Origin of the sequence: Streptomyces sp. NPDC058632, from assembly GCF_042717095.1 — a bacterium.
GTDB lineage: Bacteria > Actinomycetota > Actinomycetes > Streptomycetales > Streptomycetaceae > Streptomyces.
The window spans coordinates 1-98,064 of sequence record NZ_JBHXQZ010000016.1 but is presented as its reverse complement, the minus strand read 5'-3'; the positions used below and the strand labels follow the sequence as shown (position 1 = coordinate 98,064).

Below are 98,064 nucleotides of genomic sequence, written 5' to 3'. Positions count from 1 at the left end.
GACGTGCTCCAGATCGACTTCGACAAGGACGGCTCGAAGGACCACACCATGATCGTCACGTCCCGCAGCCAGGGCGTGCCGTATCTGACGTACCACTCCACCAACACCTACAGCAGGTCGGTGGCGAGCATCATCGCGTCGTACCCGAACGCGGCCTATTACGCGTACCGCACCTGATCGGCCCGCCCCGGTCGCAGGACGGCGGCCCCGCCCGGGTACGGGCAGGGAATGGCGGTACCGAACGCCCCGGGGGCCGTCGGACAAGTTCCGACGCCCCCGGCCGGACTGCGTCCCACCGGATGGTGCGGGGGATCTCCGCGGTCCCGACGCTGCGGGGGCCGGAGCTGGGTGCCTTGCGGAAAAGCGTGAGCAGTCGGCGGGCATGTGTCACATAGACGCCCAGATAGGTACTATCAGGACATTTGTTACCAAAGTTCTCATGCTTTCGGCACGGTGAACCGCCGCACCGATGTCGGAATCAGGTGAGACGGTCACTTCGCGACGTGCGTGAGGAAGGCGGTCCAGGAGGCGGGGGAGAGGGCGAGGCGCGGGCCGGTCGTGTCCTTCGAATCGCGTACGAGGACGGTGGCTGGGGTAGCGGCTATCTCGACACAGTTGGATGCGTCGGGGCTGTATGTGGACTTACACCATTGTCTATCGGTCATGTGAGGCTCTTTCGGCTGTTTCGGGCGATGCGACGGATCAGGTCACGGGACTCGGCAGGTTTGAGGGCGTTCGACTCCATGCGGTCCAGCACTGAACGGTACTTGTCCAACTGGGCTTCCGCGTCCAGGAATTCGCACCCGTGGTGGGTGTCCAGCTGCACAGTGTCGAGCTGCGGGACGGCTCCCAGCAGATAGTCGATGGACTGTCCCGTCCCCGGGAAGGAGCCCTTACCGAACGGGATGATCCGAATGGTGACGTGGTCGAGCTCGCTCATGTCCAGCAGGTGCTGGAGCTGGGAGCGGACGGTTGCGGGGCCGCCGTACCCCATGTGAAGGGCGGACTCGTGGATCACTGCCGTGTAAGGGGGCGGATCCTCGCGGTGAAGAATGGCCTGGCGCTTGATGCGATGGGACACGCGGTGCTCGATCTCGTACTGCCGCAGGGGCGGTACCGCCTCGCGGAAGAGGGCGCGGGCGTGGTCGGTGGTCTGCAGCAGGGCGGGGATGTGAACAACCAGTGCCACGCGCAGGGCTGCCGCATGGTGCTCCAGCTCGGCGAGGTCGATGAGGCCTACGGGCAGGTGTTCGCGGTACTCCTCCCACCAGCCCCGTGATCGCCGCCCGGTCATGGCGGCCAAGGCGTCGACGAGCGCGGGGTCGGAGCAGGCGTAGGTGTGCGCCATGCAGTGGACCCGGTCGGCGCTGACAGGCGTGCGGCCCGTTTCGATCATGCTGACGCGTGCCTGGTTGACGCCGAGCAACTCGCCCGCGCCAGTGGCGGTGAGGCCGGCCCGCTCGCGAAGCTTGCGCAGTTCGGTGCCCAGTCTCCGTTGCCGCAGCGTCGGATTGTTGGTGGGCGGCACAGCGTGTCCTTCCTGGCCGCAATGCGGCGTCTCTCTCCCTCGCACGAGTGAAACGTGGATGGATTCATCTCTTTCCGTAGGATCTATCTAACCATTCACTTTACGGTGGTCACGCAACGCTCAACCGCTCGCTCCGTATGCCGGAAGCGCACCGTGGCCGCGGCACTGCCACCGCCGATGTCGCCGTTGAGCGAGCTCAAGTCCCCTTCTCCTTTGGAGCCGTTCATGGTCACCGTAGTCCCGCCCCGCCCTTGGGCGTACGCCCTTCGCCTGCCCCATGACCCCCGCGCCGTACGCGTCGCACGCATGACGGTGCGGGCGGCGCTGGACGGGCACGGTGCGCAGGACACCGCCGACGTCGTGGAGTTGCTGACGTCGGAGTTGGTCACCAACGCCTACCTGCACACCAAGGGGCCGTCCTCCCTGCGGCTCACGTGCCTGAGCGACGGCCGGCTGCGGGTCGGCGTGTGGGACAGCCACCCGTACATCCCCGCCCCGTTCAGCGGGTCCCGCGAGGACTCCGTCCCGCTCGCTCCGGCCGACGCCGGTTCCGGGCGTGGACTGCGCCTCGTTCAGGAGTACGCCGACTCCTGGGGAGGGTGGGCCATCGGCGGCAGCGTGCTGGGGTGCGGGGCCGGGAAGCTGCTGTGGTTCGAAGTGGGTGGGCGATGAGCGGTGAGCGCTGCGGTGAGGATCGAGCCTCCGCCAGGCGCCTCGGCCGCGCTTCCGCGACGGTGCGCCCCGTGCGAAACTGCCCCCTGTTGCGGAAGTGAACAGTGTGACCAGGGGGAGCGGGAACGGATGAGCAAGCGGCAGATGCGCAAGATGCTGGGGCTGATGGCGAGCGGGGAGCCGGTGGAGCTCACCAGTGCGATGGCATCCGTGAAGAAACTCGCCCGACTCGCCTTCGTCGCCCAGCAGTTCGGGTACGAGTACGCCGACGTGCGCCAGGGCGGCGGGCAGAACGCCTCGCTCAGGATGCTGATCGTCCCCGACCCCTCCCCGCAGGCGAGGGCGCGGGCCGCGCAGAACTGGGCCCAGTACCCGAACGCGGGTGACGGCGTCTCCCTGCCGCCGCTCGTGCCGGACGCCTTCGAGCTCCTCAAGGCCCGCATCAACTTCGACCTCACCGGCAAGAACGCCGAGAAGCGCATGGGATACGGGGCGCTCGGCCTCTCCATCGGCTGCGTGATCCTGGCCTACCGGTCCGGGGGCTCGTCGTCCGACTTCGTCGTGGCGGGCGTGATCTGGCTCCTCCTGATGGCCGCCTTCGGCATTGGCTTCGTCATCACCCGCAGGCGCAACGCCAAGTTCGGGGACCGGCTCCGGGCGGCCGGGTTCGCCCCGGTGACGGACGAGACCGGCCGGGTGCGCCACCTGCCGCCGGGCGGACAGACGCCGGGGCACGGCAATCCGCTCGGCGGGAACCCGTACGGCGGCAACTCGTACGGCGGGATCCCGTACGGCGCCCCGGGTGCGACCCCCGCGCCGTACGCCCAGCAGGGCCCGTACGCTCAGCAGGGCCCGTACCCCCAGCAGACCCCCGCCGCCCACGGCACGCCGCCCGCGCCGGTCCCGTACGGGACTCCGCAGCAGCCCCCGGCCCCCGGCGGCCCCTACGCCCAGCCGCAGCCGCCGTACGGGCAGCCCGCCCAGCCGCCGTACCCCCAGCACAACCCCTACGGGCAGCCTCCGCAGCGCTGACCTCACGGTGGGGTGTCCGGCCGGTGCCGGACTCCTCTCACCCCGCCCGCGCCCGGGGTGAGAGCAACGTTCCCCAGCGGTCACCCACAGCCACGGGCCGGAAACGCTCCCTCCCTACCTTCGGGATCAGGCCCCGGGCCCCCAGGCCCTCGCGGCATCCGTCCGCAGCACCCCGGAGAACAGTGGAGGCGTCATGACAGCCCCTGGCCAGGTCCCCGCACCGACGCCGCCCCCGAGCAGGGGCGGCCGCTGGATCCAGCACTGGGATCCCGAGGACGAGACGTTCTGGAACCGGACCGGGGAGCCGATCGCCCGCCGGAACCTCCTCTTCTCGGTGCTGTCCGAGCACATCGGGTTCTCGGTGTGGACGATGTGGTCCGTGCTGGTGCTCTTCATGGGCCCGGAGTACGGGCTGACCCCGGCCGACAAGTTCCTGCTGACGTCCGTGGTGACCCTGGTCGGCGCCGTGGTCCGGGTCCCGTACACCTTCGCCGTCGCGGTGTTCGGCGGCCGCAACTGGACGATCGTCTCCGCCGCGCTGCTGCTCGTCCCCACGGTCGCCGCGTTCACCGTGATGGAGCCGGGGACGTCCTTCTCCACGTTCCTGCTGGTCGGCCTGCTGGCCGGCATCGGCGGCGGCAACTTCGCCTCCTCCATGACCAACATCAACGCCTTCTTCCCGCTGCGGAAGAAGGGCTGGGCGCTCGGTCTGAACGCCGGCGGCGGCAACATCGGCGTCCCGGTGATCCAGCTCACCGCCCTCGCGATCATCGGGGCGGGCGGCGGGCCCCGGGTGCTGCTCGGCATCTACATCCCGCTGATCGTCGTGGCCGCCGTGCTCGCCGCGCTGTACATGGACAACCTGGCCTCGGTGCGCAACGACACCGGTGCTGCCAAGGACGCCGCCCGGGACGCGCACACCTGGATCATGTCCTTCCTCTACATCGGCACCTTCGGTTCGTTCATCGGCTACAGCTTCGCCTTCGGGCAGGTGCTGCAGAACCAGTTCGACCGCACGCCGCTCGAGGCCGCGTACGTCACCTTCATCGGCCCGCTGCTCGGCTCCCTGATCCGCCCGGTGGGCGGATGGCTCGCCGACCGGTACGGCGGCTCGCGGATCACGCTGTGGAACTTCGTCGGCATGGGCGTGGCGACCGGGGTGCTGATCGTCGCCTCCATGCAGAAGTCGCTGGCGCTGTTCACCGTCTCCTTCGTGGTGCTGTTCGTGCTCACCGGCCTGGGCAACGGCTCGACGTACAAGATGATCCCGGGCATCTTCCAGGCCAAGGCGCTGGCCCGGGGGCTGAGCGGCGAGGAGGCGGCCGCCCACGGGCGCCGGCTGTCCGGGGCGTCCATGGGGCTGATCGGCGCGGTGGGCGCGCTCGGCGGAGTCGGCATCAACCTGGCCTTCCGCCAGTCCTTCCTCTCCTACGGCTCCGGCACCGGCGCGTTCGTCGCCTTCCTGGCCTTCTACGCGGTCTGCCTGGTGGTCACCTGGGCCGTATACCTTCGCCGCCCGGCCCGGCCGGCCGCCACGACGGCCGTCGCGGAGGAGAAGCCGCAGCTCAGCTATGCCGAGGTGTGACGTAACACTGGTGACATGAAGCCGAACCGAGCCTGTCATGGACCGTTGACAGGCTCGGCCGGCATGAGGACGAGCCGTGCCTCGGGCAGCACACCGAAACGCAGCACACCGAAACGCAGTACACCGACTCGAGTGCGGGACGAGAGCGGGACGAGAACCATGCACGACGAACAGCAGAAACCCGACCGGCCCACGGAGCCGTCCACGGAGCAGACCATGGAGCAGACCATGGAGCAGACCATGGAGCAGACCCCCGACCACGGGCCGCTCGCGGGCTTCACCGTGGGGGTGACCGCCGCGCGCCGGGCCGACGAGCTGGGCGCGCTGCTCCAGCGGCGCGGTGCCACCGTCCTGCACGCCCCCGCGCTGCGGATCGTGCCGCTCGCCGACGACAGCGAACTGCTGGCCGCCACCAAGGAGATCATCGGGCAGGCCCCGGACATCGCGGTCGCCACGACGGCGATCGGCTTCCGCGGCTGGGTCGAGGCCGCCGACGGCTGGGGGCTCGGCGACGATCTGCTGGCGCGGCTGCGCGGGGTGCGGATCCTGGCCCGTGGACCGAAGGTCAAGGGCGCGATCCGGGCCGCCGGGCTGACGGAGGAGTGGTCGCCGGCGTCGGAGTCGATGGCCGAGGTCCTCGACCGGCTTCTGGAGGAGGGCGTCGACGGACTGCGGATCGCCCTCCAACTGCACGGCGAACCGCTGCCCGGGTTCGTGGAGTCACTGCGGGCCGCGGGAGCGGACGTGGTGGGGGTGCCCGTCTACCGGTGGATGCCGCCGGAGGACATCACCCCCCTCGACCGGCTCCTCGACGCCACCGTCGCCCGGACCCTGGACGCGGTCACCTTCACCAGCGCGCCCGCCGCCGCGTCCCTGCTGTCCCGCGCCACGGAGCGCGGCCTGCTCGACGACGTCCTCGCCGCCCTCGGCCACGACGTCCTGCCCGCCTGCGTCGGCCCGGTCACCGCGCTGCCGCTGCAGGCCCGGGGCATCGACACCGTCCAGCCGGAACGCTTCCGGCTCGGCCCCCTCGTCCAGCTGCTCTGCCGGGAACTGCCCGGCCGGGCCCGCTCGCTGCCGGTCGCCGGGCATCGGGTGGAGATCCGCGGGCACGCCGTCGTGGTGGACGGCGAGCTGCGTTCCGTACCGCCCGCGGGAATGTCGCTGCTGCGGGCACTGGCCCGCCGCCCCGGCTGGGTCGTCGCCCGCGCGGACCTGCTGCGCGCGCTGCCGGGCACCGGCCGCGACGAGCACGCGGTGGAGACCGCGATGGCCCGCCTGCGCACCGCCCTCGGCGCGCCCAGGCTGATCCAGACGGTCGTCAAACGCGGCTACCGCCTGGCCCTGGACCCCCAGGCGGACGCCAAGTACGGGGACACCTGAACGGACCGGTCGCGCGTGGCGCCGGGGGAGGCGTACGAGGCGGGGGGAGGCGTACGGGGCGGGTCCTGGACCGGGACGTGGACCGGCCCTCGGCGGGGACCCGGGAGGAGGGTCCCGCGTCGGTGGGTGGAGTGGCCCCCTCGGTGGGGTCCTGTGCCGGGGCCGGGTCGGACCCCGGTCGGGACCTGCGCCGGGCCGTGGGACGAAGGCCCCGTGCCGGGGCCGCAGCCCGATGCGGGATGCGGGTGGCACCGGGACGGGGTCCCTTCCTGGGCCGGGACGGGGTCCCTTCCGGCACAGGACGGGGTCCGATCCGGGACCGGGCCGGGTGCCAGGGGTTCCGGGCGGGGGAGCGGGCGGGCACTGTAGGGGGTGCGGATTCCCGGAACGCGTCCCTCGGATCCCTCACTCGCATCGCCCCGGCCCGCACGCGACCGGGGTGAACCCTAGGCGGTGACAGGCACATGGCACTGGGTACGGTCACGGCGCCCCACGAGCTGCGGTTCGACACCGGGCGGATCTGTCTGGACCTCCTCGCGACCACGCATCCCGACGAACGGCTCGGCTCCGTCGACGTGCTGCGCGCCTGGATCACCGGTTCCGGACTCGTCCCGGCCGGCACCCCGCTGACCCACGCCGACGGCACCTGGCCGGTCGCCTTCCGCGAACTGCGCGGCCATCTCGCCCGTCTGGTGCACGGCCGCCCGGCGCCCGGCGGTGCCGCCTACGACCGCGCGCTCGCCCGCCTCAACGAGACCGCCCGCGCCGCGCCCCCCGCGCCGCGCGCGGTCCCCGGCGACGACGGGACACTGGTACGGCGGCTGGAGGCACCGCCCGGCCGCGCCGCGCTGCTCGCGGCGATCGCCCGGGACGCCGTGGACCTGCTCACCGACCCGCTCGCGCGCGCGTGCCTGCGGCAGTGCGAGGGTGACAACTGTCCGATCGTGTACCTGGACACCTCACGGGGCCGCCGCAGGCGCTGGTGCTCCAGCGAGGTCTGCGGAAACCGCGAACGCGTGGCCCGCCACCGCCGCAGGGCCGCCGCCCTCTCCCGCGCCTGACCCGTCCTCAACTCCGCCGCCGTGTGACATCGCTAACACGCCGTTTGTCTTCCGGGCGGCACGGGCAGCCGGGCCGTCCCCTCGTTTGTGGTGGAAATGTGAAAAGGAAGCGGGGGGAATGTGCTCCCATGTCCCGGTCTTCGCCTCACTCCCCAGAAAAACGCCGCCTCACGTTGAACACCCGGCACACCGTCTCCGTACCCGATGTCGAGCGACCGACGGGGGGATCCCCGGGACACCGGAGGTGGGCGTGCGCAAGGATGCGGCCGTGGCCAATGAACGTGGAGCGAGGGCCCGACATCGCATGTCCTCGTCCTCGTCGAATGAACCCGACGAGGAGTTGATGCGTGCGCTGTATCGAGAGCACGCCGGGCCTCTGCTCGCCTACGTCCTGCGGCTGGTCGCCGGAGACCGGCAGCGAGCCGAGGACGTCGTGCAGGAGACGCTCATCCGTGCCTGGAAGAACGCCGGTCAGCTCAATCGGGCGACCGGATCGGTACGCCCCTGGCTGGTGACGGTCGCCCGGCGCATCGTCATCGACGGCCACCGCAGCCGGCAGGCCCGGCCGCAGGAGGTCGATCCGTCGCCGCTGGAGGTCATCCCCGCGGAGGACGAGATCGACAAGGCGCTGTGGCTGATGACGCTGTCGGACGCACTCGACGACCTGACCCCTGCCCACCGGGAGGTGCTCGTCGAGACCTACTTCAAGGGACGTACCGTGAACGAGGCGGCCGAGACCCTCGGGATACCCAGCGGCACGGTCCGTTCCCGGGTGTTCTACGCCCTGCGTTCGATGAAGCTGGCTCTGGAGGAGCGGGGGGTGACGGCGTGATGAGTGCGTACGGGGGATTCGGAGCGGGCGGTACGGGTATGTCTGGTGCCATGCAGGGATCACCGGTGCCGAACGAGCACGAGACCGTCGGTGCCTACGCTCTCGGCATCCTCGACGATGCCGAGGCGACCGCGTTCGAGTCGCACCTCGCCGGCTGCGAGTGGTGCGCCCAGCAGCTCGACGAACTCGCCGGTATGGAACCGATGCTGGCCGCCCTCGCGGACCTGCCCGGCACCGGCACGCCGTCACTCGGCGAGTCGCTGTCGGCCAAGCCGGCGCCGCGCGTGGTGGAGAAGCTGGTCGACGAGGTCGCCGAGCGCCGCGCCAAGAAGCGCCGCCGCAACTTCTACATGGTCGCCGCCGCGGGCGCCCTGATCGTCAGCGGCCCCTTCGTCGCCGTCGCGGCGAACGGCGGGGGCGACAGCGGCAGCGAGGGCGGCAACACCAGCCAGACCCTCTCCGCCGACCCCGCGAAGGACGTCTTCGAGCAGATCCCCGACAAGCTCACCGCCACCGACCCGGGCACCAAGGTCTCCGTGACCGTGGCGTTCCAGGAGAAGGACTGGGGCACCGGGCTGGCCGCGCGGATCTCCAACGTCAAGGGCCCCGAGAAGTGCGCCCTGGTCGTCGTCGGCAAGAACGGCGAACGGGAGACCGCGACCTCCTGGACCGTCCCGGAGTGGGGCTACGGCCTGCCGGACGCCACGACGGACAAGGCCAAGCAGCCCCTCCACGTCCAGGGCGGCGCCTCGCTGGAACCCGACGAGATCGACAGCTTCGAGATCGTGACGTTCGACGGCGAGAAGCTCGTCGAGGTCGACGCGTAGCCTGGCGGGCCCCCTTCGCGTACGGTTGACGGCTGCCCAGCACGTCAGAAGGGGGCCCGGTGGCCGCTCAGGCTCAGCAGGAAACCGCGGTGGATCCGATGCGCGAATCCACTCGCGACCGGGAGATCGGTGTCGAACAGGAACACCTCGACCAGGTGTACCGACGGCTCGAGGAGAAGATCCACGAGGCCGAGTTCCTCATGCACGACGCCGCCCGGCGCGGCCAGGTCGGCACGCCCGGCGCACTCGCCGAACGGGACGCCCAGGTCTTCCGGGCCGGCGTCCACCTCAACCGGCTGAACAACGAGTTCGAGGACTTCCTCTTCGGCCGGATCGACCTGCTCCCCGGCAAGGACGGCAAGAAGGGACCCGACGGCGCCTACACCGCCGTCGAGCCCGCCGAGGGCGCCGTCCGCCCCGACAACACCGCCGACATCGCCGAGACGCTGCACATCGGCCGCATCGGCGTCCTCGACGAGGACTACACCCCGCTGGTCATCGACTGGCGGGCGCCCGCCGCCGCCCCGTTCTACCGGTCCACCCCGGTCGACCCGGGCCGGGTGGTGCGCCGGCGCGTCATCCGTTCCAAGGGCCGCCGGGTCCTCGGTGTCGAGGACGACCTGATGCGCCCCGAACTGACGGCCTCCCTGGACGGACAGGAACTGCCCGTCATCGGCGACGGCGCCCTGATGGCCGCGCTCGGCCAGGCCCGGACGCACAGCATGCGGGACATCGTCGCCTCCATCCAGGCCGAGCAGGACCTGGTGGTCCGCGCCCCCGCCGCCTCCGTGACCTACGTCGAGGGCGGCCCCGGCACCGGCAAGACCGCCGTCGCCCTGCACCGCGCGGCCTACCTGCTCTACCAGGACCGGCGCCGGTACGCGGGCGGCATCCTGATCGTCTCGCCCACGCCGCTCCTGGTCGCCTACACCGAGGGCGTCCTGCCCTCCCTCGGCGAGGAGGGCCAGGTCGCCATCCGTGCCATCGGCTCCCTGGTCGACGGCGCCGAGGCCACCCTGTACGACGCCCCGGCGGTGGCCCGCGCCAAGGGCTCCTCCCGCATGCTCAGGGTGATCCGGAGGGCCGCGCGCGGCGCCCTGGAGAGCGGCGGCACGCCGGCCCGGCTGCGCGTCGTCGCCTTCGGCCGGCGGCTCGAACTGGACGCCGACGAGCTGGCGGCCGTCCGCCACACCGCCCTCGGCGGCACCGCCCCGGTGAACCTGCTGCGCCCCCGCGCCCGCAGGCTGCTGCTCGACGCCCTGTGGGAGCACTCCGGCGCGGGCGGCCGGCACACCGACCCGGAGCTGGCCGCCGAACTGCGCTCCTCCTTCGACGACGACATCACCACCGAGGACGCGTTCCTCGCCTTCTTCGACGCCTGGTGGCCCGAGCTGACCCCGGCCGCCGTGCTGGACGCCATGGCCGACGAGCGCCGCCTCGGCCGCTGGGCCCGGCGCGTCCTCAACCCGGGCGAGGTCCGCAAGGTCGCCCGCTCGCTCAGGCGGGACGGCCGCTCGGTGCACGACATCGCGCTGCTCGACGAACTCCAGGCCGTCCTCGGTGCCCCCGCCCGCCCCCGGCGCAGGCGTGAGCTGGACCCGCTGGACCAGCTCACCGGTCTCGAGGAACTGATGCCGGTGCGCGAGGAGTCGCGGCGCGAGCGGGCCGAACGCCTCGCCCAGGAGCGCACCGAGTACGCCCATGTCATCGTCGACGAGGCCCAGGACCTCACCCCCATGCAGTGGCGCATGGTCGGCCGGCGTGGCCGGCACGCCACCTGGACGGTCGTCGGCGACCCCGCCCAGTCGTCCTGGTCCGACCCCGACGAGGCCGCCCAGGCCCGCGACGAAGCCCTCGGCAGCAGGCCCCGCCGCCGCTTCGAACTCACCGTGAACTACCGCAACCCGGCCGAGATCGCCGACCTCGCCGCCAAGGTGCTCGCGCTCGCCATGCCCGGGTCCACCGCGCCGAGGGCGGTGCGCTCCACCGGCGTCGAACCGCGCTTCGTGACCGCCGGCCCGTCCGGGCCCGGCCCGGCCCTGGCCGAGACCGTGCGCGCGGAGGCGGCCCGGCTGCTGGAGCGGGTCGACGGCACGGTCGGTGTGGTCGTCGCCATGCAGCGCCGCGAGGAGGCCCGGCGCTGGCTGGACGGGCTCGGCGACCGGGCGGTCGCCCTCGGCAGCCTGGAGGCGAAGGGCCTGGAGTACGACGCGACGATCGTCGTCTCCCCGGCCGAGATCGCCGACGAGTCCCCGGCCGGCCTGCGCGTCCTGTACGTCGCCCTGACCCGCGCCACCCAGCAGCTCACCGTCGTCTCGGCCGAACGCGACGAGCCGGACACGGCGGGCGTCCCGGACCTGCTGCGGGATTGATCCGGCCGCGGGAATGGTTCTGCGGCATCCGTTTGTTAGCCTGGCAAGTGACACCGGCCCGATCCAAGCCCCCGGGCCCAACCTTCGTCGCTACGAGCGACCACTTGCCGCGAGGCGAGCATGGCGGGCCGGTGTCACTGAACAACCGAGAGGCCCATGTCACTTCCGGGTGACATGGGCCTCTCGCGTTGACTTGCGGACGTGCGAGGCTCACGAACGGTCCTCGGCTTCTCGTATGGTGGAACGGCCTTTCCGGAAATTTTCGCAGTTACCCGCTTTCCGTGCGACCAAAACGTTCACAATCGGATGCGGCTACCACGTACTCGGCGGTAGGTGCGACGATCGGACGGCACAAAGCAGCTAAACGGTGAAAGCAGAGGAAGTCGGCCATGGCAACGGCGCCCAGCGTCTCCTACTCGATGACCATCCGGCTGGAGGTGCCGGCGAGCGGAACCTCCGTCTCTCAGCTCACCACCGCCGTGGAGTCCTCCGGCGGCACGGTCACCGGCCTCGACGTCACCGCGTCCGGCCACGAGAAACTCCGGATCGACGTCACCATCGCGGCCAGCTCCACCTCCCACGCCGACGAGATCGTGGAGAAGCTCCGCGGCGTCGAGGGCGTCAGCCTGGGCAAGGTCTCGGACCGTACGTTCCTGATGCACCTCGGTGGCAAGATCGAGATGCAGTCCAAGCACCCCATCCGCAACCGTGACGACCTCTCCATGGTCTACACGCCGGGTGTGGCCCGCGTCTGCATGGCCATCGCCGAGAACCCCGAGGACGCCCGCCGCCTCACCATCAAGCGCAACTCCGTTGCGGTCGTGACGGACGGCTCCGCCGTGCTGGGACTGGGCAACATCGGCCCGAAGGCCGCCCTGCCCGTGATGGAGGGCAAGGCCGCCCTGTTCAAGCGGTTCGCCGGCATCGACGCCTGGCCGCTGTGCCTCGACACGCAGGACACCGACGCGATCGTCGAGATCGTCAAGGCGATCGCCCCGGGCTTCGCCGGCATCAACCTGGAGGACATCTCCGCGCCGCGCTGCTTCGAGATCGAGGCCCGCCTGCGCGAGGCCCTCGACATCCCCGTCTTCCACGACGACCAGCACGGCACCGCGATCGTCGTCCTCGCGGCCCTGACCAACGCGCTGCGGGTCACCGGCAAGGCGATAGAGAACATCAGGGTCGTCATGTCCGGCGCCGGCGCGGCCGGCACGGCCATCCTCAAGCTGCTCATCGCGGCCGGGGTGAAGAACGCCGTCGTGGCCGACATCCACGGTGTGGTGCACGCGGGCCGCGCGGACCTGGTGGACGCCCCCGCCGACTCCCCGCTGTGCTGGATCGGCGACAACACCAACCCGGAGAACCTGACCGGCACGCTGAAGGAGGCCGTGCGCGGCGCGGACGTCTTCATCGGCGTCTCCGCCCCGAACGTCCTCGACGGCGACGACGTCGCCGCGATGGCCGACGACGCGATCGTCTTCGCGCTCGCGAACCCCGACCCCGAGGTGGACCCGGGCGTCGCCCGCCGGACCGCCGCCGTGGTCGCCACCGGCCGCTCCGACTTCCCGAACCAGATCAACAACGTGCTGGTCTTCCCGGGTGTCTTCCGCGGCCTGCTGGACGCCCAGTCCCGCACCGTCAACACCGGCATGATGCTCGCCGCCGCCAAGGCCCTGGCCGACGTGGTCACCGAGGACGAGCTGAACCCGAACTACATCATCCCCAGCGTGTTCAACGACAAGGTCGCGGGCGCGGTCGCCGGCGCGGTCCGGGACGCCGCGAAGAGCACGGAGGCCCCGGCCACCCTCGCCTAGGCCCCTGCCTCGGCTGTGACCATCACCACGGTAGGTGTGCGATCGGCGCGTCGTGGAACCCGTGACATGCGGCCGCCCTTTATGGTGGCGGCCGTGACTCGGACCCCGGCCTCCGCGGTCCGCTGCCGGCAGTGGACACAGCGTTACCGTCGTCGGGCCGTGGGCGCCTCCCGGGTGACTCCCACGGGTGACTCCTGGGTGGTATCGCGGCTCCTGCGAGTGCCGGATTGGCTTTACCGCCGCAGGTAGAGGCAGGATGCTCCACCAGGACCACGTCCAGGGGGCAGCACCTCCAGGGGCGTGCGGGCCCGAGTAAGGACCCGGGTCCGGGGGACTCACCGAGGACCCCGGCAGCATCGGCTTGGCCGTGCCCCAAGTGCGGCCCTGCCGCGTGGCACGCCTCAACGGCAAGAAGAACACGGGAGTAACAACATGAACCGCAGTGAGCTGGTGGCCGCGCTGGCCGACCGCGCCGAGGTGACCCGCAAGGACGCCGACGCCGTGCTGGCCGCGTTCGCCGACGTGGTCGGCGACATCGTCTCCAAGGGGGACGAGAAGGTCACCATCCCCGGTTTCCTGACCTTCGAGCGCACCCACCGTGCCGCTCGCACCGCCCGCAACCCGCAGACCGGTGAGCCGATCCAGATCCCGGCCGGCTACAGCGTGAAGGTCTCCGCGGGCTCGAAGCTCAAGGAAGCCGCCAAGGGCAAGTAATCCCGCCGTTCGTACGTCCCGGGACGGCGTACGACGCGCAGCGACGCCAAAGGGGCGGCCACCCGATCGGGTGGCCGCCCCTTTGGCAAGTTGGCAAGACTGATTCCGGTCAGCCGAGTGCCTTGCCGGGCAGTTCGGCCTTCGCCCCCAGCTTGTCCATGCTGTGTCTGTCCGGGGGACGACTCCCGGACCCCCGGCCGGGCGGGTGGTGCCGGCGGCCGGTCGGGCTCAGCCGAGTGCCTTGCCGGGCAGTTCGGCCTTCGCCCCCAGCTCCCCCAGCTTGTCCATGCTGTGTCTGTCCGGGGGACGACCCCCGGACCCCCGGCCGGGCGGGTGGTGCCGGTGCCGGCGGCCGGTCGGGCTCAGCCGAGTGCCTTGCCGGGCAGTTCGACCTTCGCCCCCAGCTCCCCCAGCTTGTCCATGAAGTTCTCGTAGCCGCGGTTGATCAGGCCGATGCCGTGGACGCGGGACGTGCCCTGGGCGGCGAGGGCGGCGATCAGGTAGGAGAAGCCGCCGCGCAGGTCGGGGATGACCAGGTCGGCGCCCTGGAGCCGGGTCGGGCCCGAGACGACGGCCGAGTGGAGGAAGTTGCGCTGGCCGAAGCGGCAGACGGAGCCGCCCAGGCACTCGCGGTAGAGCTGGATGTGGGCGCCCATCTGGTTGAGCGCCGAGGTGAAGCCGAGCCGGGACTCGTAGACCGTCTCGTGGACGATCGACAGGCCCGTCGCCTGGGTCAGGGCGACCACCAGCGGCTGCTGCCAGTCGGTCTGGAAGCCCGGGTGGACGTCCGTCTCCAGCGCGATCGACTTGAGCCGGCCGCCCGGGTGCCAGAACCGGATGCCCTCGTCGTCGATCTCGAAGGCGCCGCCGACCTTCCGGTAGGTGTTCAGGAACGTCATCATCGAGCGCTGCTGGGCGCCGTGGACGTAGATGTTGCCCTCGGTGGCCAGCGCCGCGGACGCCCAGGAGGCCGCCTCCAGGCGGTCGGGGAGGGCGCGGTGGGTGTAGCCGCCGAGCTTGTCCACACCGGTGACGCGGATGGTCCGGTCGGTGTCCATCGCGATGATCGCGCCCATTTTCTGCAGGACGCAGATCAGGTCCTCGATCTCCGGCTCCACCGCCGCGTTGGACAGCTCGGTGACGCCCTCCGCGAGGACCGCCGTCAGCAGCACCTGCTCCGTCGTGCCGACGGAGGGGTACGGCAGCTTGATCTTCGTACCGCGCAGCCGTTGCGGGGCCTCCAGGTACTGGCCGTCCGCCCGCTTCTCGATCGTCGCGCCGAACTGGCGCAGCACGTCGAAGTGGAAGTCGATCGGCCGGCCGCCGATGTCGCAGCCGCCCAGGCCCGGGATGAACGCGTGCCCGAGCCGGTGCAGCAGCGGGCCGCAGAACAGGATCGGGATACGGGACGAGCCCGCGTGGGCATCGATGTCGGCGACGTTGGCGCTCTCCACCCGCGTGGGGTCGAGCACCAGTTCACCGGGCTCGTCGCCGGGACGGACCGTCACCCCGTGCAGCTGGAGCAGTCCCCGGACGACGCGGACGTCGCGGATGTCCGGAACGTTGCCCAGCCGGCTCGGCTCGCTGCCCAGCAGGGCGGCGACCATGGCCTTCGGTACGAGGTTCTTCGCACCGCGGACACGAATCTCCCCCTCCAGCGGGGTCCCGCCGTGGACAAGCAGTACGTCTTCAGCGCCGTTGACGGTCATGAATCTCGCGTTCCGTGGAGGGGGCAGGGGCCAGAAGGGCAAGGGTAGTCGCCCGTAACGCCCGGTTCACCAGCCCGTGCACGGCCCGCTCCCGCCCCCGGGCCGCCGCGACACGGCCAGTTTCCGTCCGGACACCCGGGGTCACCGGCAACGCCGTGCGCCGGGGGTGCTCCCGTACGCCCGCCGGGCTCCGGCGGCCCGCTCGGGCCCGCCCCGACGGGCGTCCCACCAGGCCGCTCCCGCGCCGGACGGCCGCGACCACCGCCGTACTCCCATTGCCTCCCCACGGAAGGGAAAGATGCGGGATCATGTCTGCATGACCGAGGTGTCCTCGCTCACAGGGCGGCTGCTCGTGGCCACGCCCGCCCTGGCGGACCCGAACTTCGACCGCGCGGTCGTGCTCCTCCTCGACCACGACGAGGAGGGCTCCCTCGGTGTCGTGCTCAACCGCCCGACCCCGGTGGGTGTGGGCGACATCCTGGAGGGCTGGGCGGACCTGGCCGGCGAACCCGGGGTCGTCTTCCAGGGCGGCCCGGTGTCGCTGGACTCGGCCCTCGGCGTCGCCGTCGTCCCCGGCGGGACCGGGGCGGGCGCCACGGCCACGCCGCTGGGCTGGCGCCAGGTGTACGGCGCGATCGGACTGGTCGACCTGGAGGCGCCGCCGGAGCTGCTCGCCGCCGCCCTCGGCTCGCTGCGCATCTTCGCCGGATACGCGGGCTGGGGCCCCGGCCAGTTGGAGGACGAACTGGTGGAAGGAGCCTGGTACGTCGTCGAGTCGGAACCCGGCGACGTCTCCTCCCCGGTGCCCGAGCGGCTCTGGCGCGAGGTGCTGCGCCGCCAGCGGGGAGATCTGGCGATGGTGGCCACGTACCCGGACGACCCTTCGCTCAACTGATGCGTGTGAGCTTCAGTACCCTTTGTTTCATGAGCACTCTTGAGCCCGAGCGCGGGACTGGTACGGGGACCCTCGTAGAGCCGACGCCGCAGACCTCCCACGGCGACGGCGACCACGAGCGCTACGCCCACTATGTCCAGAAGGACAAGATCATGGCGAGCGCTCTCGACGGCACGCCCGTCGTGGCGCTGTGCGGCAAGGTGTGGGTGCCGGGCCGTGACCCGAAGAAGTACCCCGTCTGCCCCATGTGCAAGGAGATCTACGAGTCCATGAGCGGCGGCGACGACGACAAGGGCAAGGGCGGCAAGGGCAAGGGCGACAAGTAACCGCGCGGGGCTCCGGCCCCCGGGTGCGTTTTGGGCGCCCTGGGGGCCTTTGTGCTGCCCGCTCGTTGCACGGAGTGCGTCGGCCGGTCACAGAGTGGTTGAGACCTCTTGTGGGCTCGTTCACCTAGTCCCTAGCCTCCGGTGTTGTTGTGCACAGCGAAACCAGCGTTGCGCATGTTGCAACACTTCATCGGAGGAAGCAGTCCATGAAGCTGTCCGTCCGCCTGGTCGCCCTCGCGGCCGTCATCGCCACCGCCGCCTGCGCGCCCCAGACTTCCGGGGATTCCTCCTCCGACAAGGACGAGAAGACCGGGACCCTGCGCGTCTGGCTTTTCCAGGAGGTGAACAACGCACCCAAGGAAAAGGTCGTCGAGTCCGTCGTCGCCGGATTCGAGAAGGCGCACGACGGCACCGAGGTCACCGTGGAGTACATCCCGGTCGAGACCCGCGCCGAGCGCATCAAGGCCGCCTTCAACGACCCGAAGTCCGCGCCCGACCTCGTCGAGTACGGCAACACGGACACCGCCGGCTATGTGAAGGACGGCGGACTCGCCGACGTCACCGAGGAGTTCGGTGACTGGGACGAGGCCAAGGACACCGACCCGACCGCCCGGCAGTCGGTCACCGTCGACGGCAAGGTCTACGGGGCGCCGTACTTCGTGGGCGTGCGCGCCCTCTACTACCGCACCGACGTCTTCGACGAACTCGGCCTCGAACCCCCCGCCTCGCAGGCCGGACTGATCTCCACCGCACAGGAGATCCGCGCCGCGAGGCCGGACCTGTACGGCATCGCCGTCGGCGGCGCCTACACCTACGGCGCGATGCCCTTCATCTGGGCCCACGGCGGCGAACTCGCCACCGGCAAGGGCGGCTCGTACGCCTCCGCGATCGACACCCCCGCCGCCCGCAAGGGCATCGAGGCGTACACCTCCCTCTTCGGTGACGACAACTGCCCGGCCGCCAAGTGCGCCGGCATGGGCGGCAACGACACGGTGACCGCCTTCGCCTCGGGCAAGGCCGCCATGGCGATCGGCGGCGACTTCAGCCACGCGGCGATCGAGGCCGGGACGGTGAAGGGAAAGTACGCCGTCGTGCCGCTGCCGGGCGTGGAGTCCGGGTCCATCGCCCCCGCCTTCGCGGGCGGGAACAACCTCGGCGTCCTGAAGTCGACCTCGCACCGCACCCTCGCCGTCGACCTGATGCAGCGGCTCGCCTCGAAGAAGGCGCAGGGCGAACTGTTCGACGCGATGGGCTTCCTGCCGACCTTCTCGGACGTGCGCCAGCAGGCGGCCGCCAAGGAACCGTTCCTGAAGCCGTTCGTCGCGACCCTCGCCGCCGACACCAAGTTCGTGCCGGCCTCGCCCGCCTGGGCGCAGATCGACGCCTCGCTGGTACTGCCGACCATGTTCCAGGAGGTCGTCAGCGGCAAGAAGGACGTGGACGCTGCCGCCGGGGACGCGGCGAAGAAGATGAACGAGGCGTTCGGCTCGGTGGGCTGACCCCGTGGCCGCACAGGACACGGTGGCCGTGCGCAAGCGTCCCGCGCTCCGCACGGCCACCGCCCCCCACCCACCGCGAAGCCCCAGGGGCGGGGGCCGGGGCCGCAGGGCCGGCCTCACCCCCTGGCTCTATCTCGCCCCCGCCCTCGTCGTCCTCGGCGGGCTGCTCGCCTACCCCGTCTACCAACTCGGCCTGATCTCGCTCTTCCACTACACCCAGGCGCAGGTCAGCGGCGGCGAACCGACCACCTTCCAGGGCCTGGGCAACTACACCGAACTCGTCGCCGACGAACAGTTCTGGCAGGTGCTGCTCACCACCGTCCTGTTCGCGGCGGCCTGCGTGGTCTCCACCCTGGCCGTGGGCTGCTCGCTCGCCGTACTCCTCACCCGGGTACGCGCCGTGCCCCGGCTCGCGCTGATGCTGGCCGCGCTCGGCGCCTGGGCGACCCCGGCCGTCACCGGCTCCACGGTGTGGCTGCTCCTCTTCGACGCCGACTTCGGCCCGGTGAACCGGATACTCGGTCTCGGCGACCACTCCTGGACGTACGGGAGGTACAGCGCCTTCTTCCTCGTCCTGCTCGAAGTCGTCTGGTGCTCCTTCCCGTTCGTGATGGTCACCGTCTACGCCGGTATCCGCGCCGTGCCCACCGAGGTGCTGGAGGCCGCCGCCCTGGACGGCGCCTCGCAGTGGCGGGTCTGGCGCTCGGTGCTCGCCCCGATGCTCCGGCCGATCCTGGTCGTCGTCACCATCCAGTCGGTGATCTGGGACTTCAAGGTCTTCACCCAGATCTACGTCATGACCGGCGGGGGCGGCATCGCCGGCCAGAACCTGGTCCTCAACGTCTACGCGTACCAGAAGGCGTTCGCGTCCTCGCAGTACAGCCTCGGCGCCGCGATCGGCGTGGTGATGCTGCTGATCCTGCTCGCCGTCACGCTGGTGTACCTGCGGCTGCTGCGCCGCCAGGGGGAGGAACTGTGACTCTCGTGAGCCGGAACGGAGTGCGCCGGGTGAATCCCGTGCGCCGGTTCGTACGGCGTCCGTGGCGGCTCGCGGCCGAGGCGACCGCGCTGGCGGTCGCGGTGGTGGTGGCCTTCCCGCTGTACTGGATGGTGCTGAGCGCCTTCAAACCGGCCGGCGAGATCGAGTCGGACCGGCCGCGGCCGTGGACCCTGACCCCCACCCTGGATTCCTTCCGACGCGTGTTCGGGCAGGAGGAATTCGGCCGGTACTTCCTCAACAGCGTGGTCGTCGCGGTCGCCGTGGTGCTCGCCTCCGCGCTGATCGCCTTTCTCGCGGCGACCGCCGTGACGCGATTCCGGTTCCGTATGCGGACCACCCTGCTGATCATGTTTCTGGTGGCCCAGATGGTGCCCGTGGAGGCGCTGACGATCCCGCTGTTCTTCCTCATGCGGGACGCGGGTCAGCTGAACACGCTGTGGTCGCTGATCCTGCCGCACATCGCGTTCTCGCTGCCGTTCGCGATCTGGATGCTGCGGGGGTTCGTGAAAGCCGTTCCCGACGCGCTGGAGGAGGCCGCCTACATCGACGGCGCGAGCCGCGCGCGGTTCCTGTGGCAGATCCTTTTCCCGCTCGTTCTGCCGGGGCTGGTGGCCACCAGCGTGTTTTCCTTCATCTCCACCTGGAACGACTTCCTGTTCGCCAAGTCCTTCATCATCAGCGACATCTCGCAGTCGACACTCCCGATGGCCCTGCTGGTCTTCTACAAACCGGACGATCCCGACTGGGGCGGCGTGATGGCGGCGTCCACGGTGATGACGATTCCGGTGCTGGTCTTCTTCGTACTCGTACAGCGGCGCCTGGTCTCCGGACTGGGCGGCGCGGTGAAGGACTGACGTGACATCACCGACGGACCTGATTCCCGCACCCCGCAGTGTCGTCGCCGGTTCCGGTGAGGTGCGGCTGACGGCGCACTCCCGGCTCCACGCCGGCACCGCGACGGACGGCGTCGGCCACTGGCTGCGCACCGTGCTCCGGCAGGCCACCGGCCTGCCGTTGCGCGAGGGACGGGAGCTCGATGACGCCGACGGCGGTGATATCGGGCTCCGGCTCGACTCCGCGCTCGGCCCCGAGGAGTACCGCCTCGTCAGCGACGGGAACGGCGTCCTGATCGAGGGCGGCAGCGCGGCCGGTGTCTTCCGGGGCGCCCAGACGCTGCGGCAGCTCCTCGGCCCCGACGCGTACCGCAGCGCTCCGCTCGGCCGCGACCGGGCCTGGGCCGTGCCGCACGTCACGATCGAGGACGCCCCCCGCTTCCGCTGGCGCGGGCTCATGCTCGACGTCGCCCGGCACTTCATGCCCAAGGAAGGCGTGCTGCGCTACCTCGATCTGATGGCCGCGCACAAACTCAACGTCCTGCACTTCCACCTGACGGACGACCAGGGCTGGCGCATCGAGATCGAGCGGTACCCGCGGCTGACGGAGGTGGGCTCCTGGCGCACCCGGACGAAAATCGGCCACCGCGCCTCGCCCCTGTGGGACGACACACCGCACGGCGGCCACTACACGCGGGACGACATCCGGGAGATCGTCGCCTACGCGGCCGAACGGCATATCGCCGTCGTTCCCGAAATCGACGTGCCCGGCCACTCGCAGGCCGCCATCGCCGCGTATCCGGAACTCGGCAACACCGATGTCGTCGACACCTCCTCGCTGACCGTCTGGGACACCTGGGGGATCAATCCGAACGTACTCGCCCCCACCGACACCACCCTGCGCTTCTACGAAGGGGTTCTCGAGGAAGTCCTGGAACTGTTCCCCGCCGACGCCACGGGTCCCGCCGCGTATGCGCCGTCCCCGTCGTTCTCGTCGTTCGTCCACATCGGCGGTGACGAATGTCCGAAGGACCAGTGGCGCGCCTCGGACGTCGCGCAGAAGCGGATCGCCGATCTCGGGCTGGCCGACGAGGACGCCCTCCAGTCCTGGTTCATCGGGCACTTCGCCGGCTGGCTCGCCGCGCGCGGGCGCCGGCTGATCGGCTGGGACGAGATCCTCCAGGGCGGCCTGCCCCCGGGCGCAGCCGTGTCCTCCTGGCGCGGTTATGCCGGCGGGGCCGCCGCCGCCCGCTCGGGGCACGACGTCGTCATGTGCCCCGAGCAGCACGTGTACCTGGACCACCGTCAGGACGCGGGCCCGGGGGAGCCGGTGCCGATCGGGTACGTGCGCACCCTGGAGGACGTCTACCGGTTCGAGCCCGTACCGGAGGGCCTGGCGCCCGAGGAGGCCGGGCGGGTGCTCGGCACCCAGGCCAACGCCTGGTCCGAGGTGACCGAGAACCAGGCGCGGGTGGACTACCAGGTCTTCCCCCGGCTCGTGGCCCTCGCCGAGGTCGCCTGGAGCACGCTGCCCGCCCCCGCGCAGCGGGACTTCACCGGTTTCGAGCGCCGGATGACCGCCCACTACCGGCGACTCGACGCCCTCGGCGTCGCCTACCGTCCGCCCGCCGGCCCGCTGCCCTGGCAGCGGCGCCCCGGCGTCCTGGGCCGCCCCATCGACGGCACACCCCCGAACCGGTAGCGCGTACCGGGCCGGTGGAGCGTACCGCGTCCGGAACCGGCCATGCACGGAAGTCCACCCCATCCCGGACAGGTCGCGCGAAAAGGCCGCAAGGGTCACCGAACCGTTCCCATTCGAGCGCACGGGCGATGGAGTGCGAAAACGGGCCAAGTAGGCTGTGAGGTGGGTGAACGCCTCCTAGTGGACCCCTGTCCTCGGCGCTCGCGAAGATGTGCCAGAGTTGCCACGTCCGCCCTGTCAGGTCGTACCGTACGGCTGCAACAGGTGGGGCCAGGTGGGGCCGCGGGAAGGGGCAGTCGGTTTTGAGCACGCACGCACCGCAGGCGGCGCAGTCCGTGACGCTGCCCACGACGCTGGACGAGGCCGTGGCGGCGCTGACCGCCGTGCCGGCCGCCGTGCCCGTCGCGGGCGGCACCGATCTGATGGCCGCCGTCAACTCCGGGCAGCTCAGGCCGACGGCACTGGTCGGCCTCGGCAGGATCAGCGAGATCCGCGGCTGGCAGTACCAGGACGGCCACGCGCTGCTCGGCGCCGGCCTCACCCACGCCCGTATGGGCCGCCCCGACTTCGCCGCCCTCATCCCGGCCCTCGCCGCCTCCGCGCGGGCCGCCGGGCCGCCGCACATCCGCAACGCGGGCACCCTGGGCGGCAACATCGCCTCCGCCGCCCCGACCGGGGACGCGCTGCCCGTGCTGGCCGCACTGGAGGCGACGCTGATCATCGCGGGCCAGGGCGGGGCCCGCCGGGAGATCCCGGTGTCGCACCTGCTGGCCGGGATGGACATGCTGCGCGCCGGTGAACTCATCGGCTACGTGCGGGTGCCGCTGCTGCACGCCCCGCAGGTCTTCCTGAAGGCCACCGGCCGCACCGGCCCCGGCCGCGCGGTCGCCTCCGTCGCCCTGGTCCTCGACCCCGCCCGGCGCGGTGTCCGCTGCGCGGTGGGCGCCATAGCGCCGATGGCGCTGCGGCCCCTGGAGGCCGAGCAGTGGGTCGCCCAGCTCATCGACTGGGACAACAACCGCGCGCTCGTGCCGGAGGCGCTGAAGGCGTTCGGGGAGTACGTCGCCGCGGCCTGCATCCCCGATCCGGTTCCCGACGAGGACGGCTCCGTCCCGTCGCTGCCGCCCGCGGTACTGCACCTGCGGCGCACCGTCGCCGCACTGGCCCGACGAGCACTGGGGAGGGCGCTGTCGTGACCGACGACCAGTACGGAGAGGGCACGTCCGGCGCGCCCCAGGGCGGCGGCAGCCGCTGGGACCCGCTGCCCCAGGGGGACTACGACGACGGCGCCACCGCCTTCGTGAAGCTCCCCGAGGGGGGCATCGACGCCCTGCTGGACTCGATGGAGAGCCCGCTCGCGGCACCCGGCCACGGCTATGTGCCGCCGTCCATCACCGTCACCCCCGCCACCACCGAGGGCACCGATCCCGCGGCCGCCGGCAGCTGGGCGGTGCCGGGCACCGGAGCGCCGGGCGCCCCCGTCGACGGCGCCCAGTGGCACGACCCGCAGGCCGGGCAGGCGGGGGAGGACCCTGGGGCCCGGGCGGCGCAGCAGCACGGCGGCCAGGACTGGTTCACGTACGGCCCCGGGGCCTCCGGGCAGTGGCACTTCGAGGACACGCCCGGCGCCGGAAACCCGGCACAGGCACCGGGTTCCGACGTGACCGGCCAGTGGTCGATCCCCGTCGCCGGCGGCGACCTCCCGGACGAGTCCGGCGAGTTCACCACCTCCGCGCTGGCCGAGCAGTGGGGCGCCACCCCGCAGGTCACCCCGCCCCCCACCCTCCCGGGCGGCGCCCCCGCGCCCTGGGCCACGCAGGCCATCGGGCAGCCGTGGGGCCCCGGAGTGCCGGGCGTGGACCCGGAGCACCCCGACTCCGCTCCCGGCCGGGAGCAGGAGCGCGAGCAGGGCCGCGAGCAGGACGGCCCGGAAACCGACTGGCGCGCGGACCACGGCCGGGGAGCCCCCGCGTACGGCCGGGAACACACCGCGGACCCCGTCCGGGAGCGGCCCGACGGGCGGCCCGCCCCGGGGCACGACGCCCCGCCCCGGTCGACCGGGGTGCCGCAGCCGGACCCCGCCGAGCCCCACTGGCGGTCCGGCACCGAGGCCTACCCGGAGGCGGCCGGCGGGCCGTCCGCCCCGGAGTTCCGCGAGCACCCGCAGCCGGGCCCGGAGGGCGCCGCACGGCCCGCAGACGGGCACGGGCAGGCTCCGGAGGCCGACGAGGCCGACGAGGCCGACGAGGCCGCCAGGGACTCCCAGCGGTCCCGGGACCCGCACGACGCCCAGGAGGGCCCGGAAGCCCCCTCGGCCGCAGCAGTACCCGAGGGCGCGAGGGACCACGCCGGGGCGGCCCCGGACGGGGACGCCGGGCCGGAACCCGCGGGCCCCGCGCCGGGCGCCGAGACGGAGACCGGCACCGAGACCGAGACCGGCCCGGAGGCACCCGACGGCACGTCACCCGGGCACGAACCGCTCCCCGGTGCCGCGCACGACGACCACCCCCTCGCCTCCTACGTGCTGCGCGTCAACGGCACCGACCGGCCCGTCACCGACGCCTGGATCGGTGAGTCGCTGCTCTACGTGCTGCGCGAGCGCCTCGGCCTCGCCGGCGCCAAGGACGGCTGCTCGCAGGGCGAGTGCGGGGCCTGCAACGTGCAGGTCGACGGCCGGCTCGTCGCGTCCTGCCTGGTCCCGGCCGTCACCGCGGCCGGCAACGAGGTCCGTACCGTCGAGGGCCTCGCCCAGGACGGCCGGCCGTCGGACGTGCAGCGCGCGCTCGCGCGGTGCGGCGCGGTCCAGTGCGGCTTCTGCGTACCGGGCATGGCGATGACCGTGCACGACCTGCTGGAGGGCAACCCGGCGCCCACCCCGCTGGAGACCCGCCAGGCCCTGTGCGGCAACCTGTGCCGCTGCTCCGGCTACCGGGGCGTGGTGGACGCCGTCCAGGAGGTCGTCGCCGAACGCGAGGAACTCGCCGCGGACGCCGAGGCCGACCAGGACGAGGACCGGGACACGGACCGGGGCCCGGGCCCGGACCGCGGCTCCGGCGGTGGGACGGGCGAGTTCCGCATCCCGCACCAGGCAGGACCGGGCGCCGGCGGCGTCGGCCCCGCCGCCTTCACGGACCCCGGACCGCATGACCGGCCCTACGGCCGGGACGGAGACCAGGCATGAGCAACGAGGCCGCCACCGTGCAGGCCGCACAGGCCGCGGAGGACGCCGCCGGGACGGAAGCGCCCCCGCGCGGGCTCGGTGTCTCCCTGCCGGCCGCCGACACCCGCGCCAAGACCGAGGGCACCTTCCCGTACGCCGCCGACCTGTGGGCCGAGGGCCTGCTGTGGGCGGCCGTGCTGCGCTCCCCGCACCCGCACGCGCGGATCGCGTCCATCGACACCACCCACGCGCGCGAGATGCCCGGCGTGCACGCCGTCGTCACCCACGAGGACGTCCCCGGCACCCCGGTGTACGAACGCGGCCGGTCCGACCGCCCGGTCTTCGCCTCCGACGTCGTACGCCACCACGGCGAGGCCATCGCCGCCGTCGCCGCCGACCACCCGGACACCGCGCGGATGGCCGCCGCCGCCGTCATCGTCGAGTACGAGGTGCTCGACCCGGTGACCGACCCCGAACAGGCCTTCGAGGCCGAGCCGCTGCACCCCGACGGCAACCTGATCCGCCACATCCCGCTGCGCCACGGCGACCCGGACGCGGCCGGTGACCTCGTCGTCGACGGCCTGTACCGCATCGGCCGCCAGGACCCCGCGCCCATCGGCGCCGAGGCCGGACTCGCCGTCCCCCGCCCGGACGGAGGCGTCGAGCTGTACCTGGCCTCCACCGACCCGCACGGCGACCGGGACGAGGCCGCCGCCGCGTTCGGCCTGGACCCCGACCGCGTGAAGATCGTCGTCACCGGGGTTCCCGGCGCGACCGCCGACCGCGAGGACCAGAGCTTCCGGCTGCCGCTCGGCCTGCTGGCGCTGAAGACCGGCTGCCCGGTCAAACTCACCGCCACGCGCGAGGAGTCCTTCCTCGGCCACGCCCACCGGCACCCCACCCTGCTGCGCTACCGTCACCACGCCGACGCCGAGGGCAGGCTGGTGAAGGTCGAGGCGCAGATCCTGCTCGACGCGGGCGCCTACGCCGACACGTCCTCGGACGCGCTGGCCGCCGCCGTCGCCTTCGCCTGCGGCCCTTACGTCGTCCCGAACGCCCTCATCGAGGGCTGGGCGGTCCGCACCAACAACCCGCCCTCCGGCCATGTGCGCGGCGAGGGCGCCCTGCAGGTGTGCGCCGCCTACGAGGCGCAGATGGACAAGCTGGCCAAGAAGCTCGGCCTGGACCCGGCCGAACTGCGCCTGCGCAACGTCATGGCGACCGGCGACGTCCTGCCCACCGGCCAGACCGTGACCTGCCCGGCCCCGGTCGCCGAACTCCTCGAGGCGGTGCGGGACCATCCGCTGCCGCCGCTGCCCAAGGACACCCCCGAGGACGAGTGGCTGCTGCCCGGCGGACCCGAGGGCGCGGGCGAACCGGGCGCGGTGCGCCGCGGGGTGGGCTACGGCCTGGGCATGGTGCACGTGCTCGGCGGCGAGGGTGCGGACGAGGTGTCCACGGCCACCGTGAAGGTCCAGGACGGGGTGGCGACGGTGCTGTGCGCGGCCGTCGAGACCGGCCAGGGCTTCACCACGCTGGCCCGGCAGATCGTCCAGGAGATCCTCGGCGTCGACGAGGTGCGGGTGGCGCCCGTGGACACCGACCAGCCCCCGGCGGGCGCGGGCAGCCGCGGCCGGCACACCTGGGTGTCGGGCGGCGCGGTGGAGCGCGCGGCGAAGATGGTCCGCACCCAGCTCCTCCAGCCCTTGGCCCACAAGTTCGGCATGTCCGCCGAACTGCTCCAGATCAGCGACGGCCGGATCACCTCGTACGACGGGGTGCTGTCGACGCCCGTCGCCGAGGAGCTGGTGGGCAAGGAGCTGTGGGCCACCGCCCAGTGCCGTCCGCACCCCACGGAGCCCCTGGACGAGTCCGGCCAGGGCGACGCCTTCGTCGGGATGTCGTTCTGCGCGATCCGCGCGGTGGTCGACGTCGACATCGAGATCGGCTCCGTACGGGTCGTGGAACTGGCCGTCGCCCAGGACGTGGGGCGGGTGCTGAACCCGGCCCAGCTGGCCGCCCGGATCGAGGCGGGCGTCACCCAGGGCGTGGGTGCCGCGCTCACCGAGAACCTGCGCACGCCGCGCGGTCTGGTCCGGCACCCCGACCTCACCGGCTACGCCCTGCCGACCGCCCTGGACGCGCCCGACATCCGGATCGTGAAGCTGGTCGAGGAGCGGGACGTGGTCGCGCCGTTCGGCGCGAAGGCGGTCAGCGCGGTGCCGGTGGTGACCTCGCCGGCGGCCATCGCCGCCGCCGTCCGCGCGGCCACCGGCCGCCCGGTCAACCGCCTGCCGATCCGTCCGCAGGCAGCGGTGGTGACCAGCGGCCGCGACCGGCTGGTCAGGTCCGCCGACTGACGTCCGCCGACCGGATCCACCTCGATTCGCGTGCGCAGGCAACGCACAGGGGGCGTTCGAGCGTCTTGTGGGGCGGGGGGCGCCCGTGTCGGTATCCGTATCCCGGCCGGTCGCCCGTTCGTCCGCTCCTGTTCCGGGGCGTTGTCAGTGGTGGCACGTAGTGTTCCCAGTGGTGGGGGACGGCTGCCGGGTGCGGAGGGCCGGGGGTCCGTCCTGCCCGGGCGGACGGTGCCGTCCGGAGCGGTGAAGCACGGGACACGGGACTGAGCACGTACGCACGGGGGAGCCATGAGCACGACCGACACCGTTGCCACGCATGCCACGGGTATCGCGGCAGCGATCGTCCTGACCGAGGACGACCTCGATCCGTTTGTCACGCACGCGTCCACGCGCCGCTGGCTGACCGGCCCCGGGCTGCCCTGCGACAGCGGCCTGTTCAGCTTCACGCAGCTGCGCGAGGACGGCGGCCTGCGCACGGTCGCCGACACGGCCGGTGACCCGGTCGAGGAGCTCTCCGCGGAGCTGCGGGACCAGCTGGTCGTCGGCCAACTGCTCGGCCCCGCCGGTCTGGAGACGGAGTCGGTCCTGCTCGACGGCGCCACCGGCGAGGTCTCGACGACGTACTTCTTCCACGACCGCCCCGACCTGATGGACCGTCGCCCGCTCGCCCCGTCGCTGCCGACCCTGGTGCGGTTCGCCGCGGCGACGGACGAACTGGCCGGGCTGCGCGGCCAGTTCGCCGCCTACGCGGACCGCTGGGGCACCAAGGCGGTGGCGGAGGCCTCGCGGCAACTGCTCGCGGTGTTCGAGGAGGGGGCGGACGGCGAGCCGGCGCCGCTGTGGCGGATGGCCGCGCTGATCCGCCCGCTGGCCCTGGTGGCCGGGCCGGGCACGGCCTCGGGGCTCGCTCTCGACCTCCCGGCCCGCCTGCTCGACCAGGAGTTCGGCCGGCGGGGTGTGGTCCGCTTCGAGGAGTTCGACTTCCCCGCGACGCTGACGCACGAGCCGACCCGCCGCTTCCTGCGCGAGACGGGCCTGCCCGAGGACGGCTTCCTGTTCCAGCTGGACACCGACCTGCCGCTGCGGACCCTCGCCGAGTACTACGGCGAGGACGGCCCCGGCGCGTTCCGGGCCGACCGCCTGCCCGCCCACGCCGACCGGCTGATCCGCCTCGGCCATCTGATCGAGGACAACAGCCTGGTCGTCGACGGTGCCACCGGCGCGGTCCTGAACTGGAGCGAGCCGGACTCGGCCCTGTACCCGCTGAACACGGACGTCTCGACCCTCGCCTTCACCCTCTGGCTGCTGCACCGCGAGCACGCCATCGACGAGGAGTCGGGCCACGCGCTGACCAGCGGGACGTACGACCAGCTGGCCATGACGATGATCCAGGTCCTGTCCGCCATCGACCCGACGGGCACCACGACCGACGCCGACTGGCACTACTGGACGGAGCTGTTCCAGGACGAGGCGGGCGGGGTGCTCTGAGAGCGCGCTCCAGGAACACCCCGCCCGTACCGGAGGCCGTGGCGGGAATCGAACCCGCGTCATTCGCTTTGCAGGCGAACCCCTGGGCCACTCGGGCACACGGCCGCGTCGGAGACGAGGTGTGGTCTTCGCCACCTCGCCGCCGCGAACTCGGTACGCCGACCGTACGGCGGGGCGGGAGCGGCGCTCAAGGTATTCCGGCGCGGCGCAACGGGACTGCCACACGCCGTTCATGAACGCCGGGACGGGCGGTCGGGGGAGTACGACCAAGGTCCCGGTGCCGGTCCGACCCCCGACAGGTGTCAAAGTGCTCCGTGGCCCTTACTCTGACGCCCATGGCCGCCCCGAACCCGCGCGACACCACTGTCGCCAAGACCTCCGACGTCCCGCCCGGGCTCACCGTCCCGCCCGGACCCACCGCCCCGCCCGGACCCGTCGTCCCCGTCGTCCCCGGCGGCGAGGGTGGCGAGGGTGGCGAGGGTGGCGAGAGCGTACTGAGCGGCCCTTACCGGGCGCTGAGCATCGGCATCGTCTCCGTGGTGCTGCTGATCGCCTTCGAGGCGACGGCGGTGGGCACGGCCATGCCGGTCGCGGCGCGCGAGCTGGACGGGGTGTCGCTGTACGCGTTCGCGTTCTCGGCGTACTTCACCACCAGCCTGTTCGCGATGGTCCTCGCCGGCCAGTGGTCGGACCGCAGCGGGCCGCTCGCACCGCTGACCACGGGCATCGCCGCCTTCGCCGCCGGGCTCCTGCTGGGCGGCACGGCGGGCGCGATGTGGCCGTTCATCCTGGGCCGGGCCGTGCAGGGCCTCGGCGGCGGCATGGTGATCGTCGCGCTGTACGTCGTCGTGAGCCGGGCCTACCCGCAGCGGCTGCGTCCGGCGATCATGGCCGCGTTCGCGGCGAGCTGGGTGGTGCCCTCGGTCGTCGGCCCCCTCGCCTCCGGAGCGGTGACCGAACACCTCGGCTGGCGGTGGGTGTTCCTCGGCATCCCGGTCCTCGTCACGCTCCCCCTCGCCCTCGCCCTCCCGCAGATACGCCGCCTGGCGTCCGGCCCGGCGGGCGACGGCACCGCCGCACCGGCCTCCTCCGGCGGTCGCCGCATCCGCCTCGCCCTCGCGATCTCCTTCGGTGCCGGGCTGCTCCAGTACGCCGCCCAGGACCTGCGCTGGCTCTCCCTGCTGCCCGGCGCGGCGGGTGTCGCGCTGCTGGTGCCCGCGGTGCTGGGCCTGCTCCCGCGCGGCACCTGCCGCGCGGCGCGCGGCCTGCCCTCGGTGGTGCTGCTGCGCGGCGTCGCCGCGGGCTCCTTCATCGCCGCCGAGTCCTTCGTCCCGCTGATGCTGGTCACCCAGCGCGGCCTCAGCCCGACCCTCGCCGGGCTCTCCCTCGCGGCGGGCGGCGTCACCTGGGCGCTGGGCTCCTGGCTCCAGTCACGGCCCCGCATCCAGCCCCACCGGGAGCGGCTGACGACCCTGGGGATGGCCCTGGTGGCCGGCGCCGTCGCGGCGGCCCCGAGCGTGCTGATCGAGTCGGTCCCCGTCTGGACCCTGGCGGTCGCCTGGGCGTTCGGCTGCCTCGGGATGGGCCTGGTGATCTCCTCCACCAGCGTGCTCCTGCTCCAGCTCTCCGCCCCCGAGGAGGCGGGCACCAACTCGGCCGCCCTCCAGATCTCCGACGGCCTCTCCAACGTCCTCCTGCTGGCCGTCGGCGGTGCCGCCTTCGCCGCCCTCGGCGGCGGCACGGTCGCCCACGGGGCCACCGAAGCCTCCGGCTCCCATCCGGCCGCCTTCGCGGCGGTGTTCCTGCCGATGGCGGCGGTGGCTCTGGCGGGGGTGTGGGTGACGACGCGGCTGCGGGCGGAAACCTCGGTGACACCGAGTGGTACCAAGTAGCACCGTGGGTGCATGTCGGACTGAAGGTGCGTTTCGCCGAGGAAGAGCTCGACGCTCTGCGTGACCGTGCTGCTGCCGAGGGGCGCAGCATGCAGGCTTTTGCGCACGACGCGGTGGTCGCAGCCGTAAACGAGCATTCACGACTGTTCGATGAGGCGTCCGAGCACGTGCTGAGCGTCAGCGCGGAGCTGAACCGGAGGCTTGCTTGACGCATTGCCTCACGTTGCCCGAGCTGCTGGACCTCGCGAAGCGGCTCGGTGAGGAGGCGGTGCGTGACTACGGCCTGTTGGATTCGGCGCCGGCACGTCCGCAGTCGAGCGTGTTCGGTCAGGACGCCTGCCCGGACGTGTGGCAGAAAGCCGCCGCGCTGATGGAATCCCTGGCCCGCAACCGTGTACTCGTCGATGGGAACAAGCGCCTCGCCTGGGACGCGACCTGGGTTTTTCTCCGCATGAACGGGAATCCGCTCGACGCGGACTTCTATGTGGACGAGGCGGAGAGGTTCGTGCTCGACGTCTGCCGGGGGAGCTGGATGTCCCCAGGACCGCGTCCCAGTTGCCGCGTTCCGCGCGCTGACTGTGACGTCGGTCCCACCCTCGAGTGCCCCAGCCCGGTCCGGGCGTTGCCCGGACCGGAGCGCGGATAGGGTGGCCCGGCCGTCCCACACAGCCGAGCCGCTCTACCCCCTCGACGGAGACCGTGACTACCACCGCCGCTTCTGCCTCGCACCACCTGTCCCCGGCCTTCCCCGGCCGTGCCTCCTGGGGCACCGCCGGCAAGTTGCGCGCCTGGCAGCAGGGGGCGATGGAGAGGTACCTCCAGACGCAGCCGCGCGACTTCCTGGCGGTCGCCACCCCCGGCGCCGGCAAGACGACCTTCGCGCTGACGCTGGCCTCCTGGCTGCTGCACCACCACGTCGTGCAGCAGGTGACCGTCGTCGCGCCCACCGAGCATCTGAAGAAACAGTGGGCCGAGGCCGCCGCGCGGATCGGGATCAAGCTGGACCCCGAGTACAGCGCGGGCCCGGTCGGCAAGGACTACCACGGCGTCGCCGTCACCTACGCCGGTGTCGGCGTGCGCCCCATGCTGCACCGCAACCGCGCCGAGCAGCGCAAGACCCTCGTCATCCTCGACGAGATCCACCACGCCGGTGACAGCAAGTCCTGGGGCGAGGCCTGCCTGGAGGCGTTCGAGCCGGCCACCCGCCGGCTCGCGCTCACCGGTACGCCGTTTCGGTCCGACACCAACCCCATCCCGTTCGTGACGTACGAGGAGGGCGACGACGGCATCCGCCGGTCGGCCGCCGACTACACCTACGGGTACGGTTCCGCGCTCGCCGACGGCGTCGTCCGGCCCGTCATCTTCCTCTCCTACAGCGGCAACATGCGCTGGCGCACCAAGGCCGGCGACGAGGTCGCGGCCCGCCTCGGCGAGCCCATGACCAAGGACGCGATCAGTCAGGCCTGGCGCACCGCGCTCGACCCGCGCGGCGACTGGATGCCGTCCGTCCTGCGCGCCGCCGACCAGCGGCTGACCGAGGTCAGGAAGTCCGTCCCGGACGCCGGTGCCCTCGTCATCGCCGCCGACCAGGACTCCGCCCGCTCCTACGCCAAGCTGATCCGCGAGATCACCGGCAGCAAGGCCACCGTCGTCCTGTCCGACGACACCGGCGCCTCGCGGCGGATCGACGACTTCAGCGGCAGCGACGACCGGTGGATGGTCGCCGTCCGCATGGTGTCCGAGGGCGTCGACGTACCGCGCCTCGCCGTCGGCGTGTACGCGACCACCATCTCCACCCCGCTGTTCTTCGCCCAGGCCGTGGGCCGTTTCGTCCGGTCGCGGCGGCGCGGCGAGACCGCCTCCGTGTTCCTGCCGACCGTGCCGGACCTGCTGGGCTTCGCGAACGAGATGGAGCGCGAGCGCGACCACGTCCTGGACAAGCCGAAGAAGGAGGGCGAGGAGGACCCGTACGCCGAGTCCGAGAAGGAGATGGACGAGGCGAACCGGGAGCAGGACGAGGACACCGGCGAGGAGATGCTGCCCTTCGAGGCGCTGGAGTCCGACGCCGTCTTCGACCGGGTCACCTACAACGGTGCCGACTTCGGCATGCAGGCCCACCCCGGCAGCGAGGAGGAGCAGGACTACCTGGGCATCCCGGGGCTCCTCGAACCCGACCAGGTGGAGCTGCTGCTGCAGAAGCGGCAGGCCCGGCAGATCGCGCACAGCCGCAAGAAGCCGGACGGCGAGGCCGACCTGCTCGAACTGCCCGCCGAGCGGCGCCCCGTGGTCTCCCACAAGGAGATGATGGAACTGCGCCGCCAGCTCAACAACATGGTCGGCGCCTACGTCCACCAGAGCGGCAAACCGCACGGCGTCATCCACACCGAACTGCGCCGCGTCTGCGGCGGACCGCCCGCCGCCGAGGCCACGCCGGGACAGCTGCGCCAGCGGATCGCCAAGGTGCAGGAGTGGGCCACCCGCATGCGGTGAGTTCCCTTCACTCCCTGCGCGTAGCGGGACAAAAGGAACCACTTCGCGATCGTCGGTGCCCGGATTCTGGACGGAGCCTTCCGCTGACCGAACCGGCTCGCTACTGTCCCGCTACGCACACGCCCCGTGGCAGCGCCGCCGCGGAGCGCAGCCGTGAAGCGACTGCGCCCGGGACACCACCGGGCCGCCGGCCGATCGGCGGCCTCTGAAGCGCGTCGCCGACGGGACTCGGTGACGCATACGCCGTGAGAGGGCCGCCGACCTGACCACGAAGGAGTGGGCGTCGTGACCGCGGAGACCTCTCAGACGCTCGACCGGGGACTGCGTGTCCTCAAACTGCTGGCCGACACGGACCACGGTCTGACCGTCACCGAGCTATCCCACAAACTGGGCGTGAACCGGACCGTTGTGTACCGGTTGCTCGCCACCCTGGAACAGCACGCGCTCATACGCCGCGACCTCGGCGGACGGGCCCGGGTCGGGCTCGGAGTGCTGCGGCTGGGCCGCCAGGTGCATCCGCTCGTACGCGAGGCCGCGATGCCGGCCCTGCGGTCGCTGGCGGAGGACATCGGCGCGACCGCGCACCTGACCCTGGTGGACGGGGCCGAAGCGCTGGCCGTCGCCGTGGTGGAACCGTCATGGACGGACTACCACGTGGCCTACCGGGCCGGGTTCCGGCATCCGCTGGAGCGGGGAGCCGCCGGCAAGGCGATCATCTCGGCCCGCCTGCAACGGCCCCACGACCCCGGATACACCCTCACCCACGGCGAACTGGAGGCCGGCGCGTGCGGAGCGGCGGCGCCGCTGCTCGGGGTCACCGGCGTCGAGGGCAGTGTCGGCGTGGTGATGCTGGCCGACGTGGTCCCCGAACGGGTCGGCCCCCGGGTCATGGACGCGGCCCGCGAGGTCGCGGAGGCACTGCGCTGACGCCGGGGCGGGGGCCCGGGGCGGGCGGCCGGGGCGGGCACGGGGCGTCGCGTTAGATTGATCCCGTGCTCTCTCGTCTCACGCGCCCCCGGGCCCTCGCCGTCTGCGCCGTTCCCGTCGTCGCCCTGCTGGCCACGGCGGTGTTCGCGCCGCTGCCGTTCTCGGTGGCGCAGCCGGGGCTGACGGCCGACGTGCTCGGCGAGAACAAGGGCACGCAGGTCATCACCATCTCCGGCGCGAAGACCCGCGAGACCACCGGCCAGCTGCGGATGACGACGATCGAGGCGACCTCTCCCGACACCCGGGTGAGCCTCCCGGACCTCCTCGGCGCCTGGTTCGGCACCGACCGGGCCGTCATGCCCCGCGACTCGGTCTACCCCAGCGGGGACGACGTCGAGGAGATCGAGCAGTACAACGAGGAGCAGATGCGCAAGTCCCAGGACGAGGCGACCCTGGCCGCGCTGGGCCACCTGGACCTGGACGGCAAGGACGTCGAGGTCGACCTGAAGCTCGCCGACGTCGGCGGCCCCAGTGCCGGCCTGCTCTTCTCCCTCGGCATCGTCGACAAGCTGAACGGCGGCGACCTCACCGGCGGCCGGACCATCGCCGGTACGGGGACGATCGACGCCGAGGGCAGGGTCGGCGCCGTGGGCGGCGTGCCGCTGAAGACGCAGGCCGCCCGGCGGGACGGCGCCACCGTCTTCCTGGTGCCCGAGGCCGAGTGCGCCGACGCGCAGGCCGAGCTCCCCGACGGCCTGCGCCTGATCCCGGTCACCACCCTCGAGGCCACCGTCGACGCCCTCGTCAACCTGGAGAAGGGCGCGGGCAAGGTCCCGAGCTGCTGACGCGGCCCACCTGCCCGGCCGGTGCCTACCCCTCCTTGACGAACCCCTCGTCCACCATCCAGTCCAGCGCCACCTGGTGGGGGTCCTCGCCGTCCACGTCCACCTTGGCGTTCAGGGTCCGCGCCACCTCGTTGTCCAGCTTCGCCGTGACCGGATCGAGGACCTCGGGGATCCTCGGCCACTCCTCCAGGGTGCCGGTGTTGACCGTCGGCGCCGCGTTGTAGTTGGGGAAGAACTTCCTGTCGTCCTCCATCACCTCCAGGTCCATGGACTTGATCCGTCCGTCGGTGGTGAAGACCTCGCCGTACGTGCAGGCGCCCTCGGCCGTCTGGGTGTAGATGATCCCGGTGTCCATCTGGGTGATGTTCCCCGCGGCGATGTTCATGCCGTACGCCTTCTCCATGCCCGGCAGCCCGTCCGCCCGGTTGGCGAACTCGCCCTCCACGCACAGGGTCACCGCCGCCGGATCGGACTTCGCCAGCGCGGCCACGTCCGACAGCGTCCGTGTGCCGTACTTCCTGAAGCCGGCCTGGTTCATGGCCAGGGCGTAGGTGTTGTTCAGCTCCGACGGCTCCAGCCAGGTCACCCCGTTCCTCCGGTCGGCCTCGCGCACCGCCTCCCACTGCTCGCGCGGGTCGGGGAGGGGCTTGCTGTTGCCCTGGTACGTGATCCACGCCGTGCCGGTGTACTCGTACCCGGCGTCCGCGTCCCCGCTCACGACCGCCTCCCGGGAGCCGACCGAGCCCTGGATGCCGGTGCGGTCGATGACCTCGGCGCCCGCCGCCTGGAAGGCGATACCCATGATCGCGCCCAGGATCAGCTGCTCGGTGAACTCCTTCGAGGTGACGGTGAGGGTCGCGCCCTCGAGCGGCTTCCCCCGCCCGATCGACCCCGGTTCCACGTCGTCGACCATGGGGGAGCCGCTGGTCAGCCCGCAGGAGGCGACCCCCGCCAGCAGCACCCCGGCGAGCAGCGGACATCCGCGCCGCCTCATCCGCCCGCCTCCAGCCCCCGCGGACGCAGCAGCAGTTCGGCCAGTGAGGCCAGCCAGTCCACCAGCAGGGCCAGGGAGACGGTGAGGACCGAGCCCAGCATCAGCACCGGCATCCGCTGGCTGGTGATCCCGGTGGTGATCAGGACGCCCAGACCGCCGCCCCCGCCGAAGGTCGCCAGGGTGGCGGTGCCGACGTTCAGGACGAGGGCCGTACGCACCCCGGCGAGGATGAGCGGGACGGCCAGGGGAAGTTCCACGCGGGTCAGCACGCCCAGCGGGGACATGCCGATGCCGCGCGCCGCCTCCAGCAGCGTCGGGTCGTTGGCCCGCAGACCCGCGATGGTGTTGGAGAGCACCGGCAGCACGGCGTAGGCGATGATGCCGATGAGGGCGGCCCGGCGGCCGATGCCCAGCCAGATCACCAGCAGCGCGAGCAGACCGATCGCGGGCGTCGCCTGGCCCGTGTTGGCGAACGCCATCGCGGCCGGGGCCGCCTTGCGCAGCGCCGGCCGGGTCAGCAGGATGCCCAGCGGAATCGCGATGACCAGCACGAAGAACGTCGAGATCACGGTCAGTCCGATGTGCTGCCGGAGTGCCTTGGTCACCTGCCCGCCGGAGAGCGCGTTCCGGGACAGCGCGTCCAGGTCGGCCTGCGTGAACCACAGCCAGGTCGCGAACAGGACGGCGATCAGCACCACGGGCAGGACCGTCAGCTTCTGCCACGTCACCGGGGAGGCGTCCGCCGCCGCGGACCCGGCCGGCCGCCTCGTCGCCCCGCCCTCGCGCCCGCCGTTGTCCGCGTCCGCGTCCGCGTCCGCGTCCGCGTCCTCGCCCTCGTCCCGGCCCTCGTCCTCGCCCTCGTCCTCGTCCCGGAAGGCGGGCCCTGCGGCCTCGTGCGCATCCGGGGGCCGGCGCCTGCCGGGCGGCCGCCGCGAAGAGGCGCTCACGCGTCCGCCTCCCCGCCCGCACCCTCCTGCTCGGCGTGCGTCCGGACGGCCCGCCGCCCCTCCAGTTCGTGCTGGGCCTCCATCGCCTCCAGCCGGTCGGCCTCCAGCAGTTCGTGCACGGAGTTCATCAGCGTCTCCACGTCGACGACGCCCTCGTACGCGCCGCGCCCCCCGGTGACCGCCACCCGCCCCGAGCTGTCGGTCAGTACCGCCTCCAGCGCGTCCCGCAGGGTCGCGTCCCGGGTCACCGTGTCGTGCACCAGGGTGCCCGCGCGGGCCAGCGAGCCCTTGGCCCGCATCAGGTCGCCGCGCCGGAGCCACTTGTAGGGGCGGCGGCGCCGGTCGAGCAGCAGGATCTCGTTGGAGCCGCTGGAGCGGAGCAGGTTGAAGATCTCCTGGAGCGGGTCGTCGACGGTCACCGTCGGATAGTCCGTGATCTCCACGTCCCCCACGCGGGTGAGGTTCAGCCGCTTCAGCGCGGCCCCGGCGCCGACGAAGCCGGACACGAAGTCGTCCGCCGGGTTGGTGAGGATCGCCTCCGGGGTGTCGAACTGGGCGATGTGCGAGCGCTCCCGCAGCACCGCGATCCGGTCGCCCAGCTTGATCGCCTCGTCGAAGTCGTGGGTGACGAAGACGATCGTCTTGTGCAGTTCGTGCTGCAGCCGGATCAGCTCGTCCTGGAGGTGGTCGCGGGTGATGGGGTCCACCGCCCCGAACGGCTCGTCCATCAGCAGCACCGGCGGATCCGCAGCCAGCGCCCGCGCCACGCCCACCCGCTGCTGCTGCCCGCCGGAGAGGCGGCGCGGATAGCGGCCGTGGAACTCGCCCGGGTCCAGACCGACCAGGTCCAGCATCTCCTCCACCCGCGCCCGCACCCGGGCCGCCGGCCAGCGCAGCATCTTCGGCACCAGCGCGATGTTCTGGGCCACCGTCATGTGCGGGAACAGCCCGCTGGACTGGATCGCGTATCCGACCTTGCGGCGCAGCTTCACGGGGTCCATGTCGGTGACGTCCTCGCCGCCGATGCGGATGCGGCCGCCGCTCGGCTCGATCAGCCGGTTGATCATCTTCAGCGTGGTCGACTTCCCGCAGCCGGACGGGCCGACGAGGATGACGGTCTCGCCCGCCCGGATCTCCATGCTGACGTTGTCGACGGCCGGCTGCCCACTGCCCGGATACCGCTTGGTGAGGGCCTCCAGCTCGATGGTGGCTCCGGTGGTTCCGGCGGGTCCGCCGGCCCCGTCGCCGGATGCGCCGGGTGCGCCGGGCGCCTTCGGAGCCGGTGACTCAGGCACGGATCCCCCTGGAGATGGTCAGCCGCCCGATCAGGACGTACGCGGCGTCGAACAGCAGCGCCAGGACGATGATCAGGAGGGTGCCCGCGAGCACCTGGTTGAGCGCGTTGCTGCTGCCCAGCGAGGCGATCCCGCGGAAGATCAGGTTGCCCAGGCCGGGACCGGAGGCGTACGCGGCGATGGCGGCGATGCCCATCAGCATCTGCGTGGAGACCCGGATGCCGGTGAGGATCGGCGGCCAGGCCAGCGGCAGCTCCACCCGCGCCAGCCGGGCCATGCGCGACATGCCGATGCCGGTGGCCGCCTCCACCAGTGCGGGGTCGACCCCGCGCAGCCCGACGATCGCGTTCCGCACGATCGGCAGCAGCCCGTACAGCGTCAGCGCGATCACCGTCGGCGGCACCCCGAGCCCCACGATCGGGATCAGCAGACCGATCATGGCCAGGGAGGGGATGGTCAGCAGGGTCGAGGTGGCGGTCGTGGCCAGGCTGCCCGCCCAGTCGCTGCGGTACGTCGCCACCCCGATCAGCACCCCGATCACGGTCGCCGCCACCATGCACTGGAAGACCACGCTCGCGTGCTGGTACGTGTCGATGAGCAGCTGCTGGTAGCGGTTGCCCAGGTACTCCCAGAAGTTCACGTCCCCTCACTCCAGCTCGGCCATGCCCGTCCGGTCAGCCGGTCAGCCGGTCAGTCCGGTCCGTCCGGATCCCCGCCCGGCGGTTCGAGGAGTGCGGCCTGCTCCACCAGCGGGATGATCCGCAGCGGAACGGGGTTCTCCATCACGATCGCCGTGGCGGCCCGGACGATGCCATCAAAACCGACGACACGGTCGATCACCCGTTGGAGATCGGCGTTGGAGCGGGCCACGAGCCGGCACAGCATGTCCCCGCTGCCGGTCGTGGTGTGCAGCTCCAGGACCTCCGGCACGGTCGCCAAGTGTGCCCGGACGTCGGCCCCTTGGCCCTGCCGGATCTCCAGCGTCGCGAACGCCGTGACCGGGTAGCCGAGGGCCGCCGGATCCACCTGGGGCCCGAATCCGCGGATGACTCCGTTCGACTGAAGCCGGTCCAGCCGCGCCTGCACCGTCCCCCGTGCCACCCCGAGCCGCCGGGACATCTCCAGCACCCCGATCCGCGGCTCCCGCGCGAGGAGCAGGATGATCCGGCCGTCCAGCCGGTCGATCGCCACCCCGGCCTCCCCTCCTGGTCACCAGGTCACCACGTCACCTGGTCATCCTGTACAGACAGTCCGCCGATCGCGGCATCCCACTGGACAGAATGCCCAGTGAACACGCGAACTATTGCGCACCTTGCAGAGCTGGCCCACGCTGCACCTATGACGCAGACCACACACCACACTCCCGACACGACCGCCCGGCAGGCCGATCCCTTCCCGGTCAAGGGAATGGACGCGGTCGTCTTCGCCGTGGGCAACGCCAAGCAGGCGGCGCACTACTACTCCACCGCCTTCGGCATGACGCTGGTCGCCTACTCCGGACCGGAGACCGGCAGCCGCGAGAGCGCGAGCTACGTCCTGGAGAGCGGCTCCGCCCGCTTCGTGTTCACCTCGGTGATCAAGCCGTCCACCGAGTGGGGCACCTTCCTCGCCGACCACGTGGCCGCGCACGGCGACGGCGTCGTCGACCTCGCCATCGAGGTCCCGGACGCGCGCGCCGCGTTCGCCTACGCCGTCGAGCACGGCGCCCGTCCGCTCGCCGAGCCGTACGAACTGAAGGACGAGCACGGCACCGTCGTCCTCGCCGCGATCGCCACCTACGGCAGCACCCGGCACACCCTCGTCGAGCGCACCGGCTACGACGGGCCCTACCAGCCCGGCTTCGTCGCCGCCGAGCCGATCGTCGAACCGCCCGCCCGGCGCTCCTTCCAGGCCGTCGACCACTGCGTCGGCAACGTCGAACTCGGCCGGATGAACGAGTGGGTCGCGTTCTACAACAAGGTCATGGGCTTCACGAACATGAAGGAGTTCGTGGGCGACGACATCGCCACCGAGTACAGCGCGCTCATGTCGAAGGTGGTCGCCGACGGCACGCTCAAGGTCAAGTTCCCGATCAACGAGCCCGCCGTCGCCAAGAAGAAGTCCCAGATCGACGAGTACCTGGAGTTCTACGGCGGCGCCGGCGTCCAGCACATCGCGCTCAACACCAACGACATCGTGCACACGGTCCGCCAGATGCGCGCGGCCGGTGTGCGGTTCCTGGACACCCCGGACTCGTACTACGACACCCTGGGCGAGTGGGTCGGCGACACCCGGGTGCCGCTCGACACCCTGCGCGAGCTGAAGATCCTCGCCGACCGGGACGAGGACGGCTACCTGCTGCAGATCTTCACCAAGCCGGTCCAGGACCGGCCGACCGTGTTCTTCGAGATCATCGAGCGGCACGGCTCCATGGGCTTCGGCAAGGGCAACTTCAAGGCCCTCTTCGAGGCCATCGAGCGGGAGCAGGAGCGCCGCGGCAACCTGTGACCGGGTGACGGGTGACGGGTGACGGATGACGAGTGACGGGGGGCCGGTGACGGCGGGGGCCGGACACGAGCGAGTACCACTTCGTGCCCGGCCCCCCGCCGGTTCTCCTCACGACCAGTCCGGCGGCCCGTCCTCGACCGGTGGTTCGCCCAGCCGTTCCAGTGCCGCCTTCGCCTCGGGCACCCGGAGCGGGGAGAAGTACGGGTTGATGCTCAGGGCCTCCCGCAGATGCCGCCGCGCGGGCCCTCCCCCGAGCTCTCGGCTTCGCTCGGGCAGGGGGGACCCCCCTCGCCCCAGCTCGAGCTCGATCATGCCCCGGTGGAAGGCGTACAGCGCGCTGCGCACCCCGCCGCCGTGCGTCCCCTCCGTCGCCCGCACCGCGAACTCCAGCGCCTCCCCGGACCGCCCCGACCGGTGCAGCGCCCAGCCCAGCGCGTCGGCCACCGCCGTCGACGGCCGCCGCTCCCACGCCGTCCGCAGCCGCCGCACCGCGGCCCGGGGGTCCCCGTGGTCCGCCTCGAACCGGCCGAGGACCAGATTCCCGTCGGCCCCGTGCGCGGCGGCCTTCCGCACCAGCGAGCGCAGCAGGTCGTAGTGGACCCGGGCGGCCTGCCGCAGCCCCAGCGACTCGTACAGCTCGCCCAGTTCCAGCGCGTACTCGGGCAGCGGCCGGCGGGCCAGCGCCGTCCGGTAGGCGCTCAGCGCCTCCGCGTTCCGGCCGAGCGAGGCCAGTGCCCTGCCCTGTCCCGCCTGCGCCGCCCGCTGGTCCGGGTCGACCCGTACCGCTTCCTGGAAGTGCCGCAGGGCGTCCTCCCGGTCGCCGCGCTCCCAGGCCAGCTGCCCGGCCCGCTCCAGGTACGACGCCCGCTCGGCCGGTTCCCCCGACGCCGCGACGGCGTCGGCGAGCTGGGCCGCCGCGTCCTCCCGCCAGCCCTTGTCCCGGTACACGGCCGCCGCCCGCGCCATCACGGCCGGACCCGACCGCAACGCCTTCAGCCGGTCCAGCATCCTGCCCGCCGCCTCGCCGTCGCCGAGCCCGGCGTACGCCTCGATCAGCGGGGGATACGTCGTCCACCGCTTCGGCTCCAGCTTCAGCGCCCGCTCGCCCCACCCGAGGGCGGCGGAATGGTCACCGCGCGCGTTCGCCAGCGCCGCCAGAGCGCGCAGCGCCCCGGCGTTGCCCCGCGGCCGCACCTTCAGCGAGGTGCGCAGTGCCCGCTCGGCCCGCGAGTACCGCGCGGGGTCCGCCAGCCGCCGTCCCTGCTCCACCAGGGCCGCCCCGAGCACGGCCCAGGACTCCGCGTCCTTCGGACGTTCCTTCAGCAGCCGTTCCCGCTCCTCGACCAGCACCTCCAGATCGGGCAGTGACGCCGGCACCCCGCCGGCCACCGCCGCCCGCGCCCGTGCCCCGAGGGCCGGTTCAGGCGGCCCGTCCGCCCTGTGCCCCCACGGCAGCAGCACCAGCACCCCGCCGAGCACGGCACAGCCGGCGGCCGCCGAACGCCACCGCACCCGGCGCCCGTGACCCGCCCGCCCGCGGGTCTCGTTCCCGCCCCCGGTCTCCTGCGGTCTCCCGCCCCCGGTCTCCTGAGGTTTTCCGCCCCCGGTCTCCTGCGGCTTGTCGTCCATGGCGCACACTGTGCGTCACACCATCCGCCGATACGACGAACCACACCCCGGCTCACGACGCCTTACGGCCGGGTGACGTACGTGGGGTTCACACCGATGGCCCCGGGTGTCACGCTGTGATCGTGAGCCGTATCGAAACGCGACGCGATGAAGACACGGTGGCGGCCGGCCCTCTCGTCGGCCGGTTGCTCGACGGCCTGCCCCCCGAGGCGGTCCTCACCGACCCCGGCATCACGGTCTCCTACGCCAACGACATGGCGAGTTTCTGCCCGGCCGGCACCCCGGCGGTGGTCGTCCTGCCCCGCACGGTCGAACAGGTGCAGCACGTCATGCGCACCGCCACCGCCCTGCGCGTCCCCGTGGTCCCGCAGGGCGCCCGCACCGGCCTGTCCGGCGCCGCCAACGCGACCGACGGATGCATCGTGCTCTCCCTGACCAGGATGGACGCCATCCTGGAGATCAACCCCGTCGACCGGGTCGCCGTCGTCGAACCCGGCGTCGTCAACGCCACCCTCTCCCGCGCCGTCGGCGAACACGGCCTCTGCTACCCGCCCGACCCCTCCAGCTGGGAGACGTGCACCATCGGGGGCAACATCGGCACCGCCTCCGGCGGGCTGTGCTGCGTGAAGTACGGCGTCACCGCCGAGTACGTGCTCGGCCTCGACGTGGTCCTCGCCGACGGCCGCCTGATGTCCACCGGCCGCCGCACCGCCAAGGGCGTCGCCGGATACGACCTCACCCGCCTGTTCGTCGGCTCCGAGGGCTCCCTCGGCGTCGTCGTGCGCGCGACCCTCGCCCTGCGGCCCAAACCGCCCGAGCAGCTGGTGCTGGCCGCCGAGTTCGCCTCCGGCGCCGCCGCCTGCGACGCCGTGTGCCGCGTCATGGCCGGCGGGCACGTCCCCTCGCTCCTCGAGCTCATGGACCGTACGACGGTCAAGGCCGTCAACGACATGGCCCGGATGGGGCTGCCGGAGAGCACCGAGGCCCTGCTGCTCGCCGCGTTCGACACCGCCGACCCCGCCGCCGACCTCGCCGCCCTCGGCGCGCTGTGCGAGGCGGCCGGTGCCACCCGGGTCGTACCGGCCGAGGACGCCGCCGAGTCCGAACTGCTGCTCCACGCCCGGCGCCTGTCCCTGGTCGCCCTGGAGGCGGTCAAGGGCACCACGATGATCGACGACGTGTGCGTGCCCCGCTCCCGGCTCGGCGAACTCGTCGACGGCGTCGAGCGGATCGCCGAGAAGTACCGGCTCACCATCGGTGTCGTCGCCCACGCGGGGGACGGCAACACCCACCCGACCGTCTGCTTCGACGCCCAGGACCCCGACGAGTCGCGCCGCGCCCGCGAGTCCTTCGACGAGATCATGGCCCTCGGCCTGGAACTCGGCGGCACCATCACCGGTGAGCACGGCGTCGGCGTCCTGAAGAAGGAATGGCTGGCCCGCGAGATCGGCCCGGTGGGCCTGGAGATGCAGCGGGCCGTCAAACAGACCTTCGACCCGCTGAACCTCCTGAACCCGGGCAAGCTCTTCTGACCCGCTGACCCGCTGACCCGCTGACCCGCTGACCCGCTGACCCGCTGACCCGCTGACCCGCTGACCCGCTGACCCGTCGACCTTCTCCAGCGCCCCACGCCCTCACGGGGCGAGCAGCGCGGCCAGCTCGTCGTCGAGACCGAGCTGCTCGCTCTCGCTGCCCGGCGGCACCACCCGCAGCGTCCGCTCCAGCCACGACGACACCTGCGCCGTCGGTGCCTCCAGCAGGGCGTCCCCTTCGGGCGAGCTCAGCGCCACCAGGACGACGCCGCGTCCCTCCGCCTTCGACGGCCACACCCGCACGTCGCCGTGCCCGCACGGCCGGAGCACGCCCTCGATCAGCAGTTCGCGGGCGAACGTCCAGTGCACCGGCTGCCCGGAGTTGATGTGGAAGGTGATGTGCACGGCGTAGGGGTCGTCGGTGCGGTAGCCGAGCCGGGCCGGCACCGGGACGTCCCGCTCCGGCGACAGGATGAGCCGCAGTTCCACTTCGCGCTCCACCACGATGTCCATGGCGCAGGTCCTCTCTCTCGTGAACTCCCGTACACATGCCCGCGAAGGGCTGTCACAGGGGAGAGAGGGGGGAGGGCTTGGAGCATTACGCGGGTTCGCGGAAGTTTTTTCGTGCTAGCACATCGGTGCCCGAAAGGGGTGGGTCCGGCCGGACGGGCCCTGATGCTCGCACCCGTCTGATAAATGTGGTTCCCCCGACCCACCCGCGAGCAGATACGGGACGACGGACATGAGCGCCCCAACCCCGGCCCCCGGCGACGACACGCCGCGCGAAGGCTTCTACCCGGACCCGTCCATCCCCGGATATGTCCGGTACTGGAACGGTGCCTCCTGGGTACCGGGCACCAGCCGTCCGGCGCCGGAGGGCGGCGGCGCACCGCTCGCCCCGTCGGCGTCCGCCGGTGCCGCGTCCTCCGGTTCTGCCCCGGCGGTGCCCACCGTCGAGGAGACCGGCCCGCACTTCTTCGACGAGGACCCGGTCGACGCACCGCCGCCGTCACCACCAGCAGCGTCTTCTCCGCCTTCGCCCTCGCTCTCCCCGTCTCCGTCCTCCCCCTTCTCCCCGTCTCCCTCGCCGGCCGACTCGCAGCACGGCAGCCGGCCCGAGCCCGCCTCGGCGTGGGGCGCCGACCGCTCCCGCCAGTCCGGCTTCGGCGGCGGCCAGGACCGCCGGATCTCCTGGGGCGCGGACCCGAGAGCGGCGCACGCGTCCGACCCGGCGGGCGGCGCGTCCACGGGCGCGGGTACGGGCGGTGCGGATGTTGGTGCGGCGCCCGCGGGCAACACGTTCGCGTTCCGCCCGCCGACGGCCACGTCGCAGGGCGCGGACAGCGGTTCCGGCGGAGCCTCTCCATCCGCCGCGCCTTCCGACGGTGCGACCGCGGACGAGGGGACCATGACCATCCGTGCAGTCGGTCCGCGCCAGGGTTCTGGCGCGGCCTCCTCCGGGCGGCCCGGGTTCGGGGCCGGGAAGGCCGCCGCCGCCCGTGCCGCGCACACCGCCTCCGGACAGGCGGGGAGCGGGAGTCCGGCCGCGGCACCGGTGTCCGGGCCGCAGCAGGTCTCCCCGGCCCCGGCTCCGGCCGTCCCGTCACAGGCCACCGCACCGGCGCCGGGGCCCGCACCCACGACCGGGCCCGCCCCCGTCACGGCCCCCGCTGCCGTCTCCGGGCCGTTGTCGAGCGGTCACGGTGGCGGTCAGTCGTCCTGGGCACAGCAGGCGCACCGACCCGGGGACGGGCAGGAGCCGCCGGTCGCGCCGTGGAAGCCGCCGGTCGAGGACGTCTTCCAGGCCGCCGCCAGGCGTCAGGCCGCGGCCCGCCCCGCGGCGCTCGGCAAGCGGCTGATCGCGCGGCTGCTGGACACCGTGGTCCTCGGCGGCGTCACCGCCCTGGCCGCCGTACCGCTGGGCATCGCGGCGGCGGACCACATCGACGGGAAGATCGACGCGGCCAAGCTGTCCGGCGAGACCGTCACGGTGTGGCTGCTCGACGGCACCACGTCGGTCTATCTGGGCATCGTCCTCGCCGTCCTCCTCCTCGGCGGGATCCTCTACGAGGTGCTGCCCACCGCCAAGTGGGGCCGCACCCTGGGGAAGAAGCTGCTGGGTCTCGAGGTGCGGGACATCGAGGGGCACGACGTGCCCGGGTTCGGGGCGGCCCTGCGCCGCTGGCTGGCCTACAGCATCCCCGGGCTGCTCGTCGTCGGTGCGGTGGGCGTCCTGTGGTGCCTGTTCGACAAGCCGTGGCGGCAGTGCTGGCACGACAAGGCCGCGCACACGTTCGTGGCGGGCTGACCCGGCCGGGACCCCGGGGAATCTCCCGGGGGATCATCCCTGCGGACCGGCCGCGCGGGTGTCCGCGGCGCCGGTACTCCGGACGGCGGCTCGCCGGATGCGCGGCCGGGGGGTTCGCGGTCGACTCGGGCCATGAGTACCGAACCGCCCCCCGGCTCCGGTCAGCAGCCGCCGGACGACGACCCCTTCAGGAAGCACCCGCCACCCGGCGGCCGGCCCCCGCCGCAGCAGGGCGGCGGCCCGTACGGGAGCGGGGGCGGTGACCCCTACGGCGGAGGGGGTGGCCCTTACGGCGGTGGCGGCGGCGATCCCTACGGCGGTGGCCCCTACGGCGGTGGCGGCGGCCCCTACGGGGGCGGCGGTGGCAGCCCGTACGGCCCCGGCCCCGGCGACCCCCTCGCCGGGATGCCGCCGCTCGCCGACAGCGGCAGGCGCACCCTCGCCCGCATCATCGACATGATCCTGGTGGGCCTCGTCGTCTGGCTGCTCACCTGGCCGTTCGGTGTGAGCGAGTACAACGTGAACGGTGACGAGGTCAACGTGGGCAAGTCCTTCACCCAGTCCCTCGTCGCCGCGGTCCTCTACATCGCCTACGACACCTTCATGACGTCCCGTTCCGGGCAGACCCTCGGCAAGAAGTGGCTGAAACTGCGGGTGGCCGACCTCGCCAACGGCTCGACGCCCTCCGTGCAGACGTCGCTGATCCGCGCTCTCGTGCTGTGGGTGCCGTTCGCGTTCTGCTGCGCCTGCGTGTGGACCGTGATCGCGGGCGGCTGGAGCTTCTTCGACAAGCCCTACAAGCAGGGCCTGCACGACAAGGCCGCCAAGACGGTCGTGGTCAGCACGGGGTGACGCGAGACCGGCCGGGGCCGGCCGGCCCCGGTGACGGACGCCCGCGGCCGGCCGGTGTCGGGAAACCGTCCGCGTCACGAACCGTGTGTCAGGAAACCGCCCGCTCCCGTACGGCCTCCCGGGCCGCCGGCACGGTCGCCGGTGACGGCAGGGTCGCCCGGACCGGCTCCTGCGGCACCGACCGCCGCACCGGTGCGGTGCGGGGCCTCGGCCGAGGCACCGTCATGGCCACCAGCAGTCCGAGGGTGAGTGCCGCGACGACGACGAGCGCGATGCCCACGCCCGAACTCGTCTGCGACAACAGCAGCAGGGCGAAGGTGGAGAAGACCACGGTGCACGAACCGTAGGCGAACTGAGCGACAGTCGGACGGGGCATGGCCATCGTGTCCTCGTGAGTCGGGGGCTGTCGTCCTGGCATGCCACCGGCTCAACGGTGTGCCGCCAAGCGACTCTCACCGCGAGGGTGCCCGAGCGGAACGCACAGTAAGCGTGACCTAACCTACAGGACCGGTGCACAGGGGGCGCACGGAGTCATCTCGACGGTGAAACGAGCCCTCCGTGTCCGGCGGCAGACCCTCCGTGTCCGAAAAACGAACCCTGTCTCCGCATAATGCAGTTGAACTGTTCAAGTCAAGGTCTGTTTTTTCTGCTGAACCTTTAGTCAAATGTGGTCACTTGGCTACACGCGTTGATTACGTGTGCGCGGTCATCCGTCATCCGGACCCCACCTTCGCGCGCACGCACGCCAGAGGAGATCTCAAGTGACCAGTAGATCCTGGACGTTCAGAGCGGCCGCGACGGGCGTGGCACTCGCGGCGGTCACCGCCACCTGCTCTGCGTTCACCGTGGCCCAGGCCGACACGGCCGACGGGGCCGACCGGCCGGCCGGTGTGGACCGGCAGGACCCGGCGGAGCACCACCACGTCGAGCACGACCTCGAGGGCCCACTCTCCAAGACGCAGGACGCGCAGCGCCAGGAGGCCCTGCAGCAGGTCATATCCGGCGACTCCTCGGTCAGGGACCGGGACGGTTCGAAGGTCGTCGAGCTCAAGGGCAAGGACAGGAAAGGCAGCGGAAAGTACGTCGAGCTCGGCCGCGAGAAGACCGACAAGATCTTCACGATCCTGGTCGAGTTCGGCGACGAGATCGACAGCCGATACGGCGGCACCCCCGGCCCGCTGCACAACCAGATAGCCGAGCCGGACCGCAGCGCGGACAACTCCACCGCGTGGCAGGCGGACTACGACCAGAAGCACTTCGAGGACCTCTACTTCGGCACCGGCAAGGGTGTCGATTCGGTCAAGACGTACTTCGAGAAGCAGTCCTCGGGCCGCTACTCGGTCGAAGGCCAGGTCTCCGACTGGGTCAAGGTCCCCTACAACGAGGCCCGTTACGGCAACAACGCCTGCGGTCAGAGCACCTGCTCGAGCGTGTGGAACGTCGTCAGCGACGGTCTGAACGCGTGGGTCGCCCAGCAGAAGGCGGCGGGGGCGACCGACGCCGAGATCAAGGCGGACGCCGCGAAGTTCGACGAGTGGGACCGCTACGACTTCGACGGCGACGGCGACTTCAACGAGCCCGACGGCTACATCGACCACTTCCAGGTCGTGCACGCCGGCGAGGACGAGTCCGCCGGCGGCGGCGCCCAGGGCGAGGACGCGATCTGGGCCCACCGCTGGTACGCCTTCGGCAGCGACGCGGGCGCCACCGGCCCCGACCGGAACAAGCTCGGCGGCGCGCCCATCGGCGACACCGGCATCTGGGTCGGCGACTACACCATCCAGCCGGAGAACGGCGGACTCGGCGTCTACGCCCACGAGTACGGCCACGACCTCGGCCTGCCGGACCACTACGACACCGCCGGCGGCGAGAACTCCACCGGCTTCTGGACCCTGATGTCCTCCGGTTCCTGGCTCGGCCGGGGCGAGGGCGAGATCGGTGACCTGCCCGGCGACATGACCGCCTGGGACAAGCTCCAGCTGGGCTGGCTGGACTACGACACGGCCAAGGCCGCGACGAAGTCCCGGCACAAGCTGGGCTACGCCGAGTACAACACCAAGGACAAGCAGGCCCTCGTGGTCGAACTGCCCGAGAAGGAGGTCACCACCGAGGTCGTGGTCCCCGCCGAGGGCGAGACCCAGTGGTGGAGCGGCAGCGGTGACGACCTGCGGAACACGCTGACCCGTTCCGTGGACCTCACCGGCGCCTCGAGCGCCGAGCTGACCCTCGACGGCTGGTACGAGATCGAGGCCGAGTACGACTTCCTCTACGCCGAGGTCTCCACCGACGGCGGCGCCAACTGGACCGCCCTGGACGGCACGGTGGACGGGCAGCCGATCCCGCGCGACGGCAGCGACAAGCCGGCCCTGTCCGGCACGGTCGACGGCTACAAGCCGCTGGCGTACCCGCTGGACGCCTACGCCGGCCGGCAGATCGACCTGCGGTTCCGCTACCAGACCGACGGCGGCCTGGCGATGAAGGGCTTCGCGGCCGACCGGATCTCGGTGACCGCGGACGGCACCCCGCTGTTCACGGACAACGCCGAGACCGCGGACGACGCGTGGACGGCGAACGGCTTCTCCCGCATCGGCGCGTCGTTCACCAACGACTACGCGCAGTACTACATCGCCGAGAACCGTCAGTACGTGTCGTACGACACGACCCTCAAGACGGGTCCGTACAACTTCGGCTTCGCGAACAGCCGTCCGGACTGGGTGGAGCACTTCCCGTACCAGAACGGCCTGTTGATCTGGAAGTGGGACACCTCCCAGGCGGACAACAACACCAGCCGGCACCCGGGCGCCGGTCTGGTCCTGCCGGTCGACGCGCACCCGGCCGCGCTGAAGTGGTCCGACGGCACGCTGATGCGCAACCGCATCCAGACGTACGACTCGACGTTCAGCACCTTCCGCACGGACGGCCTCACGCTCCACAAGAACGACGTCACGACCAAGATCCGCCCGTCGAAGGGTGTGTCGGTCTTCAATGACCGCGCCCACACCTACTACGACGAGACGAACCCGGCCGGCGGCGTCAAGATCACTGACACCAACACGAAGATCAAGATCGTCAAGGAGGCCAGGAACGGCTCGACGATCCACCTGGAGGTAAGCCCCGCAACGAGGTAAACCCCGTCTTACCAGGCCAAAGCGTGATCGGCGGCAACCCCACTGGCGGGTTGCCGCCGATCCGTGTTTAGGTGCGTCCTGTGGCGCTCTTATTGACACCTGGTCCGACGGGGGTATGAATTCCATGGCCGCAGGAGGCTTCAGCAAGCTGCCGAACGGCACCGTGGTGGTGGCACTGAACCTGCCCAGCCCCGCCGCCGGCTCCGCCGGCTCCGTGCGCTTCCTCGTGCACGCGGGCAACAGGGCGCGCGCCCTGACCAGGCTGCGCAACCTGGGCCTGCGGGCCGTCTACCTGCGAGGCAACGCGGCCCCGCCGAGCGGCGACGAGATCACCGCGGTGCTGCACCACCCCGACGGCCTCATATGGCGGACGGCCCCCGACAGCCCGGCCCCCGACAGCACGGCCCCCGACAGCCCGGCCCTGGACAGCCCGGCTCCCGGCAACACGGTCCTGACCGGCCCGGACCTGCCCGGCCCCGGCCTGCCCGGTCGCGACGACCTGGTGGTCGAGCTGTGGCACCCGATCCGCGCCCTGCTCAGACGCCCCGCGGCCTCCGCCTGACCGAGGCCCGCACGCCCGGCGCGCGCCCGCTCCGACGGGGCTCGCCTACTGCACGACCGGCTTCCCCGAGAGCTCCACACCCGCCCCGCGCAGCTCCTCGAGCGCCCGCTCGGTGGTCCGGGCGGCCACGCCCGCGGTGAGGTCCAGCAGGACCTGGGTGCGGAAGCCCTCGCGGGCCGCGTCCAGGGCGGTCGCCCGGACGCAGTGGTCGGTGGCGATGCCCACCACGTCCACCTCGTCGATCTCCCGGGCGCGCAGCCAGTCGGCCAGCGGCACCCCGTTCTCCTCGGCCCCCTCGAAGCCGCTGTACGCCGCCGAGTACGCCCCCTTGTCGAAGACGGCGTCGACCGCGCCGGAGGCGACCGCGGGGGCGAAGTTCGGGTGGAAGCCGACGCCCTCCGTCCCGGCGACGCAGTGCGCGGGCCAGGAGTGGACGAAGTCGGGGTGGTCGGCGAAGTGGCCGCCGGGGGCGATGTGGTGGTCGCGGGTGGCCACCACGTGCCGGTACCCGGCCGGCACCCGTGCGATCAGCTCGGTGATGGCGGCGGCCACGTCCGCGCCGCCGGACACGGCGAGGCTGCCCCCCTCGCAGAAGTCGTTCTGCACGTCAACGACGATCAGGGCGCGGCGCATGGTCGGATTCCTTCGGCTGGGGGGCGGTCGAGAGGTCGGACGGGGGCGAGGGGCGGGTTCCCGGGACAGTCGTCAGTTACCCGAGTCCAGGTGCAGGTACTCCGTCGGGATGACGGGTTCCCCGTGGGACAGCTGGGTCGCGGACAGCGGCAGGCCGGCGCGGGCCGCCGCGTGCCGTGCGCGGAGCCGGTCCAGCGGCTCGCGCGCGGTCGCGGTCACCTCGCCGCCCTTGACCAGCTCCACCAGCAGCTGCCGGTCGGCCAGCTCCCCGGGTATCTGCCCGGTGCCGATCACCTCGGCCTCGGCGACGCCGTGCTCGTCCAGCCGCCGCGCGGCCCACTTGCGGCCGCCGATGGACGTCTTGCCGCCGGAGGACCGTTTCGCCACGGGTGTCAGCGGCGCCCCGGCGTCGGCGGACCGGGCGCGGGCGACCAGCTTGTAGACCATGGAGGCCGTCGGGTGCCCGGAACCGGTCACCAGCCGGGTGCCGACGCCGTACGCGTCCACCGGCGCGGCGGCCAGCGAGGCGATGGCGTACTCGTCGAGGTCCGAGGTCACGGTGATCTTCGTGCCGGTGGCGCCCAGCTCGTCCAGCTGCTGCCGCACCCGGTGCGCGACCAGCAGCAGGTCGCCGGAGTCGATCCGGACCGAGCCCAGGGACGGGCCGGCGACCTCGACGGCCGTACGGACGGCCTCGGCCACGTCGTAGGTGTCCACCAGGAGCGTCGTACCGGCGCCGAGGGAGTCCACCTGCGCGCGGAAGGCGTCCCGCTCGCTGTCGTGCACCAGGGTGAAGGCGTGGGCGGAGGTGCCCACGGTCGGGATGTTGTAACGGAACCCGGCCGCCAGGTCGGAGGTGGAGGTGAAGCCGCCGACGTAGGCGGCCCGGGAGGCGGCCACCGCGGCCAGCTCGTGGGTGCGCCGGGCGCCCATCTCGATCAGCGGCCGGTCCCCGGCGGCCGACGACATCCGGGAGGCCGCCGCGGCGATCGCCGAGTCGTGGTTGAGGATCGACAGGATCACCGTCTCCAGCAGCACGCACTCCGCGAAGCTGCCCTCGACCCGCATGACCGGCGAGCCCGGGAAGTACACCTCGCCCTCCGGGTAGCCCCAGATGTCCCCGGAGAAGCGGTAGTCGGCCAGCCAGTCGAGGGTCGGCCCGTCGACGACGTCCTTCTCGCGCAGGAAGTCGAGGACGGGGCCCTCGAAACGGAAGTTCTCCACCGCGTCCAGGACCCGCCCGGTGCCGGCCACGACGCCGTAGCGGCGGCCCTCCGGCAGGCGCCGGGTGAAGACCTCGAAGACGCTGCGCCGTTCGGCGGTGCCACCGCTCAGGGCGGCCCGCAGCATCGTCAGCTCGTAGTGGTCGGTGAAGAGTGCCGTCGACGGAACCGCCACCGGCAGCCCAAGGTCCGCTGTGTTCATACGACGGATGCTACCCCCTTTTCGTCGTTCTGACGATTTCGGTTTCCGTTCCCGGCCCGCAGCGCTCCGCAGGGGCCGGCGAGGGCCGGTTTGTACTCCCGGCCCCTTCCGGTGGCAGCATGGGCGGTGTGACGTCACCCGCACCCCTGGAGATCGAACGCACCGAGTCGGCGGAAGAGGCTTTCGCCGCGCCCGAGCCCGACGTCCCCTGGATCACCCTCGTCCACAACGACCCGGTCAACCTCATGAGCTACGTGACGTACGTCTTCCAGACGTACTTCGGCTACTCCAAGGACAAGGCCACCAAGCTCATGCTCGATGTCCACCACAAGGGCCGGGCCGTCGTCTCCAGCGGCTCCCGCGAGGAAATGGAGCGCGACGTCCAGGCCATGCACGGCTACGGCCTGTGGGCCACGCTCCAGCAGGACCGGAAGTAGCCCGCCGCCCGGACCGGAGGCGACCCGCCGGCCGGACCGGAAGCAGCCCGCCCATGACCCGCCCCCGCCCGCAGGACCGGAAGTAGCGAATCGCCTCCATGCCAGGACACTTCGAACCGCTCCCCGGCGGCGGCGCGGCCGTCGCCCTCGACGACGTCGAGATCTCCATCATCCGGTCCCTGGCCGTGCAGCTCATGGAGCTGATCGGCCCCGGCCCGGCCGCGGAGGCCCCCGACGACCCGCTCGCCGAACTCTTCGCCGAGGGCCCGAGCGAACCGCCCGCCGACCCCGTGCTGCGCCGCCTCTTCCCGGACGCCTACGGTGACCCCGACGAGTCCGCCCCGGCCAGGGACGCCGAGGAACGGCGGGCGCACTCCGCGGAGTTCCGCCGCTTCACCGAGAACGACCTGCGGGCCGGCAAGCGCGAGAACGCCCTCGCGGTGATCCGCTCCCTGGACGGGCTCGCCGCGGCCGGCGGGGGAGGGGCGGTGCTCAAGCTCTCCGCCGAGGAGTCCCGGCAGTGGCTCGGCGCGCTGAACGACCTGCGCCTGGCGATCGGGTCCCGGCTGCAGATCGACGACGAGGACGACACCGACCTCCTCTTCCACCTCCCGGACGAGGACCCGCGCAAGCCCATGGTGATGGCCTACCTGTGGCTCGGCGGCCTCCAGGAAACCCTGGTATCGACCCTCATGCCGTAAACCCGCGGTCATGCCGTAGCGCCACGCCGGATATCCGGAAAAGTCCGCTGATCCGTTCGCTCAGGGGATCCTCAAATCCGGATAACGATCCTGTCACCACCCCTTCTGTTTACCGCGTTCGGGCGACGTCGTGTGACGTGCGTCACCCAACTATGCGTAAACGGCGTGGTAAAACCTGGCAACTCGCTTGCGGCGCCGACCTCGCCGTGACCGGGGGAAGCCGCTGTGATCGGGAAAGCCGGTTGCTGCCGGTGCTCCGTCGCCGAACGGACGACGGCGTCCGTACATGTCGCAGGTCATGTGCCGGACGTCGCACCGCTCTGCTGCGCCACGTCAGCACATCCCCACCCCTTGAGGTAGCTCGATGTCACTCGACTCCATCACCACATCCATCGACGACGCAGTCAGCGATTTCTTCGATCCCGTCGCGACCGCGGTCGGCGACATCGTCTTCTACACCGTCCCCGTCGGCGGCACCGACCTTCCGCTGATCGTGGCCTGGCTGGTGATCGCGGGCCTGGTCTTCACCTCCTGGTTCGGCCTCGTCCAGGTGCGCAAGTTCAAGCTCGCCCTCGACGTCGTGCGCGGCAAGTACGACGAGGAGGGCTCGCCCGGCGAGGTCAACCACTTCCAGGCGCTCACCGCCGCCGTCTCCGGCACCGTCGGCCTCGGCAACATCGCCGGTGTCGCCGTCGCCGTCTCCATCGGCGGTCCCGGTGCCACGTTCTGGATGATCCTCTGCGGTCTGCTCGGCATGGCGACCAAGTTCGTCGAGGTCACCCTCGGCGTGAAGTACCGCGAGGAGCACCCGGACGGCACCGTCTCCGGCGGGCCCATGCACTACCTGCCCAAGGGCCTCGCCGAGCGCTTCGGCAGCGCCGGCGCCAAGCTCGGCAAGGTGCTCGCCGTGCTGGCCTCGGTCATGATCCTCTTCTTCGGCCTCTTCGGCGGCAACCTGTTCCAGACCAACCAGAGCTACGCCCAGATCTCCTCGACCTTCGGCGGCGAGGACGGCTTCATGGCCTCCTCCGCCGGCGCCGTGCTCTTCGGCCTGGTCGTCGCCGCCCTGGTCGGCCTCGTCCTGCTCGGCGGCATCCGCTCCATCGCCTCCGTCACCAGCCGCCTGGTCCCGGCGATGGCCATCATGTACGTCGCCGCCTGCCTCGTCGTCATCCTGGTCAACGTCACCGCGGTGCCCGACGCGATCGGGACCATCATCGACGGCGCCTTCGACCCCGAGGGGGTCGCGGGCGGTGTGATCGGCGCCCTGATCGTCGGCTTCCAGCGGGCCGCCTTCTCCAACGAGGCCGGTCTCGGGTCCGCCCCGATCGCCCACTCCGCGGTCAAGACCAAGCACCCCGCGAGCGAGGGCCTGGTCGCCCTCCTCGAGCCGTTCATCGACACGGTCGTCATCTGCACCATGACCGCGCTGACCATCGTCATCGCCAACCCCGCCAGCTGGGGCGAGGCCCGCGAGGGCGAGAGCATCGGCGGCGTCACCATCACCTCCGACGCCTTCGAGACCGTCCTGCCCTGGTTCCCGAACCTGCTGACGGTCGCGGTGCTGCTGTTCGCCTTCTCCACGATCCTCACCTGGGGCTACTACGGCCTCAAGGCCTGGTCGTACCTCTTCGGCCGGAGCAAGGTCAGCGAGATCACCTTCAAGGCCGTGTGGAGCGTGTTCGTGGTCGCGGGCTCCCTGCTCTCCCTCGACTCCCTGATCAGCCTCGCCGACTCGGCGCTCTTCCTGCTCGCCGTGTTCAACATCATCGGCCTCTACCTGCTGGCCCCCGTGGTCAAGCGGGAGCTGGACTCCTTCCTGGAGTACGTCCGGGTCCGCAAGGCCCGCCAGGCCGGGGACTCCGTGCCCGACACGGACGAGACGGAGACCGCGAAGGCCCTCTGACTCCCGAGGCGACCGGCCGGAAACCTCCGGCCGTCCGGCCGGTGACCCCCAGGTGTCCGGCATCCGGGCCGCTCCGTACCACCCCTCGGTACGGAGCGGCCCGTCTGTCTATCCTGAGCCCCATGCTGACCATCACCCAGGAGCTGTACGACCGGATCGTCGCCCACGCGCGCGAGGACCACCCCGACGAGGCGTGCGGCGTGGTGGCGGGCCCGGCGGGCTCCGGCCGCCCCGAGCGTTTCGTGCCCATGCTGAACGCGGCCCGCTCGCCCACGTTCTACGAGTTCGACTCGAAGGACCTGCTCAAGCTGTACCGCGAGATGGACGACAACGACGAGGAGCCGGTGATCGTCTACCACTCGCACACCGCGACCGAGGCCCACCCCTCCCGCACCGACATCTCCCTCGCGAGCGAGCCCGGCGCCCACTACGTCCTGGTCTCCACCGCCGACACCGACGGCCTCGGCGACTTCCAGTTCCGTTCCTTCCGGATCGTGGACGGCGAGGTGACGGAGGAGGAGGTCGAGGTCGTCGAGGCGTACTGAGCCCGCGCGACGCCCCCGACCAGCCTCTTCCCACATACCGATCACTCACCTTCCGGAGTGTGAGACGGTACTCGGATCTGGCCGTCGGGAATCGATACGATGACCCCATGGTTCTCCCTGACGTGAGCGACAAGACGCCGGGCAAGCTGCTCGTGGCGCGGCTGCACGTCGACCTGTGCCGACTCGCCAGCGCCATCTGTTGATACCGAGCCTCCCGCCGTACGGCCCGTGAGCCCCGGCGGCACCACCGCGTACGCACACCCACGCACCGCCCGCACTGCCGCGCGCCCACTGACCAGACGACATCACCGAAGGAGCCCTCCGCCATGGCCATCGAGGTCCGGATCCCGACCATCCTCCGCCAGTACACCGACGGTCAGAAGGCGGTGGAGGGTACCGGAAACACCCTCACCGAGCTCTTCGCCGACCTCGAGAGCCGGCACGCCGGCATCCGGGCCCGCCTCGTCGACGACGCCAACGGCGACCAGCTGCGCCGCTTCGTCAACGTGTACCTCAACGACGAGGACGTCCGCTTCCTCGACGGCATCAACACCAAGCTGACCGACGGCGACAGCATCACGATCCTGCCGGCCGTGGCCGGCGGCATGGCCTGATCCGGATGCGCTACGACTCGCCGCTGGCCGCGGTCGGCAACACCCCGCTGGTGTGTCTGCCGCGGCTCTCGCCGTCGGCCGACGTCCGTATCTGGGCGAAGCTCGAGGACCGCAACCCGACCGGTTCGATCAAGGACCGTCCGGCCATGTTCATGATCGAGCAGGCGGAGAAGGACGGCCGGCTCACCCCGGGCTGCACCATCCTGGAGCCGACGTCCGGCAACACCGGCATCTCCCTGGCCATGGCCGCCAAGCTCAAGGGCTACCGCATGGTGTGCGTGATGCCCGAGAACACCTCGCAGGAACGCCGGGACCTCCTGTCCATGTGGGGCGCGGAGATCATCTCCTCACCGGCCGCGGGCGGCTCCAACACCGCCGTGCGGGTCGCCAAGGAGATCGGCGCCGAGCACCCGGACTGGGTGATGCTCTACCAGTACGGAAACCCGGACAACGCGGGCGCCCACTACGTGACCACCGGCCCGGAGATCCTCGCCGACCTGCCCTCCGTCACGCACTTCGTGGCCGGCCTCGGCACCACCGGCACCCTCATGGGCGTCGGCCGCTACCTGCGCGAGCACAAGCCGGACGTGCGGATCGTCGCCGCCGAACCCCGCTACGACGACCTGGTCTACGGGCTGCGCAACCTCGACGAGGGCTTCGTCCCCGAGCTGTACGACGCCTCCGTCCTCACCACCCGCTTCTCGGTCGGCTCCGCCGACGCCGTCACCCGGACCCGTGAACTCCTCCAGCAGGAAGGCATCTTCGCCGGTGTCTCCACCGGGGCCGCCCTGCACGCCGCGATCGGCGTCGCGAACAAGGCGCTCAAGGCGGGGGAGAGCGCCGACGTCGTCTTCGTCGTCGCCGACGGCGGCTGGAAGTACCTGTCGACCGGCGTCTACACCGCCGCCACGACGGAGGAAGCCATCGAAACGCTCCAGGGCCAGCTCTGGGCGTGACCCACGAGGGCAGCAGACGCACCAGGCGCAGTAAGAAGGGGCCGGAGATCCACTCCGGCCCCTTCGCCGTTCCTCCGGCGCGTCCCGCGTCCGCTGCCGCGCTCACCCCGCCAGATGCCGGACCCGGTCCCACACCTCCGGGTCCACGACCCCCACCCGGCGCCGGAACTCCCGTACCGGGACCTCGCGCAGCTCGTCCGCCTCCAGGAAACTCGCCCGCCCCCGGGCGTCCCCGACGGACCCCTCGGGCAGCGGGATCACCCCGGCGCGGCCGTCCCGGAAGCGGGTCGTGATCTTCGCGACGGTCGCCCGCTCCCCGCGCACCGCCAGTACCAGACACGGCCGGTCCTTCGACGCCCCGTCTCCCGACGGCGCCCCGTTCCCCGCCCGTGCCCCGTTCCCCGCCCGCGGCACATCCTCGTAGGGCACGTCGGCCCACCAGATCTCCGCGGGCCGCGGCCGGCCGCCCCCGTCGTCCGTCACCGTCCCCGGCCCGGCCGGCGCGCTCCGTCCGCGGGACCGGTGCCCCCGGCCCCATCCGTCGACGAGCGCGGCGACCAGTGCGAGCAGGACCACCGCGACGAGTGCGAGCCACCAGGACGTGTTCATGAGCCGACGGTACCGGCGCGGGCAGCACCCGTGCGCCCTCCCGCACGCCCCACGTGACCCGCTTCCAGCCGAACCGGTGACAGCGCAGGTGAGTTCCCCCACAACCGCCTCTGGCGGAGGAGCGACCGAAGGTTTTGCGCCTTACGCTCGATGAACCGCACGACCCCCGTTTTCACTCCCCCGCCAGCGGAGGTTTCTGCTTCATGAAGCTCACCGTCGTCGGCTGCTCGGGGTCGTTCCCGTCCGCGGAATCGGCCTGCTCGAGCTACCTCGTCGAGGCCGACGGCTTCCGGCTGCTCCTCGACATGGGCAACGGTGCCCTGGGCGAGTTGCAGCGACACTGCGGTCTCTACGACCTCGACGCGATCTTCCTCAGCCATCTGCACGCCGACCACTGCATCGACATGTGCGCGTACTTCGTCGCGCGCTACTACCGGCACGACGGAGGCCGCTGCGACCCGATCCCGGTCCACGGACCCGAGGGCACCGAGCACCGGCTGACCACCGCCTACGCCGACACCCCCTCGGCCTCCTCCATGAGCGAGGTCTTCGACTTCCACACGGTCAAGCCGTCGACCTTCGAGCTCGGCCCGTTCGTCGTGCACACCGAACGCGTCGCGCACCCGGTGGAGGCGTACGCCATCCGTCTCGAGCACGGAGGGAAGTCGCTGACGTACTCCGGCGACACCGGAGTGAGTACGGCGCTCGACGAACTCGCCCACGACACCGACCTGTTCCTGTGCGAGGCCGCCTTCACCGACGGCAAGGAGAACATCCCCGACCTGCATCTCAACGGCCGCGAGGCGGGTGAGTCGGCGGCCCGCGCCCGTGCCCGCCGGCTGGTCCTCACCCACATCGCCCCGTGGACCGACCCGCGGGTCAACCTCGCCGACGCCCGCAGGGCCTACGGCGGTCCGGTGGAACTGGCGGCGCCCGGCGCGACGTACGTGATCTGACCCCCCGTACCCCGCCGCCTGCTTGCCCGCACGGTTTGAACGCACCGAGGCCCCGCAGCCGTCGTCCTCGACGGCTCCGGGGCCTCGGTCACGCTGCCGTCGCCGTGGGGCGACGAGGACCGCTCACGCCTTCGTGGTGTCCTCGACCTCCTCCTCGGGCTCGCGGCCCGGGGTCGGCAGGTCGAACTTGACGATGGCGAAGCGGAAGAGCACGTAGTAGATCACCGCGAACACCAGACCGATCGGGATGATCAGCCAGGGCCTGGTCGCCAGGTTCCAGTTGAGCCCGTAGTCGATGGCGCCCGCCGAGAAGGTGAAGCCCGCGTGCACCCCGAGCGCCCAGGTGACCGCCATGGACAGGGCGGTGAGCACCGCGTGGATCACGTACAGCGCCGGGGCGATGAACATGAACGCGAACTCGATCGGCTCGGTCACACCGGTCACGAAGGAGGTCAGCGCGAGGGAGACCATCATGCCCGTCACGGCCTTGCGGCGCTCCGGACGGGCCGCGTGCGCGATGGCGATCGCGGCGGCCGGCAGACCGAACATCATGATCGGGAAGAAGCCCGACATGAACATACCGGCGTCCGGGTCACCCGCGAAGAAGCGGTTCAGGTCGCCGTGCACGACCTCGCCCGCCGCGTTGGTGAAGTCACCGATCTGGAACCAGGAGACGGTGTTCACGAACTGGTGCATGCCGATCGGGATCAGCGCGCGGTTGATCAGACCGAACAGACCCGCGCCGACCGCGCCGAGGCCGGTGATCCACTCACCGACGTTGGAGATGCCGTCACCGATCGGCTCCCAGACCAGGCCGAAGAAGACACCCATCGCGGTGCCGACGAACGCCATGATGATCGGCACGAGCCGGCGGCCGTTGAAGAAGCCGAGCCAGTCCACCAGCTTCTTGCGGTGGTAGCGCTGCCAGAGCACCGCCGCGAGCAGACCCATCAGGATGCCGCCGAGCACACCGGGGTTGTTGTAGGTCGCGGCTATGTCCGCGCCGTCCTGGACCTTCGCCTCGGTGACGGGGAACGCCTTCAGGACGTTGCTGTAGACCAGGAAGCCGACCAGGGCGGCGAGCGCCGTGGAACCGTCCGCCTTCTTGGCGAAACCGATGGCCACACCGATGCAGAACAGCATCGGCAGGTTGTCGAAGATGGCGCCACCGGCCGTGGCGAACACCGCTGTGACCTTGTCGGGCAGGTTCAGCTTCTCCTGGACGTCGGCCTGGCCGAGCCGCAGCAGGATGCCCGCCGCCGGCAGTACGGCGATCGGGAGCTGGAGACTGCGACCGACCTTCTGCAGGCCCTGGAACAGGCCGGATCCCCGCTTCTTCGCGGGAGCCGCCGAGGCGGTGGCGGAGCTCATACTTCCTCCATCGTGGTGGTCTACACCACCCAGTGGTGTAGACCTGTTGTAGCACGATGAAGGCCGTATGAGGAACCCGCGAATTCCGCAACCGGAGCACTACGCCCCGTACCCGTTCCAGGGCCTTCCGTCGCCCTCCGGTCTCCCTCCCGCACCCCTCCCGCCGGGCGCGCGGAAAAGCCCCCGGACCCGTGATCCGAGGGCGTGCCCGGGGGCTCGAACGACCGGTTCCGGTCAGGCCTTGGTGGTGTCCTCCACCTCCTCCTCCGGCTCCCGGCCCGGAGTCCTCAGATCGAACCTCGTGATCGCGAACCGGAAGATCACGTAGTACACCACCGCGAAGCACAGCCCGATCGGGATGATCAGCCACGGCCTCGTCGCCAGGTTCCAGTTGATGACGTAGTCGATCAGCCCCGCCGAGAAGCTGAACCCGTCGCGCACTCCGAGCCCCCACGTCACCGCCATCGACACACCCGTCAGCACCGCGTGCACCGCGTACAGCACCGGTGCGATGAACAGGAACGAGTACTCGATCGGCTCCGTGATGCCCGTGACGAACGACGTCAGCGCCACCGACAGCATCAGGCCGCCGACCTCCTTGCGCCGGGCCGGCCTCGCGCAGTGCGTGATCGCCAGCGCCGCCGCCGGCAGCGCGAACATCATGATCGGGAAGAACCCGGAGAGGAACTGCCCGGCGTCCGGGTCACCCGCCAGGAACATGTTGATGTCACCGTGCACCACCGACCCGTCCGGCTTGGTGAAACTGCCGAACTGGAACCACACCGGCACGTTCAGGAACTGGTGCAGCCCCACCACCAGCAGCGCCCGGTTCGCCACACCGAACACACCCGCGCCCCACGCGCCCAGCCCCACCATCCAGTCGCTGAAACCCTCCAGCGCGTCACCGATCGGCGGCCAGATCCACAGACACAGCGCGGCGAACACGATCGCCGCGAACGCCATGATGATCGGCACGAGCCGCCGGCCGTTGAAGAAGCCCAGCCAGTCCACCAGCCTCGTCCGGTGGAACCGCTGCCAGAAGTAGGCCGCCATCAGCCCGATGACGATGCCGCCGAACACCCCCGGATTCTGGTACTCGAACGCCGTCACCGTCCCGTCCGTCACCCGGCACCCGACGTTCGGAACCGCCTCGGAACCCTCCGGGCAGTCCTGCGGGAACTGACGCAGCACGTTGTAGTAGACGAGGAACCCCGCCACCGCCGCCAGCGCCGTCGACCCGTCCGCCTTCCTCGCCATGCCGATGGCCACACCCACGCAGAACAGCAGCGGCAGCCCCAGCGAACCGTCGAGCAGCGCGCCGCCCGCACCCACCATCACCCTGGAGACGTTCGTCCAGCCGAGACCGTCGTCCCCGAACACGTCCGGCTGGCCCAGCCGGTTGAGGATGCCCGCCGCCGGCAGCACCGCGATCGGCAGCTGCAGACTGCGGCCCATCTTCTGCAGACCCTGGAACAGGCGGTGCCGGTGTTCCCGCAGGGGGCCGACCGAAGGCTCGGCGCCGGCGGGCCTCTGCGTACTCATCCGGTCCCCTTCACTGGCAGACGTCTGCGACGGGGTTTGGCGACGGTCCCCCCGGTGGTGTAGACCAGTTGGGGACGGTCCCGCTGTCGTGCCGCCATCCTTCGGCACCGACCGCACGACCGCTCGCGAAGATGGGCCAACTGTGGGTTACTGCGACCAAAGCGGTTCGGATCAGGGAGAAGCGAACATGGCCACCAAGGCTGAGAAGATCGTCGCCGGACTCGGCGGCATCGACAACATCGAAGAGATCGAAGGCTGCATCACCCGCCTCCGCACCGAAGTCGTCGACCCCGCCAAGGTCGACGACGCCGCACTGAAGGCCGCCGGAGCCCACGGCGTCGTCAAGATGGGCACCGCCGTCCAGGTCGTCATCGGCACCGACGCCGACCCCCTCGCGGGCGAGATCGAAGACATGATGTGACAGCCGGACAGCTGTGACAGCCGGAACTCCCGGTTCCCCAGGGGCCCCTCCCTGTACGGCAGCAGACCCGCCGCGCAGGGAAGGGGCCCTCTCCCGTGCGACTAGGCTCGACGCCATGTCTCGAAACGACGGCCGCACCCCCGAACAACTCCGCCCGGTCACCATCGAACGCGGCTGGAGCAAGCACGCCGAAGGCTCCGTCCTCGTCTCCTTCGGCGACACCAAGGTCCTCTGCACCGCCTCCGTCACCGAAGGCGTCCCCCGCTGGCGCAAGGGCAGCGGCGAGGGCTGGGTGACCGCCGAGTACTCGATGCTCCCCCGCGCCACCCACACACGCGGCGACCGCGAGTCCGTCCGGGGCCGCATCGGCGGACGCACCCACGAGATCAGCCGCCTCATCGGCCGGTCCCTGCGCGCCGTCATCGACTACAAGCAACTCGGCGAGAACACCGTCGTCCTCGACTGCGACGTCCTCCAGGCCGACGGCGGCACCCGCACCGCAGCCATCACCGGCGCCTACGTCGCCCTCGCCGACGCCATCAACTGGTCCAGGGACAACAAGCTCATCCGCGCCAGCCGCCAGCCCCTCACCGGCACCGTCAGCGCCGTCTCCGTCGGCATCGTCGACGGCGTCCCCCTCCTCGACCTCTGCTACGAGGAGGACGTCCGCGCCGACACCGACATGAACGTCGTCTGCACCGGCGACGGCCGCTTCGTCGAAGTCCAGGGCACCGCCGAGGCCCAGCCCTTCGACCGGACCGAACTGAACACGCTCCTCGACCTCGCCGTCGCCGGCTGCGCCGAACTGACTACCGCACAGCGCACCGCACTTGATAGCGTCCTCGAAAGGTAAAAGACGTACCAAGGGCGTGGCCGACGCGGGCAACCGCGCCGGCCACCCCCGCGTCTGTAGGGGCACGGACGTACGGACCGACTCGGCTCTGCCCGACTCGACCCCGGGCGCCCGGTCAGCGAGGAGGGCCGTCCTGGCCCCACGAGGGAGGGACCGTCCATGGCCGAGAGCCGCCGACGCCGCCGCACCACCACCACCATCGCCGCCACACTGGCGGCCGTCGCACTCACCGCCGGACTCACCACCGGCTGCAGCGCCGTCGACAAGGCACTCGACTGCGTCCGCACCGCCGACGCCATCGCCGACAGCGTCACCGAGCTCCAGCAGGCCGTCGACAACGCCTCCAACGACGCCACCCAGCTCGAGGAGTCCCTCGACTCCATCGACCAGAACCTCGGCGAGATAGGCGACCAGACCGACAACGCCGACGTCGGCGAGGCCGTCGCCGACCTCGACAGGGCCGTCGACAACGTCCGCACCTCCATCGAGAACGGCGACGCGACCCCCGACATCAGCCCGGTCACCGACGCGGCCGGCGAACTGACCAAGGTCTGCACGCCGTAGGGCCCGGCGGGGAGCAGCCGGCGGGGACGGTCATGGGGCCCGGAATACTGGACCCCATGACCCGCCTGATCCTCGCCACCCGCAACGCCGGAAAGATCACCGAACTCCGGTCGATCCTCGCCGAAGCCGGACTGCCCCACGACCTCGTCGGCGCCGACGCCTACCCCGACGTCCCCGACGTCAAGGAAACCGGCACCACCTTCGCCGAGAACGCCCTCCTCAAGGCCCACGCCCTCGCCCGCGCCACCGGCCACCCCGCCGTCGCCGACGACTCCGGCCTCTGCGTCGACGTCCTCGGCGGCGCCCCCGGCATCTTCTCCGCCCGCTGGGCCGGCCGCCACGGCGACGACCGGGCCAACCTCGACCTGCTCCTGGCCCAGCTCTCCGACATCGCCGACACCCACCGCGGCGCCCACTTCGCCTGCGCCGCCGCCCTCGCCCTCCCCGACGGCACCGAACGCGTCGTCGAAGGCCGGCTGAGGGGCACCCTGCGCCACACGCCGGCCGGCACGAACGGCTTCGGCTACGACCCGATCCTCCAGCCGGAGAACGAGACCCGCACGTGCGCGGAGCTGACCCTCGCCGAAAAGAACGCCATCAGCCACCGGGGCGAGGCCTTCCGGGCGTTGGTACCGGTGGTGCGGGAGCTGCTGGGCTGAGCCCGCATGACAACGGCCTGCGCATCATCTTTCGATTCGCAGGCCGCTGGTGTGCGGCGGAAGGGATTCGAACCCTCAAGCCCGATCAAGGGCCACAGATCCTAAGTCTGCCGCGTCGCCGTTGCGCCACCGCCGCTGGTGCCTGTCATGGTACCGGGGGCCGTGCGTTGCCTGGCGCCTCCCCTGCACCACGTGCCGGTGATCGCGGGGCAGCCGGGGCACGGCAACCGCAAGTTCTCGCGCCGGTCGTCCCGCCGTTCCCCGTCGGCGTGCTCGACCTCCCCGCGGATCCGCCCCCACCGCACCAACGCCTCCGGCAACGTCCGTGCTCCCCGGGCCGCCTCTTCCGGACGCTCCTCGGTGTAGGCGCTTGCCCCCATCGGGCCCCCTCCGTTCCCGGCCCCCCCCCGTTCGTGGCCTCGTACGAAGTGAGGAACCGTTTGCCGGACGGTCGTGTACGACATGCGGAACGGCCCGTACCGGGGTGTCGGTACGGGCCGTCCGCGGGTGCCGCGTCTCAGACGCCCAGGTCCTTGATGATCTTGGCTACGTGGCCCGTCGCCCTGACGTTGTAGAGGGCGCGCTCGATCCTGCCCTCCTCGTCGACGACGAGGGTGGAGCGGATCACGCCGACGACCGTCCTGCCGTACAGCTTCTTCTCGCCGAAGGCGCCGTACGCCTCCAGGACCCGCTTGTCCGGGTCGGCGAGGAGGGTGACCTTCAGGGACTCCTGCTCGCGGAACCTGGCGAGCTTCTCGGGCTTGTCGGGGGAGATGCCGATGACGTCGTAGCCCGCGCCGGCCAGCAGGTCCAGGTTGTCGGTGAAGTCGCAGGCCTGTTTGGTGCAGCCGGGGGTGAGCGCCGACGGGTAGAAGTAGACGATGACCTTGCGGCCCTTGTGGTCGGCCAGGGACACCTCGGTGCCGTCCGCGTCGGGCAGGGTGAAGGCGGGGGCCACGTCTCCGGGCTCGAGGCGTTCGCTCATCGGTCGGGTCTCCTCGTACGTGCGCACTGGGTGGATCGGATGCCGGGATCGAGGGTATCCGGGTGCCCTGACGGTGCGGTGCGGCGCGAAGCTGACAGACTGTCCGGCACAGGTACGGCTTTTATGGTTTCAGCGGATTTCGGAGGCGACACGGTGGCGGACACGGCGGACACCAGGACCCCGGCGCAGATCGAGGCGGACATCAGACGCCGTCGCGCGGTGCTGGCCGAGACCCTGGACGAGATCGGTGTGCGGGTGCATCCGAAGACGATCGTCGGGGACGCGAAGGCCAGGGTCGCGTCCAACGTCGATCACACGCTCGGCAGGGCGTACGTCGGTGTCAATCGTGTGGTGAGCGACGTCAAGGCGCAGTTCGTGGACGTGGACGGGTCGCCGCGGCTCGAGCGGGTCGTGCCGGCCGCGGTCCTGGTGGTGGGCGTGGTGGGACTGCTGGCCCTGGGGTCCCGTCGGCGCGGGCGCTGACCCGATCGCGTACGTCCGTGGTGAAGGCAGGTAGGTTTCAGGTGTGAGCGCCAAGAAGAACGAGCACGCCCCCCGGCACGACGACAAGCTGCCCATCCGGATGCTGCACGACCGCGTACTCGTGCGGCAGGACACGAGCGAGGGCGAGCGGCGGTCCGGGGGCGGCATCCTGATTCCCGCGACGGCGGCGGTCGGCCGCCGGCTGGCCTGGGCCGAGGTCGTCGCGGTGGGACAGAACGTCCGGACGGTGGAGCCGGGCGACCGGGTGCTGTACGACCCGGAGGACCGCGCGGAGGTCGAGGTGCGGGGCACCGCGTACGTGCTCATGCGCGAGCGTGATCTGCACGCGGTGGCCGCGGACCGGTTCGAGGGGTCGGAGGACTCGACGGGCCTGTACCTGTAGGTCTTGTGGGCCGGTGAGGCTGTGCGGAAGGGCTGGTGACCATGGTCACCAGCCCTTCCGGCTGTCCTGGCCGGGGTTCTAGAGTGGACGGACCCGACCCACCGGGCCCCGACGAGACGCGCCGTACCGGGGTGAGGCAAAGACGACGCACTCCCGTTTCGATACGTCGAGTGGTGTCCCGGAGGTGCCTGTCGTGGCGTGGGTTCTGTTGGTCGTGGCCGGTCTGCTCGAGGTGGGCTGGGCGATCGGGATGAAGTACACCGAGGGTTTCACCCGGCTGGTGCCCAGTCTGCTGACCGGCGCAGGCATCGTGGCGAGCATGGTGCTGCTGTCGTACGCGGCGAAGACGCTGCCGATCGGCACGGCGTACGGCGTGTGGGTGGGGATCGGTGCCGCCGGGGCGGCGGTGCTGGGCATGGCGGTGCTGGGAGAGCCGGTGACCGCCGCCCGGATCTTCTTCGTGTGCCTGCTGGTGGTCGCGGTGGTGGGGCTGAAGGCGACGTCGGGGCACTGAGCGGGGTCGAGGAACATCGCCGGCGCCACCAGGACGGCGTGGAAGACCGGATCGGCGCGCTCGGCCTCGTGCTCAACGCCGTCGTGTTCAACGCCGTCGTGCTCTTCAGCACGCGGTACGGAAACGCCGCGGTGAACCAGCCGCGCGCCGACGGCTTCGCTGTCGGCGGCGAGGACGTCGCCCGCCTCTCCCCGTTCGTGCGGCAGGCGCTGCCGGGAGGCCGTGAGGCCTCCCGGCGCGAGAGCCGCGTGGTGCGGTCAGTCGTCGCGGGGGCGTGGGATGAATCCGGCGAGGCCGCCGCGGCCGCCCGTGCCGGTGTCCTCGCCGGTTCCGCCCGTTCCGCCGGTTTCCCCGGGTCCGCCGCCGTCCGCGTCGCCCGTGGTGCCCGTGGTGGTGCCGCCGGTCGGCCCGTCCGTGGTCCCGCCGGTCTGCCCGGTTCCGCCGTCCGTGGTGCCGCCGCCGGTCGTGGTGTCGCCGTTGGTGCCGTCGCTCGCCCCGCCTCCGGTACTGTCCCCGCCCTCGCCCGGGCCCGGGCTGCGGCTCGTGCTTCCGTCCGGTCCGGGGGTCCTGGACATGTCGTCGCCCGGGGAGGTGGCGGAAGGAAGGGAGCCGGCGTCGGCGGTCGGTGGCGCGGTCCGTTCGGCGCCGGCCTGCAGGTCGAGGTCGAAGTCCCCGACGGGTTCGCCCTCCAGCGCGTCCCGGGTGAACTGGGCCCAGATCTCGGCGGGTGCCCCGCCGCCGTTGACGCGGGGCATGCCCATCGCGCCGTACAGCTTCTCCTGTGCGGCGGTGACCGGGTTCTGGCCCATGACCGCGACGACGGTGGCGAGTTCGGGGGTGTAGCCGGCGAACCAGGCGGCCTTGTCCTCCTCCGCGGTGCCGGTCTTGCCGGCGGCGGGGCGGCCCGCGCCGAGGGCGGCGGCCGCGGTGCCGTTCTGGACGACGCCGCGCAGGACGGCGGTGGTGGTGTCGGCGGCTTCGCGGCTGACGGCCTGGCGGGTCTTCCGTTCGGGCAGGGGCACGGTCTCCTTCCCGTCCTTGGTGATCTTCTCGATCAGGACGGGGTCGCCGTGCACGCCGTGGTTGGCGAGGGTCGCGTACGCCTCGGCCATGTCCAGGGTGCTGGCGGTGGCGACGCCGAGGGCGATGGACGGGGAGGGGGTCAGTTCGGGTGTGGTGGAGGGGATGCCGAGGCCGATGGCGGTCTGCTGGACCTTGTCGGAGCCGACGTCGACCGCCATCTGGGCGTAGACGGCGTTGACGGACTTGTCGGTGGCCTCGCGGACGGTGATGTTGCCGTACGACCGGTCGTCCTCGTTGGCCGGGTCGTAGCGGCCGCCGGCCCAGCCTTCGACGGGCCGTTTGTTGGTGCCGTCGTAGACGGTGTTCGGGGTGATGGGGTGGCCGTCCTGGGTGCTGGAGCCGTTCTCGACGGCCGAGGCGAACACGAACGGCTTGAAGATGGAGCCGACCTGGTAATCCCTGCGGGTGGCGTTGGGGGTGTACTGCTTGACGTAGTCGATGCCGTTGTACATCGCGCGGACCTTGCCGGTCTTCGGCTCGACGGCGGTGCCGCCGGCGCGGACGTACGTGTCGACCTTGCGTGTCTTCTGGTCGAGCCGGTCGATCAGGTTGTCGTTGACGGAGTCGACGAAGGCGTCCTGTTTGTCCTTCTGCAGGGTCGTGGTGATGCGGTAGCCGCCGGCGTCGAGTTCCTCCTCGCTGAGGATCCCGTTCCCGGTCAGGTGGTCCTTCATGATCTGCACGATGTAGCCGCGCTGGCCGGACATGCCGGTGGAGTTGGTGTTCTCCTTGGGCGTGGGGAACGCCAGTCCGGCCCGCTCGGCCGCGCTCAGCCAGCCCTTTTCGACCATGCCGTCCAGGACGTAGTTCCAGCGGGACTCGGCGGCCGGGCGGTTCTCCGGGTGGGCGATGACGTCGTACTGGCTGGGGGCGTTGACCAGGGCGGCGAGGTAGGCGGCGCGGCCGGCGTCGAGGTCCTGCGCGTCCATGCCGTAGTAGGCGTGGGCGGCGGCCTGGATGCCGTAGGCGTTGCGGCCGAAGTAGCTGGTGTTGAGATAGCCCTCGAGGATCTTGTCCTTGCTCTGCTCGCGGTCCAGCTTGATGGAGATGAAGAACTCCTTCACCTTGCGGGTGACGGTCTGCTCCTGCCGCAGGTAGTAGTTCTTCACGTACTGCTGGGTGATGGTGGAGCCGGACTGCTTGCCCTTGCCGGTGGCGGTGTTCCAGGCGGCGCGGACCATGGCCTGGGGGTCGACGGCGGACTCGGTGTAGAAGCCGCGGTCCTCGGCGGCGAGGACGGCGTGCTGCGCGTCCTTGGAGATCCGGCCGAGGCCGACGTTCTCCCGGTTGACCTCGCCGTCCCGGGCGATGGCGGAGCCGTCGGCGTAGAGGTAGACGTTGGCCTGCTTGATCGCGAGGGCGTTGGCGGGCGGGATCTGCACGAGGGTGTAGCCGAGGAAGAAGACGCCGATGAGCAGGAGCGCGGCGACGAGGAAGGTACTGAGCGTCATCCGCCAGGTGGGGACGATCCGGCGCCATCCGGTGCGCTCGCGCCTCGGCTCTCGGGGGCCCCCGCCCTGGCCGGGCTGCTGTGGCTGCGGCTCGTCGCTCATGTCGTGCACGGACTCCTGTTTCGCCTTGTTCCTGCGGTTACGGCCGGTACGGCCGTAACAGGCGGTACGCGTTGTGCGTCCCCTTCATAGAAGACTGTCGCATCCGGCGAACCGTTCCTGTCGGCGGCGCGTGCCGGCCCGCCGTACGGCATCTCATACGCATGGCCCCGAAGCGCCGGAAAATGCCTGGCAGCGCGTCGGCCGCCGGTACTAGGTTCGTGCGCTTGGGCGTCCTCGAGGACGTCGGGCGAGTACGCCGGGCGAGTGTGCCGGGCGGGGCGAGGACCGGAGGCGGTTGTGGGGTCAGGCACGGCCCGGTTGTACGCGGCGGTCGCGGCGGGCGGCTTCCGGCGGTACGCGACCTACCGGGCGGCGACGGCGGCCGGGGTGTTCACCAACACCGTCTTCGGCCTGATCCTCGTGTACACGTACCTGGCGCTGTGGAACGAGCGGCCGGACCTCGGGGGGTACGGGCAGGCGCAGGCGGTCACGTACGTGTGGCTGGGGCAGGCGCTGTACGCGACGCTGGCCGTTCAGGGCGGCGGCTTCGAGACCGAGCTGATGGAGCGGATCCGTACGGGGGCGATCGCGATCGACCTGTACCGGCCCGCCGACCTGCAGGGATGGTGGCTGGCGCAGGATCTGGGCCGCTCGGTGTTCCAGCTGCTGGGGCGGGGCGTGATCCCGTTCCTGTTCGGGGTGACGGTCTTCCCCGTGGCGCTGCCGGACGATCCGCTGACCTGGGCCGCCTTCCTGACGACGGTGCTGCTGGCGATGGTGGTCAGTTTCGCGATCCGCTACCTGGTGGCGCTGAGCGCGTTCTGGCTGCTGGACGGTACGGGGGCGATGCAGATGCTGATGATCGTGGGGGCGCTCTGCTCGGGCATGGTGCTGCCGCTGAACGTCTTCCCGGGCGTGTTCGGAGAGGTCGTACGGATGCTGCCCTGGGCGGCGCTGCTCCAGGGCCCGGCCGACGTCCTGATGGGGGAGACGGGTGTGCTGCGGGTCTTCGCGCTCCAGGGCGCGTGGGCGGTGGCGCTGCTGGCGGTGGGACGGCTGCTGCAGACGGCGGCGACACGGCGGGTGGTGGTCCAGGGTGGCTGAGGGCGGCGGACGGAACGGAGACTTTGGTTCCGGTTCCGGTTCCGGTTCCGGGCGGTCCGGCGGGTGGTCCGGGGTGGCGCGGGGGGCGCGCGCGTACGGACTGATCGCGGGGATGTGGATCCGCTCGACCATGGTCTACCGGACGTCGTTCGTACTGACGACCATCGGCGGTGCCGCGGTGACCGGCCTTGACTTCGTCGGCATCGCGCTGATGTTCTCGCACGTCGACGTGCTGGCCGGCCATGCCCTGGCCGAGGTGGCCTTCCTGTACGGCCTGTCCATCGTGTCGTTCGGCATCGCGGATCTGGTGCTGGGCTCGATGGACCGGCTGGGGCGCCGGGTGCGGGACGGCACGCTCGACGCGCTGCTGGTGCGGCCGGTGCCGGTGCTCGCGCAGGTCGCCGCGGACCGCTTCGCCCTGCGCCGCGTGGGGCGCCTGGTGCAGGGACTGGTGGTCCTCGGCTGGGCGCTCGCCTCGCTGGACGTCGACTGGACGGTGGGGAAGCTGCTGCTGATGCCGGTGACGGTGGTCAGCGGCGCGGCGATCTTCTGCGCGGTGTTCGTGGGGGGCGCGGCCTTCCAGTTCGTGGCGCAGGACGCGTCCGAGGTGCAGAACGCGTTCACCTACGGCGGTCAGACGATGCTGCAGTACCCGCCGGTGCTGTTCGCGCAGGAACTGGTGCGCGGGGTGACGTTCGTGCTGCCGCTCGCCTTCGTCAACTGGGTCCCCGCGTCCTACGTGTTGGGGCGGCCGTATCCGCTGGACCTGCCCGGGTGGGCGGCGTTCATGGCGCCGGCCGTGGCGGCGGTGTGCTGCGCGCTGGCCGGGTGGGCGTGGCGGGCGGGGCTGCGTTCGTATCGGAGTACAGGGAGTTAGTGGGCCGTGGGCAACGACAGCGCGTACGACGAAGGTGAAGGCGGCGACGGGAGCCGTGCCGGCGGAAGCCGCGAGGACGGCGGCGGGAGCAGCGGGGACGGCGGCGGGAGCAGCGGGGACCGGGAGTTCATCCTTCTCGACCGGGTCGAGAAGGTCTTCGACGTGCGGAAGAGGACCGGGTTCATGAAGCGGGAGCGGCGCCAGGTGCGGGCCGTGGACTCGCTCTCGTTCTCCGTGGCACGCGGTGAGATGGTCGGCTACATCGGCCCGAACGGCGCGGGCAAGTCGACCACGATCAAGATGCTGACCGGAATTCTCACCCCGAGCGGCGGCCGGCTGCGGGTGGCCGGCATCGACCCGGCCCAGGAGCGGATGCGGCTGGCGCACCGCATAGGGGTGGTGTTCGGGCAGCGGACGACGCTGTGGTGGGATCTGCCGCTGCTCGACTCGTACCGGCTGATGCACCGCATGTACCGGATTCCCGACGCCCGTTACCGCGCGAACCTGGACCGGCTCGTCGAACTCCTCGACCTGGGCGACCTGTTGGACACCCCGGTACGGCAGCTCTCCCTGGGGCAGCGGATGCGCGGCGACATCGCGGCGGCGCTGCTGCACGACCCGGAGGTGCTGTACCTGGACGAGCCGACCATCGGTCTGGACGTCATCTCCAAGACCGGGGTGCGGGACTTCCTGCGCGAGCTGAACGCCGAGCGGGCCACGACGGTGCTGCTGACCACGCACGACCTGCAGGACATCGAGCAGTTGTGCTCGCGGGTGATGGTCATCGACCACGGCCGCCTGATGTACGACGGTGCGCTCGCCGGCCTGCACCGGGCGGGGGAGAGCGAACGGACGCTGGTGGTGGACCTGGAACGGGAGGTGCCGCCGATCGACGTGCCGGCGCCCGCGCGGGTGGTGCGGGTGGAGGGACCGAGGCAGTGGCTGGCGTTCCCGGCGGACCGGTCGGCGGCCCCGCTGGTGGCGCGGATCGCGGCGGAGTACCCGCTGGTGGACCTTTCGGTGCGGGAGCCGGACATCGAGGCCGTGATCGCGAAGATGTACGCGGAGCGGGCGGACCGGAGGGGTCAGGCGGGTCAGGCGGGTCAGGCGGGTCAGGCGGGTCAGGTCGCCGGGGACGCCACGCCCGCCGCCCGGGACGAGGGCGCCGGGCGGGTGGTTTCGTAGCCCTCGGCCGGGGGACCTCGTAGGCTGCCGTGTATGAGCGACGACGCAGTCCCGGACCTCCGCGCCTCCGATGCCGACCGCGAGCGGGTCGCCGCCGTTCTGCGGGACGCCGTCGCCGAGGGGCGGCTGGACATGGAGGAGTTCGAGGAGCGGCTGGACGCGACGTACAGGGCGCGGACCTACCGGGAACTCGAGCCGATCACCCGTGACCTGCCCGCCCCCGGGGTGTCCGCCCCCGTCGTCGACCTGGCCAAGTCCCCCGAGCCGGGCGGCGGCTGGGCGAGCCGGGTGGGCGTCGGCGGTGACGCGCCGTCGACGTGGGCCGTCGCCGTGATGTCGGGCTTCCAGCGCAAGGGCCGGTGGACGGCGCCGCGGAGGTTCAACTGCTTCGCCTTCTGGGGCGGCGGCCAGATCGATCTGCGCGAGGCGGACTTCGCGGACCGCGAGATCGTGATCAACGCGGTCGCGATCATGGGCGGGATCGATGTCGTCGTCCCGCCGGGTGTCGAGGTCGTCGTCCGCGGCATCGGCGTCATGGGCGGCTTCGACCACCGTGAGGAGGGCGTGCCGGGCGAGCCGGGCGCCCCGCGCGTGGTCGTCTCGGGCTTCGCCTTCTGGGGCGGTGTCGGCATCGAGCGCAAGCTGCCCCGGGCGGAGAAGCAGCGGCTCCGCGAGGAGCGCCGCCGCGAGAAGCTGGAGCGCAGGGAGAACCGCCGCGAGAAGGTGGCCGACGACGAGGACCGCCGCGAACCGGACGCCCCCTCGTCCGGCCGGGCCTCCCTGGGCCTCGGCCACGGCGGCTCCGGCCACGGTTCCCTCGGCTTCGGCTCCCCGCACGGCCGCCGCGCCGAGGAGCAGGGCGAGCGCCGCCGCGACCGGGACCGCTGACGCGACCGGGGTGGGGCCGGGCAGAGCGGGGTGGGGCCGGAAAGCGGCCGGCCGCCCCCTACAGCCGCGCCGGTGCCCCGCCCGACAGGTCGTCCAGGTCGAAGACCTCGGCCATCCGGGTGTACCCCCGGTCGCTCGGGTGCAGATGGTCGCCCGAGTCGTGGACGGGGCGCAGTCGGCGCGGGTCGTACGGGTCGCGCAGGGCCCGGTCGAAGTCGACGACGGCGTCGAAGACGCGCCCCGCGCGGATCTCCGCGTTGATCTCCTGCCGTACGCCCTCGCGCGCGTCGGTGTAGCCGCGGTGGCCGCCGAACGGCATCAGGGTCGAGCCGACGACCTTCAGCCCGCGGGCGTGGGCACGGTCGACGAGGGTGCCGAGTCCGCCGACGATCGCGTCCGGGTCGGCGAGGCCCGGGTCGCGCAGGATGTCGTTGACGCCGAGGAGGACGACGACGACCTTGACGTTCGTACGGCCGAGGACGTCGCGGTCGAAGCGGTTCAGGGCGCTGGTGTTCTCCGCGGGGCGGCCGAGGCCGTCGGAGAGGATCCGGTTGCCGCTGATGCCCCCGTTGACGACGCTGTAGCGCGGTACGTCCCGGCCGGCCGCGGCCGCTTCGCGCAGCCGGTCGGACAGGATGTCCGGCCAGCGGTTGTTGGCGCCGGTGGTGGAGGTGCTGCCGTCGGTGAGCGAGTCGCCGAGGGCGACGACGGTGCCCTGCGCGTCCCTGCTCAGCACGTCCAGCGCGGTCAGGTAGCGCCAGTGGGCGCTCTCCTGCGTGTACACGGTGCCGGTCGTGTCCCGGGTGTGCTCGCCGACGGCGGCGTACGAGGTCTGGCGCGAGTACGTGTGGCGGGTGACCGGTCCGGAGCCGGTGGGGGAGTACGTGGTGACCAGCACGTCCCCGTCGGGCGGGACGGTGAGGCGTACGGCGTCGCTCACCACCTGCCTCCCGGGCGGGATGACGACGGCGGCCCGGCCGCGGAAGGTGACCTGCCGCATGGTGTCGGCGAGTGCCGCCGCGCCGTCTCGGCCCGCGGACAGGGCGATCGAGGCGTGGCTGACGGTGAGCGGGGACTGTCCGTAGAGGTTGGACAGGGTGATCCGGGCGGCGGTGCCGCCGACGCTGGTGTGCACGACGTTGCGCAGCGAGCGGTCCGCGAGGCCGGTCGTCTCGGTGCCGGGCTCGCCGCCGACCGGGGAGGCCGCCCAGGAGGAGACCCAGGTGCCGGCGGAGGCCGGCGCGGCCGGGTTCTGGCGCCCGTCGCGGCCGCCGGCGAGGGTGTCACGGTCTCTCGTGCCCTCGCCGTACAGGCCGGACGGCAGTCCGGACACCCCGACGTAGATGGCGGCGGACACTGCCACGATCGCGGCGATCACCGCGGCGAGCAGGGCGCGGTACTTCGTGGGAGACGCTCCCGCGCCCCCGTCACGTCCCCCGGTCATGCTGTTTCTGTTCTCCTCAAACGATCGGAGCCCGAGGCTCCGTATGGATGAGCCCATGATGCGTCATGGACGGGCGACGGTCCGACAACACCCCGCCGGAACCCCGCCGGAGTGCTCTCGGCGTGCTCCCGGGTGACGGTCGGGCCGCCCATGGAGCAGACGCCGGGAACTCCTGTTCCGTTCCGGGAGTCCCTCGGGAAGGGACAATGTGTGAGGGATCACCGAGCAGGTGGAGCGGACGGAGCGGGGCGGACAGATGGAACCGATCGAGCGGACCGGGCGGACCGGGCGGACGGGAGAGGCGGGCACGGCCGGCACTTCGGGCAGCACGGCCGGCACTCCGGGCAGCACGGCCGGCCCGGGTGCCACGGACACCCCGGACACCCCGGACACCCCGGACACCCCGGGCGCCGACGGCGCCCGGGCAGGCGGGGGCGGACGCACGGAGGCCCGCTCCCGCCCCGGTGCCGTCCCGCACCGCGCGATGACGACGTTCAGTCCGGCGGACGAGGAGAAGCGGCGCGGAGTGCGCCGGATGAAGCTCATCGCCACCGGGCTGCTGCTGTTCGTCGCCGTGGTGTACGTCCTGGCCGAGTGGGCGTCCCACGCGGGCGCCGGCGCCTGGGCGGGCTATGTCGCCGCGGCGGCGGAGGCGGGCATGGTCGGCGCGCTCGCCGACTGGTTCGCCGTGACCGCCCTGTTCCGCTACCCCCTGGGCCTGCGCATCCCGCACACCGCGATCATCCCCACCAAGAAGGACCAGCTCGGCGTCTCCCTGGGGGACTTCGTCGGTGAGAACTTCCTCTCCGAGGACGTCGTCCGCGGGCGGCTGCGCTCCGTCGGCATCGGCAGCCGGCTCGGCGCCTGGCTCGCGGTGCCCGAGCACGCCGACCGGGTCACCGCCGAACTGTCGGCCGCCCTGCGCGGCGCGCTGACCGTCCTGCGCGACTCCGACGTCCAGGCGGTGGTCGGCGAGGCGATCACACGCCGCGCGGACGCCCAGGAGATCGCGCCCGGCATGGGCAAGATGCTGGAGAAGGTCGTCGCCGACGGCGGGCACAAGAAGGCCGTCGACGTCATCGTCGCCCGCGCCCACGACTGGCTCGTGCTGCACGGCGACTCCGTGATGAACGCCGTGCAGGGCGGTGCCCCCGGCTGGACCCCGAAATTCGTGGACCGCAAAGTCGGCGACCGCGTCTACAAGGAACTGCTGCGCTTCGTCACCGAGATGCGCGACATGCCCGCCCACCCCGCGCGCGGCGCCCTCGACCGCTTCCTCACCGACTTCGCCTCCGACCTCCAGTCCGACACCGAGACCCGCGCCCGGATCGAACGCCTCAAGGGCGAGATCCTCGACCGCGACGAGGTCCAGGACCTGATCGCCTCCGCGTGGACCGCCGTACGATCCATGATCGTCTCCGCGGCGGAGGACGAGCGCAGCGAGCTGCGGCTGCGCGTACGCGCCTCGCTGCTGTCACTGGGCGCGCGCATGTCGGCCGATCCCAGGCTGCAGGGCAAGGTCGACGGCTGGCTGGAGAGCGCCGCGGTGTACGTCGTCACCACCTACCGGGGGGAGATCACCTCCCTGATCACGGACACCGTGGCGGGCTGGGACGCCGAGCACACGACGAAGAAGATCGAGGCCAACATCGGCCGCGACCTGCAGTTCATCCGCATCAACGGCACGGTCGTCGGTTCCCTGGCCGGGCTGGCGATCTACACGGTCTCCCGCACGCTGGGGGCGTAGGGCCCGTCCGGCGGGCCCCGGCCTCCGGTGCGGCGGGCGTGTTCCTCCTGGCCCAGGGCAGACGGGAGGCATTCGCCCGGCGGAGCTCGACGGAGAGGGAGCCATGTCAGGGAAATCGTCGTCGGCCTCAGTGCCCGCCTCCACCGGAACCGTCACCACGGCCGTCCCGGCCCGCCTGGACCGGCTGCCCTGGTCACGGTGGCACTGGATGATCGTGATCGGCCTGGGCACCGTCTGGATCCTGGACGGACTGGAAGTCACGATCGTCGGCAACGTCGCCGGCCGCATCGCCGAGGAAGGCAGCGGCCTGGACATCAGCTCCGCCCAGATCACCGGTCTCGCCGCCGCCCTGTACGTGGCGGGCGCGTGCCTGGGGGCCCTGTTCTTCGGCCGGCTGACCGACCGTTACGGCCGCAGGAAGCTGTTCATGACGACGCTGATCGTCTATCTGGCGGCGACCGCGCTGACCGCCCTGTCCTTCGAGACCTGGTGGTTCTTCCTCTTCCGGTTCCTCACCGGTTTCGGCATCGGCGGCGAGTACGCGGCCATCAACTCCGCGATCGACGAGCTGATCCCGTCCCACTACCGGGGGCGGGTCGACCTCATCATCAACGGCAGCTACTGGCTCGGCGCGATCGGCGGCGCCCTGCTGTCCATCGTGATGCTGGACACCGACATCTTCCCCAAGGACCTCGGCTGGCGGCTCAGCTTCGCCCTCGGCGTCGTCCTCGGCCTGGTCGTCCTCCTGGTCCGCCGGCACGTTCCGGAGAGCCCACGCTGGCAGTTCATCCACGGCCAGGGCGAGAAGGCCGACGCACTCGTGTCGGCCGTCGAACGGGAGATCGAGGAGGAGAAGGGGGAACGGCTGCCGCCGCCGGCCGGTGAGATCACCATCCACCAGCGCAAGAGCATCGGCTTCGGCCTGATCGCCAAGACCGTCTTCGGCCGCTACCCGCGCCGCGCGATCCTCTCCCTCTCCCTCTTCATCGGCCAGGCCTTCCTCTACAACGCCGTCACCTTCGGCTTCGGCGCGATCCTCATCACCTTCTTCGACGTGCCGACCGGCAGCACCGGCTACTACTTCGCCGTCATCGCCGCGGGCAACTTCCTGGGCCCGCTGCTCCTCGGCAAGTTCTTCGACACGGTCGGCCGCCGGATCATGATCTCGGGCACGTACCTGCTGTCCGGCATCCTGCTCTTCGGCACGGCCTGGCTCTTCGACCGCGGCTCGCTCACGGCCACGACCATGACCGCCTGCTGGTGCGTGGTGCTGTTCTTCGCGTCGGCGGGCGCCTCCAGCGCGTACCTGACCGTCTCCGAGATCTTCCCGATGGAGACCCGCGCCATGGCCATCGCCTTCTTCTACGCCCTCGGCACCGCCGCCGGCGGTATCAGCGGCCCGCTGATCTTCGCCGGCCTGACCGAGTCCGGCGTGGTCGGCGACACGGTCCTGGCCTTCCAGATCGGTGCCGGGCTGATGTGCGCGGCCGGTGTGGTGGCGGCGTTCCTGGCGGTGGACGCGGAACGCCGCTCACTGGAGGACATCGCCACACCGCTCTCCGCCGCGGAACCGGAGGGAGCGGGCGCGCGCGGGTGAAACGACCGGCCCGCCGCGGGTCAGCGCCAGTCGCCGGTCAGCCAGGCCAGGAGGCGGGGGTCGGGTGTCGCGTCACACGGCACGACACCCTCGATGGAGATGATCTCCGCGGTGAGAGTCTGGGACATGGCGTGGAGGCTCCGGCCGAAGTCCTCGGTGACGTCGCCGGGCTCCGCGATCGTCACCTCGGACGCGGTCACCGGTTCGGGTGAGCCGCAGCCGACGTGAGGGAGGGGCTGGCCGAGATACCAGCCGCCGACGAACACGGCGTACAGGACGGCGGTGGCGCCCAGGCGGCGCGGAGTTATCCAGGTGGGCACGCGAGGAGCTTTCCACAGCCGGAACCCGAAGGGACAGGCGCACCGGCACCGATCCGCCCGGCCCCGGAGCGCCCCACGCTCCCCCGACGCCTCCGATGCCCTCTAGGCAGCAGTGACGCGCGTGCCTGCCCTGCTGTGAGTACGGGACCCGGGGGACTGGCCGGGGGGTGCCTCGGCACACCTTCGCGGCCCTGTTCGGAGCGGTCGTCGCACAGGGGCGAGGCCAGGCCCCGGAAGAACCCGGGCCGGCAGGGCCCCCGCCCGCACGAGCCCCGGCCTCCGCCCGCAGCTCAAAGGCGCACCCCGCCGGCATCACGGGCAGGGGCGGAGGCGGACTCAGAGGCCGGCGAACAGACCGTCGAGCGGGGCGGGTACGCGGTCGGGATCGAGGGCCTCGACGAGGACGCGCCCATAGTGGATCTTGCGTCCCTTCTTCGTGCCGAGGAAGCGCCGCAACTGCTGCTGCGGGGTGCGGCCCTGCTGCGCGGGCTGGCGCAGGAACGTCTGCAGGGCGCGCAGGTCGCCCTCGGCCCGGACGAGTTCCTCCACCCGTGCCACACCCAGCGCGCGGATCAACTCGTCCTCCAGATCCGCCGCGCAGACGAAGAACCGCTGCCCCCGCGCCGCACCGGCCACCGCCGGCCCGTCCAGGGCTCTGGCGTAGAAGCTCCGTTCCCTTTCGTCGCACAGCCCCGTGAGGCGCAGGCCCAGGCCGGGCGGCGGCCCGAGCAGCCGGGCGAAACGCCCGACGCTCATCGCCCCGCCCATCGGCAGGACACAGACCCCTTCGCCCTCCAGGTCCCGCCCGCGCCGCTCGGCCAGCGCGTCGACGGCCGCGGCATCGCTCGGCCCTTCGAGCAGCACGACCGCCCGGACGGGCAACCGCGCCGCCAGCTCCCGCGCGGGCTCACCCGGCCCACCGGCATCCCACGCGATCACCGCTTCCCGGAACGCCTCCATGTCCGCCATGCCACGAGTCTGTGCCCTGCCCACCCCTCACGGCACGGAATTTCCGCCGGAGCCCCGGCGATCTTCTCCCCGGCTCGATCGGACAGCAGGATGAGGGGGCCGCCGCAAGGCGCAGGGAACACGCCGGAAAGGACACGGTGGAGCCGACATGACCGTCCCATGGGTGAAGCTCGAACTGGACGTCGCGGCCTTCGACGCACCCCACTTCGAGACGTACGTGACACGGTGCCGCGAGGACGGCATCCGCCTGACCACCCTCGCCGAACTGGGCGACACACCGGAACACCGTCGCACGCTGTACGCACTGAACAAGGAGTGCTCCGCGGACATCCCCGGGCGCGGGGAGTTCTACTCGTTCGAGGAGTACGCCGAGCGACGCTTCGGGGCCGCCGGCTACGACCCCCGTGGCATCGTGATCGCCCTGGACGGCGACGCGTGGATCGGCATGGCGGCCACATCGGTCCAGGAGGGCTTCCTCTTCAACGAGATGACCGGCGTACGGGCCGGCTACCGGGGCCGCGGCATCTCGATCGCGATGAAGACCTTCGGGATGGCGTTCGTCAGGGAGTCCGGAGCGGGCACGGTCCGGACCTTCCACCACCCGGCCAACGCGAACGCGATCGCCATGAACCGCAGGATGGGATACGTGGACGCGGCGACGGAGGGCTGAGCGCGGGCCGTGCCGGGCCCTTCCGGCGGCGACTCGCCTCCGGGCCCCTCGCGGGGCGAATGCCCTCTCCGGTGGAACCAGGTGATCCCAAGGGGCGTTCCTGACAGGTGAGACCGTGACCGGAGTGTGCGACATCCCGTGAGTTCTCCTGAGCCTCGCTGAGTCCTTGGCCTCGTGGCCAGGGGGTTCTTCCTCCTTCGGGTGTTCTGTGGCCTTGTGACGTAACTTCGGGATTCTCGAAGTGTTCTCACCTCGTCCGACCGATCCACAGTCGGGCCGAAGGCGAGGAGGCTTGGGTTGGCGGCGCTGGCAGTCGTACGGGACCTGCGTGAGCACTGGGCCCCCGCGTCGGCGGAAGAGCTGGAGCGGTTCGAGACCGACGTGCTGTCCGGGTTCGTCCTCGCGCGGGCCTCAGCTGGCCTGGCGGACGGCACGATCCGTGGGGACGTCGGGCACCTGGACCAGATCAGGACCTGGTTCGGCCGACCCCTATGGGACATGGAGCCCACCGACGCCGACGCGTACTTCGGGAAGGTGCTGCGGAGTTCGCCGAGCGGTACCCGGCTGGCCAGGTCGCAGGCGCTGACGACGTACTTCGTGTTCCTGGAGCTGCGGCACAAGGTCGAACTCCACCGGATGGCCGGCCGGGTCGTCGAGTGCCCGATCGACGAGATGAACCGACCGCGCGGTGCTGAGGACGCCACGCTGCGGATCCCGCCGACCGAGCCGGAGGTCGGGACGCTGTTCATCGGCTGGGGCGGCGAGCTAGCCACCTGCCGCAAGTTCGCCCCTACCGCCAGGAACTACACCGCCTCGAAGCTGATGTCCCAGGTCGGCCTGCGGGTGAGCGAGGCATGCAAGCTCGACCTGGCCGACATCAGGTGGGATCTGGGCCGCTTCGGCAAGCTCCACGTTCGCCACGGCAAGGGCGCCCGTGGATCGGGGCCACGTGAGCGGATGGTGCCGCTGATCAACGGCGCTGATCGGACGCTTCGGTGGTTCATCGAGGACGTCTGGGGCCAGTTCGACGACGATCACACACGCCCTGGTGCCCCGCTGTTTCCCTCCGAGCGCAAGAACACCGATGGCTCCTCCCGCCGGGTGGGCGACGACGCCCTGCGAAACGGGCTCAAGGACGGGGCCAAAGCGCACCTGCCGAGGTGGGGCGAGACGCTGACTCCGCACATCCTTCGGCACTTTGTCTCTGCTTAGTTTCCGTGTGGCGATTGATTCCAATTGGGGTGATGGCCTGGGGGTTTGGGCTTTGCGTTGAGGCGTGTGGTGTTTCTGCTGTCGCCACTCATGATCCTGAACTTCTTCTCGTCTCGGGGCTGGCAGTCCTGGGACATCGAGCATCGGCCGCTGATCCCCGAGGGGATGCCCGTGCTCATCGACATCGATCTGTGCTTCGAGGACGGCCCGGCCGCGCCGCGTCCGGCAGCGGTGGTGAACCGGTGGTTGCGTGAACTCCCGTCCAGCGGGGCGCCGGCTCCGAGCTCGTGGGAGAACTATGCGCGGGTGGTCAAGGAGTGGATGGAGTTCCTGGCTGAGCACGGGGTGGGTCTGTTCGATTCGCGGGTACGGCTGAAGGCCGCGTTGAGCCGGTACGCCGAGCATCGGGCGGCGGGTCCGCTGAAGGCCCGGTTCGCGGCGACGACGTGGGCCAGCACATGAGCATCTTGTCGCTGTTCTACCGGTGGGCGATGCACGAGGAGTATGCGACGGCTGAGCCGTTCACCTACCGCGCCGCGCGGGCCCTGTTCGCCGGGACCGGCCGGGAGGTGAAGGTGAACCTGGCGGTCCGCCGCACCCCCAAGCCGCACGTGACGATCAAGTACCTGGAGCCGGACTTCACCGAGCTGTTCCGCAAGGGGCTGCGCGGGCTCGCTCCGGACGGCTCGCAGGACACCGGTTTCCACGGGCGGGAGCTGACCCGCAACGCGGCGGTCGGGGATCACGCGCTGGCCACCGGGATGCGGTTGCAGGAGTTCACCTACCTGCTGCCCTGGGAGATCCCTGTGCTGCCGCCGGAGCCGATCGCGGTTCCCATTCCGTTCCCGGTGCCGGCCGGGATCACCAAGGGCAAGAAGTTCCGCACCACGTGGACCTCTTACGAGGCCCTGGCCGGGCTGCACGATTATGTCGAGCTGGACCGGGCCGCCACGACGGACGGCTCGCTCTGGCGGCCGCCACGGCGGTGGGGCGAACCGCTGATGGTGAGTGAGCCGGACGCTCGGGGAGGGCTGATCAACGGGGTCCGGCGGCCTTGGGAGTCTCTGACGCCGGCCGAACGGCGTCGCCTGGTCGCCCCGGAGGGCGGTTCGTGCCTGCTGGCGGTGAAGAACGGCGGCGGCCCGTTCACCGCCTGGGCCACGGTCTTCGAGCGGACCTCAGACCGGATCCGGGCCCGCTTCGAGCCGCGGTTCCCGCACGTCTGGCCCCACCGATGCCGTCACACCTTCTCGATGAGGACCTTGGAATACCTGGTCACTGGGCACTACCGGCAGGCCGCGAAGCTCGTGCGGGACACCGATGCCGACGCCGCTCTGGTCTTCTACCTCAGCAAGGCTGACCCGCTGCTGGTGCTTCGTGATCTTCTAGGACATTCCACCGTTCTGACCACGGAAAAATACCTCCGCCGCCTGGATACGACCCGCATCTACCGAGAGGCATACGAGGGGGCCGGAGCCGCGGCCGGGCTGACCGACGACGCGGGCTCCGATCGGGAAGCCGCCGCCGAGTTCGATGACGACGTCGAGGGCGGGGCTCTCTGATGCCGACCATGCTGATCGGCCAACCCCTGGGAATCACCTGCGTGTTCAGCGATGGAAGCCGTGCGGTGTTCTCGCTGGATGGCTTGCCGAACCCGTTGCTGGCCCGGCAGTTGGCCACCGGCCTGGTGGATGTGATCCATCCTCACGGAACTGCGGATTCCGCGGGCACGGTCAACCATTACGTCCAGGCGATTCGGGGCATGGTGCGGGCCCTGGCTGCGCAGGGCTTCGCCGGTGGCCTTGACCAGCTCAGGCGGGGCAGGCTGGCCGAGTATTTGATGGGATGCTCGGGCGGTCGGGAGGCGTGCACCCGCGCGATGGTCGAGGCGTTCGGTGCGGCCGGCGGCTCGCTGGCGGACGGCGTGCTCGAGCTCGCGGCCGGGCGGAACTTCAATGTTCAGCCGAATCACCACGCTCTGCCTCCTTACTCGGAGAATGAGTGGCAGCGGCTGGGCGACCTCTGCCGACGGCTCGTTGAGGAGTCGTACGCGGCCCACCGGCAGGCCCTGACCGCTGTCGCTCACGGACAGCATCCCGCCGAGGGCGGATGGACTCCCCGAAATCTTCGCTGGCTGCTGACCACCATCGGGCCGGTGAGCATCTCCGAGTTCGGCCGCAACGTCGGGATCTCGGCCGCTTTGGTCCACCGCCGCGGCGGCTTCCACGACGCGACGCAGGCCGTGTTCCCGCACTTGGAAGTGCTCATCGCCTACCGGCTGTTGTTCGGCATCTACTCCGGGATCGTGCCGGACGGCATCGAGGACCTGGTCACACAGGACGTCGACTGGGCCGGGGACTCCACGATCCTGCTCTCCTACGTCAAGGGCCGCACCGCGGCCGAGAGCCTGAATCTGCCGGGCAGGGCCGTGCGCCTTCTGGAGCAGTGGCTGGCCCACTCCACGCTGCTGCGGAGCTTCGTTCCGCCGGACGAGGGCCGCAAACTGTGGTTGGGACTGAGCCGGGCCGGCGGTGACCGTCGGGTGAGGAAGTTCGACCGCGTCGCCATCCAGCGGTGGGTCGTGCGGCACCAGCTGGCCGGGGACGACGGACAGCCCATGAAGATCCACCGGTCCCGGATCCGCACCACGCACGAGGCGATGCGGGACAAGAGCGCGTGGATCGGCAGCGGCCGGGCCACATCGACCCCAACCACACCCCCGCCGTCGAGGGCGACCACTATCTGACGGCCGCGACACCGGCCCAGCAACGTGCGGTCGAGGCCGTGATCGAAGATGCCCAGCATGACCTGCTGCGCAGGTCGCATCCGCCGACGGTGATCACCGAGGACGAGGCCGCCGCCCTGGCCGAGGGCTATCCGCATCTGGTGGCGGACCTTGCACTGGACGACGAGGTGATCGCCGAACTCGTCGGCGGACAGCGAGACGTGTTCACCGCTGCCTGCGGCGATCAGCTGTCCGGACTGCATGGCCCGAAGGGCAAGCCCTGTCCGGCCCGCCCCTGGGTCTGCCTGTTGTGCCCCCTGGCGGTGTTCGCGCCACGGCATGCGGTCAGCCTGCTGCGGCTGAAGGCGTTCTTCTCCCGGCAGTGGCAGCAGATGCCCGCCGCCCACTTCATGGCGGTCTTCGGCCCCTATGCCGCCCGCATCCAGCAGGTCCTGGACCGCTTCGATCCGGCCGTGGTCACCGCGGCCGCCGCCCACGTCACCGACCGGGACGACGAACTTCCCCTGCGCCCCGAGGAGATGACCGCATGAGTACCGCTCTCGCTCCCGCCTTCGACGGACGCTCTGCCTTCTTTGCGGGCGCCGATATCTGCGATGAAGCCGGGCTGGCCCTTCCGGACAACGCCGCTCGACCCACGTTCGAGGACGACATCTGGGACTTCACCCACGTCATCGGCTTGCCGACCCAGTTGAGCCCCTCGATGAGGCGCTTCGACTTCACCCAGATCACGGACTCGCGTTGGCGACTGGTGGCCGAGGAACTGGTCCTGGCAATGCTCGCACCCCGCCACCGGACGGTCGCCCCGTTGCCCCGCGCCTTCCGCAACCCGCTCCACATCACCAGTTGCCGCGCCCGTCTCGACGAACTCGTCCGCTTCTTCAACTGGCTGGGCGAACGGTCGACCATCAGCCTGCAGCAGATCACCACCCGGGACTGCGAGGCATACCTGGCTCACCGCCGCTACGTACTCGACGAGCACGGGGCCGTCGTCGGTGAACAGAGCCACGGAACCAGGCGGTCGGCCGCCCAGGTCGTCGTCGACCTGGTGAACTACCGCGACCTGTTCACCGCCGACCGCGTCCCCGCCGAGCTGCGTCCCTGGGGCGGCGCCACCGCCTCCGCCGTCGCCGAGATGCCCAGCGGCCGGACCGAGAACAAGACCCAACCGGTCTCGGACGAGATCATGCAGCCGATGCTCGAGGCCGCCCTCTACCTGATGTCCACACTGGGCCCGCACGCCGTCGACCTGGCACACAGGATCCGCGAATCCGACCCTCACTCGGCACGACGAGCCCAAGGAATCAGGCGCGTCGGCCCCAAGAACCGCGTCCCGGTCAGGGAGCTCAGCGAAATCCTCGCCGAGTACACGCGAACGTGCACAGCCCTGCCCATGCTGGACGACCATTACATCTCAAAGCGGCTCGCCCAGGGCTGGGCCGAGGACGATCCTCTTCTCCCGGTGGCCATGGGCACCCTCGCCCGCCGGGCCGGACTGAGCCAGTTCTGCCACCCGTGGCTGCCCACCATGCGGCCTGCGCTGGAAGACACCCTCGCGCAGGTCGGCGTCGAGAGACCGTTCGGCCGCGATGCCGACCCGGTCCCCGCAGCTGACGGAACATCGTCACTGCCCTGGACCCTGCCACTGTCCCGGCCCCAGGCCGTCGCCCTGGTCGGCATCGTCCGCACCGCCGCGATCATCACCGCTGCCGCCATCTCAGGCATGCGCGCGAGTGAGCTGATGGAATTGCGCATCGACTGCCGACGACCGCCCGACGAGGCCGCCCCGGGCCTGACCCGCTACCGGATCGCAAGCAAGATCGTCAAAGGGCAGCCGCTGGGCGGCACCGCCGACGAGTGGGTCGTCATCGCACCGGTCTATCGCGCGATCGAACTCCTCGAGCAACTGCACGACGCCCCGGCAGAAGGAGCCCTACTGATCGGCAGATTCTCCTTCAACGTCCGCTTCAAGTGGTTCAGGAACTGGGCCAACTCCGAGGCCGGCTCACGACTTGGCCTGGCGCCAATCCCCGGGGGACCAGTCAACTTGCGGATGCTGCGGCGCACTTTGTCACTGGAAATGGCCTATCGGCCCGGCGGCGTCCTGGCCACCAAGATCCACATGAAACATGTCGCCGTGGCCACAACGGAGGGCTATGCCTCGCGCCCTGGCGGGGCCCAGGCCGAGCTGTTGGCCGAGGTCAACAAGCACGAGAGCGAGCGCAATCTCCAACTGGTACTGCAGGAGTTCCGAAACTACCAGGAGGGCGTTCTGCCCGCCGGTCCCGGCGCGCGCAGCCTCACCGAGTTCTTCGCCGGCATCGACGACCAACTCGATGCCGCCTCGGCCACCGCCCCGAAAACCCAGCGCAGCGACCGCGACGTCCTCAACCTCCTGACCAAACGCGCCAACGTCCTGCACCTCGGCCCGGCGAACTACTGCTGGTTCACCGACCCTTCCCGGGCGCTCTGCCTCAAACTCGCGGGCACCCCCACCGCGGACCGTCCGCTGATCGGGATGTGTGACTCCGCCCGCTGCCCGCAGGCCACCCACCACCCCGGTCACCGCCCCGTCTGGGCCGAGCACGCCGACAGAACAAAGATCTTCATCGGCCAACTCGGCACCACCCGCAAGACCGAGCGCACCCGGCTCCAGGCCGACTACGACCGAGCCCTCCGAGTCGTCGCCGAGATCGACGCCGCCAACGCCACCACGGACGAGGAGTCCGCATGAGAATCTCCGCAACCCAGCGCACCGAGAACGAGAATCGCATCCGAGCCGCCATGGACCGCCTCCTGCGCGGCGAGATCCCGCCCGGCGGAAAATGCGACATCAAGACCCTCGCCAACGAGGCCGCCGTCGACCGCACCGCGTTCTACGGCACCCGCCCCTACGGTCACCTCCGCGTCGAGTTCGAACGACGCCTGCGGGCCCTCCAAGATGCCGGCGAAATCCCTGACCCCCGCGAAGCCCAGATCGCCCGCCTCAAGATGGAAATCACCAAACTCAAGGAACGGTTGGACAAGTCAGAGCAGTCGATCGACGAGCTCACAGACTTCCGCACGCAAGCCCTGGCCCGGCTCGCCGCACAGCACGAGGAGATCGTCCGTCTTCGCGACGCCGTCGCCGGGGCGAGCAGGGTGAGCCGTCTGCCCGCACCGCGAACCACCGTCATCGGGACATGCAGTTGATGCGGCAGGACTCCTGAACCGTTCGTTCTGACACCCGGTTGCTCAGCGGTGGTTGCCGAGAATCCGGTCGACAGGATGTACTGGAACGAAGAAGGACGTTGAGCAATCCGGCCGTGGTTGCCTTGCTCAACGCCTTGGGCATCAGGGGTATCTCCGGTATATCAGCCGTTCGAGGATCAGCCTGTGTCCCCCATCCCCATCTCCAGGGCTCCACTGGCTCGTTGCCTCCGCCGGAGGCCCAAACGGTGACCAGTGGACCTGTCTCGACCTGCAAGAAAGGGTTCTCGGATCATGCGGCGGTACGTTCTCACTGGCACACCGGGCGCGGGCAAGACATCAATCCTGCGGTGCCTGGACGAGCTTGGCTACGGTGTTGTCGAGGAGGCGGCAACGGCGGTCATCGCACAAGCGCAGGCCCTGGGCGAGGACCAGCCATGGACACGGGCGTCCTTCATCGACGAGATCGTCGCTCTTCAGCGGCAGCGACAGTTGGAGGCCACCAGCTCTGTTCAGGTGTTCGACCGGTCGCCGGTCTGCACCCACGCCCTCGCCACCTACTTGGGGTGGCCGGTATCTCCGGCGCTGGCCGCGGAGCTCGAACGGATCACCTCGGAAGGGGTCTACGAGCGGCAAGTGCTCTTCGTCCGCAATCTAGGGTTCTGCGAGCCGACCGCAGCCCGGCGGATCAGTTTCCAGGAATCACTGGCTTTCGAAAAGATCCACGAAGAGAGCTACCGCGCGTTCGGCTACGAGCTCATCGACATCCCTGCCGGCGACCTGGCTCACCGCGTCGCCACGGTGAGCTCAATGATCGCGCATGCCGTGCCTCAAGCACCCGCAGGGTGAGCCGCATCACAGCGACTCTCTCGGAATGCAACACGCCAGGCGATATGCAGCGCGAACGTGTCCCAAACGACGCACCTGCTCAATCGCACACAGGCTCATCCGCACACGGCCTCTGCGGACACAAGGCACATCTGCGCGTCCCAACTCTACGCAAACGGGCTTGACTTGCTCGCAATTCAGGAGGTTGTGGGGCACTCCTGGATCGCCACGACGATGCGATACATCCACGTCCAGCAGACCCGGGTTGAAGATGACTGGGTCGCTGGGACGGAACGGGCCGCGAAGCGGCTGGAAGGGCTGGTCCGATGAGGTGGAACCTACGGCTGGCCGCCGCGAACAAGGGCGCCTGGAAAGCCTCCGAGCTCCAGCGGAGCCCGGCAAAGCACGGCCTGGTGATCTCGGCCGGGAAGATGTCCGGACTGTGGTCCGGCCAGCCCGTCTCACTCAAGCTGGAGGACCTGGACGTCATTTGCGTCGCCCTCGGCTGCGAGATCAGCGACCTGTTGATCCCCGAGCCGGAGAAAGTCCGGCGCCCCGGCGAGGAGACCGGCCTGCAGGCCGCCGTTGCGGCTGGCCCGGCCCCGGTGGTGGTTCCGCGTCGCCGTGGCGGCCGGTCTCTGCCGCCGATGTGATGGCCTACGTTCTGCCGGCGGGCAAGTGCAAACCGCCAGCCGGTTGCCCGACCTGCTTCGGCTGGGGCGTGCTGCCCGGCCGCGCCTGCGGCGCATGCGAGAGTTTCCGCCGCGACGAGGAGCCTGCCGAGTGCGGGGGCTGTCGGCGAACAGCGCGGTTGAAGAAGAGGTACTGCCGTCTGTGCTGGCATCAGGCGAGCCAGGACGCCGGGCGCCAAGTCACCGTCTTGGAGCCCTACTTGGAGAAGGCGGAGCATCATCAGCTGTTTTTCACCAACCTCCACCGTCCGCGTCAGCCCGGCCCTCCCAGAGGTAAGCAGGGACGACGTCGGGGTCGCCCGCGCCACCCCGACCCGGCCCCCGCCCACCGGCCGGTCTTCGGCTGGTTCCAGCCGCCGCTCTTCGAGGCCCGCCGAGATCTCACCCGGTTCAATCGCCAGGAACATGCCCGGCTCGACAACCCGTGGCTGGCCTGGGCCCGGCATACCGCACATCGTCTCGGCGAAGCACATGGCTGACCTCGCGGTGTCCGCCTTGACGTCGGCCGAGCCATGGTCATCGTGCTGTCCGGCCATGTCAGCGGCGAAGTTGTGCGGCACTCCGAGATCTTCCCGGCTCTGCGATCCCGCGGGCTCAGCGTCCAACGCACAGTGGAAGTACTCACCGACATCGGCGTCTTCCAAGACGACCGGACGCCGTCGTTCGAACAGTGGCTGGAGCGCAAGCTCGAAGGCATCGCCCCCGGAATCCTACTGGTGAAGAGCCAGTGTTCCTGCCTTGCACTAATCCGCAGTCGGCAGCCTGGCGGGACGTAGCGGGACGCCTGTGTTCTAGAAGTGGGCGACGCTGCGCTTCTTGGCTGTGGTCCAGTAGCCCGTAGTCGTCCGGGTAGGCGTCCCTATCCCCACGGCGCGGTGACCAGCCTCAGCTCGTACGCCATGATGACCAGTTGCACCCTGTCCCGGGCGTCCAGCTTCGTCAGCAGCCTGCTCACATGGGCCTTGGCCGTGGCCATGCTGATGTGCAGATGCGAGGCGATCTCCGCGTTGGACAGTCCGCGGCCGACCAGGGTGAGCACCTCCCGCTCGCGGGCGGTGATGCCCTCCACCGGTCGCGGCGGCGGAGCAACTGCCGGGCGGGCCGCGAACTCCGCGATAAGCCGGCGTGTCACGCTCGGCGCGATGAGGGCGTCGCCTGCGGCGACGATCTCGATCGCGGTGAGGATCTGGTCCATGTCCATGTCTTTGACGAGGAATCCGCTCGCCCCGGCTCGGAGCGCACCGTAGACGTACTCGTCGTCGTCGAACGTGGTGAGGATGAGGACCTTCGGTGGTGTGTCGGAGCTCGCGGTGATCCGCCGGGTGGCCTCGATGCCGTCCATGCCGGGCATCCGGATGTCCATCATCACCACATCCGGCGCCAGTTGGTCGGCGAGCCGCACCGCCTCCTCGCCGTTCGCCGCCTCGCCCGCGACCTCCAGCTGGGGGTGGTCGGCGATCAGTACCCTCAGCCCGTGCCGGACCAGTGGCTGGTCGTCGGTGAGCAGCACCCGGGTCATCTGACCGCCACCGGCACCGGGAGCCGCGCCGCGACGCGGAAGCCGCCTTCGGCGCGCGGCCCGGCCGTGAACTCGCCATGCAGAAGCGCCGCTCGCTCCCGCATGCCCGTCAGCCCGTAGCCGGCGGCGCCGGGCAGGCCGGACAGGCCGAGGCCCTCGTCGGTGATCTCGATGGACAGGTCGTCCTCCCGGCAGTCGACGGTCACCCGGCAGGCGTTGGCGCCTGAGTGACGGACCGCGTTGGTGATCGCCTCCTGGATGATGCGGTACGCGGACAGCTCGATATCCGCTGGCAGCGGCCGCCGTTCGCCTCGCCAGTCGATGTCCACCCGCACGCCCGCGTCCCGGGTCCGCTCCACCAGCCCGTCGAGATCGGCGAGCACCGGTGCCGGGCCGAGCGGTGCACCGTCCCCCGGGTCCGCCTCCCGCAACGCGCCAAGCATCCGGCGCAGACCCGCCAGAGTGTCGCGGCTGGTGTCCTCGATGGCGGCGAGGGAATTGCGGGCCTCCGACGGCTGGGTGTCGATGACGCGGCGGCCCACCCCGGCCTGGATGGCGATGACGCCGATGCTGTGCGCCACCATGTCGTGCAGTTCCCGAGCGATCCGCAGCCGTTCCGCGGTGACGGCCTGCTCAGCGACCCGGGCCCGCAGCGTAGCCGTGTGCTGGCGGCGTTCGCGGACCGAGTGACCGACCGTCCAGGCGGTGACCATCATCAGCGCCAGGAAGGCCGAGGCGGCAAGGATCGAGGAAGGGCCCTGCCGGTAGTAACTGGCGCCCCCGATCTGTACTCCGAGCGCCACCAGTGCGGCGACAGCCGCCGTCAGCCGCGACCGGGTGGCGGCGATCCATCCGACGGTGAGATCGGTGAGCACCGCCTGCAGAGACGCGATCTGCCACGCCTGCGTCTGCGCGGGCGGCATGCCGTAGATCCCGCCCTGGCCCGCGGCCATCACCGAGTCCGCCATCACGGTCGCCGCGAAGGAGGCAGTGAGCAGCAGAACCAGGGCGGGCAACGGCCGACGCAGCACCAGGGGCAGCAGTAGTGCGGCGGACAACGCGGCCAGCAGCAGGCGCATACCAGTCAGTTCGCGGCCGGTGTTCAGCACGACGACGTACAGCAGGACGACGTATGTGATGCCTGGGCACCAGGCCAGGATCTCGACAAGGAGCGACCGCGGAGCATCCAGCGGGGCTTTCATGCGCCGATCATAGGCACGCGGCCCGCCCCCGGCATTGGCCCACAGGCGTACTCCCCGGGGCTACCCTGGGCTCCCCGATTGTGGCCGACGGTCCGATGTCCCAACGGGATCCGACCCGGCAGCGTGGACACCATGATCGAAGCAACCGAACTCACCAAGCGCTACGGCGAGACCACCGCCGTCGACCGCCTGTCCTTCACCGTGCGCCCGGGCGTGGTCACCGGGTTCCTGGGCCCGAACGGTGCCGGCAAGACCACCACGCTGCGGATGGTACTCGGGCTGAACAAACCCACCGGCGGCACCGTCACGGTCGATGGGCAGTCGTTCGGGGACCGCCCCCGCGGCCTGCGACACGTCGGCGCCCTCCTCGACGCCCATGACGTGCACGGCGGTTCCACCGCCCGCGCCCACCTGACAGCACTAGCGGTCGGCAACGGGCTGTCACGCCGACGGGTCGCGGAGGTTTTGGCAGAGGTAGGCATGGCCGACGCAGCCGGCCGCAGGATCGGAGAATTCTCGCTGGGGATGAAACAGCGGCTCGGTATCGCCGCCGCCCTGCTCGGCGATCCACCCGTACTGCTCTTCGACGAGCCGCTCAACGGCCTCGACCCGGAGGGCGTGCGCTGGGTGCGGAACCTTTTCAAGCAGCTGGCGGACGAGGGCCGCACCGTGCTCGTCTCCAGTCATCTGATGGGGGAGATGGAGCAGACCGCCGAGGAGCTGATCGTCATCGGCCGCGGCAGGCTGATCGCGGCGGAGAGCCTGCGGGACTTCGCCGCCCGCAGCACACAGCTGCGGGTGAGCGTCCGTACGCCCGACGCGGAGGTCCTGTCCGGGTTGTTGGCGGACGCGGGGGCGATGGTACGGGTGGGGCTCGACGGGGCGTACACGGTGACCGGTCTGCCCGCAGATCGCATCGGCGAGCTCGCCTTCGCGCATGGGGTGCGGCTGCACGAGCTCAGCCCGCACTCGGCCTCTTTGGAGGAGGCGTTCATGGAACTCACCGCAGAGAGCGTCGAATACTCCGCAGGAGCTGCCCGATGACCCCCGTACTCGACGAGGCCCCCGCCCGCCTCCCGGTCCGGGTACCCGCCCGGTTCCGTCATCTCCTCGCTGCCGAGTGGATCAAACTCTGGTCGCTGCGATCCACGTACTGGGTGCTCGGCGTCGGTGCGCTGACCGTGATCGGCATCAATGTGAACTCCGCTGCGTCCAACGCGGACCGGCTGGCGCATCAGACACTGCGGCGGCCGGGGTTTCCGGACCGCCCTGAGTTCTTGTTCGATCCGCTCACCACGGCGTTCGTCGATCCCGCCTGGCAGCTGTTCATGATCATCGCCGCCACGGTGGGGGCGATCGCGGTCTTCGGCGAGTACTCCAGTGGGCTGATCCGTACGACCTTCGCCGCCGTCCCCGACCGGCAGGCGGTGATCGCCGCCAAGGTGACCGTGGTGTCGGTGGTCATGTTGGCGCTCGGCATGCTCGTCTCCGGCACCTCCTTCGGCGTCACCCAGATGCTGCTGCGTGATTATGGCGGCCTGTCGCTGGGCGACCCGGGCGGACTGCGCGCCGTGGCCGCAGCCGCTCTTCTCGCACCGCTGTGTGCGCTGGTCGGTATGGCGGTGGGTGCGGCCGTCCGGCACGCCGCGGGCTCCGTCGTCACGGTCATTGCCCTGCTGTTGCTGGTACCAGCGCTCTTTCAGGGCGAGCGCTTCCGCTGGGTCAAGGAGGTCGGCAACGCCATGCCGCTCAGCGCCTGGGAGCGGCTGGTGACGAACCCGGAGCGGGCGCACTACCTGGGCAAGTATCCGCTGACAGTCACCGAGGCGTGGATCGTGTACGGCACGTGGGCCACCGCAGCGGTGGCCATCGCGGTGCTCATGGTACGACGCCGGGACGTGTGAGCGAGGGCCGGACGCCCCCTAGTGTCCTGAGTCGGGAATTCTGTTCAGATAACTGGCGAGGCGTTCGAGGATCTCGTCTGCGGTCTTCGTCCAGACGTAGGGCTTCGGGTCGGCGTTCCAGGCGGCGATCCAGTTGCGGATGTCTTTCTCCAGGGCTTGGACGGACCTGTGAACGCCGCGCCGTATCTGCTTGTTGGTCAGTTCGGCGAACCATCGCTCGACGAGGTTGAGCCAGGACGAGCCGGTCGGTGTGAAGTGCAGATGGAACCTGGGGTGGACCAGCAGCCACTTCTTGATCGCGGGGGTCTTGTGGGTGGCGTAGTTGTCGCAGATGAGGTGGATATCCAGGTCGGCGGGTACCTCTTTGTCGAGCTTGATGAGGAACTTCTTGAACTCCTCAGCCCGATGTCTGCGGTGCGGGGAGCCGATCACTTTGCCGGTGGCGACCTCGAGGGCGGCGAACAGGGTGGTGGTGCCGGCGCGGACGTAGTCGTGGGTCGCCCGCTCGGGAACTCCGGGCATCATCGGCAGCACGGGCTGGGATCGGTCCAGGGCCTGGATCTGGGACTTCTCGTCGACGCAGAACACCAAGGCCCGCTCGGGCGGGTCCAAGTAAAGGCCGACGACATCGTGGACCTTGTCGACGAAGTACGGATCGGTCGACAGCTTGAAGGTCTCCGACCGGTGCGGCTGCAGGCCGAACGCCCGCCAAATCCGTGACACCGACGACTGCGAGAGGCCCATCTCCTTCGCCATCGAGCGCGTCGACCAGTGCGTTGCGTTCTTCGGAGTGGATTCCAGCGTCTTGGTGACTACCGCGGCGACCTGCTCGTCCGTCACGGTCCTGGGGCCGCCCGGACGCGGCATGTCACCCAGACCGGCGATCCGGTACTGCACGAACCGGGCCCGCCAGCGGCCCACCGCATGTGGTGTGGAACCGAGTTGAGCAGCCACGTCCTTGTTCGAGGCGCCTTCGGCGCAGGCCAGGATGATTCGACACCGCAATGCCCATGCCTGTGGTGTGGAACGTCGCCGCACCCACTCCTCGAGTGCGGCCCGTTCTTCGTCCGACAGTGTCAACTCGGCCTTCGGCCGCCCCGTCCGCGCCATAAAGCAAGCCTACACATCTGAACGGAATTCCCGACTCAGGACACTAGGGCCATCTGCGCGAGGTGACACGCGACGACGTCCTCACCCAGCTCGATGCCCTCCACGGCAGCCAGCGACGGCACACCCTCATCGTGCTGCGGTCGCTGTTCGGCCGAGCGAAGAAAAGCGGGGTGGAGTCAACCGGTTGATGCAACAGCTGCCGCGAGCCTATCAGCGGGAGTTTCGAACCCGAGGAGCCCGAGCACGTCAACAACTCCGTTGCCGCGGTCGCCAAGCCGGCGGACCGCCTGGCCCTCGCACTCGCCGCCGTGCACGCCGCGCGATCCGGTGCGATCCGGCGCCTCCAACTCGACGACCTCGACATCGGCAACCGTAGGCTCGTGATCGACGGCCGGGTCCGGCCCATGGACGAACTGACACTGCACGTCGCCCGCGAGTGGCTGGACCATCGGCGCCGCCGCTGGCCCGACACCACCAACCTGCACCTGCTGATCAACAAATTCACCGCCTTGGGCACCGGCCCAGTCAGCGCGCTTTCCCTGACCACACCGCTTCGCGGCCAGGCCGCCACCCTGGAACAGCTCCACGTCGATCGGCAGCTCGAAGAAGCCCTCGCCCCATGGCCCCGACCCCCTCCACCTCGCCGAGGTCTTCGGACTCGACGAGAAGACCGCGAGGCGCTACGCGGACTCGGCAAGGTCACTGCTGGAGAGCGCTGCTGAACAGCAGCCCCGGTGAAAACTGCTCGACTGGGACAGGCGCAGGCCGCGATCATGGTGGCTTCACTCGGCAGCGTGTAAGGAAGTTGATTTGTGATGCCAGTCATTCCTGCTGACCCGACTGTGGTGCACCCGATGCCTGACCAGCCTCGTGTGGTGCTGTTGAAGCCACTGGTCACCTCGCCGCTGATCGAGGTCGGGGAGTTCTCCTACTACGACGATCCGGACGATCCGACCGCGTTCGAAAGCCGCAACGTGCTGTATCACTACGGACCGGAGAAGTTGATCATCGGTAAGTTCTGCGCGCTGGGCGAGGGGGTGCGGTTCATCATGAATGGCGCCAATCACCGAATGGACGGCCCCTCCACGTTCCCCTTCCCGATCATGGGAGCCTCGTGGGCCGAGCACTTCGATCTGATCACCGGCTTGCCCGGCCGGGGCGACACCGTTGTCGGCAACGACGTCTGGTTCGGATACCGGGCCATGATCATGCCCGGCGTCCGTATCGGTCATGGAGCGGTCATCGCTTCCGGTTCCGTGGTCGTCGATGATGTTCCGGACTACGGCATTGCCGGCGGCAACCCGGCCAGACTTATCCGGCGTCGCTACAGCGATGCGGACATCGCCCGCCTTCTGGCTATGGCCTGGTGGACTTGGCCCGCCCAGCACATCACCGAGCACATCCGAACGATCATGTCCGGCAGCGTCGACGACCTCGAAGCCGCGGCTCCCAGGAAGTAGTGTCCGCCCGCCAGGCCCGCCAGGCCCGCCAGGCCCGCCAGGCCCGCCAGGCCCGCCAGGCCCGCCAGGCCCGCCAGGCCCGCCGTCCCTCGGGCAGCGGGCCAACTGACAGCTCGGGAGTTCACCCTCCGGATGCACCAGCGCTACGGACACGGGTTCCCCTGCTCGAACGGCTCTCCGGGCTCGAGGCGAGTACGACACCCTCGAATACGGGGACAGAACAGCGACGCAGATCGTTGCCGAGGTCACTGCCGAGTCCGACGCCTCGCAGCCCGCCCTTGCGTTTCAACCGAACCCACGAGCACACCGAGCTGATGCACGCAGACCGACCCACGAGTTCCCGCTGAATAGGCTTCAGTTTCGCTGAACCCACGGGACTCGAGGGGTGTGACCGAGATACGTGTCAAAGGGGCAACGGGATGATCTTGAAGCCCTGATCCGCTCGGATTTAGGTGCGGCGGCGTGCGGCGGGGTCGCGTTCGGCGACGTGTCGTGCGACCGAGTCGACTCCGGGGCGGGCGTACCGTTCCAGGGATCGTACGGAGGCGTGGCGGGAGCGGGCCAGCAGCATCGGGGTGGAGGTGCCGTCCTCGGCGTCGTGTGTCAGGGCACTGTGCCGGAGCCGGTGAAGCGTCCAGCCGTCCAGGTCCTCGATGTCGTCGGGTGAGGCGAGGGGGTTGGCCAGCAGCCGGGTGTTCTCCTCGAAGATCTCCTCGGCCCGGCGGTAGGAGAGCCGGGCCCGGCCGGTCTCCGGGCACACGTCCAGCGTCGGTGTTCCGGCCGGAGCCCTGCGGTCGGTGAGGAACAGCGGGCCGCGGGTACGGCGCGGCCGATGAGACGGGGCAGGAGCTGGGCGGTGCCGGACTGCCAGTGAATCCACTCCGTCGCCCCGCCCTTGGCGGTAATCTTCCCGCGCTTGTCCTGCGGGTAGAGGTCTTCCACGTTCAGGCACGGCACCTCGTCGGCCCGTGCGGCGGACTCGTAGAGCATCTTCCACTGCGTCTTCTCCCGCAGGGCGACGTCCAGGCGCCGCAGAGCGGCGATCCGGTTCTCCGCGAGGGCCTCGGTGCGGTCGGGCGGTGCCGGCCGCCGCTCGATGCCGATCGTGGGATCGCACTCGATCCAGCCCTGGCGCTGCCACCAGCCGATCGCCTTGCGCGCGATGGACAGCTCCCGGTTGACGGTGTCGGCGTCCATCGCGTCCGCCCGCGCCGCCGCCAGCTCGGCCGGCACCTCCGGCAGAGCGAGGGCGTCGATCGCGGCGACGGGGAAGACGGGCGGCTTCGCGCCCCGGCGGGCGGGCCCGGTCGGCGCCGCCTCGCCGATGAGCATCCACCCCCAGGTCGTCAGCGAGATCCGGTAGATCCGCGCGGATGACTTCGCGATGCCCGCGCCGGTGAGGTACCGCTCGACCGCCGCGGTGTACGACGAGGGCGGGCGGACAGGGGCACCAACCGGGCGCGCGGCAGCCGGAGCGCGCCCCCGCTTCCGAGTTCGGTCACCGGTTCGAT

General features: G+C 71.1%; 93 protein-coding genes, 2 tRNA genes, 3 pseudogenes and 1 riboswitch. Of the genes and pseudogenes, 71 read left to right on the top strand and 27 right to left on the bottom strand.

Translation table 11 applies throughout. The features are described from left to right. Positions 1–177, top strand: a 177-nt coding sequence (locus ACFWVE_RS09315; protein ID WP_384009814.1) for an amidase domain-containing protein, incomplete at its 5' end; no start/stop codon positions are given. A gap of 314 nt (positions 178–491) precedes the next feature. Here ACFWVE_RS09315 and ACFWVE_RS09310 read toward each other — a convergent pair. Together ACFWVE_RS09310 and ACFWVE_RS09305 are read right to left on the bottom strand one after the other, a co-directional pair. Then, the gene (locus ACFWVE_RS09310) at positions 492–665 is read right to left on the bottom strand and encodes a DUF397 domain-containing protein (protein ID WP_384009802.1); all 174 of its coding nucleotides are present in this window, start codon (positions 663–665) and stop codon (positions 492–494) included. Further along, positions 662–1,528: a helix-turn-helix domain-containing protein gene (locus tag ACFWVE_RS09305; RefSeq protein WP_384009800.1), complete on the bottom strand. Its 867-nt coding sequence runs from the start codon at positions 1,526–1,528 to the stop codon at positions 662–664. Before ACFWVE_RS09305 ends, ACFWVE_RS09310 begins: the two co-directional genes overlap by 4 nt. A gap of 225 nt (positions 1,529–1,753) precedes the next feature. Here ACFWVE_RS09305 and ACFWVE_RS09300 point away from each other — a divergent pair, with 225 nt between their 5' ends. The 10 genes from ACFWVE_RS09300 (at position 1,754) to ACFWVE_RS09255 (ending at position 13,820) form a co-directional block, all read left to right on the top strand. After that, positions 1,754–2,200 carry an ATP-binding protein gene (locus tag ACFWVE_RS09300; RefSeq protein WP_384009797.1) on the top strand — a complete coding sequence of 149 codons (447 nt, stop codon included), beginning with the start codon at positions 1,754–1,756 and terminating at the stop codon, positions 2,198–2,200. A 129-nt stretch (positions 2,201–2,329) separates the two neighbouring features. Next, positions 2,330–3,232, top strand: coding sequence for a hypothetical protein (locus tag ACFWVE_RS09295; RefSeq protein WP_384009794.1), 903 nt, complete (start codon positions 2,330–2,332; stop codon positions 3,230–3,232). Between the two features lie 193 nt (positions 3,233–3,425). Next, complete coding sequence (locus ACFWVE_RS09290) at positions 3,426–4,817, top strand: nitrate/nitrite transporter (protein ID WP_384009791.1); 1,392 nt, start codon at positions 3,426–3,428, stop codon at positions 4,815–4,817. Positions 4,818–5,033: 216 nt separating this feature from the next. Then, the gene (locus tag ACFWVE_RS09285; RefSeq protein WP_384009812.1) at positions 5,034–6,200 is read left to right on the top strand and encodes a uroporphyrinogen-III synthase; all 1,167 of its coding nucleotides are present in this window, start codon (positions 5,034–5,036) and stop codon (positions 6,198–6,200) included. A 464-nt stretch (positions 6,201–6,664) separates the two neighbouring features. Beyond that, on the top strand, positions 6,665–7,261 hold the full coding sequence (locus ACFWVE_RS09280; RefSeq protein WP_384009788.1) for a CGNR zinc finger domain-containing protein: 597 nt from the start codon (positions 6,665–6,667) through the stop codon (positions 7,259–7,261). Positions 7,262–7,505: 244 nt separating this feature from the next. Then, positions 7,506–8,093 carry a sigma-70 family RNA polymerase sigma factor gene (locus ACFWVE_RS09275; RefSeq protein WP_266076074.1) on the top strand — a complete coding sequence of 196 codons (588 nt, stop codon included), beginning with the start codon at positions 7,506–7,508 and terminating at the stop codon, positions 8,091–8,093. 65 nt (positions 8,094–8,158) lie between these two features. Next, the gene (locus tag ACFWVE_RS09270) at positions 8,159–8,920 is read left to right on the top strand and encodes an anti-sigma factor family protein (RefSeq protein WP_384009785.1); all 762 of its coding nucleotides are present in this window, start codon (positions 8,159–8,161) and stop codon (positions 8,918–8,920) included. 59 nt (positions 8,921–8,979) lie between these two features. Next, entirely contained in the window at positions 8,980–11,292 is a 2,313-nt protein-coding gene (locus tag ACFWVE_RS09265) for a HelD family protein (protein WP_384009782.1), read from the top strand. 389 nt (positions 11,293–11,681) lie between these two features. Further along, positions 11,682–13,106, top strand: coding sequence for an NAD-dependent malic enzyme (locus tag ACFWVE_RS09260; protein ID WP_384009779.1), 1,425 nt, complete (start codon positions 11,682–11,684; stop codon positions 13,104–13,106). A gap of 432 nt (positions 13,107–13,538) precedes the next feature. Next, the gene (locus ACFWVE_RS09255; RefSeq protein WP_003990598.1) at positions 13,539–13,820 is read left to right on the top strand and encodes an HU family DNA-binding protein; all 282 of its coding nucleotides are present in this window, start codon (positions 13,539–13,541) and stop codon (positions 13,818–13,820) included. 362 nt (positions 13,821–14,182) lie between these two features. On the opposite strand, the gene murA is transcribed toward ACFWVE_RS09255, so the two are convergent. Then, positions 14,183–15,529 (bottom strand): UDP-N-acetylglucosamine 1-carboxyvinyltransferase, encoded by a 1,347-nt coding sequence (gene murA / locus ACFWVE_RS09250; protein WP_384009775.1) that lies wholly within the window; start codon positions 15,527–15,529, stop codon positions 14,183–14,185. A 316-nt stretch (positions 15,530–15,845) separates the two neighbouring features. Here murA and ACFWVE_RS09245 point away from each other — a divergent pair, with 316 nt between their 5' ends. From ACFWVE_RS09245 to ACFWVE_RS09200, 10 genes are all read left to right on the top strand, one after another. Then, positions 15,846–16,424, top strand: coding sequence for a YqgE/AlgH family protein (locus ACFWVE_RS09245; RefSeq protein ID WP_384009773.1), 579 nt, complete (start codon positions 15,846–15,848; stop codon positions 16,422–16,424). Between the two features lie 29 nt (positions 16,425–16,453). Further along, complete coding sequence (locus ACFWVE_RS09240) at positions 16,454–16,750, top strand: DUF3039 domain-containing protein (protein WP_266076086.1); 297 nt, start codon at positions 16,454–16,456, stop codon at positions 16,748–16,750. 206 nt (positions 16,751–16,956) lie between these two features. Next, on the top strand, positions 16,957–18,249 hold the full coding sequence (locus ACFWVE_RS09235; protein WP_384009769.1) for an extracellular solute-binding protein: 1,293 nt from the start codon (positions 16,957–16,959) through the stop codon (positions 18,247–18,249). A gap of 4 nt (positions 18,250–18,253) precedes the next feature. Then, the gene (locus tag ACFWVE_RS09230) at positions 18,254–19,228 is read left to right on the top strand and encodes a carbohydrate ABC transporter permease (protein ID WP_384009766.1); all 975 of its coding nucleotides are present in this window, start codon (positions 18,254–18,256) and stop codon (positions 19,226–19,228) included. Between the two features lie 29 nt (positions 19,229–19,257). Beyond that, positions 19,258–20,103 (top strand): carbohydrate ABC transporter permease, encoded by an 846-nt coding sequence (locus tag ACFWVE_RS09225; protein ID WP_384009810.1) that lies wholly within the window; start codon positions 19,258–19,260, stop codon positions 20,101–20,103. Position 20,104: 1 nt separating this feature from the next. Beyond that, entirely contained in the window at positions 20,105–21,784 is a 1,680-nt protein-coding gene (locus ACFWVE_RS09220; protein WP_384009763.1) for a beta-N-acetylhexosaminidase, read from the top strand. 302 nt (positions 21,785–22,086) lie between these two features. Beyond that, positions 22,087–22,980 carry a xanthine dehydrogenase family protein subunit M gene (locus ACFWVE_RS09215; RefSeq protein WP_266076090.1) on the top strand — a complete coding sequence of 298 codons (894 nt, stop codon included), beginning with the start codon at positions 22,087–22,089 and terminating at the stop codon, positions 22,978–22,980. Further along, positions 22,977–24,965 (top strand): 2Fe-2S iron-sulfur cluster-binding protein, encoded by a 1,989-nt coding sequence (locus ACFWVE_RS09210; RefSeq protein WP_384009759.1) that lies wholly within the window; start codon positions 22,977–22,979, stop codon positions 24,963–24,965. Before ACFWVE_RS09215 ends, ACFWVE_RS09210 begins: the two co-directional genes overlap by 4 nt. Further along, positions 24,962–27,304, top strand: coding sequence for a xanthine dehydrogenase family protein molybdopterin-binding subunit (locus tag ACFWVE_RS09205; protein ID WP_384009756.1), 2,343 nt, complete (start codon positions 24,962–24,964; stop codon positions 27,302–27,304). The genes ACFWVE_RS09210 and ACFWVE_RS09205 overlap by 4 nt, the downstream gene beginning before the upstream one ends. A 288-nt stretch (positions 27,305–27,592) precedes the next feature. Further along, a complete protein-coding gene (locus tag ACFWVE_RS09200; protein ID WP_384009753.1) occupies positions 27,593–28,792 on the top strand; it encodes an SUKH-4 family immunity protein in 1,200 nt (399 codons plus the stop codon). A gap of 33 nt (positions 28,793–28,825) precedes the next feature. Here ACFWVE_RS09200 and ACFWVE_RS09195 read toward each other — a convergent pair. Continuing rightward, a tRNA-Cys gene (locus tag ACFWVE_RS09195) sits at positions 28,826–28,897 on the bottom strand. A 230-nt stretch (positions 28,898–29,127) separates the two neighbouring features. Between ACFWVE_RS09195 and ACFWVE_RS09190 the strand changes: the two genes are divergently transcribed. From ACFWVE_RS09190 to ACFWVE_RS09165, 6 genes and pseudogenes are all read left to right on the top strand, one after another. After that, positions 29,128–30,684: an MFS transporter gene (locus ACFWVE_RS09190; protein WP_384009750.1), complete on the top strand. Its 1,557-nt coding sequence runs from the start codon at positions 29,128–29,130 to the stop codon at positions 30,682–30,684. Positions 30,685–30,692: 8 nt separating this feature from the next. Further along, positions 30,693–30,893, top strand: coding sequence for a hypothetical protein (locus ACFWVE_RS09185; RefSeq protein WP_384009747.1), 201 nt, complete (start codon positions 30,693–30,695; stop codon positions 30,891–30,893). Continuing rightward, a pseudogene (locus ACFWVE_RS09180) lies at positions 30,890–31,260 on the top strand (type II toxin-antitoxin system death-on-curing family toxin). Before ACFWVE_RS09185 ends, ACFWVE_RS09180 begins: the two are co-directional and overlap by 4 nt. 123 nt (positions 31,261–31,383) lie before the next feature. Next, complete coding sequence (locus ACFWVE_RS09175) at positions 31,384–33,174, top strand: DEAD/DEAH box helicase (RefSeq protein ID WP_384009745.1); 1,791 nt, start codon at positions 31,384–31,386, stop codon at positions 33,172–33,174. 285 nt (positions 33,175–33,459) lie between these two features. Continuing rightward, complete coding sequence (locus ACFWVE_RS09170) at positions 33,460–34,101, top strand: IclR family transcriptional regulator (protein WP_384009743.1); 642 nt, start codon at positions 33,460–33,462, stop codon at positions 34,099–34,101. A 65-nt stretch (positions 34,102–34,166) separates the two neighbouring features. Continuing rightward, positions 34,167–34,946, top strand: coding sequence for a PDZ domain-containing protein (locus tag ACFWVE_RS09165; RefSeq protein WP_384009741.1), 780 nt, complete (start codon positions 34,167–34,169; stop codon positions 34,944–34,946). A 25-nt stretch (positions 34,947–34,971) separates the two neighbouring features. Here ACFWVE_RS09165 and ACFWVE_RS09160 read toward each other — a convergent pair whose 3' ends face one another. The 5 genes from ACFWVE_RS09160 to ACFWVE_RS09140 are packed head-to-tail and all read right to left on the bottom strand — an operon-like array spanning position 34,972 to position 39,373. After that, complete coding sequence (locus tag ACFWVE_RS09160) at positions 34,972–35,940, bottom strand: glycine betaine ABC transporter substrate-binding protein (RefSeq protein WP_384009740.1); 969 nt, start codon at positions 35,938–35,940, stop codon at positions 34,972–34,974. Then, positions 35,937–36,887 carry an ABC transporter permease gene (locus tag ACFWVE_RS09155; RefSeq protein WP_384009738.1) on the bottom strand — a complete coding sequence of 317 codons (951 nt, stop codon included), beginning with the start codon at positions 36,885–36,887 and terminating at the stop codon, positions 35,937–35,939. The genes ACFWVE_RS09160 and ACFWVE_RS09155 overlap by 4 nt, the downstream gene beginning before the upstream one ends. Then, a complete protein-coding gene (locus tag ACFWVE_RS09150) occupies positions 36,884–38,182 on the bottom strand; it encodes an ABC transporter ATP-binding protein (RefSeq protein ID WP_384009736.1) in 1,299 nt (432 codons plus the stop codon). The genes ACFWVE_RS09155 and ACFWVE_RS09150 overlap by 4 nt, the downstream gene beginning before the upstream one ends. Then, positions 38,175–38,822, bottom strand: a complete 648-nt coding sequence (locus tag ACFWVE_RS09145) for an ABC transporter permease (RefSeq protein WP_384009734.1) — start codon at positions 38,820–38,822, stop codon at positions 38,175–38,177. Before ACFWVE_RS09145 ends, ACFWVE_RS09150 begins: the two co-directional genes overlap by 8 nt. 50 nt (positions 38,823–38,872) lie before the next feature. Then, positions 38,873–39,373, bottom strand: coding sequence for an Lrp/AsnC family transcriptional regulator (locus ACFWVE_RS09140; protein WP_383811095.1), 501 nt, complete (start codon positions 39,371–39,373; stop codon positions 38,873–38,875). 147 nt (positions 39,374–39,520) lie between these two features. On the opposite strand from ACFWVE_RS09140, the gene hppD reads away from it, so the two are divergent. After that, positions 39,521–40,669 (top strand): 4-hydroxyphenylpyruvate dioxygenase, encoded by a 1,149-nt coding sequence (gene hppD / locus ACFWVE_RS09135; protein WP_384009732.1) that lies wholly within the window; start codon positions 39,521–39,523, stop codon positions 40,667–40,669. Between the two features lie 108 nt (positions 40,670–40,777). On the opposite strand, the gene ACFWVE_RS09130 is transcribed toward hppD, so the two are convergent. Then, positions 40,778–42,298, bottom strand: coding sequence for a tetratricopeptide repeat protein (locus ACFWVE_RS09130; protein WP_384009730.1), 1,521 nt, complete (start codon positions 42,296–42,298; stop codon positions 40,778–40,780). A gap of 116 nt (positions 42,299–42,414) precedes the next feature. Between ACFWVE_RS09130 and ACFWVE_RS09125 the strand changes: the two genes are divergently transcribed. Then, complete coding sequence (locus ACFWVE_RS09125) at positions 42,415–43,830, top strand: FAD-binding oxidoreductase (protein WP_384009728.1); 1,416 nt, start codon at positions 42,415–42,417, stop codon at positions 43,828–43,830. A gap of 102 nt (positions 43,831–43,932) precedes the next feature. Here ACFWVE_RS09125 and ACFWVE_RS09120 read toward each other — a convergent pair whose 3' ends face one another. Further along, positions 43,933–44,343, bottom strand: a complete 411-nt coding sequence (locus tag ACFWVE_RS09120; protein WP_384009726.1) for an SsgA family sporulation/cell division regulator — start codon at positions 44,341–44,343, stop codon at positions 43,933–43,935. 229 nt (positions 44,344–44,572) lie between these two features. Here ACFWVE_RS09120 and ACFWVE_RS09115 point away from each other — a divergent pair, with 229 nt between their 5' ends. Both ACFWVE_RS09115 and ACFWVE_RS09110 read left to right on the top strand, forming a co-directional pair. After that, positions 44,573–46,138, top strand: a complete 1,566-nt coding sequence (locus tag ACFWVE_RS09115; protein ID WP_384009725.1) for an RDD family protein — start codon at positions 44,573–44,575, stop codon at positions 46,136–46,138. A 132-nt stretch (positions 46,139–46,270) separates the two neighbouring features. Beyond that, on the top strand, positions 46,271–46,990 hold the full coding sequence (locus tag ACFWVE_RS09110; RefSeq protein ID WP_384009723.1) for an RDD family protein: 720 nt from the start codon (positions 46,271–46,273) through the stop codon (positions 46,988–46,990). A gap of 88 nt (positions 46,991–47,078) precedes the next feature. Here ACFWVE_RS09110 and ACFWVE_RS09105 read toward each other — a convergent pair whose 3' ends face one another. Next, positions 47,079–47,372: a hypothetical protein gene (locus tag ACFWVE_RS09105; protein ID WP_384009721.1), complete on the bottom strand. Its 294-nt coding sequence runs from the start codon at positions 47,370–47,372 to the stop codon at positions 47,079–47,081. A gap of 379 nt (positions 47,373–47,751) precedes the next feature. Between ACFWVE_RS09105 and ACFWVE_RS09100 the strand changes: the two genes are divergently transcribed. Further along, positions 47,752–50,118, top strand: coding sequence for an immune inhibitor A domain-containing protein (locus ACFWVE_RS09100; RefSeq protein ID WP_384009719.1), 2,367 nt, complete (start codon positions 47,752–47,754; stop codon positions 50,116–50,118). 124 nt (positions 50,119–50,242) lie between these two features. Beyond that, on the top strand, positions 50,243–50,680 hold the full coding sequence (locus tag ACFWVE_RS09095; protein WP_384009718.1) for a hypothetical protein: 438 nt from the start codon (positions 50,243–50,245) through the stop codon (positions 50,678–50,680). A 45-nt stretch (positions 50,681–50,725) separates the two neighbouring features. On the opposite strand, the gene ACFWVE_RS09090 is transcribed toward ACFWVE_RS09095, so the two are convergent. Both ACFWVE_RS09090 and ACFWVE_RS09085 read right to left on the bottom strand, forming a co-directional pair. Then, positions 50,726–51,313 (bottom strand): nicotinamidase, encoded by a 588-nt coding sequence (locus ACFWVE_RS09090; RefSeq protein WP_384009716.1) that lies wholly within the window; start codon positions 51,311–51,313, stop codon positions 50,726–50,728. A gap of 72 nt (positions 51,314–51,385) precedes the next feature. Continuing rightward, entirely contained in the window at positions 51,386–52,738 is a 1,353-nt protein-coding gene (locus ACFWVE_RS09085) for a nicotinate phosphoribosyltransferase (RefSeq protein WP_384009714.1), read from the bottom strand. Positions 52,739–52,857: 119 nt separating this feature from the next. On the opposite strand from ACFWVE_RS09085, the gene clpS reads away from it, so the two are divergent. The 7 genes from clpS (at position 52,858) to ACFWVE_RS09050 (ending at position 57,897) form a co-directional block, all read left to right on the top strand. Next, on the top strand, positions 52,858–53,175 hold the full coding sequence (gene clpS, locus ACFWVE_RS09080) for an ATP-dependent Clp protease adapter ClpS (RefSeq protein ID WP_384009712.1): 318 nt from the start codon (positions 52,858–52,860) through the stop codon (positions 53,173–53,175). Between the two features lie 98 nt (positions 53,176–53,273). Beyond that, entirely contained in the window at positions 53,274–53,876 is a 603-nt protein-coding gene (locus tag ACFWVE_RS09075) for a DUF2017 domain-containing protein (RefSeq protein WP_384009710.1), read from the top strand. 364 nt (positions 53,877–54,240) lie between these two features. Then, positions 54,241–55,782, top strand: coding sequence for an alanine/glycine:cation symporter family protein (locus ACFWVE_RS09070; protein ID WP_384009708.1), 1,542 nt, complete (start codon positions 54,241–54,243; stop codon positions 55,780–55,782). A 122-nt stretch (positions 55,783–55,904) separates the two neighbouring features. Further along, a complete protein-coding gene (locus ACFWVE_RS09065; protein ID WP_384009707.1) occupies positions 55,905–56,327 on the top strand; it encodes a Mov34/MPN/PAD-1 family protein in 423 nt (140 codons plus the stop codon). A gap of 107 nt (positions 56,328–56,434) precedes the next feature. Beyond that, positions 56,435–56,530, top strand: coding sequence for a putative leader peptide (locus ACFWVE_RS09060; protein WP_384009706.1), 96 nt, complete (start codon positions 56,435–56,437; stop codon positions 56,528–56,530). Positions 56,531–56,653: 123 nt separating this feature from the next. Continuing rightward, a complete protein-coding gene (locus ACFWVE_RS09055; protein ID WP_384009704.1) occupies positions 56,654–56,941 on the top strand; it encodes a MoaD/ThiS family protein in 288 nt (95 codons plus the stop codon). Between the two features lie 5 nt (positions 56,942–56,946). After that, positions 56,947–57,897, top strand: a complete 951-nt coding sequence (locus ACFWVE_RS09050) for a PLP-dependent cysteine synthase family protein (RefSeq protein ID WP_384009702.1) — start codon at positions 56,947–56,949, stop codon at positions 57,895–57,897. Between the two features lie 102 nt (positions 57,898–57,999). Here the strand turns inward: ACFWVE_RS09050 and ACFWVE_RS09045 are convergent, their stop codons facing one another. Continuing rightward, entirely contained in the window at positions 58,000–58,506 is a 507-nt protein-coding gene (locus ACFWVE_RS09045; protein WP_384009700.1) for a type II toxin-antitoxin system PemK/MazF family toxin, read from the bottom strand. A 203-nt stretch (positions 58,507–58,709) separates the two neighbouring features. Here ACFWVE_RS09045 and ACFWVE_RS09040 point away from each other — a divergent pair, with 203 nt between their 5' ends. After that, complete coding sequence (locus ACFWVE_RS09040; RefSeq protein ID WP_384009698.1) at positions 58,710–59,462, top strand: MBL fold metallo-hydrolase; 753 nt, start codon at positions 58,710–58,712, stop codon at positions 59,460–59,462. 123 nt (positions 59,463–59,585) lie between these two features. Here ACFWVE_RS09040 and ACFWVE_RS09035 read toward each other — a convergent pair whose 3' ends face one another. After that, positions 59,586–60,833 (bottom strand): PTS transporter subunit EIIC, encoded by a 1,248-nt coding sequence (locus tag ACFWVE_RS09035; protein WP_384009696.1) that lies wholly within the window; start codon positions 60,831–60,833, stop codon positions 59,586–59,588. Positions 60,834–61,067: 234 nt separating this feature from the next. After that, on the bottom strand, positions 61,068–62,375 hold the full coding sequence (locus ACFWVE_RS09030; protein WP_384009695.1) for a PTS transporter subunit EIIC: 1,308 nt from the start codon (positions 62,373–62,375) through the stop codon (positions 61,068–61,070). An 88-nt stretch (positions 62,376–62,463) separates the two neighbouring features. Here ACFWVE_RS09030 and ACFWVE_RS09025 point away from each other — a divergent pair, with 88 nt between their 5' ends. From ACFWVE_RS09025 to rdgB, 4 genes are all read left to right on the top strand, one after another. After that, the gene (locus ACFWVE_RS09025) at positions 62,464–62,796 is read left to right on the top strand and encodes a glucose PTS transporter subunit EIIB (protein WP_384009694.1); all 333 of its coding nucleotides are present in this window, start codon (positions 62,464–62,466) and stop codon (positions 62,794–62,796) included. A gap of 115 nt (positions 62,797–62,911) precedes the next feature. Further along, positions 62,912–63,649 (top strand): ribonuclease PH, encoded by a 738-nt coding sequence (rph, locus tag ACFWVE_RS09020; RefSeq protein ID WP_384009692.1) that lies wholly within the window; start codon positions 62,912–62,914, stop codon positions 63,647–63,649. A gap of 159 nt (positions 63,650–63,808) precedes the next feature. Continuing rightward, positions 63,809–64,213, top strand: a complete 405-nt coding sequence (locus ACFWVE_RS09015; protein ID WP_384009690.1) for a hypothetical protein — start codon at positions 63,809–63,811, stop codon at positions 64,211–64,213. 56 nt (positions 64,214–64,269) lie between these two features. Then, positions 64,270–64,872 (top strand): RdgB/HAM1 family non-canonical purine NTP pyrophosphatase, encoded by a 603-nt coding sequence (gene rdgB / locus ACFWVE_RS09010; protein ID WP_384009689.1) that lies wholly within the window; start codon positions 64,270–64,272, stop codon positions 64,870–64,872. A gap of 52 nt (positions 64,873–64,924) precedes the next feature. Here the strand turns inward: rdgB and ACFWVE_RS09005 are convergent. Continuing rightward, positions 64,925–65,008: transfer RNA gene (locus ACFWVE_RS09005), tRNA-Leu, on the bottom strand. 381 nt (positions 65,009–65,389) lie between these two features. Then, positions 65,390–65,857 (bottom strand): thioredoxin-dependent thiol peroxidase, encoded by a 468-nt coding sequence (gene bcp / locus ACFWVE_RS09000; protein ID WP_384009687.1) that lies wholly within the window; start codon positions 65,855–65,857, stop codon positions 65,390–65,392. Positions 65,858–66,010: 153 nt separating this feature from the next. On the opposite strand from bcp, the gene ACFWVE_RS08995 reads away from it, so the two are divergent. From ACFWVE_RS08995 to ACFWVE_RS08980, 4 genes and pseudogenes are all read left to right on the top strand, one after another. Then, entirely contained in the window at positions 66,011–66,340 is a 330-nt protein-coding gene (locus ACFWVE_RS08995; protein WP_384009808.1) for a DUF3618 domain-containing protein, read from the top strand. Between the two features lie 100 nt (positions 66,341–66,440). After that, the gene (locus ACFWVE_RS08990) at positions 66,441–66,743 is read left to right on the top strand and encodes a co-chaperone GroES (RefSeq protein WP_203634995.1); all 303 of its coding nucleotides are present in this window, start codon (positions 66,441–66,443) and stop codon (positions 66,741–66,743) included. Positions 66,744–66,830: 87 nt separating this feature from the next. Further along, a riboswitch (guanidine-III (ykkC-III) riboswitch) is annotated at positions 66,831–66,895 on the top strand. 41 nt (positions 66,896–66,936) lie between these two features. Then, entirely contained in the window at positions 66,937–67,257 is a 321-nt protein-coding gene (locus ACFWVE_RS08985) for a DMT family transporter (RefSeq protein WP_384009685.1), read from the top strand. Positions 67,258–67,277: 20 nt separating this feature from the next. Continuing rightward, a pseudogene (locus ACFWVE_RS08980) lies at positions 67,278–67,460 on the top strand (Tn3 family transposase); the annotation flags it as partial. A 54-nt stretch (positions 67,461–67,514) separates the two neighbouring features. On the opposite strand, the gene ACFWVE_RS08975 reads toward ACFWVE_RS08980, so the two are convergent. Further along, positions 67,515–69,893 carry a transglycosylase domain-containing protein gene (locus tag ACFWVE_RS08975; protein WP_384009683.1) on the bottom strand — a complete coding sequence of 793 codons (2,379 nt, stop codon included), beginning with the start codon at positions 69,891–69,893 and terminating at the stop codon, positions 67,515–67,517. Between the two features lie 297 nt (positions 69,894–70,190). On the opposite strand from ACFWVE_RS08975, the gene ACFWVE_RS08970 reads away from it, so the two are divergent. The 4 genes from ACFWVE_RS08970 (at position 70,191) to ACFWVE_RS08955 (ending at position 73,947) form a co-directional block, all read left to right on the top strand. Next, entirely contained in the window at positions 70,191–70,997 is an 807-nt protein-coding gene (locus ACFWVE_RS08970; RefSeq protein WP_384009681.1) for an ABC transporter permease, read from the top strand. Between the two features lie 112 nt (positions 70,998–71,109). Further along, the gene (locus tag ACFWVE_RS08965) at positions 71,110–71,874 is read left to right on the top strand and encodes an ABC transporter permease (protein ID WP_384009806.1); all 765 of its coding nucleotides are present in this window, start codon (positions 71,110–71,112) and stop codon (positions 71,872–71,874) included. Positions 71,875–72,003: 129 nt separating this feature from the next. Then, positions 72,004–73,059, top strand: a complete 1,056-nt coding sequence (locus tag ACFWVE_RS08960; RefSeq protein ID WP_384009804.1) for an ATP-binding cassette domain-containing protein — start codon at positions 72,004–72,006, stop codon at positions 73,057–73,059. 33 nt (positions 73,060–73,092) lie between these two features. Beyond that, positions 73,093–73,947 carry a DUF1707 domain-containing protein gene (locus ACFWVE_RS08955; protein WP_384009679.1) on the top strand — a complete coding sequence of 285 codons (855 nt, stop codon included), beginning with the start codon at positions 73,093–73,095 and terminating at the stop codon, positions 73,945–73,947. A gap of 58 nt (positions 73,948–74,005) precedes the next feature. Here the strand turns inward: ACFWVE_RS08955 and ACFWVE_RS08950 are convergent, their stop codons facing one another. Further along, on the bottom strand, positions 74,006–75,391 hold the full coding sequence (locus ACFWVE_RS08950; protein WP_384009677.1) for an SGNH/GDSL hydrolase family protein: 1,386 nt from the start codon (positions 75,389–75,391) through the stop codon (positions 74,006–74,008). Between the two features lie 256 nt (positions 75,392–75,647). Between ACFWVE_RS08950 and ACFWVE_RS08945 the strand changes: the two genes are divergently transcribed. Together ACFWVE_RS08945 and ACFWVE_RS08940 are read left to right on the top strand one after the other, a co-directional pair. Continuing rightward, on the top strand, positions 75,648–77,138 hold the full coding sequence (locus tag ACFWVE_RS08945) for a DUF445 domain-containing protein (protein ID WP_384009676.1): 1,491 nt from the start codon (positions 75,648–75,650) through the stop codon (positions 77,136–77,138). 103 nt (positions 77,139–77,241) lie between these two features. After that, positions 77,242–78,735, top strand: a complete 1,494-nt coding sequence (locus tag ACFWVE_RS08940; protein WP_384009675.1) for an MFS transporter — start codon at positions 77,242–77,244, stop codon at positions 78,733–78,735. A 20-nt stretch (positions 78,736–78,755) separates the two neighbouring features. Here ACFWVE_RS08940 and ACFWVE_RS08935 read toward each other — a convergent pair whose 3' ends face one another. Continuing rightward, a complete protein-coding gene (locus ACFWVE_RS08935) occupies positions 78,756–79,055 on the bottom strand; it encodes a hypothetical protein (protein ID WP_384009673.1) in 300 nt (99 codons plus the stop codon). Between the two features lie 336 nt (positions 79,056–79,391). Continuing rightward, positions 79,392–80,024 carry a TOPRIM nucleotidyl transferase/hydrolase domain-containing protein gene (locus ACFWVE_RS08930; RefSeq protein WP_384009671.1) on the bottom strand — a complete coding sequence of 211 codons (633 nt, stop codon included), beginning with the start codon at positions 80,022–80,024 and terminating at the stop codon, positions 79,392–79,394. A 148-nt stretch (positions 80,025–80,172) separates the two neighbouring features. Here ACFWVE_RS08930 and ACFWVE_RS08925 point away from each other — a divergent pair, with 148 nt between their 5' ends. From ACFWVE_RS08925 to ACFWVE_RS08870, 12 genes and pseudogenes are all read left to right on the top strand, one after another. Beyond that, a complete protein-coding gene (locus ACFWVE_RS08925) occupies positions 80,173–80,694 on the top strand; it encodes a GNAT family N-acetyltransferase (protein WP_384009669.1) in 522 nt (173 codons plus the stop codon). 297 nt (positions 80,695–80,991) lie between these two features. Then, positions 80,992–81,906 (top strand): tyrosine-type recombinase/integrase, encoded by a 915-nt coding sequence (locus tag ACFWVE_RS08920; RefSeq protein ID WP_384009667.1) that lies wholly within the window; start codon positions 80,992–80,994, stop codon positions 81,904–81,906. 66 nt (positions 81,907–81,972) lie between these two features. Continuing rightward, on the top strand, positions 81,973–82,368 hold the full coding sequence (locus ACFWVE_RS08915) for a hypothetical protein (protein ID WP_384009665.1): 396 nt from the start codon (positions 81,973–81,975) through the stop codon (positions 82,366–82,368). Then, entirely contained in the window at positions 82,365–83,468 is a 1,104-nt protein-coding gene (locus tag ACFWVE_RS08910) for a site-specific integrase (protein WP_384009663.1), read from the top strand. Before ACFWVE_RS08915 ends, ACFWVE_RS08910 begins: the two co-directional genes overlap by 4 nt. A gap of 8 nt (positions 83,469–83,476) precedes the next feature. Then, the gene (locus ACFWVE_RS08905) at positions 83,477–84,652 is read left to right on the top strand and encodes a hypothetical protein (RefSeq protein WP_384009662.1); all 1,176 of its coding nucleotides are present in this window, start codon (positions 83,477–83,479) and stop codon (positions 84,650–84,652) included. Then, positions 84,583–85,182: a hypothetical protein gene (locus ACFWVE_RS08900; protein WP_384009660.1), complete on the top strand. Its 600-nt coding sequence runs from the start codon at positions 84,583–84,585 to the stop codon at positions 85,180–85,182. Before ACFWVE_RS08905 ends, ACFWVE_RS08900 begins: the two co-directional genes overlap by 70 nt. Next, positions 85,179–87,383: a site-specific integrase gene (locus tag ACFWVE_RS08895; RefSeq protein ID WP_384009658.1), complete on the top strand. Its 2,205-nt coding sequence runs from the start codon at positions 85,179–85,181 to the stop codon at positions 87,381–87,383. The genes ACFWVE_RS08900 and ACFWVE_RS08895 overlap by 4 nt, the downstream gene beginning before the upstream one ends. After that, positions 87,380–87,841, top strand: a complete 462-nt coding sequence (locus tag ACFWVE_RS08890) for a hypothetical protein (RefSeq protein WP_384009656.1) — start codon at positions 87,380–87,382, stop codon at positions 87,839–87,841. Before ACFWVE_RS08895 ends, ACFWVE_RS08890 begins: the two co-directional genes overlap by 4 nt. A gap of 291 nt (positions 87,842–88,132) precedes the next feature. Then, the gene (locus tag ACFWVE_RS08885; protein WP_384009654.1) at positions 88,133–88,687 is read left to right on the top strand and encodes an ATP-binding protein; all 555 of its coding nucleotides are present in this window, start codon (positions 88,133–88,135) and stop codon (positions 88,685–88,687) included. Between the two features lie 24 nt (positions 88,688–88,711). Continuing rightward, positions 88,712–88,996: pseudogene (locus tag ACFWVE_RS08880) on the top strand (tyrosine-type recombinase/integrase); the annotation flags it as partial. Beyond that, a complete protein-coding gene (locus tag ACFWVE_RS08875) occupies positions 88,993–89,319 on the top strand; it encodes a helix-turn-helix domain-containing protein (RefSeq protein ID WP_384009652.1) in 327 nt (108 codons plus the stop codon). The pseudogene ACFWVE_RS08880 and the gene ACFWVE_RS08875, both read left to right, overlap by 4 nt. A gap of 551 nt (positions 89,320–89,870) precedes the next feature. Further along, positions 89,871–90,134, top strand: a complete 264-nt coding sequence (locus ACFWVE_RS08870; protein ID WP_384009650.1) for a hypothetical protein — start codon at positions 89,871–89,873, stop codon at positions 90,132–90,134. Positions 90,135–90,217: 83 nt separating this feature from the next. Here ACFWVE_RS08870 and ACFWVE_RS08865 read toward each other — a convergent pair whose 3' ends face one another. Then, positions 90,218–90,877, bottom strand: coding sequence for a response regulator (locus ACFWVE_RS08865; protein ID WP_384009648.1), 660 nt, complete (start codon positions 90,875–90,877; stop codon positions 90,218–90,220). Next, on the bottom strand, positions 90,874–92,079 hold the full coding sequence (locus tag ACFWVE_RS08860) for a sensor histidine kinase (protein ID WP_384009647.1): 1,206 nt from the start codon (positions 92,077–92,079) through the stop codon (positions 90,874–90,876). The genes ACFWVE_RS08865 and ACFWVE_RS08860 overlap by 4 nt, the downstream gene beginning before the upstream one ends. A gap of 132 nt (positions 92,080–92,211) precedes the next feature. Here ACFWVE_RS08860 and ACFWVE_RS08855 point away from each other — a divergent pair, with 132 nt between their 5' ends. Next, positions 92,212–93,123, top strand: a complete 912-nt coding sequence (locus tag ACFWVE_RS08855) for an ABC transporter ATP-binding protein (protein ID WP_384009645.1) — start codon at positions 92,212–92,214, stop codon at positions 93,121–93,123. Next, positions 93,120–93,983 (top strand): ABC transporter permease, encoded by an 864-nt coding sequence (locus ACFWVE_RS08850; protein WP_384009643.1) that lies wholly within the window; start codon positions 93,120–93,122, stop codon positions 93,981–93,983. The genes ACFWVE_RS08855 and ACFWVE_RS08850 overlap by 4 nt, the downstream gene beginning before the upstream one ends. A gap of 18 nt (positions 93,984–94,001) precedes the next feature. Here ACFWVE_RS08850 and ACFWVE_RS08845 read toward each other — a convergent pair whose 3' ends face one another. After that, complete coding sequence (locus ACFWVE_RS08845; RefSeq protein ID WP_384009641.1) at positions 94,002–95,093, bottom strand: IS630 family transposase; 1,092 nt, start codon at positions 95,091–95,093, stop codon at positions 94,002–94,004. Between the two features lie 308 nt (positions 95,094–95,401). Here ACFWVE_RS08845 and ACFWVE_RS08840 point away from each other — a divergent pair, with 308 nt between their 5' ends. Next, positions 95,402–95,815: a hypothetical protein gene (locus tag ACFWVE_RS08840; protein ID WP_384009640.1), complete on the top strand. Its 414-nt coding sequence runs from the start codon at positions 95,402–95,404 to the stop codon at positions 95,813–95,815. Positions 95,816–95,908: 93 nt separating this feature from the next. After that, positions 95,909–96,553: a CatB-related O-acetyltransferase gene (locus tag ACFWVE_RS08835; protein WP_384009638.1), complete on the top strand. Its 645-nt coding sequence runs from the start codon at positions 95,909–95,911 to the stop codon at positions 96,551–96,553. A gap of 603 nt (positions 96,554–97,156) precedes the next feature. On the opposite strand, the gene ACFWVE_RS08830 is transcribed toward ACFWVE_RS08835, so the two are convergent. Beyond that, the coding region (locus tag ACFWVE_RS08830) for a hypothetical protein (RefSeq protein ID WP_384009636.1) at positions 97,157–98,064 on the bottom strand (908 nt) is incomplete at its 5' end.

Bases quoted from the DNA above. Each gene is read 5' to 3' on its own strand.
- ACFWVE_RS09115 (WP_384009725.1), top strand. From the start codon at position 44,573: ATGAGCGCCCCAACCCCGGCCCCCGGCGACGACACGCCGCGCGAAGGC.
- ACFWVE_RS08910 (WP_384009663.1), top strand. From the start codon at position 82,365: ATGAGCATCTTGTCGCTGTTCTACCGGTGGGCGATGCACGAGGAGTAT.
- ACFWVE_RS09260 (WP_384009779.1), top strand. From the start codon at position 11,682: ATGGCAACGGCGCCCAGCGTCTCCTACTCGATGACCATCCGGCTGGAG.
- rph (WP_384009692.1), top strand. From the start codon at position 62,912: ATGTCTCGAAACGACGGCCGCACCCCCGAACAACTCCGCCCGGTCACC.
- ACFWVE_RS08990 (WP_203634995.1), top strand. From the start codon at position 66,441: ATGCTGCACGACCGCGTACTCGTGCGGCAGGACACGAGCGAGGGCGAG.
- ACFWVE_RS08955 (WP_384009679.1), top strand. From the start codon at position 73,093: ATGAGCGACGACGCAGTCCCGGACCTCCGCGCCTCCGATGCCGACCGC.
- ACFWVE_RS08975 (WP_384009683.1), bottom strand. From the start codon at position 69,893: ATGAGCGACGAGCCGCAGCCACAGCAGCCCGGCCAGGGCGGGGGCCCC.
- ACFWVE_RS09075 (WP_384009710.1), top strand. From the start codon at position 53,274: ATGCCAGGACACTTCGAACCGCTCCCCGGCGGCGGCGCGGCCGTCGCC.
- ACFWVE_RS09310 (WP_384009802.1), bottom strand. From the start codon at position 665: ATGACCGATAGACAATGGTGTAAGTCCACATACAGCCCCGACGCATCC.
- ACFWVE_RS09090 (WP_384009716.1), bottom strand. From the start codon at position 51,313: ATGCGCCGCGCCCTGATCGTCGTTGACGTGCAGAACGACTTCTGCGAG.
- ACFWVE_RS09160 (WP_384009740.1), bottom strand. From the start codon at position 35,940: ATGAGGCGGCGCGGATGTCCGCTGCTCGCCGGGGTGCTGCTGGCGGGG.
- ACFWVE_RS09060 (WP_384009706.1), top strand. From the start codon at position 56,435: ATGGTTCTCCCTGACGTGAGCGACAAGACGCCGGGCAAGCTGCTCGTG.
- ACFWVE_RS09240 (WP_266076086.1), top strand. From the start codon at position 16,454: ATGAGCACTCTTGAGCCCGAGCGCGGGACTGGTACGGGGACCCTCGTA.
- ACFWVE_RS08890 (WP_384009656.1), top strand. From the start codon at position 87,380: ATGAGAATCTCCGCAACCCAGCGCACCGAGAACGAGAATCGCATCCGA.
- ACFWVE_RS09055 (WP_384009704.1), top strand. From the start codon at position 56,654: ATGGCCATCGAGGTCCGGATCCCGACCATCCTCCGCCAGTACACCGAC.
- ACFWVE_RS09245 (WP_384009773.1), top strand. From the start codon at position 15,846: ATGACCGAGGTGTCCTCGCTCACAGGGCGGCTGCTCGTGGCCACGCCC.
- ACFWVE_RS08945 (WP_384009676.1), top strand. From the start codon at position 75,648: ATGGAACCGATCGAGCGGACCGGGCGGACCGGGCGGACGGGAGAGGCG.
- ACFWVE_RS09295 (WP_384009794.1), top strand. From the start codon at position 2,330: ATGAGCAAGCGGCAGATGCGCAAGATGCTGGGGCTGATGGCGAGCGGG.
- ACFWVE_RS09085 (WP_384009714.1), bottom strand. From the start codon at position 52,738: ATGAACACAGCGGACCTTGGGCTGCCGGTGGCGGTTCCGTCGACGGCA.
- ACFWVE_RS08870 (WP_384009650.1), top strand. From the start codon at position 89,871: ATGGTCATCGTGCTGTCCGGCCATGTCAGCGGCGAAGTTGTGCGGCAC.
- ACFWVE_RS09015 (WP_384009690.1), top strand. From the start codon at position 63,809: ATGGCCGAGAGCCGCCGACGCCGCCGCACCACCACCACCATCGCCGCC.
- ACFWVE_RS09235 (WP_384009769.1), top strand. From the start codon at position 16,957: ATGAAGCTGTCCGTCCGCCTGGTCGCCCTCGCGGCCGTCATCGCCACC.
- ACFWVE_RS09285 (WP_384009812.1), top strand. From the start codon at position 5,034: ATGGAGCAGACCATGGAGCAGACCATGGAGCAGACCCCCGACCACGGG.
- ACFWVE_RS09130 (WP_384009730.1), bottom strand. From the start codon at position 42,298: ATGGACGACAAGCCGCAGGAGACCGGGGGCGGAAAACCTCAGGAGACC.
- ACFWVE_RS09035 (WP_384009696.1), bottom strand. From the start codon at position 60,833: ATGAGCTCCGCCACCGCCTCGGCGGCTCCCGCGAAGAAGCGGGGATCC.
- ACFWVE_RS08940 (WP_384009675.1), top strand. From the start codon at position 77,242: ATGTCAGGGAAATCGTCGTCGGCCTCAGTGCCCGCCTCCACCGGAACC.
- ACFWVE_RS09205 (WP_384009756.1), top strand. From the start codon at position 24,962: ATGAGCAACGAGGCCGCCACCGTGCAGGCCGCACAGGCCGCGGAGGAC.
- ACFWVE_RS09280 (WP_384009788.1), top strand. From the start codon at position 6,665: ATGGCACTGGGTACGGTCACGGCGCCCCACGAGCTGCGGTTCGACACC.
- ACFWVE_RS09120 (WP_384009726.1), bottom strand. From the start codon at position 44,343: ATGGACATCGTGGTGGAGCGCGAAGTGGAACTGCGGCTCATCCTGTCG.
- ACFWVE_RS08855 (WP_384009645.1), top strand. From the start codon at position 92,212: ATGATCGAAGCAACCGAACTCACCAAGCGCTACGGCGAGACCACCGCC.
- ACFWVE_RS09030 (WP_384009695.1), bottom strand. From the start codon at position 62,375: ATGAGTACGCAGAGGCCCGCCGGCGCCGAGCCTTCGGTCGGCCCCCTG.
- murA (WP_384009775.1), bottom strand. From the start codon at position 15,529: ATGACCGTCAACGGCGCTGAAGACGTACTGCTTGTCCACGGCGGGACC.
- ACFWVE_RS09105 (WP_384009721.1), bottom strand. From the start codon at position 47,372: ATGGCCATGCCCCGTCCGACTGTCGCTCAGTTCGCCTACGGTTCGTGC.
- ACFWVE_RS09095 (WP_384009718.1), top strand. From the start codon at position 50,243: ATGGCCGCAGGAGGCTTCAGCAAGCTGCCGAACGGCACCGTGGTGGTG.
- ACFWVE_RS09290 (WP_384009791.1), top strand. From the start codon at position 3,426: ATGACAGCCCCTGGCCAGGTCCCCGCACCGACGCCGCCCCCGAGCAGG.
- ACFWVE_RS09065 (WP_384009707.1), top strand. From the start codon at position 55,905: ATGCTGACCATCACCCAGGAGCTGTACGACCGGATCGTCGCCCACGCG.
- ACFWVE_RS09040 (WP_384009698.1), top strand. From the start codon at position 58,710: ATGAAGCTCACCGTCGTCGGCTGCTCGGGGTCGTTCCCGTCCGCGGAA.
- clpS (WP_384009712.1), top strand. From the start codon at position 52,858: ATGGGCGGTGTGACGTCACCCGCACCCCTGGAGATCGAACGCACCGAG.
- ACFWVE_RS08850 (WP_384009643.1), top strand. From the start codon at position 93,120: ATGACCCCCGTACTCGACGAGGCCCCCGCCCGCCTCCCGGTCCGGGTA.
- ACFWVE_RS08875 (WP_384009652.1), top strand. From the start codon at position 88,993: ATGAGGTGGAACCTACGGCTGGCCGCCGCGAACAAGGGCGCCTGGAAA.
- ACFWVE_RS08835 (WP_384009638.1), top strand. From the start codon at position 95,909: ATGCCAGTCATTCCTGCTGACCCGACTGTGGTGCACCCGATGCCTGAC.
- ACFWVE_RS08965 (WP_384009806.1), top strand. From the start codon at position 71,110: ATGTGGATCCGCTCGACCATGGTCTACCGGACGTCGTTCGTACTGACG.
- ACFWVE_RS08895 (WP_384009658.1), top strand. From the start codon at position 85,179: ATGAGTACCGCTCTCGCTCCCGCCTTCGACGGACGCTCTGCCTTCTTT.
- ACFWVE_RS08845 (WP_384009641.1), bottom strand. From the start codon at position 95,093: ATGGCGCGGACGGGGCGGCCGAAGGCCGAGTTGACACTGTCGGACGAA.
- bcp (WP_384009687.1), bottom strand. From the start codon at position 65,857: ATGAGCGAACGCCTCGAGCCCGGAGACGTGGCCCCCGCCTTCACCCTG.
- ACFWVE_RS08925 (WP_384009669.1), top strand. From the start codon at position 80,173: ATGACCGTCCCATGGGTGAAGCTCGAACTGGACGTCGCGGCCTTCGAC.
- ACFWVE_RS09255 (WP_003990598.1), top strand. From the start codon at position 13,539: ATGAACCGCAGTGAGCTGGTGGCCGCGCTGGCCGACCGCGCCGAGGTG.
- ACFWVE_RS09045 (WP_384009700.1), bottom strand. From the start codon at position 58,506: ATGAACACGTCCTGGTGGCTCGCACTCGTCGCGGTGGTCCTGCTCGCA.
- ACFWVE_RS09050 (WP_384009702.1), top strand. From the start codon at position 56,947: ATGCGCTACGACTCGCCGCTGGCCGCGGTCGGCAACACCCCGCTGGTG.
- rdgB (WP_384009689.1), top strand. From the start codon at position 64,270: ATGACCCGCCTGATCCTCGCCACCCGCAACGCCGGAAAGATCACCGAA.
- ACFWVE_RS09190 (WP_384009750.1), top strand. From the start codon at position 29,128: ATGGCCGCCCCGAACCCGCGCGACACCACTGTCGCCAAGACCTCCGAC.
- hppD (WP_384009732.1), top strand. From the start codon at position 39,521: ATGACGCAGACCACACACCACACTCCCGACACGACCGCCCGGCAGGCC.
- ACFWVE_RS08885 (WP_384009654.1), top strand. From the start codon at position 88,133: ATGCGGCGGTACGTTCTCACTGGCACACCGGGCGCGGGCAAGACATCA.
- ACFWVE_RS09300 (WP_384009797.1), top strand. From the start codon at position 1,754: ATGGTCACCGTAGTCCCGCCCCGCCCTTGGGCGTACGCCCTTCGCCTG.
- ACFWVE_RS08950 (WP_384009677.1), bottom strand. From the start codon at position 75,391: ATGACCGGGGGACGTGACGGGGGCGCGGGAGCGTCTCCCACGAAGTAC.
- ACFWVE_RS08930 (WP_384009671.1), bottom strand. From the start codon at position 80,024: ATGGCGGACATGGAGGCGTTCCGGGAAGCGGTGATCGCGTGGGATGCC.
- ACFWVE_RS08865 (WP_384009648.1), bottom strand. From the start codon at position 90,877: ATGACCCGGGTGCTGCTCACCGACGACCAGCCACTGGTCCGGCACGGG.
- ACFWVE_RS09200 (WP_384009753.1), top strand. From the start codon at position 27,593: ATGAGCACGACCGACACCGTTGCCACGCATGCCACGGGTATCGCGGCA.
- ACFWVE_RS08860 (WP_384009647.1), bottom strand. From the start codon at position 92,079: ATGAAAGCCCCGCTGGATGCTCCGCGGTCGCTCCTTGTCGAGATCCTG.
- ACFWVE_RS08905 (WP_384009662.1), top strand. From the start codon at position 83,477: ATGCTGATCGGCCAACCCCTGGGAATCACCTGCGTGTTCAGCGATGGA.
- ACFWVE_RS09110 (WP_384009723.1), top strand. From the start codon at position 46,271: ATGAGTACCGAACCGCCCCCCGGCTCCGGTCAGCAGCCGCCGGACGAC.
- ACFWVE_RS09070 (WP_384009708.1), top strand. From the start codon at position 54,241: ATGTCACTCGACTCCATCACCACATCCATCGACGACGCAGTCAGCGAT.